Source organism: Streptomyces sp. NPDC001393 (assembly GCF_053597455.1).
On the sequence record NZ_JBSFIH010000008.1, the window covers coordinates 1 to 111,733 of the forward strand.

The 111,733-nt window shown below is 72.7% G+C and carries 101 protein-coding genes and 7 pseudogenes; 55 read left to right on the forward strand and 53 right to left on the reverse strand.

From position 1 onward, the window contains the following. Positions 1-261: pseudogene (locus ACWC2T_RS11870) on the forward strand (coagulation factor 5/8 type domain-containing protein); the annotation flags it as partial. A gap of 380 nt (positions 262-641) precedes the next feature. Here the strand turns inward: ACWC2T_RS11870 and ACWC2T_RS11875 are convergent. From ACWC2T_RS11875 to ACWC2T_RS11885, 3 genes are all read right to left on the reverse strand, one after another. Further along, positions 642-1,607: a pirin family protein gene (locus ACWC2T_RS11875; RefSeq protein WP_450670216.1), complete on the reverse strand. Its 966-nt coding sequence runs from the start codon at positions 1,605-1,607 to the stop codon at positions 642-644. A 177-nt stretch (positions 1,608-1,784) separates the two neighbouring features. Continuing rightward, positions 1,785-2,126 (reverse strand): hypothetical protein, encoded by a 342-nt coding sequence (locus ACWC2T_RS11880; protein ID WP_450670217.1) that lies wholly within the window; start codon positions 2,124-2,126, stop codon positions 1,785-1,787. Beyond that, positions 2,123-2,833, reverse strand: coding sequence for an RNA polymerase sigma factor (locus ACWC2T_RS11885; protein ID WP_450670218.1), 711 nt, complete (start codon positions 2,831-2,833; stop codon positions 2,123-2,125). Before ACWC2T_RS11885 ends, ACWC2T_RS11880 begins: the two co-directional genes overlap by 4 nt. 789 nt (positions 2,834-3,622) lie before the next feature. Between ACWC2T_RS11885 and ACWC2T_RS11890 the strand changes: the two genes are divergently transcribed. Further along, entirely contained in the window at positions 3,623-3,817 is a 195-nt protein-coding gene (locus tag ACWC2T_RS11890) for a hypothetical protein (protein ID WP_450670219.1), read from the forward strand. Positions 3,818-3,935: 118 nt separating this feature from the next. On the opposite strand, the gene ACWC2T_RS11895 is transcribed toward ACWC2T_RS11890, so the two are convergent. Together ACWC2T_RS11895 and ACWC2T_RS11900 are read right to left on the reverse strand one after the other, a co-directional pair. Further along, positions 3,936-5,291 carry a vWA domain-containing protein gene (locus ACWC2T_RS11895; protein ID WP_450670220.1) on the reverse strand — a complete coding sequence of 452 codons (1,356 nt, stop codon included), beginning with the start codon at positions 5,289-5,291 and terminating at the stop codon, positions 3,936-3,938. Further along, positions 5,288-6,145, reverse strand: coding sequence for an AAA family ATPase (locus tag ACWC2T_RS11900; protein WP_450670221.1), 858 nt, complete (start codon positions 6,143-6,145; stop codon positions 5,288-5,290). Before ACWC2T_RS11900 ends, ACWC2T_RS11895 begins: the two co-directional genes overlap by 4 nt. A gap of 271 nt (positions 6,146-6,416) precedes the next feature. On the opposite strand from ACWC2T_RS11900, the gene ACWC2T_RS11905 reads away from it, so the two are divergent. The 3 genes from ACWC2T_RS11905 to ACWC2T_RS11915 are packed head-to-tail and all read left to right on the forward strand — an operon-like array spanning position 6,417 to position 8,781. Then, positions 6,417-7,160 (forward strand): ABC transporter permease, encoded by a 744-nt coding sequence (locus tag ACWC2T_RS11905; protein ID WP_450670394.1) that lies wholly within the window; start codon positions 6,417-6,419, stop codon positions 7,158-7,160. Then, positions 7,157-7,828, forward strand: a complete 672-nt coding sequence (locus ACWC2T_RS11910; protein WP_450670222.1) for an ABC transporter permease — start codon at positions 7,157-7,159, stop codon at positions 7,826-7,828. The genes ACWC2T_RS11905 and ACWC2T_RS11910 overlap by 4 nt, the downstream gene beginning before the upstream one ends. Next, a complete protein-coding gene (locus ACWC2T_RS11915) occupies positions 7,825-8,781 on the forward strand; it encodes an ABC transporter substrate-binding protein (protein WP_450670223.1) in 957 nt (318 codons plus the stop codon). The genes ACWC2T_RS11910 and ACWC2T_RS11915 overlap by 4 nt, the downstream gene beginning before the upstream one ends. 36 nt (positions 8,782-8,817) lie before the next feature. Here the strand turns inward: ACWC2T_RS11915 and ACWC2T_RS11920 are convergent, their stop codons facing one another. Further along, positions 8,818-9,972 carry a betaine/proline/choline family ABC transporter ATP-binding protein gene (locus ACWC2T_RS11920; protein WP_450670224.1) on the reverse strand — a complete coding sequence of 385 codons (1,155 nt, stop codon included), beginning with the start codon at positions 9,970-9,972 and terminating at the stop codon, positions 8,818-8,820. A gap of 159 nt (positions 9,973-10,131) precedes the next feature. Here ACWC2T_RS11920 and ACWC2T_RS11925 point away from each other — a divergent pair, with 159 nt between their 5' ends. Next, complete coding sequence (locus tag ACWC2T_RS11925; RefSeq protein WP_450670225.1) at positions 10,132-11,181, forward strand: alpha/beta hydrolase; 1,050 nt, start codon at positions 10,132-10,134, stop codon at positions 11,179-11,181. 21 nt (positions 11,182-11,202) lie between these two features. Here the strand turns inward: ACWC2T_RS11925 and ACWC2T_RS11930 are convergent, their stop codons facing one another. The 6 genes from ACWC2T_RS11930 to rhaI form a co-directional block, all read right to left on the reverse strand. Then, complete coding sequence (locus ACWC2T_RS11930; RefSeq protein WP_450670226.1) at positions 11,203-11,844, reverse strand: LutC/YkgG family protein; 642 nt, start codon at positions 11,842-11,844, stop codon at positions 11,203-11,205. After that, the gene (locus ACWC2T_RS11935; RefSeq protein ID WP_450670227.1) at positions 11,841-13,319 is read right to left on the reverse strand and encodes a lactate utilization protein B; all 1,479 of its coding nucleotides are present in this window, start codon (positions 13,317-13,319) and stop codon (positions 11,841-11,843) included. The genes ACWC2T_RS11930 and ACWC2T_RS11935 overlap by 4 nt, the downstream gene beginning before the upstream one ends. Next, entirely contained in the window at positions 13,316-14,071 is a 756-nt protein-coding gene (locus ACWC2T_RS11940; protein ID WP_450670228.1) for a (Fe-S)-binding protein, read from the reverse strand. The genes ACWC2T_RS11935 and ACWC2T_RS11940 overlap by 4 nt, the downstream gene beginning before the upstream one ends. A gap of 72 nt (positions 14,072-14,143) precedes the next feature. Further along, positions 14,144-15,580 carry a rhamnulokinase gene (locus ACWC2T_RS11945; RefSeq protein WP_450670395.1) on the reverse strand — a complete coding sequence of 479 codons (1,437 nt, stop codon included), beginning with the start codon at positions 15,578-15,580 and terminating at the stop codon, positions 14,144-14,146. Positions 15,581-15,588: 8 nt separating this feature from the next. Then, entirely contained in the window at positions 15,589-17,628 is a 2,040-nt protein-coding gene (locus ACWC2T_RS11950; protein ID WP_450670229.1) for a bifunctional aldolase/short-chain dehydrogenase, read from the reverse strand. A gap of 107 nt (positions 17,629-17,735) precedes the next feature. Beyond that, entirely contained in the window at positions 17,736-18,896 is a 1,161-nt protein-coding gene (gene rhaI, locus ACWC2T_RS11955; protein WP_450670230.1) for an L-rhamnose isomerase, read from the reverse strand. Positions 18,897-19,176: 280 nt separating this feature from the next. On the opposite strand from rhaI, the gene ACWC2T_RS11960 reads away from it, so the two are divergent. The 8 genes from ACWC2T_RS11960 to ACWC2T_RS11995 all read left to right on the forward strand — a co-directional run bounded on the left by ACWC2T_RS11960 (position 19,177) and on the right by ACWC2T_RS11995 (position 28,238). Further along, positions 19,177-20,691 (forward strand): sugar ABC transporter ATP-binding protein, encoded by a 1,515-nt coding sequence (locus tag ACWC2T_RS11960; protein ID WP_450670231.1) that lies wholly within the window; start codon positions 19,177-19,179, stop codon positions 20,689-20,691. Beyond that, the gene (locus ACWC2T_RS11965; protein ID WP_450670232.1) at positions 20,688-21,758 is read left to right on the forward strand and encodes an ABC transporter permease; all 1,071 of its coding nucleotides are present in this window, start codon (positions 20,688-20,690) and stop codon (positions 21,756-21,758) included. The genes ACWC2T_RS11960 and ACWC2T_RS11965 overlap by 4 nt, the downstream gene beginning before the upstream one ends. Continuing rightward, entirely contained in the window at positions 21,751-22,725 is a 975-nt protein-coding gene (locus ACWC2T_RS11970; RefSeq protein ID WP_450670233.1) for an ABC transporter permease, read from the forward strand. The genes ACWC2T_RS11965 and ACWC2T_RS11970 overlap by 8 nt, the downstream gene beginning before the upstream one ends. A 124-nt stretch (positions 22,726-22,849) precedes the next feature. Beyond that, the gene (rhaS, locus tag ACWC2T_RS11975) at positions 22,850-23,929 is read left to right on the forward strand and encodes a rhamnose ABC transporter substrate-binding protein (protein WP_450670234.1); all 1,080 of its coding nucleotides are present in this window, start codon (positions 22,850-22,852) and stop codon (positions 23,927-23,929) included. Between the two features lie 17 nt (positions 23,930-23,946). After that, positions 23,947-24,267, forward strand: a complete 321-nt coding sequence (locus ACWC2T_RS11980; protein ID WP_450670235.1) for an L-rhamnose mutarotase — start codon at positions 23,947-23,949, stop codon at positions 24,265-24,267. A gap of 40 nt (positions 24,268-24,307) precedes the next feature. Continuing rightward, positions 24,308-25,720: a BNR repeat-containing protein gene (locus ACWC2T_RS11985; protein WP_450670236.1), complete on the forward strand. Its 1,413-nt coding sequence runs from the start codon at positions 24,308-24,310 to the stop codon at positions 25,718-25,720. Positions 25,721-25,800: 80 nt separating this feature from the next. Then, complete coding sequence (locus ACWC2T_RS11990; RefSeq protein ID WP_450670237.1) at positions 25,801-26,826, forward strand: LacI family DNA-binding transcriptional regulator; 1,026 nt, start codon at positions 25,801-25,803, stop codon at positions 26,824-26,826. Positions 26,827-26,936: 110 nt separating this feature from the next. Then, on the forward strand, positions 26,937-28,238 hold the full coding sequence (locus tag ACWC2T_RS11995) for an alpha/beta fold hydrolase (RefSeq protein ID WP_450670238.1): 1,302 nt from the start codon (positions 26,937-26,939) through the stop codon (positions 28,236-28,238). Between the two features lie 125 nt (positions 28,239-28,363). Here ACWC2T_RS11995 and ACWC2T_RS12000 read toward each other — a convergent pair whose 3' ends face one another. Continuing rightward, a complete protein-coding gene (locus tag ACWC2T_RS12000; protein WP_450670239.1) occupies positions 28,364-29,926 on the reverse strand; it encodes a cytochrome P450 in 1,563 nt (520 codons plus the stop codon). Between the two features lie 145 nt (positions 29,927-30,071). On the opposite strand from ACWC2T_RS12000, the gene ACWC2T_RS12005 reads away from it, so the two are divergent. Next, positions 30,072-30,677 (forward strand): TetR/AcrR family transcriptional regulator, encoded by a 606-nt coding sequence (locus ACWC2T_RS12005; protein WP_450670240.1) that lies wholly within the window; start codon positions 30,072-30,074, stop codon positions 30,675-30,677. Between the two features lie 114 nt (positions 30,678-30,791). Next, positions 30,792-31,532, forward strand: a complete 741-nt coding sequence (locus tag ACWC2T_RS12010; protein WP_450670396.1) for a DUF2470 domain-containing protein — start codon at positions 30,792-30,794, stop codon at positions 31,530-31,532. A gap of 56 nt (positions 31,533-31,588) precedes the next feature. Here ACWC2T_RS12010 and ACWC2T_RS12015 read toward each other — a convergent pair whose 3' ends face one another. The 4 genes from ACWC2T_RS12015 to ACWC2T_RS12030 form a co-directional block, all read right to left on the reverse strand. After that, complete coding sequence (locus tag ACWC2T_RS12015) at positions 31,589-32,788, reverse strand: lactonase family protein (protein ID WP_450670241.1); 1,200 nt, start codon at positions 32,786-32,788, stop codon at positions 31,589-31,591. Between the two features lie 112 nt (positions 32,789-32,900). After that, the gene (locus ACWC2T_RS12020) at positions 32,901-33,980 is read right to left on the reverse strand and encodes a hypothetical protein (protein ID WP_450670242.1); all 1,080 of its coding nucleotides are present in this window, start codon (positions 33,978-33,980) and stop codon (positions 32,901-32,903) included. Positions 33,981-34,083: 103 nt separating this feature from the next. Further along, on the reverse strand, positions 34,084-35,343 hold the full coding sequence (locus ACWC2T_RS12025; protein WP_450670243.1) for an FUSC family protein: 1,260 nt from the start codon (positions 35,341-35,343) through the stop codon (positions 34,084-34,086). 211 nt (positions 35,344-35,554) lie between these two features. Next, complete coding sequence (locus tag ACWC2T_RS12030; RefSeq protein ID WP_450670244.1) at positions 35,555-36,049, reverse strand: FBP domain-containing protein; 495 nt, start codon at positions 36,047-36,049, stop codon at positions 35,555-35,557. A 102-nt stretch (positions 36,050-36,151) separates the two neighbouring features. Here ACWC2T_RS12030 and ACWC2T_RS12035 point away from each other — a divergent pair, with 102 nt between their 5' ends. Then, entirely contained in the window at positions 36,152-37,087 is a 936-nt protein-coding gene (locus tag ACWC2T_RS12035; RefSeq protein WP_450670245.1) for a DUF3626 domain-containing protein, read from the forward strand. A gap of 379 nt (positions 37,088-37,466) precedes the next feature. On the opposite strand, the gene ACWC2T_RS12040 is transcribed toward ACWC2T_RS12035, so the two are convergent. Next, on the reverse strand, positions 37,467-38,108 hold the full coding sequence (locus tag ACWC2T_RS12040) for a PAS domain-containing protein (protein WP_450670246.1): 642 nt from the start codon (positions 38,106-38,108) through the stop codon (positions 37,467-37,469). Positions 38,109-38,368: 260 nt separating this feature from the next. Between ACWC2T_RS12040 and ACWC2T_RS12045 the strand changes: the two genes are divergently transcribed. Together ACWC2T_RS12045 and ACWC2T_RS12050 are read left to right on the forward strand one after the other, a co-directional pair. Continuing rightward, the gene (locus tag ACWC2T_RS12045; protein WP_450670397.1) at positions 38,369-41,545 is read left to right on the forward strand and encodes a bifunctional cytochrome P450/NADPH--P450 reductase; all 3,177 of its coding nucleotides are present in this window, start codon (positions 38,369-38,371) and stop codon (positions 41,543-41,545) included. A 102-nt stretch (positions 41,546-41,647) separates the two neighbouring features. Beyond that, a complete protein-coding gene (locus ACWC2T_RS12050) occupies positions 41,648-42,937 on the forward strand; it encodes an ROK family protein (protein WP_450670247.1) in 1,290 nt (429 codons plus the stop codon). Between the two features lie 268 nt (positions 42,938-43,205). Here the strand turns inward: ACWC2T_RS12050 and ACWC2T_RS12055 are convergent, their stop codons facing one another. Then, complete coding sequence (locus ACWC2T_RS12055; protein WP_450670248.1) at positions 43,206-43,382, reverse strand: hypothetical protein; 177 nt, start codon at positions 43,380-43,382, stop codon at positions 43,206-43,208. A 33-nt stretch (positions 43,383-43,415) separates the two neighbouring features. Further along, positions 43,416-44,446, reverse strand: a pseudogene (locus tag ACWC2T_RS12060) (NAD-dependent epimerase/dehydratase family protein). Positions 44,447-44,622: 176 nt separating this feature from the next. On the opposite strand from ACWC2T_RS12060, the gene ACWC2T_RS12065 reads away from it, so the two are divergent. After that, entirely contained in the window at positions 44,623-45,501 is an 879-nt protein-coding gene (locus tag ACWC2T_RS12065; protein WP_450670249.1) for an alpha/beta fold hydrolase, read from the forward strand. 343 nt (positions 45,502-45,844) lie between these two features. Here the strand turns inward: ACWC2T_RS12065 and ACWC2T_RS12070 are convergent, their stop codons facing one another. Next, the gene (locus ACWC2T_RS12070; RefSeq protein ID WP_450670250.1) at positions 45,845-46,888 is read right to left on the reverse strand and encodes a PHP domain-containing protein; all 1,044 of its coding nucleotides are present in this window, start codon (positions 46,886-46,888) and stop codon (positions 45,845-45,847) included. A 50-nt stretch (positions 46,889-46,938) separates the two neighbouring features. Here ACWC2T_RS12070 and ACWC2T_RS12075 point away from each other — a divergent pair, with 50 nt between their 5' ends. Beyond that, entirely contained in the window at positions 46,939-47,109 is a 171-nt protein-coding gene (locus ACWC2T_RS12075; protein ID WP_450670251.1) for a hypothetical protein, read from the forward strand. Positions 47,110-47,218: 109 nt separating this feature from the next. Next, positions 47,219-47,464: a hypothetical protein gene (locus ACWC2T_RS12080; RefSeq protein ID WP_450670252.1), complete on the forward strand. Its 246-nt coding sequence runs from the start codon at positions 47,219-47,221 to the stop codon at positions 47,462-47,464. 9 nt (positions 47,465-47,473) lie between these two features. On the opposite strand, the gene ACWC2T_RS12085 is transcribed toward ACWC2T_RS12080, so the two are convergent. Next, on the reverse strand, positions 47,474-48,706 hold the full coding sequence (locus tag ACWC2T_RS12085; RefSeq protein WP_450670253.1) for a lectin: 1,233 nt from the start codon (positions 48,704-48,706) through the stop codon (positions 47,474-47,476). Between the two features lie 272 nt (positions 48,707-48,978). On the opposite strand from ACWC2T_RS12085, the gene ACWC2T_RS12090 reads away from it, so the two are divergent. The 8 genes and pseudogenes from ACWC2T_RS12090 (at position 48,979) to ACWC2T_RS12125 (ending at position 55,840) form a co-directional block, all read left to right on the forward strand. Further along, positions 48,979-49,173, forward strand: coding sequence for a hypothetical protein (locus tag ACWC2T_RS12090; protein WP_450670254.1), 195 nt, complete (start codon positions 48,979-48,981; stop codon positions 49,171-49,173). After that, positions 49,170-49,599, forward strand: a pseudogene (locus tag ACWC2T_RS12095) (monovalent cation/H+ antiporter complex subunit F); the annotation flags it as partial. The gene ACWC2T_RS12090 and the pseudogene ACWC2T_RS12095, both read left to right, overlap by 4 nt. A 208-nt stretch (positions 49,600-49,807) precedes the next feature. Next, positions 49,808-50,068, forward strand: coding sequence for a Na(+)/H(+) antiporter subunit B (locus ACWC2T_RS12100; RefSeq protein WP_450670255.1), 261 nt, complete (start codon positions 49,808-49,810; stop codon positions 50,066-50,068). Next, positions 50,065-50,810, forward strand: a pseudogene (locus ACWC2T_RS12105) (MnhB domain-containing protein). Before ACWC2T_RS12100 ends, ACWC2T_RS12105 begins: the two are co-directional and overlap by 4 nt. A gap of 8 nt (positions 50,811-50,818) precedes the next feature. After that, positions 50,819-51,166: a sodium:proton antiporter gene (locus ACWC2T_RS12110; RefSeq protein WP_450670398.1), complete on the forward strand. Its 348-nt coding sequence runs from the start codon at positions 50,819-50,821 to the stop codon at positions 51,164-51,166. Then, a pseudogene (locus tag ACWC2T_RS12115) lies at positions 51,166-52,311 on the forward strand (complex I subunit 5 family protein); the annotation flags it as partial. The gene ACWC2T_RS12110 and the pseudogene ACWC2T_RS12115, both read left to right, overlap by 1 nt. 224 nt (positions 52,312-52,535) lie before the next feature. Further along, positions 52,536-54,839, forward strand: a complete 2,304-nt coding sequence (locus tag ACWC2T_RS12120) for an ArnT family glycosyltransferase (RefSeq protein ID WP_450670256.1) — start codon at positions 52,536-52,538, stop codon at positions 54,837-54,839. Positions 54,840-54,883: 44 nt separating this feature from the next. Continuing rightward, a complete protein-coding gene (locus ACWC2T_RS12125) occupies positions 54,884-55,840 on the forward strand; it encodes a ribose-phosphate diphosphokinase (protein WP_450670257.1) in 957 nt (318 codons plus the stop codon). On the opposite strand, the gene ACWC2T_RS12130 is transcribed toward ACWC2T_RS12125, so the two are convergent. Together ACWC2T_RS12130 and ACWC2T_RS12135 are read right to left on the reverse strand one after the other, a co-directional pair. After that, entirely contained in the window at positions 55,815-56,189 is a 375-nt protein-coding gene (locus ACWC2T_RS12130; protein WP_450670258.1) for an anti-sigma factor antagonist, read from the reverse strand. The genes ACWC2T_RS12125 and ACWC2T_RS12130 overlap by 26 nt on opposite strands. Before the next feature lie 152 nt (positions 56,190-56,341). Then, positions 56,342-57,292 carry an NADP-dependent oxidoreductase gene (locus ACWC2T_RS12135; RefSeq protein ID WP_450670259.1) on the reverse strand — a complete coding sequence of 317 codons (951 nt, stop codon included), beginning with the start codon at positions 57,290-57,292 and terminating at the stop codon, positions 56,342-56,344. A gap of 71 nt (positions 57,293-57,363) precedes the next feature. Here ACWC2T_RS12135 and ACWC2T_RS12140 point away from each other — a divergent pair, with 71 nt between their 5' ends. Next, positions 57,364-58,332, forward strand: coding sequence for a GlxA family transcriptional regulator (locus tag ACWC2T_RS12140; protein WP_450670260.1), 969 nt, complete (start codon positions 57,364-57,366; stop codon positions 58,330-58,332). Position 58,333: 1 nt separating this feature from the next. Here the strand turns inward: ACWC2T_RS12140 and ACWC2T_RS12145 are convergent, their stop codons facing one another. Then, the gene (locus ACWC2T_RS12145; RefSeq protein WP_450670261.1) at positions 58,334-59,959 is read right to left on the reverse strand and encodes an amidohydrolase; all 1,626 of its coding nucleotides are present in this window, start codon (positions 59,957-59,959) and stop codon (positions 58,334-58,336) included. 18 nt (positions 59,960-59,977) lie between these two features. Next, positions 59,978-61,480 (reverse strand): APC family permease, encoded by a 1,503-nt coding sequence (locus ACWC2T_RS12150; RefSeq protein WP_450670262.1) that lies wholly within the window; start codon positions 61,478-61,480, stop codon positions 59,978-59,980. A gap of 125 nt (positions 61,481-61,605) precedes the next feature. Between ACWC2T_RS12150 and ACWC2T_RS12155 the strand changes: the two genes are divergently transcribed. After that, on the forward strand, positions 61,606-62,325 hold the full coding sequence (locus ACWC2T_RS12155) for a TetR/AcrR family transcriptional regulator (RefSeq protein WP_450670263.1): 720 nt from the start codon (positions 61,606-61,608) through the stop codon (positions 62,323-62,325). Positions 62,326-62,369: 44 nt separating this feature from the next. Next, positions 62,370-62,837, forward strand: a complete 468-nt coding sequence (locus ACWC2T_RS12160; protein ID WP_450670264.1) for a pyridoxamine 5'-phosphate oxidase family protein — start codon at positions 62,370-62,372, stop codon at positions 62,835-62,837. Positions 62,838-62,872: 35 nt separating this feature from the next. On the opposite strand, the gene ACWC2T_RS12165 is transcribed toward ACWC2T_RS12160, so the two are convergent. Continuing rightward, entirely contained in the window at positions 62,873-63,181 is a 309-nt protein-coding gene (locus ACWC2T_RS12165; RefSeq protein ID WP_450670265.1) for a DUF4235 domain-containing protein, read from the reverse strand. 226 nt (positions 63,182-63,407) lie between these two features. Here ACWC2T_RS12165 and ACWC2T_RS12170 point away from each other — a divergent pair, with 226 nt between their 5' ends. Further along, entirely contained in the window at positions 63,408-64,406 is a 999-nt protein-coding gene (locus ACWC2T_RS12170) for a cation diffusion facilitator family transporter (protein WP_450670266.1), read from the forward strand. 89 nt (positions 64,407-64,495) lie between these two features. Here the strand turns inward: ACWC2T_RS12170 and ACWC2T_RS12175 are convergent, their stop codons facing one another. Then, entirely contained in the window at positions 64,496-64,945 is a 450-nt protein-coding gene (locus ACWC2T_RS12175) for a nitroreductase family deazaflavin-dependent oxidoreductase (RefSeq protein ID WP_450670267.1), read from the reverse strand. A gap of 352 nt (positions 64,946-65,297) precedes the next feature. Here ACWC2T_RS12175 and ACWC2T_RS12180 point away from each other — a divergent pair, with 352 nt between their 5' ends. Together ACWC2T_RS12180 and ACWC2T_RS12185 are read left to right on the forward strand one after the other, a co-directional pair. Further along, positions 65,298-66,527 (forward strand): cytochrome P450, encoded by a 1,230-nt coding sequence (locus ACWC2T_RS12180; RefSeq protein ID WP_450670268.1) that lies wholly within the window; start codon positions 65,298-65,300, stop codon positions 66,525-66,527. 12 nt (positions 66,528-66,539) lie between these two features. Continuing rightward, positions 66,540-66,728 carry a ferredoxin gene (locus tag ACWC2T_RS12185; RefSeq protein ID WP_450670269.1) on the forward strand — a complete coding sequence of 63 codons (189 nt, stop codon included), beginning with the start codon at positions 66,540-66,542 and terminating at the stop codon, positions 66,726-66,728. On the opposite strand, the gene ACWC2T_RS12190 is transcribed toward ACWC2T_RS12185, so the two are convergent. Beyond that, a complete protein-coding gene (locus ACWC2T_RS12190) occupies positions 66,715-67,299 on the reverse strand; it encodes a TetR/AcrR family transcriptional regulator (protein ID WP_450670399.1) in 585 nt (194 codons plus the stop codon). The genes ACWC2T_RS12185 and ACWC2T_RS12190 overlap by 14 nt on opposite strands. Before the next feature lie 149 nt (positions 67,300-67,448). Here ACWC2T_RS12190 and ACWC2T_RS12195 point away from each other — a divergent pair, with 149 nt between their 5' ends. Both ACWC2T_RS12195 and ACWC2T_RS12200 read left to right on the forward strand, forming a co-directional pair. Beyond that, entirely contained in the window at positions 67,449-67,907 is a 459-nt protein-coding gene (locus tag ACWC2T_RS12195) for a nuclear transport factor 2 family protein (RefSeq protein WP_450670270.1), read from the forward strand. A gap of 42 nt (positions 67,908-67,949) precedes the next feature. Then, the gene (locus tag ACWC2T_RS12200) at positions 67,950-68,474 is read left to right on the forward strand and encodes a flavoprotein (RefSeq protein ID WP_450670271.1); all 525 of its coding nucleotides are present in this window, start codon (positions 67,950-67,952) and stop codon (positions 68,472-68,474) included. Here ACWC2T_RS12200 and ACWC2T_RS12205 read toward each other — a convergent pair. After that, on the reverse strand, positions 68,471-69,322 hold the full coding sequence (locus ACWC2T_RS12205; RefSeq protein ID WP_450670272.1) for a hypothetical protein: 852 nt from the start codon (positions 69,320-69,322) through the stop codon (positions 68,471-68,473). The two genes, ACWC2T_RS12200 and ACWC2T_RS12205, sit on opposite strands and share 4 nt — an antisense overlap. Before the next feature lie 294 nt (positions 69,323-69,616). Here ACWC2T_RS12205 and ACWC2T_RS12210 point away from each other — a divergent pair, with 294 nt between their 5' ends. After that, positions 69,617-70,585 (forward strand): aldo/keto reductase, encoded by a 969-nt coding sequence (locus ACWC2T_RS12210; RefSeq protein ID WP_450670273.1) that lies wholly within the window; start codon positions 69,617-69,619, stop codon positions 70,583-70,585. A gap of 12 nt (positions 70,586-70,597) precedes the next feature. Here the strand turns inward: ACWC2T_RS12210 and ACWC2T_RS12215 are convergent, their stop codons facing one another. Beyond that, positions 70,598-71,407 (reverse strand): phytanoyl-CoA dioxygenase family protein, encoded by an 810-nt coding sequence (locus ACWC2T_RS12215; RefSeq protein ID WP_450670274.1) that lies wholly within the window; start codon positions 71,405-71,407, stop codon positions 70,598-70,600. 74 nt (positions 71,408-71,481) lie between these two features. Between ACWC2T_RS12215 and ACWC2T_RS12220 the strand changes: the two genes are divergently transcribed. Further along, positions 71,482-72,399: a helix-turn-helix domain-containing protein gene (locus tag ACWC2T_RS12220; RefSeq protein ID WP_450670275.1), complete on the forward strand. Its 918-nt coding sequence runs from the start codon at positions 71,482-71,484 to the stop codon at positions 72,397-72,399. Between the two features lie 282 nt (positions 72,400-72,681). After that, on the forward strand, positions 72,682-74,847 hold the full coding sequence (locus tag ACWC2T_RS12225) for an RICIN domain-containing protein (RefSeq protein ID WP_450670276.1): 2,166 nt from the start codon (positions 72,682-72,684) through the stop codon (positions 74,845-74,847). A 114-nt stretch (positions 74,848-74,961) separates the two neighbouring features. Here the strand turns inward: ACWC2T_RS12225 and ACWC2T_RS12230 are convergent, their stop codons facing one another. The 3 genes from ACWC2T_RS12230 to ACWC2T_RS12240 all read right to left on the reverse strand — a co-directional run bounded on the left by ACWC2T_RS12230 (position 74,962) and on the right by ACWC2T_RS12240 (position 78,637). Further along, the gene (locus ACWC2T_RS12230) at positions 74,962-76,200 is read right to left on the reverse strand and encodes a hypothetical protein (protein WP_450670277.1); all 1,239 of its coding nucleotides are present in this window, start codon (positions 76,198-76,200) and stop codon (positions 74,962-74,964) included. Positions 76,201-76,408: 208 nt separating this feature from the next. Continuing rightward, positions 76,409-77,092 (reverse strand): DUF4232 domain-containing protein, encoded by a 684-nt coding sequence (locus tag ACWC2T_RS12235; protein ID WP_450670278.1) that lies wholly within the window; start codon positions 77,090-77,092, stop codon positions 76,409-76,411. A gap of 153 nt (positions 77,093-77,245) precedes the next feature. Beyond that, positions 77,246-78,637 (reverse strand): serine/threonine-protein kinase, encoded by a 1,392-nt coding sequence (locus tag ACWC2T_RS12240; protein ID WP_450670279.1) that lies wholly within the window; start codon positions 78,635-78,637, stop codon positions 77,246-77,248. Positions 78,638-78,682: 45 nt separating this feature from the next. Between ACWC2T_RS12240 and ACWC2T_RS12245 the strand changes: the two genes are divergently transcribed. Next, positions 78,683-79,231 carry an RNA polymerase sigma factor gene (locus ACWC2T_RS12245; protein WP_388764434.1) on the forward strand — a complete coding sequence of 183 codons (549 nt, stop codon included), beginning with the start codon at positions 78,683-78,685 and terminating at the stop codon, positions 79,229-79,231. Between the two features lie 3 nt (positions 79,232-79,234). Here the strand turns inward: ACWC2T_RS12245 and ACWC2T_RS12250 are convergent. Beyond that, a pseudogene (locus tag ACWC2T_RS12250) lies at positions 79,235-79,741 on the reverse strand (SpoIIE family protein phosphatase); the annotation flags it as partial. A gap of 127 nt (positions 79,742-79,868) precedes the next feature. Then, a complete protein-coding gene (locus ACWC2T_RS12255; protein ID WP_450670280.1) occupies positions 79,869-80,378 on the reverse strand; it encodes a methylated-DNA--[protein]-cysteine S-methyltransferase in 510 nt (169 codons plus the stop codon). A gap of 177 nt (positions 80,379-80,555) precedes the next feature. Here ACWC2T_RS12255 and ACWC2T_RS12260 point away from each other — a divergent pair, with 177 nt between their 5' ends. The 3 genes from ACWC2T_RS12260 (at position 80,556) to ACWC2T_RS12270 (ending at position 83,337) form a co-directional block, all read left to right on the forward strand. Continuing rightward, positions 80,556-80,795 (forward strand): hypothetical protein, encoded by a 240-nt coding sequence (locus ACWC2T_RS12260; protein ID WP_351211870.1) that lies wholly within the window; start codon positions 80,556-80,558, stop codon positions 80,793-80,795. 3 nt (positions 80,796-80,798) lie between these two features. Then, positions 80,799-81,176: a hypothetical protein gene (locus tag ACWC2T_RS12265; protein ID WP_030739759.1), complete on the forward strand. Its 378-nt coding sequence runs from the start codon at positions 80,799-80,801 to the stop codon at positions 81,174-81,176. Between the two features lie 436 nt (positions 81,177-81,612). Continuing rightward, positions 81,613-83,337: an RICIN domain-containing protein gene (locus ACWC2T_RS12270; RefSeq protein ID WP_450670281.1), complete on the forward strand. Its 1,725-nt coding sequence runs from the start codon at positions 81,613-81,615 to the stop codon at positions 83,335-83,337. A 26-nt stretch (positions 83,338-83,363) separates the two neighbouring features. Here ACWC2T_RS12270 and ACWC2T_RS12275 read toward each other — a convergent pair whose 3' ends face one another. The 4 genes from ACWC2T_RS12275 to ACWC2T_RS12290 form a co-directional block, all read right to left on the reverse strand. After that, a complete protein-coding gene (locus ACWC2T_RS12275; RefSeq protein WP_450670282.1) occupies positions 83,364-84,533 on the reverse strand; it encodes a lactate 2-monooxygenase in 1,170 nt (389 codons plus the stop codon). Positions 84,534-84,601: 68 nt separating this feature from the next. Beyond that, positions 84,602-85,297 carry an alpha/beta fold hydrolase gene (locus ACWC2T_RS12280; protein ID WP_450670283.1) on the reverse strand — a complete coding sequence of 232 codons (696 nt, stop codon included), beginning with the start codon at positions 85,295-85,297 and terminating at the stop codon, positions 84,602-84,604. A 10-nt stretch (positions 85,298-85,307) separates the two neighbouring features. Next, on the reverse strand, positions 85,308-86,900 hold the full coding sequence (locus ACWC2T_RS12285; protein WP_450670284.1) for a purine-cytosine permease family protein: 1,593 nt from the start codon (positions 86,898-86,900) through the stop codon (positions 85,308-85,310). A gap of 154 nt (positions 86,901-87,054) precedes the next feature. After that, on the reverse strand, positions 87,055-87,618 hold the full coding sequence (locus ACWC2T_RS12290) for a hypothetical protein (protein ID WP_450670285.1): 564 nt from the start codon (positions 87,616-87,618) through the stop codon (positions 87,055-87,057). A gap of 334 nt (positions 87,619-87,952) precedes the next feature. On the opposite strand from ACWC2T_RS12290, the gene ACWC2T_RS12295 reads away from it, so the two are divergent. After that, positions 87,953-88,387: a subtilase-type protease inhibitor gene (locus ACWC2T_RS12295; protein ID WP_450670286.1), complete on the forward strand. Its 435-nt coding sequence runs from the start codon at positions 87,953-87,955 to the stop codon at positions 88,385-88,387. A 201-nt stretch (positions 88,388-88,588) separates the two neighbouring features. Here the strand turns inward: ACWC2T_RS12295 and ACWC2T_RS12300 are convergent, their stop codons facing one another. From ACWC2T_RS12300 to ACWC2T_RS12315, 4 genes are all read right to left on the reverse strand, one after another. Beyond that, positions 88,589-88,765 carry a CDGSH iron-sulfur domain-containing protein gene (locus ACWC2T_RS12300; RefSeq protein WP_450670400.1) on the reverse strand — a complete coding sequence of 59 codons (177 nt, stop codon included), beginning with the start codon at positions 88,763-88,765 and terminating at the stop codon, positions 88,589-88,591. Positions 88,766-89,026: 261 nt separating this feature from the next. Continuing rightward, complete coding sequence (locus ACWC2T_RS12305) at positions 89,027-89,206, reverse strand: hypothetical protein (RefSeq protein ID WP_450670287.1); 180 nt, start codon at positions 89,204-89,206, stop codon at positions 89,027-89,029. A 57-nt stretch (positions 89,207-89,263) separates the two neighbouring features. Next, positions 89,264-89,761, reverse strand: coding sequence for a methyltransferase family protein (locus ACWC2T_RS12310; RefSeq protein ID WP_450670288.1), 498 nt, complete (start codon positions 89,759-89,761; stop codon positions 89,264-89,266). Between the two features lie 112 nt (positions 89,762-89,873). Continuing rightward, positions 89,874-91,382 (reverse strand): MFS transporter, encoded by a 1,509-nt coding sequence (locus ACWC2T_RS12315; RefSeq protein WP_450670289.1) that lies wholly within the window; start codon positions 91,380-91,382, stop codon positions 89,874-89,876. A gap of 131 nt (positions 91,383-91,513) precedes the next feature. Here ACWC2T_RS12315 and ACWC2T_RS12320 point away from each other — a divergent pair. The 5 genes and pseudogenes from ACWC2T_RS12320 to ACWC2T_RS12340 form a co-directional block, all read left to right on the forward strand. Beyond that, a pseudogene (locus ACWC2T_RS12320) lies at positions 91,514-91,762 on the forward strand (ArsR/SmtB family transcription factor); the annotation flags it as partial. A gap of 27 nt (positions 91,763-91,789) precedes the next feature. Next, on the forward strand, positions 91,790-92,317 hold the full coding sequence (locus ACWC2T_RS12325; RefSeq protein ID WP_450670290.1) for an SRPBCC family protein: 528 nt from the start codon (positions 91,790-91,792) through the stop codon (positions 92,315-92,317). A 349-nt stretch (positions 92,318-92,666) separates the two neighbouring features. Then, positions 92,667-93,506 (forward strand): SDR family NAD(P)-dependent oxidoreductase, encoded by an 840-nt coding sequence (locus ACWC2T_RS12330; RefSeq protein ID WP_450670291.1) that lies wholly within the window; start codon positions 92,667-92,669, stop codon positions 93,504-93,506. A gap of 6 nt (positions 93,507-93,512) precedes the next feature. Beyond that, positions 93,513-94,439, forward strand: coding sequence for a DMT family transporter (locus ACWC2T_RS12335; RefSeq protein ID WP_450670292.1), 927 nt, complete (start codon positions 93,513-93,515; stop codon positions 94,437-94,439). Between the two features lie 62 nt (positions 94,440-94,501). After that, positions 94,502-95,230, forward strand: coding sequence for a polysaccharide deacetylase family protein (locus ACWC2T_RS12340; protein ID WP_450670401.1), 729 nt, complete (start codon positions 94,502-94,504; stop codon positions 95,228-95,230). Between the two features lie 281 nt (positions 95,231-95,511). Here ACWC2T_RS12340 and ACWC2T_RS12345 read toward each other — a convergent pair whose 3' ends face one another. Beyond that, a complete protein-coding gene (locus ACWC2T_RS12345; protein WP_450670402.1) occupies positions 95,512-96,621 on the reverse strand; it encodes an MGDG synthase family glycosyltransferase in 1,110 nt (369 codons plus the stop codon). Positions 96,622-96,800: 179 nt separating this feature from the next. Here ACWC2T_RS12345 and ACWC2T_RS12350 point away from each other — a divergent pair, with 179 nt between their 5' ends. Beyond that, positions 96,801-97,631: a ribonuclease BN gene (locus ACWC2T_RS12350; protein ID WP_450670293.1), complete on the forward strand. Its 831-nt coding sequence runs from the start codon at positions 96,801-96,803 to the stop codon at positions 97,629-97,631. Positions 97,632-97,658: 27 nt separating this feature from the next. Here ACWC2T_RS12350 and ACWC2T_RS12355 read toward each other — a convergent pair whose 3' ends face one another. The 5 genes from ACWC2T_RS12355 to ACWC2T_RS12375 all read right to left on the reverse strand — a co-directional run bounded on the left by ACWC2T_RS12355 (position 97,659) and on the right by ACWC2T_RS12375 (position 104,700). Beyond that, the gene (locus ACWC2T_RS12355) at positions 97,659-100,475 is read right to left on the reverse strand and encodes an NHLP bacteriocin export ABC transporter permease/ATPase subunit (protein ID WP_450670294.1); all 2,817 of its coding nucleotides are present in this window, start codon (positions 100,473-100,475) and stop codon (positions 97,659-97,661) included. Between the two features lies 1 nt (position 100,476). Further along, the gene (locus ACWC2T_RS12360) at positions 100,477-102,711 is read right to left on the reverse strand and encodes an NHLP family bacteriocin export ABC transporter peptidase/permease/ATPase subunit (RefSeq protein ID WP_450670295.1); all 2,235 of its coding nucleotides are present in this window, start codon (positions 102,709-102,711) and stop codon (positions 100,477-100,479) included. Continuing rightward, on the reverse strand, positions 102,708-103,514 hold the full coding sequence (locus ACWC2T_RS12365; protein ID WP_450670296.1) for an HlyD family efflux transporter periplasmic adaptor subunit: 807 nt from the start codon (positions 103,512-103,514) through the stop codon (positions 102,708-102,710). The genes ACWC2T_RS12360 and ACWC2T_RS12365 overlap by 4 nt, the downstream gene beginning before the upstream one ends. 101 nt (positions 103,515-103,615) lie before the next feature. After that, positions 103,616-103,831 (reverse strand): type A2 lantipeptide, encoded by a 216-nt coding sequence (locus tag ACWC2T_RS12370; protein WP_450670297.1) that lies wholly within the window; start codon positions 103,829-103,831, stop codon positions 103,616-103,618. 455 nt (positions 103,832-104,286) lie between these two features. After that, on the reverse strand, positions 104,287-104,700 hold the full coding sequence (locus tag ACWC2T_RS12375; RefSeq protein WP_450670298.1) for a PaaI family thioesterase: 414 nt from the start codon (positions 104,698-104,700) through the stop codon (positions 104,287-104,289). Positions 104,701-104,899: 199 nt separating this feature from the next. On the opposite strand from ACWC2T_RS12375, the gene ACWC2T_RS12380 reads away from it, so the two are divergent. Continuing rightward, a complete protein-coding gene (locus ACWC2T_RS12380) occupies positions 104,900-106,339 on the forward strand; it encodes a S1 family peptidase (protein WP_450670403.1) in 1,440 nt (479 codons plus the stop codon). Positions 106,340-106,543: 204 nt separating this feature from the next. Here ACWC2T_RS12380 and ACWC2T_RS12385 read toward each other — a convergent pair whose 3' ends face one another. Further along, positions 106,544-106,678: a hypothetical protein gene (locus tag ACWC2T_RS12385; protein WP_450670299.1), complete on the reverse strand. Its 135-nt coding sequence runs from the start codon at positions 106,676-106,678 to the stop codon at positions 106,544-106,546. A gap of 332 nt (positions 106,679-107,010) precedes the next feature. Here ACWC2T_RS12385 and ACWC2T_RS12390 point away from each other — a divergent pair, with 332 nt between their 5' ends. Beyond that, a complete protein-coding gene (locus tag ACWC2T_RS12390; protein WP_450670300.1) occupies positions 107,011-107,619 on the forward strand; it encodes a LuxR C-terminal-related transcriptional regulator in 609 nt (202 codons plus the stop codon). Here ACWC2T_RS12390 and ACWC2T_RS12395 read toward each other — a convergent pair. Further along, entirely contained in the window at positions 107,549-109,414 is a 1,866-nt protein-coding gene (locus ACWC2T_RS12395) for an ATP-binding cassette domain-containing protein (protein WP_450670301.1), read from the reverse strand. The genes ACWC2T_RS12390 and ACWC2T_RS12395 overlap by 71 nt on opposite strands. Continuing rightward, complete coding sequence (locus tag ACWC2T_RS12400) at positions 109,414-111,204, reverse strand: ABC transporter ATP-binding protein (protein ID WP_450670302.1); 1,791 nt, start codon at positions 111,202-111,204, stop codon at positions 109,414-109,416. Before ACWC2T_RS12400 ends, ACWC2T_RS12395 begins: the two co-directional genes overlap by 1 nt. Here ACWC2T_RS12400 and ACWC2T_RS12405 point away from each other — a divergent pair. After that, a complete protein-coding gene (locus ACWC2T_RS12405) occupies positions 111,086-111,436 on the forward strand; it encodes a hypothetical protein (RefSeq protein WP_450670412.1) in 351 nt (116 codons plus the stop codon). The genes ACWC2T_RS12400 and ACWC2T_RS12405 overlap by 119 nt on opposite strands. Positions 111,437-111,733: the final 297 nt, after the last annotated feature.

The window sequence follows — 111,733 nt, forward strand, 5'->3', positions numbered from 1 at the left end:
CTCGGCTACGCCTCCTACAAGGTCGCCAACTCGGTCACCTCACACGAGGCATGGGGTGTGGGTGTCTACGCCTACCTCCGCGACAACCCCTCCGTGGTGCTCGGCCACGCCATCGAGGTGCCCACCACGTCGGCGGTGAAGTTCCACAGCATGGTCACCACGGTCCTGGGCGGCGACGGCACCATCAACCACATCATCGACGACACCGGCAACCAGGTAACCCCCAGCAGCAACGTGGCGTACCTGGTGAGCTATCCGTAAGTCCGGCAACGGACCCGACGGTACACAGGGTGCAACTTGTCCGTGCCCTCTGCGGGTGACGTGGGCCGGGCAGACCGGCCGGACAAGGAGACCGGTCCGGCGCCCGTGTCGAGGTGGCACGGGCGCCGGACACGCAGGGCGGCCACAGGCTCATTTGTTCCCCTGGGCCGGTTCACAGGCGGTCGCCCAAGAAGCGCGTCAGCACCTCGGGGCAAGTCAGCATCAGTCCGACCAAAGTAGGCTACGGCTGGCGGAACTTGCACTTGAAGGGGCAGCGGAACGGGTGGTGCGAAGGGGATTTGCTCACGCGGTCTGAGCGAACCGGGCAGGGGTGCTTCTTCTCGCCCGCCAATGTGCGCGCCGGGCTGGAAAGTCCCAGCTCAGCGCACCCGACCCCGCGCCTTCAGCGGCACCGGCGGCAGCTCCGGCGCAGGCAGCGGATCCCCTTCGTACCCCTTCACTTCCCCAAATCTCGACCCGCTCATCCAGTCCTCCCGGGCCTGATTGATATCGTCCTGGGTGCGTCCGACGAAGTTCCACCACATGAGCAGCTCCTCCGCGAACGGCTCGCCGCCCAGCAGCATGACTCCGGCGTCGGACTCGGCGCGCAGCGGGAGTTCGGGGCGTCCGCAGCCGAGGTAGAGGAGGGAACCGGGGAGCACCGGGACGCCGTCCACGTGGACCTCGCCGGACATGGCCAGGACGCCGTACTCGAAGTCGGGCTCCAGGGGCAGCCGGACCTCGGCGCCCCGGGTGAGGGCGAGGTCGGCGCCGACGATCGGGGTGTACGTCGTACCGGGCGAGGCGGAGCCGTCGAGGTCGCCGAGGAGCACCGTGGCGGTCAGGCCCGGCGCGGTGACCGTGGGCAGCTCGGGGTGGTATTCGAACTTGGGCTCGGTGTGGCGGTGTTGGTCGGGCAGCGCCACCCACAGCTGGGCGCCGTGCAGGAAACGGGCGTGCGGGCGGGGGCTCTCCTCGGAGTGGCTGATCCCGCGGCCCGAGGTCATCAGGCCCAGCTCTCCGGGCCGGATCGTCTGCTGGGTGCCCGTCGAGTCGCGGTGCAGCACCTCGCCCTCGTGCAGCCAGCTGACCGTCTGCAGCCCGATATGCGGGTGCGGCGGCACCTGCATGCCGGGTTCGTCGGCGATGTCGTCGGGTCCGTAGTGGTCGACGAAGGCCCACGCGCCGATCATGCGGCGGCCGAGGTTCGGCAGCAGCCGGCGTACCTCGGTCGACTCGCCGAGCCCGACCTGACGGGGACTCAGCAGTTCGCGGACGGGCTCGGCCACGACGAATCCACGGCCGCCGCAGACGCTGGGCACGGGCGCGCGGTCAAGATTGCTCATGGCGCCCAACTTAGCGGGGCGGGCGTCGTACCGGTGAGTGTGGAAACCCGCATTTCCCTTGGTCAAGTCAATCAAGTGACTTATCGGGGGAGGTCGGCGGCCCAGGGTCAGGGCTGGGTCCTGGAGCGGGGACGGGTTGCGGTGGCGGGACGGGGCGGGGCGGGAGGTGTGTCGGAGTCACGGTTGGGGCGCGCTCGGTGACGGCTCGACCGCGGTGGGGGTGACCGGGCTCGGCACCGGGGTCGGCGAGTCGCTGGTCGGGTGCGGGGGGCGGGCCGGCTCGGTCGGGTGGGACCGGCCGCCGCGGACCGTGAAGAACACCAGCGCGGCCACGGCGGCCAGCGCCAGCGCGCCCACCACGACACGGCGCAGCAGCAACCGGCGGGGGAGCATCCCCGCCGTCGGCGGGCGCAGCGGCCGCAGGTCGGCGGGCCCGACGGAGTGCGCCCGCGCGGCCAGCGCGGCCCGCAGCCGTTCCTCGACGGACGTCTGCGCGGTTCCGGTACCGGACTCGTTCATCGCAGCCCCTCCAGACGTCGACCGAGGGCGTCCAGGGCCCGGCTGGCCGTGGACTTGACGGCACCCCGTGACAGGCCGAGCGTCGCCGCGATCTCGGCCTCGCTGAGATGCGACCAGTAGCGCAGAACCAACACCTCCCGCTGCCGCCGGGTCAGGGTGCGCAGCGCCGCCAGCACCTCGCGGTGGTCCTCGTGCAGCAGCACGTCCTCCTCCGGTGCGGGTGCGTGCTGCTCGGGAGTCGGGGTGTGCGTCCGTACGGTCCTGCGCCGGCGCAGCACCGAGCGGGCCGCGTTGACGACGCTGGTCCTCAGATACGCCTCCGGGTCGTCGAGCGAGGCGAGCCGGTGACCGTGCCGGCGGAAGAGCGCGGTGAAGGCGTCCTGCACCACGTCCTCGGCGGTGGGCAGGTCGTCCACCAGCAGCACCGCAAGCCGGACCAGGGCGAGCCGACGGTGGTGGTACAACTCCTCGATCCCGGGCGGCTGTTCGGCCTCGGTCAGGGGTACCGCTCGGACCGCGCCGGTGCCGGTGAGTCCCGTACCGGGAGCCGGCTCGGCGGGTGTGTCCGCACGGGCGCGGGCGAGGAGGGGAGCGAGGACTCGGGTGCGCACTGCCCGCGCGAATCGCCGCCACGGCGTGGGGCGTTGAGGGATGCCGGAGGCCCGGCCCCAGGGCAGGGCCGTCGGCGGTGGTGTGGCTGTCGTCATGGTTCTCCCGGAGCCGGAAGCGGGACGCCGCCGAGCGACGGCCCGCTTCCGACCCCGCCTAGGTGCTGCCGCTCAGCGCTGCGCGGCCAGGGGGCTCGGGGTGGCGCGGGTGGGTGACGGTACGGGGCTCGGGGTGGCGTGTGGGGGAGGCGACGGTACGGGGCTCGGGGTGGCGTGCGGGGGAGACGAGGGTACGGGGCTCGGGGTGGGGCGGGTCGGCGCCGGGACCGGGGAGGGGGTTGCGGTGTGGATCGGTGAGGGTACCGGGGACGGGGGCGCGGTACGGATCGGCGAGGGTACCGGGGACGGGGTTGCCGTGTGGGCCGGTGACGGCGTGGGAGAGGGGGTGGCGTGGCCGCCGTCCTGGGACGCCTGGGCGGTCATCGTGCCGGCGACGGCCAGGGCGGCGCCCACGGCGGAAACCCCCAGGGCGGCCCTCAGCCTGCGGGTACGGCTGGGCCGGAATGTTCGGTGCGCGGACATGGGTTCCTTCGGTCGTTCGGGTCGGACATCTGGTCGCAGTGGAGGCCTCCATCCCGACAGACGTCCGACCCGGGCCGAGGTTGCAGGCGACGGCCGACCAATTTTCCGTACCCGCCGTGGGTCCATGGTCACCTTCGGCTGATCGGGACCGTTGTCACCCCGGCCGGATGGCGGCGCCGAGGCGCGGGGCCGACGATTGAGCCATGGGGCAGCGGTCCCCGCCGCACCGCCGGTGGCGTCCGGGGCCACCGGGGGACGGAGGCCGGCCCCCGGCCGCGGTCAGCGGCCGGAAGGGAGGACGCCGTCATGCTGGAAGTGAAGACGGTCGAGAAGCCGGACGAACGGCGCGACTTCCCCCGCGGCCGCCTCGAAGCCCTTCACCTCGGCCCCGGCGACGTGTTCGTGTGCCCGGCAGGCCATGACGCCTGGGTGGTGGGCGACGAGCAGGTCGTGGCCTTCGGCTTCGCCGGGACCATGGCCAAGGAGTACGCGAAGGGCTGACGGGCGGGCACGGCGGTCCGCCCGCCCACAGGACCGGGTCGCACACCCGTGCGACCCTTCTCCGCTTCCGGGTGGCCGAACGGGCCGGGCAGACCTCCGGTGTGCAGGAACACCGGCGTCACACCGGCAGCAGCCGGGCGATCAGCGCGCTGAGCTGACGGGCCGTACGGCACTCGTGCATCTCGACCAGCTCGGCGTACGCGGGCGCGGCCGAGTCGCCGGTGCCCCAGCGGTCCCGTGGCTCGGGGTTCAGCCAGTACACACGGCGGGCCCGCCCGGCGACCTCGCGCACGGCGGCCAGGTTGGGGTCGCTCATGTTCGTCCGGGCGTCCCCCAGAACGAACACGGTCGTGCGCGGGCCCACCGCGTCGCCGTACCGCTCCGCGAACTCGCCCAGCGCCATGCCGTAGTCGCTGCTGCCGTGCCAGCCGGTGAGCGTGGCCTCGGCGTGGATACGGGCGCCGAGCCCGTCGGGGTCGGCGCGGCCGTGGTGGAGCAGGCCCGTCACCTCGTCGAGCCGGTTGACGAAGGCGAACACGCGGACCTTGCTGAACTGGTCGTGCAGCGCCTGCACCAGCAGCATCGTGAAGTCGGAGAAGCCCGACACCGAGCCGGACACGTCGCACAGCAGCACCAGTTCGGGGCGGACGGGGCGGCGCCGGCGCAGCACCGGCCGCATCGGCACCCCGCCCGTGGACAGCGAGGAGCGCAGGGTGCGGCGCAGGTCGACGGTGCCGCGTGCGGCCCGGCGCCGGCGCGCGGCGAGCCGGGTGGCCAGTTTGCGGGCGAGCGGCTGAACCGCCCTGCGCAGTTCGGCCAGTTGGGTGCGGTTCGCGTACAGGAAGTCCACCCGGTCCGCGGTCGGGACGACACCGCGCCGGGCGATCTGGTCCCGCCCGCGCCGCTCGGCGACCCTGCGCCGCGCCTCTCCTCCCACCATCCGCCGGAACTCCTCGATGCGGCGGCGGATCTCGTCGTCCAGCAGCCGGTCCGCGAAGCCGGCACCACTCCCGCTCCCGGCCCGGACGTCCGCCCGCACCCGGGCCAACAGGGTCTGCGGGCGCAGCCGTTCCAGCGCCTGGTACGCCGACCAGCCGTCCGAGCCGGGTGAACTGCCGTAGCCCCCCATGCCGTCGACCGCCTCCACCGCCAACCGGGCCATCAGGGCACGGTCGTCCGCCGCCAGGGCCTGTGCCAGACGGTCGCGAAGCGCCTCGCGGTCGACGGGCCCGCCGTCGTCCGGGCCGCCGACCCCGCGCGGGAAGTACAGGTCGAAGACCGGGTCGAACACCGCCCGCTGACCGGGGCCGTGCAGCAGCGTCGCGGCCAGCCCCTCGCGCAGCCGCTCCCGGTCCACGAGCCCCAGCGCCTCCACCGCGCGGGCCGCGTCCACGGTCTCGCCGGTGCCGATCCGCACCCCGTGCGCGCGCAGCGCCCCGACCAGCCCGGTGATCCGCTCGGCGACCGCGGTCACAGCGCGTCCAGGTCGAGCTTCGCCGCCGCCTTCTGGATGTCGTCCTGATGCTTGAGGATCACCCCGAGGCTTTCCCGTACGACTGTCTCGTCCAGAGTGTCGGCGCCCAGCGCCAGCAGGGTGCGCGCCCAGTCGATGGTCTCGGCGACGGACGGCACCTTGCGCAGGTCCATCGCGCGCAGCGCCCCGACCACCCGGACCACCGACTCGGCCAGCGCCGCGCCGAGGCCGGGCACCTTCAGCCGTACGATCCGCCGCTCCAGCTCCTCCTCGGGGAAGCCGATGTGCAGGAACAGACAGCGGCGGCGCAGGGCCTCGGACAGCTCCCGGCCGGCGTTGGAGGTGAGGACGACGAACGGGCGCCGGGTGGCGGTGACCGTGCCCAGCTCCGGAACCGTGATCTGGAAGTCGCTGAGCACCTCCAGCAGCAGCCCCTCCATCTCGACGTCGGCCTTGTCGGTCTCGTCGATCAGCAGCACCGTCGGCTCGTCGCCGCGGATGGCGGTCAGCAGCGGGCGGGGGAGCAGGAACTCCTCGCTGAAGATGTCGGTGCGGGTCTCGTCCCAGTTCTCGTCGCGGCCCGCGCTGATCCGCAGCAGCTGCTTGGCGTGGTTCCACTCGTACAGCGCCCGGGACTCGTCCACGCCTTCGTAGCACTGCAGCCGCACCAGCCGGGCCCCTGCCACCTGCGCGACGGCCTTGGCCAGCTCGGTCTTGCCGACCCCGGCGGGGCCCTCCACCAGCAGCGGCTTGCCCAGCCGGTCGGCGAGGAACACGGTCGTGGCGACGGCGGGCGAGGCGAGGTAGCCGGTCTCGGCGAGGCGGGCGGCGACGTCGTCGACGGACGTGAACAACGGGGCCTCCGGCGGGTCGGGAGTGGTGTCCGGACTCCTATCTAAGCGCTTGTTCAGTACCCCTGTCACCTGGATTCGAGGGAGACGGCCGGCGCTCGCGCGGGGTGGCGGCCTCCTGGACGACGGTCTCGCCACGGCGACGGTGACGGCGCTGCTGGATGCGGCGGGCATGGACCAGAGCCCAGCGGGGAGCGCCCCGAACACCTCCAGCGAAGCACCCCGTACGGACCAGCCCGGCGTGCCGCCTCCCGCGTCCGCCCGGTCCAATGAAATCGTGGCGCCCCCGGACGACTGCCTCGCGCGCAACGAATGGATCTGCGGCGCCTATCTGCGCACCCGCCGTCAGATCCTCCTCGACGCGGTCGCGCAGCACCTCCAGCTGACCGCCGTGTCGGTCCTCATCGGCCTGGCCGTCGCCCTGCCGCTCGCGGTGCTCGCCCGCCGCTGGGGCTGGACGGCCGGACCGGTGCTCGCCGTGACGACGGTCCTCTACACGATCCCGTCACTGGCCATGTTCTCCCTGCTCCTGCCCCTGTACGGCCTCTCGCCCAGCCTCGTCGTCGCCGGCCTCGTGCTGTACTCGCTGACCCTGCTCGTCCGGAACATCCTCGCGGGCCTGCGCGCCGTCCCGGAGGAGACCCGGCAGGCCGCGCGCGGCCTCGGCTACGGACCGATCCGCCTGCTGCTCACCGTGGAACTGCCCCTCGCGCTGCCCGCCGCGATGGCCGGCCTGCGCATCGCCACCGTCTCGGCGGTCTCCCTGGTGACGGTCGGCGCGATCGTCGGCTTCGGCGGGCTGGGCAACCTCATCTACGCGGGCATGAACACCTACTTCAAGGCCCAGGTGCTCACCGCGTCCGTGCTCTGTGTGCTGATCGCCGTCACCGCCGACCTCCTCCTGCTGGGCGTTCAGTGGCTGATCACGCCGTGGACCAGGGCGCCGCGCGCACGGGCGCCCGCAGGACGCGGCAGGCCGCGCACGAGGGGCCTCGGGGCGAAGGCGGGCCGGGCATGACCACGCTCACCGCGACCTGGCAGTGGCTCGCCGACCCCGCGCACTGGTCGGGTGACGACGGCGTCCGGCACCGGCTGCTGCAGCACCTGGTGCTCACCGCCGTCTGCCTGTTCCTCAGCTGTCTGATCGCGCTGCCCGTCGCCCTGGTCCTCGGTCACCTCGGCAAGGGCGGCGCGCTCGCCGTCAACATCTCCAACGTCGGCCGGGCCGTACCCACGTTCGCCGTCCTGGTCCTGCTGCTCCTCACCCCGGTCGGCCAGTGGGGCGAGGGGCCCACCGTGGTGGCCCTGGTGCTGTTCGCCGTACCGCCCCTGCTCACCAACGCCTACGTCGGCATGCGCGAGGTCGACCGCGGCGTCGTACAGGCGGCCCGGGGGATGGGAATGACCGGACGGCAGCTGCTGCTGCGGGTCGAACTGCCCCTCGCGCTGCCGATGGTGGTGAGCGGGGTGCGGATCGCCGCTGTCCAGCTGGTCGCCACCGCCACCATCGCCGCGCTCGCGGGCGGCGGCGGTCTCGGCCGGATCATCACCGCCGGCTTCAACCTGGCCAGTACACCCCAGGTGGTCGCGGGCGCCCTGCTCGTCGCCGGGTTCGCGCTCGTCGTCGAGGGCGTCTTCGAGATCGCCGAGCGACTGGCACCGGCGTGGGCGCGGGGCGGCCGATGAGAAAAGTACGCACAGCCCTGCCACCCCTTACGGCCGTCGCCCTGCTCACGGTCACCGCCTGCACCACCGGCCCTTCCCTGGAGAACCGCGCCCAGGTCACCGCACCACCCGGCGACAGCCACCACCTCACCATCGGCTCGGCCGGCTTCACCGAGAGCGATCTGCTCGCCCAGATGTACGCCCAGTTGCTGAACCAGGCCGGCTACAAGACCTCCCTGCTCACCGTCAACAACCGGGAGCTGTACGAACCGGCCCTGGAATCCGGCCAGATCGACGTCGTCCCCGAGTACGCGGCCACCTTCGCCGACTGGCTGAACGCCAAGACCCACGGCGCCGACACCGAGCCCGTCGGCTCACCCGACCTCGGCAGGACGATGACCGCGCTGCGCCGACTCGCCACGCCCCGCGGCCTCACCGTCCTCGCGCCCGGCCGCGCGGTCGACCAGAACGCCTTCGCGGTACGGGCGGACTACGCCCGCCGCCATGGCCTGAAGACCCTCAGCGACCTCGGCGCGGCGAAGCTGACGGTGCGCATCGCGGCCGGCGACGAGTGCGTGCGACGACCGTACTGCGAGCCGGGGCTGAGAAGGGTGTACGGCATCCACATCACCGGCGTCGATCCCAAGGGAGTCGGCACCACGCAGGCCAAACGGGCCGTGCAGGAGGGCCGGGACCAGATGGTGCTGACCACCACGACGGACGCCACCCTCGACGCCTTCGGCCTGGTCCTGCTGGCCGACGACAGACACCTGCAGAACGCCGACTACGTGGTCCCGGTGGTCAACCGCGCCCGGGCCGGCAGCGCGGCGGTGGCGAAGGCGCTGGGCAGGCTCAACGACGTGCTCACCACACGTGACCTGGCCGACCTGAACCAGCGGGTCGACAGCTGGCGCAGGCTGCCCGCCGACGTGGCCCGCGCCTATCTGACGGACAAGGGGCTGCTGCTGAAGTGACCCCCAGCGGCCGAGGGGGTGCCCGACCGCCCGGGGTCAGGCATCCGCCACCGACTCGAACGACACCTGCCCCCGCGGCACGCCCCGCGCATCCGCGTCCACCGAGCGGCGCAGCGCCTCGTGCAGCTTCGCCGGGGTGAGCACGCCGAGGAAGCGCGCGCCGTCCAGCACCGCGACCCACCCGGCGTCGTACTGGAGCATCATGCCGAACGCCTGCTTCAGCGGCGCGCCCACGGGCACCCACGCGGTCATCCGGTGGGTTACCTCCCCGACCGTGCCGCCCGCCGCCAGTTCCTCCAGGCCGGCCCAGCCGTGCAGGTCGCCGTGCGTGTCGAGGACGACGGCCCAGCGGGCACCCTCGGCCCGCAGTCGCTCGACGGCCCGGTCGGCGGGTTCGTCCAGGCGGGCGACGGGCGGCTGTTCCAGGTCGTCCGGCTCGATCGCGGTGACCGACAGCCGCTTCAGGCCCCGGTCGGCGCCCACGAAGGAGGCGACGTACGGGGTCGCGGGCGCGCCGAGCACCGCACCGGGCGTGTCGAACTGCTCGATGCGGCCCTGCCCGTACACGGCGATCCGGTCACCGAGCCGCACCGCCTCCTCGATGTCGTGCGTGACCAGCAGCACGGTCTTGCGCACCGCGGCCTGCATGCGCAGGAACTCGTCCTGCAACTGCTCGCGCACCACCGGGTCGACCGCGCCGAACGGCTCGTCCATCAGCAGCACCGGGGGATCCGCGGCGAGGGCCCGCGCCACCCCGACCCGCTGTCGCTGCCCGCCGGACAGCTGCTCCGGATAGCGCGGCCCGTACGTCTTCGGGTCGAGCCCCACCAGGTCCAGCAGTTCGGCGGCGCGCGCCCGCGCCCTGGCCCGCTTCCAGCCGAGCAGCGCGGGCACCGTGGCGGTGTTGTCCAGGACGGTGCGATGCGGGAAGAGGCCCACCTGCTGGATGACGTACCCGATGCGGCGGCGCAGCCGCACCGGGTCGACGCCGGCGATGTCCTCGCCGTCGACGAAGATCCGGCCGGAGGTCGGCTCGATCAGCCGGTTGACCATCATCATGGTCGTCGTCTTGCCGCAGCCGGACGGGCCGACGAGCGTGACCAGCTCACCCTCGGCCACCTCGAAGGAGAGGCCGTCCACCGCCGTCGTACCGTCCGGATACCGCTTGGTGACCTGCTCGAACCGGATCATGTCCTCACGCTAGCGGGGCCGGTCGAAGCCTGCTCGGCGACAAGGTGAGACGAAGGTCATGGTGGCCGGAACCGGCTTGGATCAAGGCGTGTGTCTGTGATTCCGTTGCAACCAGACATCGTCACTCATCATGGACGTGCCGGAGGTTGACTCTTGAGCTTGACGGGAACACCGTTCTTCGTCGTGCTGATCGCGGCCACGGCAGTCTGCGTGGTCGGGACCATGGTGCTGTGGTCGGTCGTCAGGGGGCCGCGGCCGGTGCGCTGGCTGCTGCGGTTCCTGATGATCGGCCTGTGCCAGCTCACCGCGATATCGGTGGTCGCGACCTGGATCAACAACGACTACGGTCTCTACGCCTCCTGGGACGACCTGCTGGGCCGCAACAACGGGGCCGTGGCCATGCCCGGACCCCCGGCGGACCGCGCCAAGTTCACCCACACCGAAACCGGACTGCTGGACACCTACTTCCGCGGCCGGCATTCGGCCCTGTCCGGACAGGTCATCGTCTGGACACCGCCGGAGTACAACCAGCCCCGGTACCGCCACACCCGCTTCCCGGTCGTGCTGCTCCTGCACGGCGTACCGGGCGGCCCCGCTTCCTGGCTGGAGCACGGCGGCATGCCCGGGGACTTCGAGCAGCTCATGAACGCACGCACCAGCCACCCCTTCATCCTCGCCATGCCCGTGGTCGACCCGGGCGGTATCGACACCGACTGCACTGACCAGCCCGGCCGGAAAGTGGCCACCTGGATGGCGGTCGACGTACCGGAACTGCTCAGCCACAAGTTCCGTACCCTGCCCGGAGCCAAGGGCTGGGGCGTGATGGGCTTCTCCACCGGAGGCTTCTGCGCCGCCCGGCTTCCGCTGGCCTATCCCAAGGTCTTCGCGGCGGGCGCCGCACTGGATCCCGATCCGCTCACCGGAGACAAGGGCGTGATCGGCGACCCGGAGGTGCGCAGGCGGACCAGCCCCACGTACATGGTGCGGCACACCAAGGCCTCGGTCGGTCTGTTCCTGGCCACGTCCGCCCAGGACCGCCTCAGCCCGCCGCACTACATCGAGCAGTTCACGCAGGCCGCGGCCGGCACCGCCGTCCAGACCCAGACCCTGGTGCTGCCCGAGGGCGGCCACAACTACAACACCTGGACGCGGCTGTATCCGGCCGCCTTCAGCTTCCTGAGCCGCAACACCAGCGCACCGAAGGGGTGACACAGCGGAAGCGACATCGGGTCAGCTCAGCAGGATCACTTCCAGGGTGCGCGGGCCGTGCACGCCCTCCACCCGGTCCAGCTCGATGTCGCTCGTGGCCGACGGACCGGAGATCCACGTCAACGGGCGTGTGGGATCGAGGCGTTCGAGGGCCTGCGGGACCGAGGAGACCACCTGGTCCGGGACCCGGACGACACAGATGTGATGGTCCGGGACGAGCGAGATACGGCGCCGGCCCTGGTCGGGGGAGCCGTCCAGGACGATCGTGCCGGTCTCGGCGATCGCCACGGCACAGCCCGTCACCACGCTGTCCACCTGGTCCAGCCGCTGCGGCGTGCTCACCGCCCGGTCGTGGATCCGCACCGGGTCGGCGGCGGACAGCCACTCCGGTGGCAGCCCGGGAGGCACCAGCACCTCCTGCGCGCCGCGCTCGTTCAGCAGCCGCATGACGAGATACGGCAGCTCCTCGGCGTCGCTGCGGTGCACGATCGCCCGGTAGTCCGCGAGGTTCCCGGCCAGCAGCTCCACCGTCTGCCCGGTCGTACGGGTCCCGTGCTCGCGCAGATAGTCGCGGGACACGGCCTCCTCGTACGGCCGCTCGTCCGGAGCCACATCGGCGAGCGCGCGCCGTACCCGGCCCAGGATCCGTTCCCTGCTGCTCACTTGGTGCCGTCCTTTCCACCACGGGTGCGCTGCCACCAGTCCCGGAAGGGTTCCGCCGGTACGGCGGGCAGGTCCCGGGTGCCACTCCAGGCCCTGCCCGGCCCCGGCAGGGTGCGCGGGTGCAGCCGGCGGGTGCGGGCGGCGAGCCGCTGCCCGGCGCGCAGGGCGCCGGGGTGCGTGAACGCCCAGCGCGCCGCGCGCATGGCCGCCCGCTCGGCCGCATGCCCCTTGGCCGGCTTCAGTACGACCTTGTTGCCCTGCCGGACCGCCGGGCCGCCTTCCACGACCCGCTCCCGCAGATGCACCAGCACCTCGGGGATGTCGATGGCGACCGGGCAGACCTCGTAGCAGGCGCCGCACAGACTCGACGCGTACGGCAGTGACGCGTCGATCTCGCTCGCCGTCCCACGGAGTTGGGGGCTGAGGATCGCACCGATCGGGCCCGGATAGACCGAGCCGTAGGCGTGGCCGCCCGCCCGCTCGTACACCGGGCACACGTTCAGACAGGCCGAGCAGCGGATACAGCGCAGGGCCTGACGGCCGACCCGGTCGGCGAGGGTGTCGGTGCGGCCGTTGTCGAGCAGGACGAGGTGGAAGGCCCGGGGTCCGTCGTCGTCCGATGTGCCGGTCCACATCGACGTGTAGGGGTTCATGCGCTCGGCGGTGGAGGAGCGCGGGAGGGTCTGCAGGAAGACCTCCAGGTCCCGCCAGGTGGGGACGACCTTCTCGATGCCGACGACCGAGATCAGCGTCTCCGGCAGGGTCAGGCACATCCGGCCGTTGCCCTCGGACTCCACGACGACCAGTGTGCCGGTCTCGGCGACCATGAAGTTCGCGCCGGAGATGCCGACCTTGGCGCGCAGGAACTTCTCCCGCAGGTGCAGCCTGGCGGCCTCGGCGAGTTCGGCGGGGGTGTCGGTCAGGTCCTCGGGGGCCGGGCGGCCCCACGCGGCCATCTCGGAGCGGAAGATGTCCCGGATCTCGCCCCGGTTGCGGTGGATGGCCGGCACCAGGATGTGCGAGGGCCGGTCCCTGCCCAACTGCACGATCAGCTCGGCGAGATCGGTCTCGTAGGCGCGGATGCCCTCCTTCTCGAGGGCTTCGTTGAGCCCGATCTCCTGTGTGGCCATCGACTTGACCTTGACGACCTCCGACTCGCCGGTCGCCTTCACCAGGCCGGCGACGATCCGGTTGGCCTCCTCGGCGTCCGCGGCCCAGTGGACCGTACCGCCCGCCGCGCCGACCGCCTCCTCCAACTGCACCAGATAGCGGTCGAGATGACGCAGCGTGTGGTCCTTGATGCGGCGACCGGCCTCGCGCAGTGCCGCCCAGTCGTCCAGCTCGGCCACCGCGCGGGCCCGTTTGGCGCGGATCGTGTGCGTGGCGTGCCGCAGGTTGCCGCGCAGGGTCGGGTCGCGCAGGGCGTCGTGCGCCGCCTTCGGGAAGGCCGGCATGCCGACGAACGTTCCGCTCATGCCGCCGGTTCCTCCTCCGTGCTCGCCAGGATCTCCGCGATGTGCACCGGCCGCATGTCCACGTCCAGGCGGCTCATGGTGCCGCCGATGTGCATGAGACACGAGTTGTCCGCCGCGCACAGCACCTCCGCGCCGGTCGACTCGGCGCTGCGCACCTTGTCCGCGCCCATCGCCGCCGAGACGCCGGCGTTCTTCAGCGCGAACGTGCCACCGAAACCGCAGCATTCCTCCGCGCCCGGCAGCTCCGCCAACTCCAGCCCCTTGACCGCCTGGAGCAGCCGGCGCGGCCGGTCGCCGAGTCCGAGGCCGCGCAGCCCGTGACAGGTCGGGTGATAGGTGACCTTGTGGGGGTAGTAGGCGCCGACGTCCGTCACCCCGAGCACGTCCACCAGGAACTCGGTCAGCTCGTACGTCTTCGGCACCACCGGCGCCAGCGCCCGCGCCAGGGAGTCCCCCCGCCCCTCGGCGCGCGCCCGCTCGCCCATCCGCGGATACAGCTCCCGCACCATCGCCCCGCAGGAGCCGGAGGGAGTGACGATCGCGTCGTACTCGCGGAAGACATCGGAGAAGTGCCGGGCGAGCGGCTCGGCCTCGTGACGGTAACCGGTGTTGTAGTGCGCCTGCCCGCAGCAGCTCTGGCCCATCGGGAAGTCGACGGCGACACCCAGCCTGGTCAGCAGCTTCACCACGGCGCGGCCGGTGTCCGGATAGAGCGTGTCGTTGACACAGGTCAGGAACAGGGCGACACGCATCGCGGCTCCTCGGGGTCGGTCATCGGACGAGTGCAGGGTAGTAGGCGAATACCGCCGAAGGGAGACCGCCGCTCACGGTGTGGCGAGCCGCGCCTCGGCCTCCCGCCAGCGCGCGCCGTCACCACGGGGCGCGTACCGGGTCAGCGGCTGGGTCCGGGTGAGCAGTCGGCGCATGGCGGCCAGGTCGCCGACGAGGCCGTGGGCGCGGGCCTGGACCAGGACGTTGCCGAGCGCCGCCGCCTCCGTCGCACCGGCGACCACGGGCAGCCCGCAGGCGTCGGCGGTCAGCTGGCACAGCAGCGCGTTGCGGGTGCCGCCGCCGACGAGGTGGACCACGTCCACCGGGTGGTCGGCCAGCCGCTGCGCGTCCTCGACGGCCCGCCGGTGGGCGAGCGCCAGCGAGTCCAGGATGCACCGGGTGACTTCGGCCCGCGTCGCCGGGACCGGCTGCCCGGACGCCCGGCACGCCTCGGCGATCCGCTCCGGCATCCGCCCCGGCGCGAGGAACGTCTCGTCCCCGGCGTCGACCACCGAGCGCAGCGCGGGCACGGCGCCGGCCCCGCGCAGCAGACCACCCAAGTCCGGCTCGCCCCAGGCGCGTTGGCACTCCTGGAGCAGCCACAGCCCCATGATGTTGCGCAGATACCGGACCGTGCCGTCGAGCCCCAGCTCGTTGGTGAAGTTCGCGGTCCGGCTCTCCTCGGTGAGCACCGGAGCGGTCAGCTCCAGTCCCGCCAGGGACCAGGTGCCGGTGCAGATGTAGGCGAAGGACTCGCCGGTGGCCGGGACGGCGGCCACCGCGGAGGCGGTGTCGTGCGAGCCGACGGCCGTCACCGGCACCGGACCGGTCAGCCCGGTCTCCTTCAGCACCTGGGGCTGCAGCACCCCGGCCGGGTCGCCGGGCTGCCGCAGCGGCGCGAACAGGCCGAGGTCGACACCGAGCCGCTGGGCGAGGTCGTACGACCAGGTCCGCGTCCGGGGATCGATCAGCTGGGTCGTCGAGGCGTTGGTCAGCTCGGTGCCTTCTTCCCCGGTCAGCCAGTACGACATCAGATCCGGGATGAGCAACAGCCGCTCGGCACAGGCCAGTTGTCGCTTCTCGCGGGCCGCCGTCAGCTGGTACAGGGTGTTGAAGGGCGCGTACTGGATGCCTGTCGCCGCGTACAGCTCGGCGGCCGGCACGGTCGCCCACACCTTCTCCGCGACGCCCTCGGTGCGGGCGTCGCGATAGTGCACCGGGTTGCCCAGCAGGGCGCCGTCCGCGTCCAGCAGGCCGTAGTCGACGGCCCAGCTGTCGATGCCGACGGAATCCACCTGGCCCGCAGCCCGCAGCCCCTGAAGGATCCCGCCGTACAGCGCGAGGACGTCCCAGCGCAGCCCCTCCGCGAGGTGTACCGGACGGTTGGGGAACCGGTGCGCCTCGCTCAGCTCCAGCGAGTCCGGGCTCACCCGGCCGACCATCACGCGCCCGCTGGAGGCGCCGAGATCGACCGCGGCGTACGACTTCACGAGCCCGCTCACCGCAGGAACGCGGCCGCCACACCCGCGTCGACCGGGACGTGCAGCCCCGTGGTGTGGGTCAGCTCGCCGCCGGTCAGCGCGAAGACGGCGTTCGCGACATGCTCCGGCAGCACCTCCCGCTTGAGGATGGTCCGCTGGGCGTAGAACTCGCCCAGCTTCTCCTCCGGCACCCCGTACACCGCGGCCCGCTGCGCCCCCCAGCCGCCCGCGAAGATCCCGGAACCGCGCACCACTCCGTCCGGGTTGACGCCGTTGACCCGGATGCCGTGCTCGCCCAACTCGGCGGCCAGCAGCCTTACTTGATGGGCCTGATCGGCCTTGGTGGCGGAGTAGGCGATGTTGTTCGGCCCGGCGAAGACCGCGTTCTTGGAGGCGATGTACACGATGTCACCGCCCAGCCCCTGCGCGATCATCACCCGCGCCGCCTCCCGCGAGACCAGGAAGGAACCGCGGGCCATGATGTCGTGCTGCAGGTCCCAGTCGCGTGCCGACGTCTCCAGCAGCGGCTTGGAGATGGAGATCCCGGCGTTGTTGACGACCAGGTCGACCCCGCCGAAGGCCAGCGCCGCCGCCTTGAAGGCCTCCGCGATCTGCTCCTCGGAGGTGACGTCGACGGTCACGGCGACCGCCCGGTCCGGCCCGCCCAGCTCCTCGGCCACGGCCTGGGCGTTGTCGGTGTTGAGATCGGCGACGACGACACACGCTCCCTCGGCCACCAGCCGGTGCGCGACGGCCCTGCCGATCCCGCTGCCCGCACCGGTCACCAACGCCACCCGGGTCGCCAGCGGCTTCGGCCTCGGCATCCGCTGGAGCTTGGCCTCCTCCAGCGCCCAGTACTCGATGCGGAACTTCTCCGACTCCTCGATCGGCGCGTACGTCGAGACCGCCTCCGCGCCGCGCATCACGTTGATGGCGTTGACGTAGAACTCGCCGGCCACGCGCGCGGTCTGCTTGTCCTTGCCGAAGCTGAACATGCCCACACCGGGGACGAGCACGATGGCCGGGTCGGCGCCGCGCATGGCGGGGGAGTCTGCGGCCGCGTGGCGCTCGTAGTAGGCGGCGTACTCCTGCCGGTACTCGGCGTGCAGCTCCTGCAGCCGGGCCACGGCCTCCGCCAGCGGCGCGGCCGGCGGCAGGTCCAGCACCAGCGGCCGTACCTTGGTCCGCAGGAAGTGGTCGGGGCACGACGTGCCCAGTGCCGCGAGCCGGGGGTGCTCGGCGCGGGCGAGGAAGTCCAGCACGGTGTCGGAGTCGTCGAAGTGCCCGACCTGCGCCCTGTCCCGCGAGGCGACGGCACGCACGTACGGCGCCAGCGCCGCCGCCCGCTCCCGGCGCTCGGTCTCGGGGAGGGCCTCGTAGCCCTCGGTCACCGACCCGAAGGGCTCCGGCCTCCCGCGCTCGGCGAGAAACGCCTCCGCGGTACGGATGATGTGCAGCGAGTTGCGCTCGCACTCCTCGGAGCTGTCGCCCCAGGCGGTGATGCCGTGCCCGCCGAGGATGCAGCCGATCGCCTGCGGGTTGGCCTCCTTGACCGCCGCGATGTCCAGCCCGAGCTGGAACCCGGGCCGGCGCCACGGCACCCACACCACGGTGTCCCCGAAACACTCGGTGGTCAGCTTCTCCCCGTCGGCCGCGCAGGCGAGCGCGATCCCGGAGTCCGGGTGCAGATGATCGACGTGTGCGGCCTCGACGAGCCCGTGCATTGCGGTGTCGATGGACGGCGCGGCCCCGCCCTTGCCGTGCAGGCAGTAGTCGAAGGCGGCGACCATCTCGTCCTCGCGCTCGACCCCGGGACAGACGTCCCGCAGAGCCCGCAACCGGTCCAGCCGCAGTACGGCGAGCCCGGATTCGGTGAGCGTTCCGAGATCCCCGCCCGATCCCTTGACCCACAGCAACTCGACATCCCCGCCGGTGACGGGATCGGCGCCGGTGCCTTTGGCGGAGGCGTTGCCGCCGGCGTAGTTGGTGTTGCGCGGATCGGCGCCGAGCCGATGGGAGCGGGCGAGGAGAGCGGCGGCCTGGGGATGGGTTGCCATGACTTACGGATCCTTTTCAGAAGAGGGGGACAACCAGGGGCGAGGGGAACTGTGCGACAAGCCACGACGGCCCCGCAGCCCGCGACGAAACGGAAAGGGGTAGACGCTCACGCCCCCCAACCGGCCTGCTGCCCTCCCACCCGCTCAGCAACGATCTTCTCGGCCCACCCGGACCGGGCGTACGCGGCAATCGGGTCCGGATCCAACCCCATCTCCTCCCGCATCTCGCCGAGCAACGGCCGTACATCCGTGTTGTACGCGTCCATCAGCACGGCGTTCGCCCCGAGTACATCCCCCGAAACCTGAGCCTCGGCCAACGCTTCCCGGTCAACCAGCAGAGCCTTGGCCGTCGCCTCCTGAACATTCATCACGGACCGGATGATCGCCGGAATCTTCGCCTCGATGTTGTGGCACTGATCGAGCATGAACGCGATGCCCGGCCCGAACCCGCTCCCACGCACGACCTCGTACATGATCCGGAACAGCTGGAACGGATCGGCCGCCCCGACCATCAGGTCGTCGTCGGCGTAGAACCGGGAGTTGAAGTCGAAACCCCCCAGCTTTCCCTCCCGCAGCAGTGTGGCCACGATGAACTCGATGTTGGTCCCCGGGGCGTGATGCCCGGTGTCGACCACGACCTGCGCCTTCGGACCCAGCTTCAGGCAGTGCGCGTACGCCGTCCCCCAGTCCGGAACATCGGTCGTGTAAAAGGCCGGCTCGAAGAGCTTGTACTCCAGCAGCATCCGCTGCCCGTCGCCGAGCCGCTCGTAGACCTCGGCCAGTCCCTCCGCGAGCCGGTCCTGCCGCCCCCGCACATCGTCCTGGCCGGGATAGTTCGTGCCGTCGGCGAACCACAGCTTCAGATCGGCGGAGCCCGTCGCGTCCATGATGTCGACGCACTCCAGCAGATGGCCGACGGCCTTGCGCCGCACCGCCGCGTCCGGATGACAGATGCTGCCCAGCTTGTAGTCGTCGTCCTGGAAGGTGTTGGAGTTGATCGCCCCGAGCCGCACCCCCAGGTCCTCGGCGAACTTCGCCAGGGCGCCGTAGTCCTCGACCTTGTCCCACGGAATGTGGAGGGCGACGGTCGGCGCGACGCCGGTGAACTCGTGCACCTTGGCCGCGTCCTGAAGCTTCTCCTGCGGCGTCCGGGGCACACCGGCCTGCGCGAACACCTTGAAGCGCGTCCCCGAGTTCCCGTACGCCCACGACGGCGTCTCGACGGCCTGGGTCCTGAGCGCGGCCTTCACCGCGGCGAGGTCGGTCACTTCGGGCTCCTGTGGCATCGGGCCTGAAAGGCCTTCGTATGAAACGATTCAGGAGGGGAAGCTATGAGCCCTCCGGAGGCGTGTCAACCCCTGCGGCCAGGCCCGTTTTCTGTGACCTGTCAGTGACCTTCGACTATCGAAATTTTTTCGAGCGAGAGCCATTGACGTGACATGTCTGCCATGCCTAACGTCCCGGCCATCCAGTTGAAACCTTTCACGACGCTGCAAGGGCCTCTTCGCTGCGAAGGCCTCTTCCGTCGGCGTTGTCGAGGAGCCACCCATGACCCACCCGTCCGACACGGGACCGGCCCCGGTGCTGGCGCTGAGGGACGTCGCCAAGTCCTTCGGTGCCGTACGCGCGCTGCGGGGCGTCTCCCTCGAGCTGTTCGCCGGAGAGGTCCACGCCCTCGCCGGTGAGAACGGCGCGGGCAAGTCAACCCTGATCAAGACGCTTGCCGGGGTGCACCGTCCGGATGCCGGCCAGGTGCTGCTCGACGGTGAGCCCGTCCAGTTCCACGGGCCCGGTGACGCCCGCGACGCCGGGATTGCCGTGATCTACCAGGAGCCCACGCTCTTTCCCGACCTGTCGATCGCCGAGAACATCTTCATGGGCCGCCAGCCCCGGCGCGCGCTCGGCCGTATCGACCACAAGGCCACCCGCGAGGCCACCGCGGCCCTGATGAAGCGGCTCGGCGTGGACCTCGACCCCGACCGCCCGGCACGCGGTCTGTCCATCGCCGACCAGCAGATCGTCGAGATCGCCAAGGCGCTCTCCTTCGACGCCCGGGTCCTGATCATGGACGAGCCGACGGCGGCGCTCACCGGCAGCGAGGTCGCCCGGCTCTTCGGTGTCGTGCGCACCCTGCGCGAACAGGGTGCGGCGGTGCTGTTCATCTCCCACCGGCTGGAGGAGATCTTCGAGATCTGCCAGAAGGTGACCACCCTGCGCGACGGCGCGTGGATCGCGAGCGAGCCGCTGGCCGGCATGACCGAGGACGACCTGGTCCGCCGGATGGTCGGCCGCGAGCTCGACGAGCTGTACCCCAAGCAGGGGGTGGAGCCCGGAGCGGTGGCGTTGAGCGTCCGCCGGCTGACCCGCGAGGGCGTGTTCACGGACGTGTCCTTCCAGGTGCGGCGCGGTGAGATCGTCGGTCTCGCGGGGTTGGTGGGCGCAGGCCGTACCGAGGTCGCCCGCGCGGTGTTCGGCGTCGACCGCTGGGACGCCGGGGAGGTCGAGGTCGACGGCCGGAAGCTCACCAACGGCGCGCCGTCCACCGCGATGGCCGCCGGGCTCGCCCTCGTCCCCGAGGACCGGCGCGCCCAGGGCCTGGTGATGGACATGTCCATCGAGCGGAACATCGGCCTGACCGGGCTGCGCACCACCGTGAGGGCCGGACTGGTGGACCGGGGTGCCGAGCGCAGCCGGTCGCTGGACTGGGCGGTGAAGCTCCAGGTGAAGTACGCCCGGATCGCCGACGCCGTCTCCACGCTCTCCGGCGGCAACCAGCAGAAGGTCGTCCTCGCCAAGTGGCTGGCCACCGACCCCAAGGTGCTGATCGTCGACGAGCCCACCCGGGGCATCGACGTCGGCACCAAGGCCGAGGTGCACCGGCTGCTGTCCCAGCTCGCCGCCGACGGGGTGGCGGTGCTGATGATCTCCTCCGACCTGCCGGAGATCCTCGGCATGGCCGACCGGGTGCTGGTGATGCACGAGGGCCGGCTCACCGCCGAGATCCCCCGTTCCGAGGCCACCGAGGAAACCGTGATGGCCGCAGCCACCGGGAGGGCCGCATGACGGTCACCACCCCTCATGAGACCCCCGTCGCCGAGACCCCTCCCTCCAGCGGCACCCGGCTGGTCGACCGCGTCTTCAGGATGCGCGAACTCGCCATCCTGGTCGTCTTCCTGGTGATGATCGCGGTCACGCAGGCGGGCAACAGCGAGTTCCTGTCCGAGCAGGGCATCAAGGACCTGCTGCTGAACGCGACCATCCTGGTCCTGGTCGCCACCGGCCAGTCGCTGGTGGTCATCACCCGCAACGTCGACCTGTCCGTCGGCTCCACCCTCGGCATCACTGCCTTCGCGGCCGGCACCTACCTGCACGGCGGCGGCGACCCGGCCGTCGCGATCGTCCTCGCGGTGCTGCTCGGCATCGGCTTCGGCCTGGTGAACGGCCTGCTGGTCAGCCTCGGTCAGGTGCCCGCGCTGGTGGTCACCCTGGGCACGCTGTACATCATCCGCGGCATCGACTCCATCTGGGTCGGCTCCCGCCAGATCACCGCGGCCGACCTGCCCGGAGGCTTCGTCGACTTCGGCTCCGGCGGCATCTCCGCCGTGCCCTACCTGGCGCTCATCGCCCTCGCCGTGCTGGTGGCCACCGCCTACTACCTCAAGCACTTCGGCAGCGGCCGCGAGTTGTACGCGCTCGGCTCCAACCCGGAGGCCGCCCGGCTCGCCGGCATCCCCGTCCGGGCCCGCATCCTGCTCGCCTACACCTTCTGCGGCGCCCTCGCCGGCCTCGCCGGGGCCATGTACCTGGCCCGGTTCGGCAACGTCGACTCCGGCACCGGGAACGGCTACGAACTCACCGTCGTCAGCGCGGTCGTCGTCGGCGGTGTCGTCTTCACCGGCGGCTCGGGCAGCGTGTACGGCGCCGCGCTCGGCGCCCTGCTGCTGACCTCCATCAACAGCGTGCTGCCCGCGCTGGGCGTCAGCTCGGTCTGGGTGCTCGCCATCAACGGCGTACTGCTGCTCCTCGCCATCGCCGTCGACCGGATCGTGGCCCTGCGGGTGGCGGCCGCCCTGAAGAAGAAGTCGGCCATCGCGAAGTCCGCCGTACAGAAGGGGGAGGCTCGTGCCTGAGTCCCTGACCCGTGCCGTCCGCTGGGACACGGTCGTCGGCGCCCTGCTGATCGTCCTGCTCCTGCTGTCCTTCTCCTTCGTCGACGGCTTCGGCAACGCCCTCAACCTGTCGTTCCTGATCGGCAACACCCTGCCCATCGCGCTGATCGCGCTGCCGATGACCCTGCTGGTCGTCTCCGGCGAGATCGACCTGTCGGTGGCCTCCACGGCCGGACTGTCCGGCGCGGTGATGGGCAAGCTGTGGAACGACGGCATGGCCATCGAGACGATCATCCCGCTGTGCCTGCTGCTCGGTGTGGTGTGCGGGCTGGTCAACGGCCTGCTGGTGACCCGGCTCGGACTGCCGTCCCTCGCCGTCACCATCGGCACCCTCGCCGCCTACCGGGGCATCGCCCAGATCGTCCTCGGCTCCGACGCGGTCACCGACTTCCCCACCCAGTACCTCGACTTCGCCGCCGGACGAATCGGGAACTCCTTCCTCCCGCAGGCCTTCCTGCCCTTCCTGGTGCTGCTCGCCATCGCCGTCGTCGTGCTGCACGCCACCCCGTTCGGGCGGTCGCTGTTCGCGATCGGCGCCAGCCAGGAGGCGGCCCGGTTCGCCGGCATCCGGGTCAAGCGGGCCAAACTCCTGCTGTTCGTCGCCACCGGCTTCATGGCCTCCCTCACCGGCGTCTTCTGGGCCCTGCACTACGCCAGCGCCCGCTACGGCAACGCGACCGGGCTCGAACTCTCGGTGGTGGCCGCGGTGTTGCTCGGCGGCATCGACTTCGACGGGGGCAAGGGCACGCTCGGCGGCGCGATCGCCGGTGTGTTCCTGCTCGGCGCGCTGCAGAACGTGATGAGCCTCCTCAATGTCTCCGCCCAGTCGCAGATCGTCGTCACCGGCGTGCTGCTCGTCATCTCGGTGCTCGGCCCCCGGGTCGCCCGGCAAGTCTCCGTCGCGAGGGCGGCACGCTCCGCTGGATAGGCCGTTCGAAAGCTGCGGACCCGTCGTGGCTGGTCGCGCCCGCGCGGCGGAGCCGCACATGAAACACAGCCCCGCGCCCCTATCGGGGCGCTACACCACTCCTCCTGGTAAAGGACCGCCCGTTATGCGCAAGTCATCCCTCCGCCGTGCTTGTGCGGCCCTCGCCACCGCCACCTCCCTCGCTCTCGCCCTCACCGCCTGCGGCGGCACCACCAAGAACGACGTGAAGAACGAGGGCGGCTCGGGCGCGGCGGCCGGCAAGGCCGACCCGAACGCGGCCACCAAGAAGGGCCTGACCGTCGGCTTCCTGCCCAAGCAGGTCAACAACCCCTACTTCACCTCCGCCGACAAGGGCGGCGAGAAGGCGCTCGCCGAACTCGGCTCGAAGTACAAGGAGGTCGGCCCGTCCAGCGCCACCGACACCTCCGGTCAGGTCTCCTACGTCAACACGCTCACCCAGCAGCAGGTGAACGCGATGGCCGTCTCCGCGCAGGACCCCGGCGCGCTGTGCACCGCGCTGAAGCAGGCCATGAAGAACGGCATCAAGGTCGTCACCTACGACTCCGACACCACCGCCGACTGCCGCAATGCCTTCGTCTCGCAGGCCGGCGCCGAGGACCTGGGCCGTACCGAGGTGCAGCTGCTCGCCCAGCAGATCGGCTACAAGGGCCAGATCGCGGTCCTGTCGGCCGCGCAGACCGCGACCAACCAGAACACCTGGATCGACTACATGAAGAAGGAGTTGGCGGACCCGAAGTACAAGAACGTCAAGCTGGTCAAGATCGCCTACGGCAACGACGACGCCCAGCAGTCCTTCCAGCAGACCCAGGGCCTGCTCCAGCAGTACCCGGACCTGAAGGGGATCATCTCCCCGACCACCGTCGGCATCAAGGCGGCCGCCCAGTACCTGTCCGGCTCCAAGTACAAGGGCAAGGTCAAGCTGACCGGCCTCGGCACCCCCAACGACATGCGCAAGTACGTCAAGAACGGCACCGTCGACGCCTTCGAGCTGTGGGATCCGGCGAAGCTCGGCGACCTGGCCGCCCGCACCGCCGTCGCGCTGGCCTCGGGACAGATCACCGGTCAGGAGGGCCAGACCTTCAAGGCCGGCGGCACGACGTACACCATCGGCAAGAACGGCGTGATCAACCTCGGCAAGCCGACCGTGTTCGACGTGAAGAACATCGACCAGTTCAACTTCTAGTAATGGAGCGGTACTTCATGCAGCGCGTCTGTTTCCTCCTCAGGGTCCGCGAGGACCGGCTCGCCGAGTACCGCGAACGCCACGCAGCCGTGTGGCCGGAGATGCGCGAGGCGCTCTCCGCCACCGGCTGGCACAACTACTCCCTCTTCCTGCGCGACGACGGCCTGCTCGTCGGCTACCTGGAGACCGAGGACTTCGCCGCCGCCCTGGCCGGCATGGAGGCCACCGAGGTCAACGCCCGCTGGCAGGCCGAGATGGCCCCCTTCTTCGAGTCCCTCGACGCATCCCGCCCCGACGAGGCGATGAAGCCGCTCACCGAGGTCTTCCACCTCGCCTGACGCCCCCCGCCTGAAGTTCCCGGAGTTCCTGGAGCCGCTCATGAAAAGACGCACCGTGCTCGCGTCGGCCGCACTGGCCGCCGTGGCAACGCCGGGCATCGCACGGGCCGCCGGTCCCGGCCCCTCCGTCGCCAAGAAGAACACGACCACACTCGACCCCCAGGCCATCTACTTCGTCTCCTACGACGGCCTGGTCAACAACAACTCGTTCCAGAAGAACGGCCTGCTGACGTACCAGGGCCACCAGTACGCCGCCTGGTACACCTCCACCGGCAACGCCGTCGTCGCCCGCCGCGTCGCCGGGGGCGGCACCTGGTCGGCGGTCACCCTCCCGCACGTCCTGAAGACCAGCGACTCCCACAACGTCATCTCCATGGGCGTCTCCAAGGTGGACGGCCGCCTGCACCTCATCATGGACTCCCACAGCGACGGCTTCTTCTACGTGAAGTCCGTCGCCGGGCTGATGGACACCCCGGGGGCCACGTCCTGGACCTCCTCCGTCTTCGGCCCCGTCCAGACCTCCCTCGACGGCCTCGCGCTCACCTCGCAGTTCACCTACCCGCAGTTCATCTCCACGCCGGAGGGCGGACTCCAGCTCAGCTACCGGGCCGGGATCTCCGGCAACGGCCGCAACGCCCTCGCCGAGTACGACGGTTCGACCTGGACGGCACTGGGGGAGTGGACCAGCTCCACGGGGACGTACACCAGCTCGCACGGTTCCTCGACCGCGCGCAACGTGTACCTGCACGGCATCGACTACGACGCGGGCGGCCGGCTGCACTCCTTCTTCACCTGGCGGGAGCAGAACGCCGCCGTGATGTGCGACAGCGGCGGCATCACCAACCACGACACCGGCTACGTCTACTCCACCGACCGCGGCCGCAGCTGGCGCGACGACGCGGGCGCGCTGGTCGCCACCACCGGAACCTCCGACACGGTGGCCGTCACCGACGCCGGTCTCGTCGTCGACTTCCTGGGCCCCGACCACTCCCTGATGAACCAGGAGAGCCAGTGGACCGACTCCACAGGCCTCCCGCACGCGATCATCAGCTATGTCCCGGGCCGCTTCGGCCAGTGCACCACCGACTACGTCGCCGACCGCACCGCGCACGGCCGCGCGTTCCACCTGCGCAAGAACTCCTCGGGCAGCTGGACCAAGACCGAGATCCCGGTCCCGCTCGACTCCAGCCAGCGCACCAAGCTGATCCTGGACAAGTACGACAACGCGTACGCGGTCCTCCCCTACGGCCGCATCGCCGGCGCCTCCAGGTCCTCCGGTTACACCGACTGGACGCTGCTCCTCGACGGCAGCGGGCTGGGCGCCTTCGGCGAGGTCGTGATCGACGAGATGCGGGCGAGGTCCGACAACGTGCTGTCGTTCATGTACCAGGAGAAGTCCACCGGTACGACACCCTCGGCGCTGCACGTCGTGGAGTTCTCCCTGCCTGCCTGAACGGACCGGCACCGGGGGCGGTGACGGTAATGTGAGGATCCGCCCGCCGCCCCTCGTCATTCCTGGAGGTCTGAAACCCGATGGCCCAGTCGGTGGGTATCAAGGACGTCGCCCGCGCCGCCGGGGTCTCCGTGGGCACCGTGTCCAACGTGATCAACCGTCCGGACACGGTCGCCTCCGAGACCCGCGCCCGGGTGCAGTCCGCCATCGAGCGGCTCGGCTATGTCCGCAGCGAGTCCGCCCGTCAGCTGCGCGCGGGCCGCAGCCGGATCATGGGCCTGCTCGTGCTCGACATGGGCAACCCGTTCTTCGTGGACGTGGCCCGGGGCGCCGAGCGGGCGGCCCGCGAGGCGGGGCTCGGCGTGATGGTCTGCAACAGCGCCCAGAACGCCGCCGAGGAGGCCGACTACCTGGCGCTCTTCGCCGAGCAGCGGGTGCGGGGCGTGCTGCTCACCCCGGCCGACGCGACCGGCCGGAACATCGAGGCCTTCCGGCGGCACGGCATCCCGTTCGTGCTGGTCGACCGGGTCGCCGAGGGCACCACCGAGTGCTCGGTGTCCGTGGACGACGTGGCCGGCGGTGCCCTCGCGGTCCGCCATCTGGTGGACGCCGGGCACCGCTCCATCGCCTACGTCAGCGGGCCGCCCGGGCTGAACCAGGTCCGGGACCGCCGTACCGGCGCCCTGAACGCCCTCGCGGAGGCCGGACTCGGCCCCGAGGCGCTGCGCGAGCTGCCTACCGAACGCCTCGACGTGGCCGCGGGCCGCGACGCGGGCGCCCGCCTGCTGGGCCTCGCCGACCGCCCCACCGCCGTCTTCTGCGCCAACGACCTGCTTGCCCTCGGCGTCCTGCAGGCCATGTACGCGGCCGGCGTCACCGTCCCCGACGACCTCGCCATCGTCGGCTACGACGACATCGAGTTCGCCGCGGCCGCCGCCGTACCGCTGACCTCCGTACGGCAGCCCGCCGTGACCATGGGTGCCCTCGCCGCCGAGCTGCTGCTGGAGGAGACCGAACAGGGCGAGGGCCGGCGCACGCACGAGCACCGCCGGGTGGTGCTCCAGCCGGAGCTGGTCGTGCGCCGTTCCAGCCTCGCCGCCCGCTGAGCCGGGTGCTGACCGGAAGTTCAGTAACAATCCATGATCCCCGGGCTCGGCGCGGGCCCCGTCATGTGCTGAACTGGGACCCGTCCGTACCGTCCGTCCCAGGAGACCCGTTGAGCCTCAGCTACCGCCAGCCCGGCGTCATCCTCACCGACCGCCGCTTCACCGTGCCCCTCGATCACACCGCCCCGGACGGCGAGACGATCGAGCTGTACGCCCGTGAGGCGGTCGCGAGCGACAAGGCCGGGCAGGAGCTGCCGTGGCTGCTGTATCTCCAGGGCGGCCCCGGCTTCGGGGCGAATCGTTTCGTCGGACGTCAGGCCTGGCTCGACCGGGCCCTGAAGGACTACCGCGTCCTGCTGCTCGACCAGCGCGGCACCGGCAGCTCCACCCCGGCCTCCCGCCAGACGCTCCCGCTCCGCGGCGGCCCCGCCGAGCAGGCCGACTACCTCACCCGCTTCCGCGCCGACTCCATCGTCCGGGACTGCGAGGCCATCCGCGCCGAGGTCACCGGCGGCGCCCCCTGGACCGTCCTCGGTCAGAGCTTCGGCGGCTTCTGCACGGTGTCGTACCTCTCCCTCGCCCCCGAGGGCCTGGACACCGCCGTCATCACCGGAGGCCTGCCCTCCCTGCACGCCCACGCCGACGACGTCTACCGCGCGGCCTACCCGCGCATCGAACGCAAGGTCACCGCGCACTACGCCCGCTACCCCCAGGACGTCGAACGGGCCCGCCGCATTGCCGACCACCTGCTCACCCACGAGGTGACCCTGCCGAACGGCTACCGCTTCACGGTCGAGGCCTTCCAGTCCCTCGGCCTGATGCTCGGTGCGAGCGACGGCAGCCACCGGCTGCACCACCTCCTGGAGGACGCCTTCGTGCGCACCCCGGGCGGCCTCGACCTCTCCGACGCCTTCCAGGAACAGGCCCAGTCCCTGCTGTCGTACGCGGCCCACCCCCTCTACGCCCTCGTCCACGAGTCGATCTACGGCCAGGACGCCCGCCCCACCGCCTGGGCCGCCGAACGCGTCCGCGCCGAGTTCCCGCAGTTCGACGCGGCCAAGGCGCTCACCGGCGACGCCCCGGTCCTGTTCACCGGCGAGACTGTCCACCCCTGGATGTTCGAGGCGGACCCGGCCCTGCGCCCGCTGCGCGAAACGGCCGACCTGCTCGCTGCGCGCACCGACTGGCAGCCCCTCTACGACCCCGCCCGCCTCGCCGCCAACGAGGTACCGGTCGTGGCGGCCGTCTACCACGACGACATGTACGTCGACACCGCACACTCCCTGGAGACCGCCCGGGCCATCCGCGGCCTGCGCACCTGGGTCACCGACGAGTTCGAGCACGACGGCCTGCGCGCGGGAGCGCCACGGGTACTGGACCGGCTGCTGGCGATGGCACGCGACGAGGTGTAACAGCGCCGGCCCGCCGGTTCCTCTCCGGCACGCACAAGTCCATGGGCTACTCGGTGGGTCAGGTGGTCCGGCTACCGCTCCCACAGCGACGCCGACCCGGCCCGGCCGGTACCCGCCTGCAGGCGTCAGTCAGATGCGCGGTGCACGGGACAGCTGCTCGCTGACGCCGGGTGCTCCGGTGCCGGTGCCGAGTCGCATGCGCCCCGCGGCGCCGTCGTCGCCGGGCGCGCCTGTTGAGGGCGCTCACACCGTTCCAGGCCCAGCCGCAACCCTTCCGGCATCACCGTCAGACGTTCGGTCACGCTCAGCCGGTAGGCCGGGTCGGGCAGCAGGGCGTAGCGGCGCAGCAGGAGGCCGAGCACCAGGGTGGCCTCGTGCAGGGCGAACTGGCGGCCGATGCAGGCCCGAGCGCCGGTGCCGAAGGGTTTGAAGGTGTGCGCAGGACGGGACCGTACGGCAGCCGGCTCGAAGCGGTCCGGGTCGAAGCGCTCGGCGTCCTCGCCCCAGACCTCCGGGTCGCGGTGCAGCATCGGTGTCAGCACCAGGGCCCACGCGCCCCGGAGCATCGGGTGGTCGTCGGCGAGCACGGTGTCCTGCCGGGCCTCGCGGGCGAAGGCGGGGGCGGTCGGCCACAGGCGCAGGGACTCGTCCAGCACCCGGCGGACGTAACGCAGCTTGGCCACCTGGTCGTAGCCGGGCCGCTCGGTGTCGCCCCAGACGCGGTCCACCTCGGCGCGGGCCCGGGCGGCGATCTCGGGGTGCCGGGCGAGGTAGTACAGGGCGAAGGAGAGCGCACCCGAGGTGGTCTCGTGGCCCGCGACCAGGAAGGTGATCACCTGCTTGCGGACGTTCTCGGCCGCCAGTCGCTCACCGGTCACGGGGTGGGCCGTCTCCAGCATCCGGTCCAGCAGGTCGCCCTCTCCGTGTCCCGACCTGCGCCGCTGCGCGACCAGGTCGTCGACCGTCCGGTTCAGGTAGGCCATGTCGGCCGCGCTGCGCCGGGCGGCGGTGCGCAGCAGCAGCGGGGCCAGCGGTGTGGGCACGCTGTTGAGGCGCTGGGCGTAGGTGAGCGTGCCGACCATCGCGGTGACGAAGGGGTGCGGGCGGTCCCGTTCGAAAGAGGCGAAGTCGTGTCCGAACCCGGTCCGCGCGATCGTCTCCAGGGTCAGCTTGGTCATGTCGCCGGGCACGTCCACCGTGCGCCCGGCCGCCGCCTCGCGGTCCCAGCGAGCGGTCAGGCGCTCCGCGACCGCCAGCATCATCCCGTGGTAGCCCTCCATGGCCTCCCGGCTGAAGCCGGGCGCCAGGACGTCGTGCGCCAGCTGCCAGTTGGGCTCGTGGTTGTAGGCGGTGAACAGGCCGTCCCCGGCGAGGGGGCGCAGATTGGCCACGCCGAGACCGACGTGCTTGGCGAACCGGGACTCGTCGGCCAGGTCCGCGGCCGGCCGGGCGCCCCACACGAACACGAACTCCTTGCCGAAGGCGCGCCGCCGGAAGACCGGCCCCAGCTCGCGCGCGAACCGCATGGAGTCCTGCACCGGCTTGCGCCGGTCGACGCCGAGCACATCGCCGAGCAGCGGCACCCGGCGCGGCGGATGCGGGATGCGGTGCAGCTCGGGCCAGCCCAGCTCGGCGCTGCGGAAACCCGTGGGCAGCCCTGTCTCCGTCGTCCTCGTCGTCTCCGCCATGACGCCGATCTCCCTTGATCCAGCGGACCGTCGAATCCGCGACGCGCTGTGTGACGCGACGCCGCGACGCACGTGTTGTACGTGGGTTCAATAACCGCTTTCAGTCTGGTCCGCTTGTTGAACCCGCGTCAAGTAAAGTGACGCCATGCCCGCGAACCAGGGGGAGCGTGCCCGGCGCAGACTCAGCACCCAGGAACGGCGTGAGCAGCTGCTGTCCGTCGGCGCGAAGCTGTTCTCGGAGAGCCCCTACGACGACGTGTGGATCGAGCAGGTCGCCGAGATCGCCGGGGTCTCCCGGGGGCTGCTGTACCACTACTTCCCGACCAAGCGGGACTTCTTCGCGGCGGTCGTCGAGCGCGAGAGCGAACGGATGCTGCGGATGACGGCGGCCGTGCCCGGCGTGCCGGTGCGCGAGCAGCTCACCGCCGGCCTCGACACCTACCTCGGTTATGTCCAGGCCCACGCCCACGGTTTCCGCGCCTTCCACCGCGCCGACGCGGCCGGGGACCAGGCCGTACGCCGGGTCTACCAGCGGGCCCTGGCCGCCCAGGAGCGGCAGATCCTGGCCGCGCTCGCCGCCGACCCCGAGTTCGGTCCCGTCTTCGAGAGTGCCCCGCACGTCCGCCTGGCCGTGCGCGGCTGGCTCGCCTTCACCACCGCCGTGTGCCTGGAATGGCTGCGCGACGGTGAGTTGACCCGCGAGCAGGTGCGCGACCTGTGTGCGCGGGCGCTGCTGGGCGTCATCGCCTGATCCTCGCCCGCCCGCCGTCCGATCCCTTCCGCCGGTGGGGTGCGGTTGGCGTGCGCCCCGATCTCCGATAAGTTAGGCAAGCCTTACCTAAGGAGGTCTCGGATGGGTGACACGATGGGTGACAACCAGGACTGGACGGCCGCACCCGGCGCGGCGGAACGCGCCCGGTCGGTACTGGCCGCCGCCTGGTCGTGCGCGGTGACCGCGGACGGCGCCCGCGAGGAGTACGTCGGCGCGCACACCGTGACCGACGACGGCGCCGTGCGGCTGACGGTGCCCGACGACAGCGCCCTGCTGACCGCGGCCATCTGCGCCCCACGCCAGGAGCCCTCCGCCGTGCTGGAGTTCGCCGACGTGGCCCCCGTACCGGTGCGCAGCCGGATCCGGGCCCGGCTCTACCTCGCCGGCTGGTTCGCACCGGACCGCGGCAGCCTGCTGTTCCGGCCCACGCGGGTGGTGCTGCGGCGGTCCTCCGGGGCCGTGGTGGCCGACCTCGACGAGTACGCCGCCGCCCGGCCCGACCCGCTCGCCGAGGCCGAGGCCCGGCTGCTGACCCACCTCGCCGACGCCCACCCGGACGCCGTGGAACGGCTGACCCGACTGGTGCGGCCGGAGAGCCTGCACGCAGCGACCCGCGTGCTGCCCCTCGCCGTCGACCGGCACGGACTGACCCTGCGCATCGAGCGCACCCGCGCCCACGGCGACGTACGGCTGCCCTTCCACACGCCCGCCGACGACGTCGCGCAGCTCACCGAGCGGATGCACGCCCTGCTGGCCCAGGCCGCCGCCGCTGCCTGCCCCCGCGCGCGAGGGCCCGTCCGGCGGTTCGAGGCACAGGGAGGCAGCGGCGCCTGATCGGCCCCGAGCGGGGTGAACCCCCGCGTGCGTGGCATGGTCCGCCGGACAGGCCGCTACAGCGGCAGCGCGCAGACGGCGACGGGCGAGGTGAAGGGCTCGCCGGCCGACCGCAGCTCGCCGCTGCCGGCGTCCACGTGGAAGACGGTGACCGTCCCCGAGCGCTGGTTCGCCGCGAACAGCAGCCCGCCGTCCGGCGAGAGAGCGATCTGCCGCGGGAAGTCCCCGCCCACCGGCACCGTGCCGAGCAGCCGCAGCCGTGCGCCGTCGGCCTCGACCGCGTACCGCGCGAGGCTGTTGTGTCCCCGGTTCGCCAGGAACGCGTACCCGCCGTCCGCCGACACGGCGAACTGTGCCGGGTAGTTGGTGCCGCCGTCCGAACCCGTGGACTGCGGCTCGCCGATCGTCAGCCGCCCGGAGGCGGGGTCGTAGCCGCAGACGGCGACCGTGTCGTCCACCTCGTTGGCCAGATAGGCGTACCGGCCGCCCGGATGGAAGGCCAGATGCCGCGGTCCCGCCCCGGGCCGGGTCTGCGCCCGTGACACCTCCGTCAGCGTGCCCTTCGCCTCGTCCAGGCGGTAGCTGTAGACGGTGTCGGTGCCGAGGTCGACCGCGAGGACATGGCCGCCGTCCGGGCTGGTGATGAACTGGTGTGCGTGGGGCCCCTGTTGACCCGGTCCGGGTGACGGGGTGGTGTGCGTGACGAGGTCGGTGCGCTCGCCGAGGGCGCCCGAGGCGTCGACCGGGTGCACGGCGACACTGCCCGAACCGTAGTTGGCGCTCAGCAGCCAGCGTCCGGAGGGATGCACCGACAGATGACACGGGCCCGCGCCGCCCGTGCCACGAGTGCCGAGCACCTGCCGGTCGGCGAGGCGTACGGCCGTCACGCCGCCGTCCTGGCGCTCGTCCACCGCGTACAGCGTGCGGCCGTCCGGGTGCACGGCGAGGTACGACGGGTCGGGGACGCCGGTGAGCGTCCCGGAGCCGGTGATCCGGCCGGTCGCCGGGGCGTAGGAGGCCAGTCCGATGCCGGTGCCGCCCCCGTCGACCGAGGTGTAGGTGCCCACGTACAGCGGACGCGGACCGGAGGGCCCGCGGGGCCGTGCGGCGGCCCTGGGCTCCTCCGCCGCATCCGTGGTGCCGGCCTGCGGGGCCGCCGGGGACGGCACCGCCACCACGGCCGCCGTACCCGCCACGGCGCCGACGAACCGGCGCCGGCTCCAGCGTCCGTCCACCGGCCCGTCGTCCGTGTCCATGCCGCACCTCAGGTCGTCGGTTGCCCCGGTCGTGACAGCCACCTTGACCCGAACCCGTCACCAAGGGCAAGCCAGGCAACGGGCGTTGCGCGAGATGCAACGGACAGTTGCTCTACCACTCACCGTCCTCGACCGGCTTCCCCGGCGCGTCCTTCAGCGGGGTCACCTGGCCGGCCGACGGCGGCTGCCACGGGTCCAGGTCGTCCCCGAGCCATGCGCCGACCGGTTCTACCGCCTCCAGGGGCTCCGCGGGGGCCAGATCCCCGGCATCGGCGTCGTAGTAGTCGTACCAGGGCAGGCCCGCGCTCGTGTACGCCGCCCGGTCGACCGGCGACGGCGGGGGCGCCTCGCCGGTGATCCGCCGCCACTCCGGCGGCGTGACCAGATGCACGAACACCCGCCCGGCGGGCTCCTCGGACCAGTCCGTCAGCGGACGGTCGTCCCGGTACACCTCCTGGCGCATCGAGCCGCCGACACCCAGACCCATGGCAGCGGCCCGGCGCGGCGCGGCACCGCCGGCGGGCGGCGGAACGGGTCCGCCGGGGGCGGCCGGCATCGGGGCGCCACCGGGCGCGGACGCCGTCATCGGCATGCCGTACCCGCCCGTCGGCCCGGCCGCCAGGGCCCTGCGCCGGGCCTCCTCCCGCGCCCGCTCACCGCGCCGCCACTCCGACAGCAGCGGCTCCTTCAGCGGGAAGGACTGCAGCTGCACCCCGCCCCACACCTCCTCGCCGGTGACCTGCCCCTCCACCGTCGCACCGAGGCCGAGCGGCACGGCGACGAACTGGCGGACCGTCCCTTTGCCGGAGTTGATGCCGTCCAGCCAAGGCTGGCGGGGGAGTGGCAGGTAGTTCTGCGGATCGCGGGCGAGCCGGCCGCTCCAGGGCCGGCCGGACACCGCGCACACCTTGCCGACGCCGACCTGCAGCGCCGCCGGCTCCCGCGTGCCGGAGAAGCTCAGCCACATCGCCTCGCGCAGATACACCGGCAGCATCACGCCACCCCGTGCCCGCCACTCGGCCGGGACGGTGTCCGGGTGGTCGGAGACCCGCCGGACGGGGAACTCGCCCAGTCCGGGCGGCAGCGGATGCGTGCCCGTCTCCGGCAGCCGCAGCGTGCGGACGAACCGCACCGCCACCCCGCCCGGCAACCGCAGTGTGTTCCCCTCGATCCGCACCCCGGAACCGGCCATCCGCTCGCCCCCTCGCACTCCGTGCCGGCCGCCCGGCGCCTCTCCCACTGCGCGGGCCGGCGGCTCCGGCACCCTTCGCGCCGAGCCCTGCCCGGCAGCCTCCTCACCAAGAACGCTCGCCGAACCCCGCACGGTTCCGCCACAGCTCCTCCTGCACCCCGAGCCGTTCGCGCAGCCGCGTCATCCGGGGCAGCTTCGCCCGCTGCCTTCGCGAGACCCGGTCCAGCTCCTCGAACAGGCGGCGGGTGCGGTGCTCGGTGTTGAGCTCGTCGATGATCCGGGTCGTCTCGGTGAGCACGGCTCCGAACAGCTGCCAGTTCGCCCATTCCTCGTCCTTGGTGATCTCCTCCCGGATCAGCTCGGCCAGCCGGTCCCGGGTGCCGGCCGCCGTGTGCAGCTCGGCGGACAGGCGGGCCTCCGCCGACTCGGCGTTCTCGCTCAGATGCGTGGTGACCAGTACTGCGAAGCTGACCACCGCGTCGGCGATCTCCGACAGCAGCTGTTCCACGGTCGCCCCGACCCGAGGCGGGAACAGCTCCTCGGAACCACGAGCCTTGGCCAGATCCGTGAAGGTACGGGCCAGCACCCGCAGGACCACCGTGCAGATCTCCAGCGTGTCCAGACCGGTCCGCAGCACCACCCGGTGCAGCAGCCCCTCCTTGACCCGGGGATTGAGCCGCAGACTGTCCTCGGCCTGCCTGAGCGACGCGTCCACCTGGGTGATGTGCTGGTCAAGCTGCCGGGCCTCGTGCAACCGCTCGGCCGCTCGCTCCCAGGAGATCCGGCCGGCGGCCTCCTCGCCCATCCGCAGCATCAACTGACGTACCCGGCGCGCCTGGTCCTCGATCGACCGTCCCGCCTCGTCCACCCACACCGGGGGTGGGAGCAGCAGGTTGCAGGCCGTACCGACGACCGCGCCGATCAGCGTCTCCACGATGCGCGCCCAGGCAGTGAACCCGACGGTGGTGACGCCGAGGACCAGCATGGCGCTGATCGCCACCTCCGCCACGTACTCGTCGACCCGCACCAGGTGCCCGACGGTCAGCGAGGCCACGATCAGCAGGGCGAGGCTCCACCAGGTCAGCCCCACCAGCACGCTGAAGGCGATCGCGACCAGCACCCCGGCGACCACCGAGTTCACCCGGCGGATACCGTTGGTGAGGGTGGCGTAGAAGGTCACCTGGACGACCAGCAGCGCGGTCAGCGGCGCGGTCAGCGGGGCCGGCTCGGGGCTCAGCCGGAGGGCGATGACGTAGGCGATCGTCGCCGCCGTCGCCGACCGCAGTGTCTGGACGACCACCGGCTCCCGGCGGCGCTCCAGAAGGCGCTGCAGTCCCGTGGTCCACTTCCGTACGTCGTGCATCCCTTGGCCTGTTCCCGTTCCTCGGGTGGGGCAAAAGTCCGCGACTGAGGTCCATACCTGTCCGCAAGCCTTCGTACGGTGCTCTCGGCGGTTGCTCGGCGGTCGGGAGACCGCCACATAGAGGGGCGGTCCCAGCAGGCATACGGCCTCGCGCCAGGCCGAACCGGACAAGGTCCTGGACGCCGTGGCCGCATGCGGCCGGTCGGCGCCGTCAGACGTACAGCTTGTCGATGAAGGCCGACAGATTTCCCGTCGTACGGGCGATCTGCTGCTCCATCGTCAGGGTCTCCTCGAACCGGGTGCCGGACTCCGGTGCCTTCTTGCCCCGCACATACAGCGAACACGCCAGGTCGGTGCACATGTACAGGCCGACCGAGTTGCCCTCGCGGCCCGCCGCCCCCGCCTTGCGTGCCGCCATCAGCGTCACCCCGCCGCCGGGATGCGTGGTCAGACACACCGAACACATGCTGCGGTGCAGAAACCCGCGCTGCGAGGTCTGGAAACGCAGGGCGACGCCGACGAGCCGGCTGTCCCGTTCGGTGACCAGATAGCTGCGGTCGGGTGCCCCCGGATCCCGCCAGCCGAGGAAGTCCAGGTCGTCCCACGGGCGTTCACCGAGGTCCCGCGGCACCGTCAGTCGCTTGGCCTCCCCCTTGGAGCAGTTGATAAAGGAGTTGCGGATGTCCTGCTCGGTGAGCGATCTCATGGGGGAGTCCTCTCGGATTCGTCGCCGTGAACCCAGTGGGTCCATGAACCTAATGGGTCTAGGTTCATGGCTAGCCTAGGTAGCCAAGGGGAGGGTGGGCCAATGGATTTCCGGCAGAGGTTGCCGCCGCGTGCCCGACGCGCGCTGGATCATGTCGCCGCAGGGGTGAACGGCCCACCGCTCGACCCCGGTCTGCGCATCACCCTCAACTTCCACCCCGACCGGGTCTCCGGCGGACTGCCGATCCTCGCCGCGCTGGCCCGCGACGGCGCCTACCACTCCCAGTACGTCACCGGCACCAGCAACGGCGGTCTCACCGCGCACCCGGGCGGCGACCGGTACCGCTGGGAGAGCCGCATCTTCGGCGGCGCGTACGACGACGCGGCCCCGGCCGAGCGCCCGCTGTACGGCGCCCTGAACTTCCGTCATCAGGTCGTCGGCGCGGCCCCGCGCTTCGGCTCCTCACACCTCAGGCTCGCCGGAGCGGTCCTGGAGAGGGCCACCTTCTGCTATCCGGACAGCGCGGCCGAGCCGACCGACTTCGGCGTGGCCTCGGCGATGCCGCTGATCGCACTCGCGGAGGCGGACGAGCAGGACCCGCTCAACGACTACATCGAGAGCCATGTGCACGCCGGTGTGCTGCTCGCCAGGGACGTGGAGGCACTCGTGCTCGACGCGAGCTACCGCGGCACCCCGGTGGAGACGGCGGCCCGGCACCTGCCCTTCCCACTGCAGTGGCACCCCGGCTACCGGCTCACCGTCACCGCACTGCGCTGCCACGCCGACTACCGGGGGCCGGAGTACGCCGACCTCGGCGCGCTGATCGCCGAGCGCGGCCTGCTGACCCCGCGCATGATCGGCGACGCGGCCCGCACGGGCCGGTACGAGCTCCAGGACCTGAAGATGGTCTGGCACACCCTGGCCCGCTTCGGCGCCCCCGAGGGCGCAGGCACGGCATACCGGGCCATGACCACTTCCCAGGCCCCCGGCCACGGCTCGGCCACGCCCAGCCGGAACCATCGCCTGCGGTCCGAGTAGGCCCGGCTTCGCCGGCTGCGGCTTCTTCCGGCGCGGCGTAGGCGGCCCGGCGGTATGGCGTGGGTGGTCGACGGCAACAGCCTGAGCCGCACCCCAAGGCCGGGCGGGTGGGGCCGATCCCGGCCTTGGCCGGAACTGCCGCCTCGGCGGCGCTCTCGGCGGCCCTGAGGGTCGCGGTACGCCTCCGGCGGTCTTCCGGTGCCCCCCGTTCGGTCCAGGCGTCCCTCGGCCCGGCCGCCCCCGGCGTGGACGCTTCCGGTGCGGTCTCATCCGGCCGCGCCGGCCCCGGTACGGATTCTCACTATTCGGCTCCCCGGCCCCGGCCCTCCCCTGGGGCCTCTCCCAGCCCGGCGGTCTCCTCCGGGGCAGCCGCTCCGCGCTACCCCGCCTCCGCCGTCCTCGCCTCCGGTGGCCACACTGCCGGCGTCAGGACGCCCAACGCGTAGGCGCGGGCGACCAGTTCGGTGCGGTTGGCGGCGTTCCAGCGGGCCGACAGGCGGCGCAGGTGGTAGGTGACGCCGTCCTTGCTGAGGCCCAGTTCGCGGGCGGCGCCCGCGGTTGTGGCGCCGCGGGCCAGCAGGGCCAGCACCCGGCCCTCCACCGGGGTGACCCGGGCCGGCTCCGGTTCGGGCGGCGCGCACTCGCCCCGCACCCGCAGCATCACCAGCAGGGCCGGCGTCTCGTCCACGCTGTCGCTGACCGGGTCCGCCGTCAGTTCCCCGAACCGCTCGGTGCCGCCCGGGGCCCGCCAGCGCACCGACACCTGGTAGCGCGAGCGGTGCCGCAGCCGCAGCGCCTGCGCGATCCGCTCCACCTGGGTGGCCTCCTGCGGGCGGAACAGGTCCAGTACGTCCCGTCCGCGCAGTCGCCCCGGTGCCGTACCGCACTCCGCCGCCATCGCGGGATTGGCCAGCACCACCACGCCGTACACATCGCACACGGCGACCGGCACCGACACCCGGTCGAAGAGCATCAGGGCCCGGTTGCGCCATACGACCCCGTCGGCCCGCCCCAGGTCCATGTCCACCTCCCGAAGTGCCGAGCCACCCCCTCATCCAAGACGAAGATCCAGGTCGGCGGCAAACCGCGCGCCCGGTGCGCGGTGACCTGCCCGTGGGCCGCGGCCGGCGCAAGGCCCGCAACCGAGATTTGACTGCGCGATCGTGTAGTGCCGTGGCCCGAGGGCGTCCCGTCGGTCGATGAGGCTGGGACGCAGTACGCCGTTACCGCCAGTACCCCGTTACCGCGAAAGGCAGTTGTCGCGCCATGCCCCCCACCGCCCTGCCCCCCACCGCCCTGCACCCCGACCCGGCCGGCACCCTGCCCGGCGTCCCCGTCGTCGACATCACCGCCACCGGTCCCGGCCGCACCCCCCTGCAGCAGGTCATGGACCTGATGCGGGCCCACGGCCCGGTGCTCGTGCGCCGGCTGCACGGCCGGGACGCGCTGTTCGTCGCCGACGCCGACCTGGTCGCGGACCTCGCCGACGAGGAGCGGTTCGCCAAGCACATCGGGCCCGCGCTGCAGAACGTGCGCGAATTCACCGCCGACGGCCTGTTCACGGCGTACAACGACGAGCCCAACTGGGCCAGGGCGCACGACATTCTGATGCCCGCCTTCGCGCTCGGCTCGATGCGCACCTACCACCCGGTCATGCTCAAGGTGGCCCGCAGGCTCATCGACTCCTGGGACCGCGCGGTGCAGGCCGGACGGCCCGTCGACGTGCCGGACGACATGACCCGCATGACCCTCGACACCATCGGTCTGGCAGGCTTCGGATACGACTTCGGCTCCTTCGGACGCGACGAGCCGCACCCCTTCGTGGAGGCGATGGTCCGCTGCCTGGAGTGGAGCATGCTCCGGCTCGCCCGCACCCCGGGCCAGGACCACTCCGCCGCCGACGCTGCCTTCCGGGCCGACGCCGACTACCTCGCCCAGGTCGTCGACGACGTCATCGCCGCCCGTGCCGGCACCGACCAGAGCGGTGCCGAGGACCTGCTCGGGCTGATGCTCAGCGCGCCGCACCCCGTCGACGGCACCACGCTGGACGCCGCCAACATCCGCAACCAGGTCATCACCTTCCTCATCGCCGGACACGAGACGACCTCCGGCGCGATGTCCTTCGCCCTGTACTACCTCGCCAAACACCCCGCCGTGCTGCGGCTGGTGCAGCGCGAGGCCGACGCGCTCTGGGGCAGCGCGGCCGACCCGGAGCCGTCGTACGACGACATCGGCCGGCTCACCTACACCCGCCAGGTGCTCAACGAGGCGCTCCGGCTGTGGCCGACGGCCGCCGCCTTCAGCCGCCATGCCCGCGAGGACACCCTGCTCGGCGGCCGGATCCCGCTCGCGGCCGGCCAGGCCGTCACCGTGCTCACCCCGATGCTGCACCGGCAGCCCGTGTGGGGCGACAACCCGGAGCTGTTCGACCCCGAGCGGTTCACCTCGGAGGCGGAGGCGGCCCGCCCGGTGCACGCCTTCAAGCCCTTCGGCACCGGTGAACGCGCCTGCATCGGACGGCAGTTCGCACTGCACGAGGCGACCATGCTGCTCGCCATGCTGGTCCACCGCTACCGGCTGCACGACCACGCCGACTACCGGCTCACCGTGAAGGAGACCCTCACCCTCAAGCCCGAGGGCTTCACCCTCACCCTCACCCCGCGCACCCCCGCCGACCGCGCACACGCCTCGCTGCCGGGCGCCCTGCCCGTGCGGGACGAGCAGACCGCGGCCGCGGACACCCTCCCCGCCCGGGTCCGCCCCGGCACCGGCGTCCTCTTCCTGCACGGCAGCAACTACGGCACCTGCCGCGCCTTCGCCGCCCAGCTCGCCGACGAGGCCGCCGCCGTCGGCTGCGCCACCGAGATCGCCGCCCTGGACACGTACGCGGACGGCCTGCCCACCGACCGGGCCGTGGTCATCACCGCCGCGTCCTACAACGGCCGCCCCACCGACGACGCCACGGCCTTCAGCGCCTGGCTCGACGGCACCTCCGACCTGACCGGCGTGACCTACGCCGTCCTCGGCGTCGGCGACCGCAACTGGGCCGCCACCTACCAGCAGGTTCCCACCCGCATCGACGCCCGCCTCGCCGAACTGGGCGCCACCCGCCTGACCGACCGGGCCGCCGCCGACGCCTCCGGCGATCTGAGCGGCACGGTACGGAAGTTCACGGCCCGGCTGCGCACCGCGCTGCTGACGGAGTACGGCGATCCCGACGCCGGTGCCTCGACGGAGGAGCCCACGACCGACTACGAGGTCCGCACGCTGACCGGCGGCCCGCTGGACGCCCTGGCCGAGCGGCACGGCCTCGTCCCGATGACCGTGACGGAGGCGTACGACCTCACCGCGCCCGCATATCCGCGCACCAAGCGGTTCCTGCGCATCGCGCTCCCCGGGGGCGTCACCTACCGCACCGCCGACCACCTGACCGTGCTGCCCGCCAATGTCCCTGACCTGGTGGACCGTGCCGTCGCCGCGTTCGGCCTCGACCCCGACGCCGTCCTGGACATCCGGGCCACCCGCTCGCGCCGCGACGGCCTCGCGGTGGACCGCCCGCTGACCGTACGGCAACTCCTCACGCACCACGTCGAGTTGCAGGAGCGGCCCACGGCCCGGCAGCTGGCTCTGCTCGCCGAGGCCAACCCCTGCCCGCCCGAACGCGCCGCGCTGGCCGCCCTGACCGAGGACGATCCGCGGACCCTGCTCGAACTCGCCGAGGACCACCCCGCCCTGCGCGGCGCGCTCGGCTGGCCGCTCCTGCTCGACCTGCTGACCCCGCTGCGGCCCCGCCACTACTCGGTGTCCTCCTCTCCGGCCGTCGACGCGGGCCGGGTGGACCTCATGATCTCGGTCCTCGACGCCCCCGCCCGCTCCGGACGGGGCCGCTACCGGGGCACGGGCTCCGGCCACCTCGCGACCCTCCGGCCCGGCGACACCGTGTACGCACGCGTCCAGCCCTGCCGCGAGGCCTTCCGGATCGACGCCTCGGCACCGGTCGTGATGGTCGCCGCCGGCACCGGACTCGCCCCGTTCCGCGGAGCCGTCGCCGACCGCGTCGCGGTCCGCGCCGCAGGGGCCGAACTCCCGCCCGCCCTGCTGTACTTCGGCTGCGACGCCCCCGACGCCGACTTCCTGCACGCCGGGGAGCTGCGGGCCGCGGAGACCTCCGGCGCGATCTCGCTGCGACCTGCCTTCAGCGCCGCGCCCGAGAACGGGGCCGCCTTCGTGCAGCACCGCATCGCCGCCGAGGCCGACGAGGTCTGGGAGCTGCTGGAGCGCGGTGCGCGGGTCTACGTCTGCGGCGACGGCGCCCGGATGGCGCCGGGCGTCCGCGCGGCCTTCCGTTCGCTGTACCAGGAACGGACCCCGGGTGCCGACGAGGCGGCGGCCGGTCGTTGGCTCGACTCGCTGGTGGCTGAGGGGCGTTACGTGGAGGACGTGTACGCGGCGGGCTGAGCCGCTTAGCTCAGATCATGAACTAAGGGTTGGGAGAATCTCGCCTTCCGCCTGCCCGAAGAGGTATGTTGCAGGTCGGACACGGTTCGTGAAGGGAGCCGCATGGCGGGGCGCAACGGACGCACGGTACGCGACCTCAGGCGGGGCAACCGCACGGCGGTGCTGCAGAAGCTCTACTTCGACGGCCCCCTCAGCCGTTTCGAGCTGGGCTCGGCCACCGGCCTGAGCTCCGGCTCGGTCAGCAACGTGGTCGCCGACCTGATCGCGGACGGTCTGGTCGAGGAGGCCGGCAGCGTCGACTCCGACGGCGGTCGGCCCCGCACCCTGCTGCGCGTCGCCCCGGGCAGCGGACAGATGATCGGCGTCGACGTCGGCGAAACCCGTGTCCGCGTCGAGCTGTTCGACCTGGCCCTGACCGAACTGGCCCGCACCGAGCGCCGGTTGGCCCCGCAGGGCTACGACGTCGAGGTGATCGCCGGTCACATCCGCGACGGCATCGCCGAGGTCCTGGGCGCCGAACAGGCCGTGCCCGAGCGGCTGCTCGGCGTCGGCGTCGGCGTCCCCGGCATCGTCGAACACACCCCGGAGCAGGGCGCCGTCGTCCACGGGCAGACCATCGGCTGGGACGCCGTACCGCTGGAGCAGCTGCTCCGCTCGGCCTCACGGCTCCCCGAAGAGATCCCGTACTTCATCGACAACGGCGCCAAGACGCTGGGCCAGGCGGAGATGTGGTTCGGCGCGGGACGCGGGGCCCGCAACGCCGTGGTCGTGCTCTTCGGCTCCGGCGTGGGCGCCTGCGTGGTCACACCCGAGGTGGAGAACGGGCGGGCGGTGGAGTGGGGGCACCTGACCGTGCGGGTGCGCGGACGCCGCTGCCGCTGTGGAGCGCTCGGGTGCCTGGAGGCCTATGCGGGCGCCGAGTCGCTGCTCGCCCGCTGGCGGGAGGAGGGCGGCCGGCCGCCCGAGGGCACCGAGGAGGAGACAGCCCTCACCGCGATGCTCGCCGCCGCGTACCCGGCCGAGGGCGCCGAGCCCGACCCGGTCGCGCGGGCCGTCCTGGAGGAGACCGCCGAGTACCTCGGAGCCGGCCTGTCCGACCTGATCAACCTCTTCCAGCCCGAGCGGATCCTCATCGGCGGCTGGGCCGGGCTCCAGCTGGGCGCCCGCGTCCTGCCGGCCGTACGGCGGCACGCGACGACGTACGCCCTGCGTCATCCGGCCGGCAAGGTCACCATCGACCTCGGCCGGCTCGGCCCGGACGCGGTCACCGTCGGCGCGGCGATCCTGCCGCTGGCCGACTTCTTCACCAGCGGCGGCCGCCGCCCGGAACCGCTCACCGAGGATCGCCTGCCGGCGTGGCGCGCGGCGCTGCGGGAGAGGACACCGCGGTAGGCGACCCGTCGGCTGCGCAGCGCCCGGTACTGAAGACCCGGTTACCGCGCCGGCTGGCCGGGTGCCGCTGCGCCCCGTGCCGCCCCCAGCGGCGCGACTGCCCGCAGTGGCGACTGTGCTTGAATGCGCCAGGACCGCAGCGCTCCGTAGGGGGCACGGGGCTGTATCGACATGCGGCTCCGCCGCGCGGGTGCGACCAGCTCCGACGGCGCCGCACACGACCGACGGCCTCCCGCGGCACGACGCCGGCCGCCGTGCAGGCCGCCGCTCAGCCGGATGGCTCGTCCGCGTCCGGCGCGTCCGCCGCCGGGGTCGCCTCTTGCTTGCGCGGCTTTTCCGGGGTGACCTCCCACGGGTCCTTGCCGGCACCCGCCTGCTGGTCGGGCATGTCCCTCGGGACGGGGCCCGTGTCGCGGTCCGGCTCCGGCTCTCGTTGTGCGGCCATGGCGTTCTCCCCTCGGCCCGGGCGCGCGGCGGGTCAGCCGACCTTGCGCCCGCGCATCGGCTCGGTGTCCATCCCGGCGCCCTCCCGCAGGCCGTCGAGGAACTCGTGCAGCACCTCGGTCGCCATGCCGCGGCTGCCGGCCCAGCTCGGTGTGGGCCCCGGCCGCAGTCCATGAGCGGCAGCCGGAGCACCGCGTCGAACAAGTGCGGGGACGCCGGGAGCAGGTGCAGGCCCCAGGCGGCGGCGATCGCCGACCGGGCCGCCGTACGCGGCAGCCGTACCGGGCGGCTGCCCAGCAGCTCGCCGAGCACGCCGGCGTCGAGCGGCGGGTCCGCGGCGAGGTTGAAGGCACCCCGCGCGCCGTCCGAGTGCAGTGCCGGCCGGTAGGCCTCGGCGGCGTCGTCCGTGTGCAGCGCCTGAACCCTGAGCCCCGGGATGTCCGGCAGGAACGGCAGCAGTTCCTGCCGGGCCGGCGGACCCGGCAGGAAACGCCAGCCGAAGATCCGCCGCTGTTCGCTCGCGGACTCCCGCTTGAACAGGAACGCCGGGCGCATCCGCGCCACCCGCACCCCGGGGTGGTCCCGCTCGAACACGTCCAGCGCGCGCTCCAGGTAGGCCTTCTCCCGGCAGTAGGCGGCGTCCGGCCACCCGTGGGTCGGCCAGGACTCGTCCACCGCGCGGTCCATCGGGCCGGGCGAGTACGCGCCCACGGACGAGGCGTGCACCAGCACCGGAACCCGCGCCGCGGCGACCGCCTCGAACACCCGGATACCGCCGAGCACATTGGTCCGCCAGGTGACCGCCGGATCGTGCGTCGGCTGGAACGCCCAGGCCAGATGGACCACCGCGGCGGCGCCCTCGAAACGCTCGGCGAGGTTCGCCTGTGCGGAGGCGAGGTCGACCGCGGACCACTCGGTCCTCGGCGGCGACCAGGGCGGCGTATGCCGGGCCAGTCCGCGCACCGACGCGATGTCCGGGTCCTCCGAGAGCAACCGCACCACGCTTGTGCCGACATTGCCGGTGGCGTCCGTGACGACGACCCTGCTGCCCGCTGCGCTGCTCACCCTCGGCTCCTCTCGGCCCACGCTCCGGCCGACCGGCCGGGTACCCGGGCCCGGGCGCGCGCACACCCGGCCATGACGTGGCGGGTAATCGACCGGTGCGCGGAGTCCGGGGAGCATCGAGGACGTCAGCGCGACCGAGAGACGTCGCACCAGACCCCACCGCCGAGGAGGCACCCATGCCGTACTTCGAGAGCCCCGTCGACGGCACCCGTCTGCACTACATCGACCACGGCCCGGCCGCCGGCCCGGTCGCCGTCTTCGCCGCCAGCGCCTACCTCGGCCACGAGATGTGGGAGTACCAGACGCTGCCGCTCGCGGAGGCCGGCTTCCGCTGCGTGGCGCTGGACCGGCGGGGCCACGGACGCTCCGAGGACACCTGGAACGGATACGACCTCGACACCCTCGCCGACGACCTGCACGGCCTGCTCGACCACCTCGGCCTGCGCGAGGTCACGCTGGTCGGCCACTCGGTCGGCAGCGGCGAGGTGATCCGCTGCCTGACCCGGCACGGCGGGGGCCGGGTGGCCCGCGTCGCCCTCGTCGCCGGGGTCAGTCCCGGGGTCGTCCGCTCGCCGGGCACCCCGGACGGCTGGGATCCGGCGGACGTGCGGGCCGACGACGAGGTGTTCCGGCGGGACCGTGCGGCGTACTTCACCGCTCTGGCCGACGACTTCTTCGCCGTCCACCGGCCCGGCAACCAGGTGTCCCCGCACTACGTCCGCCCCCTGATCGACTGCTGCCTGGACGCCACTCCGCGGGCCGCGAACGGCATCCGGGCCGTGGTGGCCGCGCTGGACCTGGCCGGCGAACTGCCCGCGCTGGACCTGCCGGTGCTGGTGGTGCACGGTACGCACGACGCCTCCGCGCCGCTGGCCCTCACCGGTGAGCGGGCGGCCCGGCTGCTGCCGGATGCCACCCTGAAGGTGTACGAGAACGGCGGCCACGGCCTGTTCGTCACGCACGCCGCACGGCTCACGGCCGATCTGCGGGAGTTCATCCAGGCCGGGGTCGTCCGCAGCGGCGAGCCGGCCGGTGCCGGAGCGGCCGGCCGGTGAACACGAAAGGGCCCCGGCCGTGACGGGGGATTCACGACCGGGGCGGTCAGGTGGTGGGCACGGATGGCGGTCGCCTCTCGGCGAAAGGCTCCACAGGGCTTCAGCCGAACGATCGTCCCTGTGGGCAAAAGGTGAGGCCCGGGGACACTGCCCCATCCGTACCCACGGTTAGTTCAACGGGCAACCACCCCATGGTGTTCCGGTCGGCCATGTGACCTGCACCACTCCCATGATGCTCACGCCAGTGGGCTCCCGTCCAGCGGTCCGTGCAGGTGGTCGGCGTCGACGAGGGTCCCGGCGACGCCGGAGACCGCTGCGCGAGCCGGGTGCCACGCCGGGCAGGTCAGGAACCCGCCGCGCGGGCCGGCACCCGCCCCTCCCGCGTCCAGTCCAGCAGCTCGTCGGCGGACCAGGTGGTCACCACCCGATCGGCGGGCACCCCGCACTCCTCGGCCCGTGCGCAACCGAGGATCTGCCAGTCGAGCTGGCCGGGCGCGTGCGCGTCGGTGTCGACGGAGAACAGGACCCCCGCCTCCACGGCCCGGCGCAGCAGCCGGCGGGGCGGGTCCAGCCGCTCGGGCCGGCTGTTGATCTCCACGGCCGTACCGGACTCGGCGCAGGCGGCGAAGACCGCGTCCGCGTCGAACTCCGACTCCGGCCGTCCCCGGCCCGTCACCAGCCGCCCGGTGCAGTGCCCGAGCACATCGGCGTGCTCACTGCGCACGGCGGCCACCATCCGGCGGGTCATCGACCGGGCGTCCATCCGCAGCTTGGAGTGCACCGACACCACGACCACGTCCAGCTGCTGCAGCAGCTCCGGTTCCTGGTCCAGCGAGCCGTCCTCGAGGATGTCGCACTCGATGCCGGTGAGCAGCCGGAACGGCGCCCAGCGCGCGTTCAGCTCCGCCACCACCGCAAGCTGCTTCCGCAACCGCTCCGGCGACAGGCCGCGGGCCACGGTCAGCCGGGGGGAGTGGTCGGTCAGCGCCGTCCACTCATGGCCCAGCTCGGCCGCGGTCCGCCCCATCTCCTCGATCGGGCTGCCCCCGTCGGACCAGTCCGAGTGGGTGTGACAGTCCCCGCGGAGCATCGCCCGCAGCCCGGCCCCGGCAGCCTCCGCCCCGACCGACGCCCCGGCCTCCTCCTCCAGCTTCCGCAGATAACCGGGCACCTCCCCGGCCAGCGCTTCCCTGACGACCTGCGCGGTCTTCGGCCCGACCCCTTTCAGCGCCTCGAGGGTCCCGGCCGCCGCCCGCTCGGCAACCTCGTCCGCGGGCAGGGCGGCCAGCGTCCGGGAGGCGGTACGAAAGGCTTTCACCCGGTAGGTGGGAGCCAAGGCCCGCTCCAGCAGAAACGCGATCCGGTCCAGGGCGGTCACGGGTTCCATGCACCCCAGGGTGCGACGGATGCCGGTCGCGGGCGCGGGGAGGCGGCGACATGCGGCTCCGCCGCGCGGGCGCGACCAGCCACCACGCGCCCCGTTCCGGTGCGGGCCTGTGCGGGCAGCACGCGGCTCGGCACATGATCCGGCAGGGCGACGGCGGCATGCTCCGTATGGGCCCGCCGGCCGGTTCGCGCCTGACCAGCGACGACTGGCGAAGTCTCTGAGACGGTGCGCCCGTGCAGGAGGCGCCGCTCCGGCCGGCCGGCAGTGATGTCTCCTGGACGGGTCCCGCGGATGAGCCGTCCGCCCGCATAGCGTTCTACGCTGAATTGCATGACCGAACAAGGTGTTCCCCACATCGCCCATCCGCGGGTTCTGGTGCACGGGGTGTGCCCGGGCAAGCCGGGCGAACCGCCCTTCAGGATCATCGAGATCGACGGTCAGGTGGTCGGTGCGGCCAGGACGGTCACCGATGTGCTGGAGACCGCCGCCGCCTACGGCATCCCCATCCACGACATGGACGACCCGGACACGGTCCGCTGGGTGGGCGGCGGCAAGTACACCTGGACGCTGCACTGAGGCGACGGCTCAGCCGACCGTCCACTTCTGGTTGGCGCCGCCCGTGCACGTCCAGATCTGCAGGCGTGTGCCGTTGGCCGAGTTGTTCCCGGTCACGTCCAGGCACTTGTTCGCCTGCGGGTTGACGATGTCGTGCGCCCCCGTCACCGTCCACTTCTGGTTCGGGCCGCCGGTGCAGTCCCACAGCTGGACCGTGGAGCCGTCCGCGGTGCCGTTGCCCGTGACGTCCAGGCACTTGCCGAGCGCCCGGATCGTGCCGTCCGAGCCGACCGTCCATTGCTGGGCTGCCGTGCCGTTGCAGTCGTAGAGCTGGACCGGTGTGCCGTTCGCCGGGTTCGCCCCGGCCACATCCACGCACTTGCCGGCCAGGCCCCGTATCGGGACCCCGGCCGCGCTGTCGCTCGTCGTCACCGACACCGAGTCCACCACCAGTTGCTGCGGGAACTGTGTGCCGGCGTCCGGATCGCCGGGCCAGTAGCCGCCGACGGCCAGGTTCAGGATCAGGAAGAACGGCTTGTTGTCGAACACCCAGGTCTTTCCGCCCAGGTCGGCGGGCGTGCGCCGCTCGTAGACGGTCCCGTCCACGGACCAGGTGATCGAGCCGGGGGCCCAGTCCACGGCGAAGGTGTGGAAGCCGTCCGCGAAGGCCTGTCCGTTCGGCAACGTGTAGGCCGCGCCGATGCCGCCGGAGCCGGAGTAGCCGGGGCCGTGGATGGTGCCGTGCACGGTCGAGGGCTCGAACCCGACGTTCTCCATCACGTCGATCTCGCCCGAGTCGGGCCAGTTCACGGGCGTGCCCAGCATCCAGAACGCCGGCCACATGCCCTGCCCGCGCGGGATCTTCATCCGCGCCTCGACGTGCCCGTACCGGGCGTCGAACTTCCCGGCCGTGTTCAGCCGGGCCGAGGTGTACTGGCAGCTGCCGTACCAGCACTGGTAGCCGGCCGGGTTCTCCTTGCGGGCCGTGATCACCAGGTGGCCCTGGCCGTCGAGGGCCGCGTTGTTCGTGCCGGACGTGTAGTACTCCCGCTCATGGTTGTTGACGTTGTCGCCGGTCTCCAGATTCCACTTCGAGGAGTCGACCGGGGAGCCCGCGGGCCCGTCGAAGGTGTCGGAGAAGGTGGTGACGGTCGCCGTGGGCGCGGCGGCCCGGGCCCGTGCCGGGCCGACGGCGGCGGACCCGACCAGGACGGCGGACAGGGCGGCGAGGAGGCATCTGCGGAGCAGGCGTGGGGAGGTCATGTCTCTCCGGGTATCTGCGTGGGGGGTGAGATGCCTCTTGATTTAAGAAGTGAGAAAAGGCGGCGTCAATACCCTGGTACGGACCTGTTGCTGACGTATGGTCAGTCGGCTGCTGCCGGGAGGCTCCTTCAGGCGCAGGTCGCTCCCGGGGCACTCCGGTTGCGGACCCGCGTGCCGCCGCCCCTGCAGGGCCCGGCGGTGCTTGGATGCCCCGAGCGGCGCATCGGACAGATCGCCGCGCATGTGTGCAGAGCGGACCGAGGAGGTGGCGGATGACCCGGCGCACGGCGCCACGCACGGTCCTCCTCGTCCTCGGTGAACTCCTGGTGTGGTGGGGCGCGCTGGCAGTGCTGTGGCTGGTGTTCATCACCTCGGTCGACACCCTGGAACGGGTCGTCGGCGGGTGCGCCGCGGCGGTCGGGGCGCTGCTGGCACGGGCCGGCCGGCGGGCGGTGACCTGGCGGTGAACGGCTGGATCCTCGCGGCGACCGTCGAACTGGGCGGGGGAGGGGCGGCCGCCCTGTGGGGTGTCAGCACCGGCCCGCCGGGTCGTCGCCCAGAACATGGGCACCCCGGCCCTGTGCCCGGCCCTGCTGCTGCTCTCCCAGGGCTACGGCCGCCCGGCCTACGTCGACCTCGCCCTGCTGCTGGCCCTGCTCGGCCCGATCGGCACACTCGTCTTCGCCCGGCTCCTCTCGGACGAACTGGAGGGCGAGCGGCCGAGCGCCTGGGGGCTGACCTGGACCGCCGCCGCACTGAGCGCGGCGGTCGTGGCCGCCGTCTGCGCCGCCACCGGCCCCGGCCGCGCCATGGTGAAGCTCCTGGTCATCGGCGCCCTCCTGATCACCGGCAACGTGATCGCCTCACGCGCTCTGTCCGGCGGCTTCCGGGGGGGTGCGGGGTGGCTGACACGCGCTGGGGCGGAGCCAAGGGGCGCGCGGCGGCGAATACGCGCGCGGTGCGGTCAAGGGGATGTGGCGTGACGGATGCGGTTGCCGGGCCGTTGCGGGAGTGTGCCGGGGCCGTCGCCCCCGTCCCGCGGTGGGCGGAGGGCCGTGCGATGGCTGACGTGCCGTCAGCCAGGTCGGGCGGAGGTGCGGCATGGACGACGCCGTGATCGTCGTGGCGCTGCTCCTGACGGCCGCCTCCGCCACCGCCGCCGTGCTCCAGCGCGACCCCGCCCGACAGGCACTGGTGCTGTCCGTGCTCGGCACCGTCCTCGCCGTGCTGTTCACCGTGTTCCAGGCCCCGGACGTCGGCCTGTCCCAGCTGGCCGTCGGCTCCGCGCTCACCCCGCTGCTCATCATGCTGAGCGTGCGCAAGGTCAGACGACGTGGCCGTGCGAAGGAGGGCGCGCGGTGAACCGGCTGCGCCTCACCCTGCCGGCCGTCGGCGGCACCGGCCTGGCCGCCCTGCTCGTCGCGGCGTCGCGGCCTGCTTCGACCTGCCCGGCTTCGGCGGCCGGAGCCATCCGTACGGCACCCGGGCCGTGCACGCCTCCCTCACCCGGCACACCGCCAACACCATCGCCTCCGTCAACTTCGACCAGCGTGCCTACGACACCCTCGGCGAGATGACCATCCTGTTCTCCGCCGTGCTCGGCTGCGTGGTGCTGCTGCGCCAGGCCCGCGACGAGCACCGCGCACAGCCGCAACCCGCCGAGGTGGCCCGCCCGGTGCGCCGCTACACCCTGATCGTGCTGCCCGTCGCCCTGGTCACCGGCCTCTACGTCATCGCCCACGGCCAGCTCAGCCCCGGCGGCGGCTTCCAGGGCGGAGTCGTCGCCGCGACCGCCCTGCACCTGCTGTACCTCGGCGCCGACTACCGCGCGCTGGAACGCGTCCGCCCGATCACCGCCTTCGAGACCTCCGACGCGCTCGCCGTCTCCTGCTACCTCGTGCTGGGCGTCGCCTGAGTCCTGGCCGGCACCGCGTTCCTCGCCAACACGCTGCTGCCGTACGGCACCTTCAACACCCTGTCCTCCGGCGGCACCGTCCCCCTGCTGAACGCGGCCATCGGCATGGAGGTGGCCAGCGCGGTCGTCGTGCTGCTCGCGAACTTCCTGGACCAGGCCGTCGAGATCGAGGAGGAGCACGGGAGTTGACCACCGTGATGCACGTCCTTCCCCACCTGGTCGCCGCCTACGTCTTCCTGGCCGGCGCTTACGGCCTCGCCACCAGCCGAAACCTCATCCACGCCGTCGGTTGCCTCGCGGTCTGCCAGTCCTCCACCTATGTGCTGCTGCTGGCGGTCGGCTACCGGGACGGCGCCACCGCACCCGTCTTCTCCGACCTCGAGCCCGGCTCCCGCCCGGTGGTCGACCCGCTCGTCCAGGCGCTCACCCTCACCGACATCGTCGTCGGCGCCACCGCCACCGCGCTGCTGCTCTCGCTCGTCCTGCAGATCGCCAAGCGGCACGGCACGGTCGACCCCGACGAACTGCGGGAGCTGCGCGGCTGATGCACCACCTGCTCCCGCTGCTCGTCGCCATCCCCCTGCTCGGCGCCGCCCTGCTGTCGGCCGCCGGCCGCCATCTGCCCCGGACCGCCGCCGAGGTCGCCGGTTTCGTGGTCTCCGGCGGTACGGCCGCCCTGGCCCTGGTGCTGCTGCCGAACTCCTCGCCGCCGATGGTGGAGTGGGTCGGCGGCTGGCTGCCCGTCGGCGGCGAGAGCGTCGGCATCGTCGTGGTCGGCGACGGACCCTCGCTCGGCATGGCCGCCCTGTTCTCCGTGCTGACGCTGGCCGCACTCGCCTACTCCTGGCGCTACTTCGACGAACCGCCGCGCGGTCACCCCGGCGCCTTCACCGCGCTGATGCTGGTGTTCCAGGGCGGCATGTGCGGGTTCGCCATCGCCGGCGACCTGTTCAACGCGTTCGTCTTCTTCGAGCTGATGAGCGTCACCGCATACGCGCTCACCGGCTACCGCATCGACGACCCGAAGGCCGTACAGGGCGCGCTGACCTTCGGCGTCATCAACTCCCTCGGCGCCTACGCCCTGTTGATGGGCATCGCCCTGCTGTACGCCCGCACCGGCGAGCTGGCCATGACGAAGATCGGGCGCGGTCTCGACGCGGCGGCGGGACACGGCGGAGCGGACGCCCTCGTCCTCGCCTCCTTCGTCCTCGTGCTGACCGGGCTGCTGGTGAAGGCGGCCGCCGCCCCCTTCCACTTCTGGCTCCCGGACGCCCATGCCGTCGCCCCCACCCCGGTCTGCATGCTGCTGTCCGGCGTGATGGTCGAACTCGTCGTCTACGGCGTCTGGCGGGTGTACGGCACCGTCTTCGCCGGACCCGGCGGCATCCCCGCCACCGATCTGACCCGGGCCCTGGTGACGCTCGGCACGCTCACGGCCGCGACCGGCGCCGTCATGTGCTGGTACCAGCGGCACATCAAGCGCCTCCTGGCCTACTCCACCATCGCCCACACGGGCCTGTTCCTCGTGGGCATCGGCATCCTCACCCCGCAGGGCGACGACGGGGTCGCCCTCTACATCCTCGGGCACGCCGGGGTGAAGGCCGCACTGTTCGCGTGCGCGGGCGTGCTGCTCGACCGGTACGGCAGCCTCGACGAACACGAGCTGCACGGCCGGGCCCGCGAACTGCGCGCGAGCACTGGCCCTGCCCGGGGTGCTCGGTGGCTGACCGGCACCTGTGGGACAGCTGTCGAATTCCTGTGTACGGCGGAGTCCAGGCGCAGGTAAGGAGCGTACTTTTCTGCTGCAAATTCGAAGTTGTGTGATTAAAGAGATGCCCTGGGGGTGGTGAGAGTTTCCTTGAAGGGGGCCGTACGGGCGCGGTCGGGGCGCGCGGTTGACCAACACTGCTGCCCATGGCCACGAAAGTCCTCGACGCAACCGCGCCCACCGGTGCCCTCCGCCGCGCACCCTGGCGATCCCCGGCGGACGAGCCCGCGTACGCGCGTCCGGTGCTGCTGCTCCTCACCGTGCTCGCCGCCGTTCTCTACGGCTGGGGCATCGACCACAGCCAGTACCACACCTTCTATGCGAGCGCCGCCCGCAGCATGACGGAGAGCTGGAAGGCGTTCTTCTACGGCTCTTTCGACCCCGGGAATTCCATCACCCTCGACAAACTGCCGGGATTCCTCTGGCCGCAGGCGCTCTCCGCGAGACTTTTCGGATTCCATCCCTGGGCCCTGGTCCTGCCGCAGGTCCTGGAGGGCGTGGCCAGTCTGCTCGTCCTGCACCGCATGGTGCGCCGCTGGGCCGGTGTGCACGCGGCGCTGATCGCCTGCACGGCCTTCCTGGTGACCCCTGTGGCGGTCGGGTTGTTCCGCACCGCGGTGGAGGATCCCGCGTTCACCCTGTGTCTGCTGCTGGCGGCGGAGGCCACCCAGCGCGCCGCCCGCGACGGCCGGCTGCGCCCGCTGCTGGCCGCCGGTGTCTGGGTCGGCCTCGGCTTCCAGGCCAAGATGCTGGAGGCGTGGGCCGTACTGCCGGCGCTCGCCCTGGTCTACGCGCTGTCCGCACCGCTCACGCTGCGCCGGCGCCTGGTGCACCTCGGCGTGTCCGCTGCGGTGATGACGGCCGTGTCGGCGTCGTGGATGCTCGCCGTCACCCTCACCCCGGCCAAGGACCGGCCGTATGTGGATGGCACCACCAACAACTCCGCGTTCAGCATGGTGGTCGGCTACAACTTCCTGAACCGCTTCTCCTCGCTCGGCATCAGCGCGGCCTCCACGGGCAGCGTGAGCGCGACCCAGGGCGGCGGAGGCGGTCACGGCGGCGCCGGACACACATTCGGCGTGGCGGGCGGCACGGGCGCCGCGGGTATCGGGCAGCATCCCGGTGCTGGGGCGCGCGGCGGCACCGGGACGTCCGGCGCGGCCGGGGCGCGCGGCGCCTGGAACGGCGGTTCTGTCCGGGACTCCCGTGGAGTGCCGGCCGCCGGGGCCACGGCTGCCCGCGCGGGGAACGGCCGACAGGCCGTCGGCGGGTTCGGTGACGACCAGAACGGCTGGTCGAAGATGTTCGGCACGTCGCTCGCCTCCCAGACCGGCTGGTTCTACCCGTTCGCCGCCGTGGCCGCGGTCCTGGGACTGCTGTGGTGCCGGGGACGGCCCCGCACCGACCGGCTGCGCGCCGGGTACCTGCTGTGGACCGCCTGGCTCGCCCTGTACTTCCTGGTCTTCAGCGCCGGCAGCGTCGGCGGACACACCTACTACATGGGCGTGATCGCGGTGCCGCTCGCCGCCCTGACCGGAGCCGGGAGCGTGCAGATGTGGCGCGCCCACCGGGCCGGCGGCCGCCGCGCCTGGGCCCTGCCGGGCGCGGTCGCGGCGACCGCCGCCTGGGCCGCGTACCTCGCGAGCCGGTTCCCGTCGTTCGTGCCCTGGCTGGCGCCCGCGGTGGCCGTGCTCGGACTCGCCGCCGTCGTGCTGCTCCTGCTGTCCCGGCCCGGGCGTCCGCGCGCCGGCGGCCGCCTCGCGCTCGCCGGGCTGGCCGCCTCCCTGGCCGCCCTGCTCCTCGCGCCGAGCGCGTGGGCCGTACAGGTCTTCAGTCCCGGCTACCGCGGCTCCACCATGGGCGCGGTCGGCCCGTCCGGCGCGAACCCCGGCCATGGGGCGGGGCGTTCGGGGGCCGGGCGGTTCGGCCAGGCGGCCTGGACCGGCGGGGGGATGTTCGGGCAGGCCGTGCGCGGCACGGGCCGGGGAGAATCCGGCGGCTGGGGCGGTTTCGGCGGGCGGGGCGGTGTCGGCGGCGCCGACGGCGGCTCGCTGACCACGGACCAGCGCCGGCTGCTGGACTACGCCCGCGCCCACCAGGGTTCCGCCGCCTACACGCTCGTCACCAGCAGTTGGAGCACCGCGTCGCCGTACATCCTGGCGACCGGCGCCCATGTGCTGTCACTCGGTGGCTTCAGCGGCCGCGTGCCGTTCCCCACCGAGTCACGGTTCCGGCGGCTGGTCGACGCCGGCCAGGTGCGGTACGTGCTGCTCGGCGGTGGCCGGGGCATGGGCCTCGGGGCCGAAGGAGCGACCACGGCCGCCGCGCAGATCACCACCTGGGTGCGGTCCGCCTGCACCGAGGTACCGGCCTCGGCCTACGGAGGGACGGACCCCGGCGGCACGCCGACGGACACCGCACAGACGCTCTACCGGTGCGGCCCCCAGTAGGTAGCATGATCCCGGTCCTGCGGTGATCAGGCGAGGAGCGGATCGTGCGAGACATCGCCGTCTTCAGCGGCAACGCCCATCCCGATCTGGCGCGCGAGGTCTGCGCCCACCTCGGCGTGCCGCTCAGTCCCACCCGGATCAGCCGGTTCGCCAACGACTGCCTGGGGGTGCAGCTCCAGGCCAACTGCCGGGAGCGGGACGTCTTCCTGATCCAGCCGCTGGTCCGGCCGGTGCAGGAACACCTGGTGGAGCTGCTGCTGATGTGCGACGCCGCCCGGGGCGCCTCGGCGGCCCGGATCACCGTCGTCATGCCGCACTATTCCTACGCCCGCTCCGACAAGAAGGACGCGCCGCGCATCTCCATCGGCGGCCGGCTGGTCGCCGATCTGATCGTGGCGGCCGGCGCGGGCCGGGTGCTCGCCATGACCCTGCACTCCCCGCAGGTGCACGGCTTCTTCTCGGTGCCGGTCGACCATCTGAACGCGCTGCGCGAACTCGCCGCGCACTTCCGGCAGTACGACCTGACCCGCACCACGGTCGTCTCGCCGGACCTCGGCAACGCCAAGGAGGCCGCCGCCTTCGCCCGGCTGATCGGGGCTCCGGTGGCGGCCGGCGCCAAACAGCGGTTCGCGGACGACCGGGTGAGCATCAGCTCCGTCATCGGCGAGGTCACCGGCCGGGACGTCATCGTGCTGGACGACGAGATCGCCAAGGGCAGCACGGTGCTGGAACTTCTCGAGCGGCTGCGGGAGTTGGGTGCACGGTCGATCCGGGTGGCGTGCACGCACGGGCTGTTCGCGGCCGGCGCGCTGAAGCGGCTGAGCGAACAGCCGGACGTGCTGGAGATCGTCTGCACCAACACCGTGCCGCTCCCCCTGGAGGAGGAACACGCCGGGCACACCGACAAGCTGCGGGTGCTCTCCATCGCCCCGGCCCTGGCCGAGGCGGTGCGGCGCATCCACAACGGAGAATCGGTCAGCGCCCTGTTCGAGCAGTCGTAGTCAGCGCCGCGTCCAGCGACGGGTGCGGGGGCAGCAGCCGGGACAGCCCGGTGACCCGGAAGACCCGCAGCGTCAGCGGATGCGTGCACACCAGGTGCAGCTGCCCGCCGCCGTCCAGCACCCGGGCACGGGCCCGGTACAGCAGCCGCAGCCCCGAGCAGTCGAAGAACTCCACCGACCGCAGGTCGATGACGACCTGTGCCCCGGGCCGGCCGGTGACCCGGTCCAGGCACGGGCCGAGCTCCGTCGCCGAGACCAGGTCGATCTCGCCCCGCAACTCCAGCACCGTGTGCGCCCGGTGTTCGTACACACGGAGGTGACGGGTGAGTGGTGCAGGCTCGTCTCCCACGACGCATCACCTCCCACCCGTGCCCGGACGACGGTCTCCCGATCGTCAAGTTACCCTCGATGGAAGGAATTTGAGCATGTTCGGTTGACATATGTCTTCGAGTTCGAAGCGTGTCGCCCGGTAACCCCGCCCGGCCTGCCGGGTGGTGCGGCTCAGTCGACCACAAGGACCAGCTTCCCCGTGGTCCGTCCGGTGTCGCCCACTTCGTGCGCCTTCGCCGCCTCGGCCAGCGGGAACGTCCCGGCGATCGTCGCCTTCAGCTTCCCGGACTCCGCCAGCTTCGCGATCTCCTGCATCCCGGACCGGTCGGCGTCCACCAGCATGCGCACGGCCCGTACGCCGAGCCGCTCGGCCTCGTCGTGGAAGTCCTGGGACCCCATCGGCAGGATCGACACCACGACGCCGCCCGGCCGCAGCACCTTCAACGACTTGACGGAGGTGTCCCCGCCCAGCGTGTCCAGGACCACATCGACGTCCCGTACCGCCTCGGTGACGTCGGTCGTCCGGTAGTCGACCGGCTCGTCCACGCCGATCTCCCGCAGGAAGTCGTGCTTGCCCGCGCTGGCCGTGCCGATCACATACGCGCCGCGCGCCTTGGCGATCTGCACCGCCACATGGCCGACCCCGCCGGCCGCCGCGTGGATCAGCACCCGCTGTCCGGGCCGTACGTCCGCGTGCTCGGTCAGCGCCTGCCAGGCGGTCAGGGACACCAGCGGCAGCGCGCCCGCCTGCACATGGTCGAGGGAGGCCGGCTTGCGGGTGAGGGCACGCACCGGCGCGAGGACGTACTCGGCGTGCGAGCCGGCGCCGTAGGGGTAGGGCAGCATGCCGAAGACCTCGTCGCCCGGCGCGAAGGCGGCCACGCCGATCCCGGTCTCGGCGACCTCGCCGGACACGTCCCAGCCCAGCACGAACGGCGGCTCGCCCAGGAAGACGCCGAGGGCCCGGTGCTTCCAGTCGGTGGGGTTGACCCCGGCGGCCCGCACCCGGACCAGCACCTGGTTCGGTCCCGGCTTCGGTCGCTCCAGCTCCACTTCACGCAGTACCTCGGGACCGCCGAGGACGTCCTGGCTGATGGCTCGCATCGTGTTCACATCGCTCATGGTCACCCAGCCTGCCCGGGTTCGCGCGGCCGGGAAATGGCATGACAGTCACCTTTCGATAGGATCCTGCCATGGCTGATGTACCGCTGCGCACCCGGCGCCCCGAGCGGGTGGCCGTCCTCGCCCTGGACGGTGTCTACCCCTTCGAGCTGGGCATCCCCAGCCGGATCCTCGGCGCGGCCGACGGCCGCTACGAGGTGCTGACCTGCTCGGTCGACGGCCGGCCGGTGCCCAGCAGCGCCGACTTCACGATCGGCGTCCAGCACGGCCCCGAGATCCTGGACACGGCGGACACGGTGGTCGTCACCTCGATGCCCCCGGCCTACATCCCCGCCGAACTGCCCGCCGAGGTCACCGCCGCCCTCGCCCGCATCCGCCCGGACGCACGGATCGTCTCGATCTGCACGGCCGCGTTCGTCCTCGCCGAGGCCGGCCTGCTCGACGGCCGCAGGGCCACCACCCACTGGCACATGACGGAGCCGTTCCGGCGCCGCTTCCCGCAGGTCGACCTCGACCCGGACGTCCTCTTCGTCGCCGACGGGCGCATTCTCACCTCGGCCGGCGCCGCCGCCGGGGTCGACGTCTGCCTGCACATGGTGCGCACCGACCACGGCAGCGAGCTGGCCAACTTCGTCGCCCGCTGCTGTGTCGTCCCGCCGTTCCGGGACGGCGGCCAGGCCCAGTACATCGAACAGCCCGTCCCGCAGAGCGGCGCGGCGAGCACGGCCGGGACCCGGCTGTGGGCCCTGGAGCGGCTCGGTGAGCCGCTCACCCTGTCCGACCTCGCCGGCCACGCCCGGATGAGCCTGCGCACCTTCGCCCGCCGCTTCAACGACGAGGTCGGCCTCAGCCCCGGCCGCTGGCTGATCCAGCAGCGCGTCGCCCGCGCCCGGCATCTGCTGGAGTCCAGCGACCTGCCGGTGGACCGGATCGCCGCCGAGGTCGGCTTCGCCACCGGCGCCTCGCTGCGCCAGCACCTGCACGCCGCGATCGGGGTGTCCCCGCAGGCGTACCGGCGGACGTTCCAGCAGGCCCGCTGAATCACGGCGCGGCGTACACCAGTTCCCCGCCCACATAGGTGAGCGCCACGGCCGCCTCGGCGATCGCCTCCGGCGGCCCGGCGAACGGGTCGCGGTCCAGCACCACCAGGTCGGCGAGCGCGCCGACGGCCACCCGGCCGCTGTCGTCCAGATGGTTCACATACGCCGATCCGGCCGTGTACGCGCCCAGCGCGTCCGCGAGCGTGAGCCGCTCCCCGGGCAGGAACACCGGCCCGGTGCCGCCCGGCTCGACCCGGTTGACCGCGACATGGACGCCCTGGAGCGGATCGGGGCTGCTCACCGGCCAGTCGCTGCCCGCCGCGAGCCGCGCCCCCGAGCGCAGCAGCGCGCCGAACGGGTACTGCCACCCGGCCCGTTCGGGTCCGAGGAAGGGGATCGTCAGCTCGTCCATCTGCGGTTCGTGCGCGGCCCACAGCGGCTGGATGTTCGCGGTGGCGCCGAGCAGGGCGAAGCGGGGCACGTCGTCCGGGTGCACGATCTGGAGGTGCGCGAGATGCGGCCGGGTGTCGCTCGGCCCGTTCGCGGCGCGGGCCGCCTCGACGGCGTCCAGCGCGTCGCGTACGGCCCGGTCGCCCAGCGCGTGGAAGTGGCACTGGAAGCCGAGCGCATCCAACTCGGTGACGTACTTGGGCAGTTGCTCCGGGTCGATGAAGCTCTTGCCGCGGTTGCCGGTGGCGCACCCGCACCGGTCCAGATAGGGGTCCAGCAGCGCGGCTGTGCCGTTCTCGGCGACCCCGTCCAGCATCAGCTTCACCGCGCCCGCCCGGAGCCGTCCGTGGCTCAACTCCGCGCGCTTCTCCAGCAGTTCGGGGATCTGCTCGGCCCCGCGTTCCCGGTCCCACCACAGCGCGCCCCGCACCCGCGCGGTGAGCGAGCCGTCCCTGGCCGCCGTGCGATACGCCTCGGCCGGGTCGTCCATGCCGAGGAAGTCGCCGACCAGCGCGTCCTGCCAGGCGGTGATGCCGAGCGCGTGCAGATGCCGCTGGGCGTGCAGCAGCGCGGCCAGCCGGTCGGCCGGTGTGGCGGGCGGGGTGAGCCGGCCGACCAGCTGCATCGCACCCTCCTGGAGGGTGCCGCTCGGCTCTCCGGCGGCGCCCCGCTCGATCCGCCCGTCGGCCGGGTCGGGCGTGTCCCGGCCGATGCCGGCCAGCTCGAGCGCCCGGCTGTTGACCCAGGCCCCGTGGTGGTCCCGGTTCGGCAGATACACCGGGCGGTCCGGCACCACCGCGTCCAGCAGCTCCTTCGTCGGCGTACCGCCCGCGAACGCCTCCATCGACCAGCCCCCGCCCAGGATCCACTCCCGCTCCGGGCGGGCCTCGGCGTACGCCCGTACGGCGGCCACGGTCTCCTCGGCCGTCGTCGCGCCCGACAGATCGCACTGGGCCAGCTCCAGGCCCGCCGGCACCGGATGGACGTGCGCGTCCTGGAAGCCGGGCAGCAGCAGTCGTCCCGCGAGGTCGACCACCTCGGTGCACGGCCCGGCCAGGTCCCGCAGTTCGTCGTGCCCGACGGCGGTGATCCGGTCCCCGGTGACGGCCACGGCGGTCGCCGTACGGCCTCCCGGAGTGAGGACGGGGCCGCCGGTGAAGAGGAGATCAGCGTGCATGATGCCTTTCCTGACAGGTCAGTTGGAGGTGGTGAGCAGTTCGGGCGCGTCGGCGTCGGTGCCCGCCCCGGTGCAGAAGTACGGCGACCTGCGCACCCACTTGGCCCACGCCGCCGCCACGAATCCGGACGCGATCATCGCGACCGGCATCAGCAGCAGGAACCAGCCGTTGTCGGCGCGGAGTTCGAGGTGGTCGGCGGAGGTGTAGAAGGACCAGCCGAGATAGCCGCCGAGGCCCAGCAGGGCCAGTGCGCTGAGCGTGGGCAGCAGCACCGCCCGGACGCCCTGCCGCCAGTCGTCCCGCAGCAGGGCGCGGAACCGTACGGCGGCCGCCAGCGCGGTGAGCGCGTAGGACAGGGCGACGACGATCCCGACGGCGTTCACGATCGCGTCGATCATGTCGGCCAGGCGCGGGATCACCAGCGCCCCCGCGGCCACCGCGACGGCCAGCGCCCCGATCAGCAGCGTCCCGGCCGCCGGAGTCCCGTACCGGGCACTGACCCTGGACCACACCGGACCGAGGGTGCGGTCCCGGCTCATCGCGAACATCCCGCGCGCCGTCGGGATGACCCCGGCCTGCAGCGAGGCCACCGCCGAGAACATCAGGGCGACGAGCGGCAGCGCGGCCAGCGGCCGGTCCGCCAGCCGGTCGCCGTAGTACGCCAGCCCCTGCGCGCCATGACCGGCCAACTCGCCCTGTGTCAGCACCCGTTGGAAGGCGACCGAGCCGAGCAGGAACAGCCCGAGCATCGTCACCAGGGTGATGGTCCCGGCGCGAGAGGCGTCCCGGGGGTCCCGCACCTCCTCGTTGACGGTGAACGCCGCCTCGAACCCCCAGTAGCAGAACACCGACAGCAGCAGGCCCTGCGCCAGCGCGGTCGCCGAGGGGATCGCGAACGGGTCGAACCAGGAGAGGCGGAAGGAGTGCGGTCCGGTGACGATGCCGTAGCCGCAGAACCCGAGCAGCACGGCGTACTCGAAGACCAGCAGCCCGGTCTGCAGACGGGCGGCCGTGCGCACACCGGTCACGGCCGTCAGGGTGACGGCGACCAGGACGACGATCCCCACCGCCGTCGTCTGCGCGGTCGAGCCCGGGTCGAGCCCGAGCGGGCCGATCCGGTGCAGGCCTGCCTCCCCGGCCAGCTGCAGCAGCGCCGAACCCGTGACCGCCGTGGTGTAGGCGAGGAACGCCACGCTCGCCACGACGTTGACCCAGCCGGTCATGAAGCCGAGCCAGGGACTGAGCGAACGGCCCACCCACACATAGCCGTTGCCCGCGTTCGGCTCCACCCGGTTCAGCCGCGAGTAGGCGCCGGCGATCCCGAGGACGGGCAGGAACGCCAGCAGCATGATGGCCGGCAGATGCGGGCCGACCACGCCCGCGGTCACCCCGAGGCCGATGCCGATGCTGGTCGTGGCGGCCGTACTGGAGGCGGCCACGGCGACACCGTCCACCACGCTCAGGGACCTGCGCAGCTCGGGCCGCGCGGAGGGATCCACTCCGAAGGGTCTGTCACTCATGGCCGGTTCTCCGCTCGCACGGCGGGGCCCCGGACGGCCCCGGTGAGCGGAAATGAAACTGCCGGGGCCCTTAACAGGTCAACGGTGTTGTCATAAGGTGCCGGGCACAGCCCAGGGAGGCCTCCATGACCGACCGTGTCGTCCCGTCCACCGCCCGGCAGCGCCGCCGCCCCACCAAACAGGGCGTGGTGCTCTCCGAGGAGCTGATCGTGGCGACCGCCCTCCGGCTGATCGAGGAGCACGGCGCCGACGCGCTCTCCGTGCGCCGCCTCGGCCGGGCCCTCGGCGCCGACCCCAGCTCCCTCTACCGGTACTTCCGGCACACCGACGACCTGATGCTGGCCATCGCCGACGAACTGATCGGCCGTACCCTGCGGACCTGGCGGCCGACCGGTGACTGGATGGCCGACCTGCGCGACCTGGGCCTGCGCATGCACGCCGGCGCCCTCGCACACCCTCGGGCCGCGGTGCTCAGCGCCCACCGGGTCACCGGACGCGCCCAGGAGATCCAGGCCGTGGAGAGCATGCTCGGCGTGCTGCGCGGGGCGGGCTTCCCGGACCCGGAGGCGGTGCGGATCTACCACGCGTTCGTCGACCAGGCCCTCGCCTTCGGCGCCCTGGACTCCGCGGGCACCGCCCTGCCCCGGGCCGCGCGCGAGGCCGAGGCGGAGGTGTGGCGCAGCACCTACGGCACGCTGCCCGCCGAGACCCACCCGCACATCGCGGCCACCGCCCCCCATCTCGTCGCCACGATGCGCTCCAGCTCCTACCCGGCGGCTCTGGAACTGCTCCTGACGGCCGCCCGGACACGCCTTGATCGCATTCGTGCGGGGACCGGGGGCTGACGGCCACACTGGACGGGATCCGGATCCCGAGGAGGCCGTACGCCATGACCCCACCGCCCGCCCGCACCGCCGCCGAGCGCAAGAAGGACACCCTCCACCGGCTGGAGAACGACGTCGACGTGTGGGTCGCCACCGCCGGCCCCGACGGCGCCGCCCCGTATCTCGTGCCGCTGTCCTTCGTGTGGGACGGCGCCACCCTGCTGATCGCCACCCCGGCCGACAGTCCCACCGGCCGCAACCTCGTGGCCACCGGCCGGGCCCGCCTCGGCCTCGGCCCGACGCGGGACGTCGTCGTGATCGAGGGCACCGTCCAGTCGGTGACCCCGGAGGACCTCCCCGAGGAGGACGCCGAGGTCTTCGCCGGCAAGACCGGCTTCGACCCCCGCCGACTCGCCACCCGCTACCTGTACTTCAGGGTGCTCCCGCAGCGGGTCCAGGCCTGGCGCGAGGAGAACGAACTCAAGGGCAGGGAGCTGATGCGCAACGGAGAGTGGCGGACCGACGCCGGCTGAAGCGCCCCGAAGGGGCGCGGGGCCGTGCCGGCGGCTCAGTCCCGGCCCTCCTCCTTGGAGGCCACAGGCCAGACCCCCGTGGACCGGGCAATCGCCTTCGCCCCCGCCCGATGCACCGCGCTCTGCACCACCGCGAAGATCGCCCCCTGCACCGCCGAGGCCAGCAGGATCTCCCCCCACCCCCGGTCCTGGTCCAGCGCGTCGGGCGCCTCCTCCTCGTGCCGGAGCGCCATCCAGGCCTTCCGGAAGGCGACACCGGCCAGTGCGCCGCCCGTCCAGCTGAGCACGAAACCGATCGGCTGGTAGACGAAGGGAAGCTTCTTCTTCTTCTTTGTCTTGGCCATGTGTCACTTCTTCCTCGCCGGACGGCCCTCATGCGGACCGTCCCCCGGGGGCCACCCGTTCGCCGGGGGCCACCGGACGGACCGACCGGATATCGCCGGCCGGTCGGCCGGTCGGCGGACAGTTCCAGCCGCCGGAAGACCCCACCCGCTGCCTCCCGCCACCGCGTTCCCCGTTTTCCGCCGTACGCACGGTGTGATCCGCCCGCCCAGGGGCAGTCGGCGTTACGTGAGCGGGACATCCTCCGAACAGAGCCGCGGGGCGCCCGGCGCGGGCTCCGGGGCCGACCGGGACACCAAGGTCACCGTCCTGGTGGCGCTCGCCGCCAACCTGGTGATCGCCGGCGCCAAGGCCGTCGGCGGCCTCCTCGCCGGATCGCCCGCGCTGCTGTCCGAGGCCGCACACTCCGTCGCCGACAGCTTCAACGAGGTGTTCCTGCTGGCCGCGCTGCGCCGCAGCCGCCGCCCCGCGGACGAGCGGCACCCCTTCGGCTACGGCCAGGAACGCTTCTTCTGGTCCCTTCTCGCCGCCGTCGGCATCTTCGTCATGGGCGGTTGTTTCTCCTTCTTCCAGGGCTTCGAGGCCCTGCGCCAGGGCACCCAGGAGACGTTCGGCGGCTATGTGGCGGGCCTGATCGTGCTGGGTGTGGCCCTCGTCGCCGAGGGCGCCTCGCTGCTGCGGGCCCTGCACCAGGTGCGCCGGCGGGGCAGCGGCCTCGGCTCGCTGGGCGACCCGGCGCTGCGCACGGTGGTCGCCGAGGACAGCACGGCGGTGCTCGGCGTGACGCTCGCCCTCGCCGGGATGGGCCTGCACATGGTGACCGGCCAGGTCGCCTGGGAGGCGTCCGCCTCGCTGGCCATCGGCGTCCTGCTGGTGTACGTCGCCTACCGGCTCGGCCGTGACGCCCGCGACCGGCTGATCGGGGAGGCCGCGGATCCCGAGCTCAGCGGCCGGATCCGCGCCCTGCTGCGGGCACAGCCGGAGATCGACAGTGTGGAGGCGCTGTTCACGATGAAGATGGGCCTCGCCTCCACCCTGGTGGCCGCGCGCATCGACCTGGTGCCGGGGCTGGAGAGCGAGCGGGTGGAGGAGGTCGCCGTACGCATCAAGCGGTCGCTGACCCGGACGTTCCCCGAGGCCGACCAGATCTTCCTGGACGTGACCGACCGGCCGGCCGGCGAGGCACGGGAGAGCCCCGCCGCGACGGGGGAACGCGGCGGGGCCTGACGCACGAGTGCCCGCCCCCAGGCGGCTTCACACCTTTCCGGCGCGGAATTTTCCGATTCCCGCCGGTACCCGGCGCGAATCGGCTCCGCTCAGTCCACGTCCAGTGGCTCCAGCACGAAGACCGGGATCTCCCGCGACGTCTTCTCCTGGTAGTCGGCGTACGGCGGGTACGCGGCGACGGCCCGCTCCCACCACCGGGCCTTCTCCTCGCCGGTGACCTCACGGGCCCTCATGTCCCGCTTGACCGGCCCGTCCTGCAGCTCGACATGCGGATCGGACGTGATGTTGAAGTACCACACCGGGTGCCTGGGCGCGCCGCCCTGCGAGGCGACCACCGCGTACGTCCCCTCGTGCTCCACCCGCATGAGCGGCGTCTTGCGGATCTTTCCGCTCTTCGCGCCCCGGCTGGTCAGCACGATGACGGGCAGCCCGGTGTCCCTGAGTGTCGTGCCCTTCGTCCCACCGGAGCTCTCGTACAGCTCGACCTGCTCGCGCACCCACTGTGTCGGGCTGGGCTCGTACTCGCCCTCAAGAGGCATGGGAACCGTCCCCTTCGTCGGTCCAACAGCTGTCTGCCACCGGCATTCAACACCCAGGGCCCCGCGAATCATCCGTACCGCGGTCCGGTTGGGCGCGCGCGTCGAAGAGACCAGCCCAAGCCGCCCGCTGCGCCCCGCACCTGAACGTGCGGCGCGGTCCGGTCGTACGCCACTATGTGTACAAGGACAGTGGACACGTGCCGCACTCCGGCCGGAATCCATGGCTCCGACCACTCGTCTTCGGCCAGATCGCCCACATCACCGAACTGGCTGAACTTGGCGTCGCCCCATAGATGCCCGAGGCATCTAATGAAGATCGGCACGACGCACTCCTTCGTCTGCGAGGTCTTCCATGACGGAACTGACGGACCCCACCGGCCCGGCGCACCCGGCCGAACCCGTCTCCTTCCCGCAGGACCGCACCTGCCCCTACCAGCCGCCCACCGGATACGAGCCGCTGCGCGACGGGCGAGCTCTGTCCCGGGTCACCCTGTTCGACGGCCGCGAGGTCTGGGCGATCACCGCCCACGCCACCGCCCGCGCCCTGCTCGCCGACCCCCGCCTGTCCAGCGACCGCCGCCGTCCCGGCTTTCCCATCCCCGCGGAGCGGTTCGCGGGCGTCCGCGACCGCCGGGTGGCCCTGCTCGGGATGGACGATCCCGAACACCAGCGCCAGCGGCGGATGATGATCCCGTCGTTCACCGTCAAGCGCGCGACCGAGCTGCGGCCGTGGATCCAGCGCACCGTGGACGGGCTGCTGGACGCGATGATCGCGCAGGGGCCGCCCGCCGATCTGGTCCCCGCCTTCGCCCTGCCCGTGCCGTCGATGGTGATCTGCGGGCTGCTCGGAGTGCCGTACTCCGACCACGAGTTCTTCGAGGAGCAGTCCCGCAGGCTGCTACGCGGCCCACGGGCAGCCGACTCCGTGGCGGCCCGGGCACGTCTGGAGGAGTACCTCGGCGGGCTGATCGACGAGAAGGCGAAGCAGAGCGAGCCCGGCGACGGCATTCTCGACGACCTCGTCCACCATCAGCTGCGCGAGGGCACGGTGGACCGCGACGAACTCGTCTCGCTGGCCGTCATCCTGCTGGTCGCGGGCCATGAGACGACCGCCAACATGATCTCCCTCGGCACCTTCACCCTGCTCCAGCACCCCGAACGGCCGGCCGAGTTGCGCGCCGACCCGGCGCTGCTGCCCGCCGCCGTGGAGGAGCTGATGCGGATGCTGTCCATCGCGGAGGGGCTGGCGCGGGTGGCGCTGGAGGACATCGAGATCGCCGGCACCACCATCCGGGCCGGCGAGGGCGTGCTCTTCTCGACCTCGGTGATCAACCGCGATCCGGCCCTCTACGACGCCCCCGACACCCTGGACTTCCATCGCCCCGCCCGCCACCACGTGGCGTTCGGCTTCGGCATTCACCAGTGCCTGGGCCAGAACCTGGCCCGCGCGGAGCTGGAGATCGCCCTGGGCAGCCTGCTGACCCGGCTGCCGGGGCTGCGGCTGGCGGTCCCGGCCGAGGAGGTCCCCTTCAAACGCGGCGACACGATCCAGGGGATGCTGGAACTCCCCGTGACCTGGTAAGAGGCTCTGCTCATGCACATCGACATCGACAAGGACGTCTGTATCGGCGCCGGGCAGTGCGCACTGACGGCACCGGGCGTCTTCACCCAGGACGACGACGGCTACAGCACCCTGCTGCCCGGACGGGAGGACGGCGCGGGCGACCCGATGGTCCGGGAGGCGGCCCGCGCCTGCCCGGTGAGCGCGATCAGGCTGTCCTAGGCCGGCCGAACTCGTCCCGGCCGGCGGCCGCCACCAGGGCCCGCGCCGCCTCACGGGCCTCGGCCGCCGGACGGGTGGTCCCCGTGATGCCGGCCGTCACCATCGCCCCTTCGGCGAGCAGGAAGAGGGGGCCGGTGAGCGCGGCGGGGAGTCCGGCATCCGCCACGAGCGCGGCGAGGTGGTCCCGGAACGCCTCCTTGTGGGCGCGCACCTGCCCGGCGACCAGGGCGGAGGTGGCGCCCAGCTCGCCGTAGGCGTTGATCCAGGCGCAGCCGCGAAAGCCGTCCTCGCCGAACCACCCCTCCAGCCAGTCGAACACGGCCGGGATCCGCTCCCGTGGGTCCCGCTGCCGTGCCACATGCTCCGCGAGGCGCCCGCGCCAGCGCTCGTCCCGCCGGGCCAAGTAGGCCGCGACCAGCTGCTCCTTGGCGGGGAAGAGCTGGTAGAGGCGCTTGAGCGAGACACCGGACGCGTCGCGCAGTTCGTCCATGCCCACGGACTGCACGCCCCGGGCGTAGAACAGCTCCTCGGCCGCGTCGAGCGCCCTGTCCCGGGCGGCCGCGCTGTCCATCGGCGACACCATGACTCCTCATGACTCCTCGACGAGGTCGTTGACGTGTTCCCTGGCGCGCTCCTTGACGGAGAACGTGCGTTCTCCTACCGTAGCAGCCGCCTGGAGAACGATCGTTCTCCTCGTGTTGCCGAACTCAGGAGGAGCCCATGGCCGACCGTCCGCCTCTGCCGCCGTTCACCCGCGAGACCGCCGCGCAGAAGGTCCAGGCCGCCGAGGACGCCTGGAACACCCGCGACCCGCACAAGGTGGCGCTCGCCTACTCCGAGGACTCGGTCTGGCGCAACCGCGACACCTTCGTCACCGGCCGCGCCGGAATCGTCGCGTTCCTGACCGCCAAGTGGCAGCGCGAGCTGGACTACGCGCTGCGCAAGGACCTGTGGGCCTTCGACGGCAACCGCATCGCCGTCCGCTTCCAGTACGAGTCCCGGGACACGTCCGGCCAGTGGTGGCGTTCCTACGGCAACGAACTGTGGGAGTTCGACGAGCACGGCCTGATGACCCGGCGGGAGGCCAGCATCAACGACCTGGCCATCGAGGAGAAGCAGCGCCGCATCCACGGCCCGCGGCCCGAGGCCGAGCGGGGGCGGTCCTTCCCGCTTCAGTAGCGGGCCCGCTCCGTCAGTGGCCCCGTTCAGTAGGGTTCCCGGATGACCGAACAGGCCGAGAAGCGCTTCCTCTACGTCGTCGTCTGCGCGGCCGGGATCGCCGCGGGCGTCAGCAAACTGATCAGCGCCGCCCAGGAACGGGACTGGGAGGTGGGCGTCATCGCCACACCGGTCGCCATGGGCGGCTTCTTCGACAGCGAGGCCGTGGCGGCACAGACGGGCCGGCCCGTCAGATCGGCCTGGCGCACGCCGGCCGACCCGCGCCCCTTCCCGCCGCCGGACGCCGTCGTGGTGGCACCCGCCACCTTCAACACCCTCAACAAGTGGGCGGCCGGCATCGCCGACACCCTCGCGCTCGGCACCCTGTGCGAGGCCGCCGGCCTGGGCATACCGATCGCCGTCCTGCCCTGCGTCGCCGACGCACTGGCCGCCCACCCCGCCTACCGGGACAGTCTGGAACGGCTGCGCGGCATGGGCGTCCGCTTCGGCGACCCGTTCACCGGCGAGGTCCTGCCGGACGGCGGCCGGCCGGACCTCGCCTGGGAACGGGCGCTGGACCTGCTCTAGCGGCAGGTCAGCGTCGGTCCCGCCAGCATGTTGCCGGTGAACATGTCCTGGCCCTTCGGCACCCAGTAGCCGAGCTTCGACACCACCGTGGAGCACTTCGCCCCGACCGTGAAGCTGACCTTCAGCGTCTCCGGGTGGCCGGGCTGCAGCTCGGTCACCGTGCAGTCCAGGGAGTGCGCCAGCCGGGTCTTCGACGGGTACCGCCCCACCAGCGGGTTGACGCAGCGCTTGTCGGCCGTGCTGATCCGCAGACCGGTGCCCTCCTGGCCGATCATGCCCAGCCGCGCGTTGCCGTCGCCGTCGGTGCTGTTCCTGCGGATCGTGTACGTCACGGTGGTCGTGGCGTTGCGGCGCAGCACGGACTTGTCGACGGTGACGGAGTGCGTCGCCTGCGCCTTGGGCGCGGTCAGCGCGATGGTCGCGCTGACCGCGCCCTTCAGGTCGACACCGGCGGGCGTCGACCGCACGCGGACGGTCGCGCTGACGTCATAGGTGCCCGGACCCGGGTACAGACCCGAGCCGGGCAGGTTTCCGCTGCCCACCGTCTTGCCGGACCGGGCGACCTTCCAGGTGCCCTCGGTGCGGCAGGCGTAGCGGACCCTGGTGCGGCCGATCCGGCAGGTGGCCGGGGCCGTGATGTTGAATCTCGGGGAGCCGGTGTCCGCGCACAGGCTCACATCGGCCTGCTCACCGTGCGCACCGCGCAGTGTGCCGGCGAGTGTGCACAGGGTCGCGGGGGTCTCGGGCGCCGGCGCGGCGGCGGATTGTGCGCAGGCGGGGGTGACGAGGGCCAGCGGCAGCAGCGCTGCGCCGGCGAGGATCCTCAGGTTGGTGGAACGAGTCGGCACCGCGTTTCCTCCGGGGCGGCCGAGACCGGCCGGATGCCGGTCGCCTGCGCCGAGGATGAGCCGACAGTACGACGATCGGCCGACTCCCACGCCGGACGGTCACCTGGGGGCACCAATACAACGCCCCGAAGGGAAGCGCTCCGAAGGCGCGCGGGGCTGCTCCCTCCTGCCGACGCCGGGCGGCGCGGCGCGTGGCAGGATCACTTCGCTCATGCGCTCGGGTCGCCGAACCGGTGCCCTGGTCACGCCGTAGGCTCGTGGGTGACCATCGTCCCGAAGGCAGGAGCAGCAACGATGCAGTACGTGAAGCTCGGTTCGACGGGCCTGGACGTCTCGCGGATCTGTCTGGGCTGCATGACCTACGGCCTGCCCGACCGCGGCGTCCACGAGTGGACCCTCGACGAGGAGGCGTCCCGCCCGCTCATCCGGCAGGCGCTGGAGGCGGGCGTCAACTTCTTCGACACCGCCAACGTCTACTCCGACGGCACCAGCGAGGAGATCGTCGGCAAGGCGCTGCGCGACTTCGCGAACCGTGACGAGATCGTGCTGGCCACCAAGGTGAACGGCCGGATGCGGCCGGGCCCCAACGGCGCCGGACTGTCCCGCAAGAACATCATGACGGAGATCGACCACAGCCTGCGCCGCCTCGGCACCGACTACGTCGACCTCTACCAGATCCACCGCTTCGACCACGCGACCCCCGTCGAGGAGACGATGGAGGCGCTGCACGACCTGGTCAAGGCGGGCAAGGTCCGCTACATCGGGGCGAGTTCGATGTACGCCTGGGAGTTCTCCAAGTTGCAGTACACGGCGGAGCGGCACGGTTGGACGAAGTTCGTGTCCATGCAGAACCACTACAACCTGCTCTACCGCGAGGAGGAGCGGGAGATGCTGCCGCTCTGCGCGGACCAGGGCGTCGGCGTACTGCCGTGGAGCCCGCTCGCCCGGGGACGGCTCACCCGGGACTGGGGCACCGTCACCGAGCGCAGCGCGAACGACAACTTCGGCAGCCGCCTGTACCTGGAGAGCGACCGCTCGATCGTCGAGGCCGTCACCCGGATCGCGAACGACCGCGGCGTGCCCCGCGCCCAGGTGGCCCTCGCCTGGCTGCTGCACCAGGACACGGTGGCGGCACCCATCGTCGGCGCCGCCAAGCCGCACCACATCGAGGACGCGGTGGCCGCGGTCGAACTGCGGCTGACCGAGAAGGAGACCGAGGAACTGCAGCAGCCGTACACGCCGCGGGCGATCAGCGGCCACTGAGGTTCTGCCGGCTCAGTGGGGTCCGCGCGGTACGAACTCCGTGCCGCACGGCCCCGCCCCCTCGCTCTCCGGCAGCGCAATCCGCTCACCCGACATCGTGAGCGTCCGGTAGTAGCCCCCGATCCGCTCGGCCGACCGGCCCACGTAGTGCCCGATGAACGAGCGCCGGAACCGGTCCGCCGAGCGGTTGGGCCCGGAGCCGTGCACCAGGCTGCCGTTGAAGAACAGCACATCGCCCGGCGCCAGATCCACCGGAACCGGGGTCAGTCCAGCCGGCGGCGGAACGTACTCACGGGCGAACGACACGTCCTCGTCCGCGAGTTCGGGACAGAACAGGTCCATGCGGTGGGTGCCCGGGACGACCTCGAGCCCGCCGTTGTCCCGGTCGATCGGCTCGCAGGCCACCCAGGCCGCCACACATGTCCCCGGCTCGACCCGCAGATAGAAGTTGTCCTGGTGCAGCGCCTGTCCCCGGGCACCCGGCGGCTTGAAGTAGAACATGCTCTGCGCGGCCAGCACCTCCTCGCCGAACAGCACCTCCAGCACCGCCCCCAATCGGGCGTCCAGCAGGAACTCCCGTGCCACCGCGCTGAATTCGTGCGGCTGCATCACCCGGGGATACCGGCGCAGCGGGTCGGGGTCCGCCGGGCACGGCTCGAAACGGCCCGGCACCGGGCCGGCCGCGCGCAGCGCGGCGAACGCGGCGCACAGCCGCTCGGCCTCGTCCCGGCCGAACAGTCCTCGTACGACGATGAATCCGTCCTCCTCGAACCGTCGCCGGAGCGCCTGCGGCAGGATGGCGGTGTTGTCCGTGGCTGTCATGTGTCCCCTCCCGGGTGTCCGGTGGTCACGTGGTCACTCACCCGCCACGCTAGGCAGACGCCGCCGACGGGAGGATGCCCGTGCATGCTGAGGACCTGCCCGTGACTGCTGTCGCGGCCGATCCCTCCCCGCCGCCCGGACTCGTGGTGACCGGCCGCTACGACCAGCGGCCGGGCTACGGGGTCAACCGGCCCCGGGGATCGGACAGTTGGTTGTTCACCTTCACCTTCGGCGGCTGCGGACTGCTCAGCCAGGGCGCCGCGCGGGCCCGGGCCGGTGCCGGGGACCTGGTGGTGCTCGCTCCGGGCACCGGCCACCGCTACACCGTCGCGCCCGGCGCCGACGGCTGGCGGTTCTGGTGGACGCACTGCCAGGCCCGCCCGTCCTGGACGGCCTGGCTCGCCCCCTACGCCCTGTCCGACGGCCTGTACGCCGTGACATCCGTACCCGGCGCCCTGCACGGCCGTATCGGCGCGGCGTTCGGCCGGATGCTCGCCGACGCCCGCGGACCGGCCGAGGACACCCCGAGCGAGGACAACCGGCGCGAGCCGGACCCGGTGGCCGTGGCCCACGGCAGCCTGGCGCGGGAACTGGCCCTGTGCGCGCTGGAGGAGGTGGTCCTGCTCGCCGTCGGCGGGGCCCGCGCGCGGCCGCCCGCACCGGACGCCGACGCCCGGGTGCGCCGGGCCGAGGAGTTGATGGCCGCCGACCCCGGCGCCCCGCACACCGTCCGCTCGCTCGCCGAGAGTGTCGCACTGTCCCCGTCTCGTTTCGCCCACCTCTTCACCCTGTGCACCGGGCGGTCGCCGATGCGGGCGCTGCGCGAGGCCCGGCTGCGGCACGCGGCCCGGCTGCTGGAGGCCACCGACCTCACGGTGGAACGGGTGGCGGCGGCCTGTGGATTCAGCAGTCCCTTCCACTTCAGCCGGGTTTTCCGGGAACGCTACGGAGTGCCGCCCGGCGCCTACCGGGCGGGTGGGAAGGGCGAATAAGGGTTAGAAAAGGATTTCCTTGAATCCGCGTCAATAAGAAATCGCGGCGCGATGGGTGTCGGTAATCGAAAGATCCCTTGTTCGCGCCTGTGCGACTGTGCGAAAGTGTGCGCTGTCGGCGCGCAGGGCACATCGCATTTCCGCTGTATGCGCCAGGCCGCTCCCCGTACACCCCCCACGCTTCAAAAGAGCCGCCTCAGGTGGACGTTCGAGCAGCCCCACCACCGTCCCATACTGATTGGTATGGACTAATTTCCGTATCACGTCTGGAGGAATGCAGTCGTGAATGAGGCAGGCCGGTCGGACGAGCAACTCGGTGCCGAGCTGAAGAAGTGGACGGGCGGGACACCCGCCCTCCATCCCGTCGGTGAACTCCTCGACCGGCACTGGGAAGCGGCCTTCGCCTACGCGCGGTTGTGCACGGACGGAACGCGTGCCGCGGGCATGCTCACCACCGCCGCCTTCACCCGGCTCTTCGGGGAATCGCTCCGGCAGTCCGGTCCGACCGCCGCCTGGCGGCCCCATGTGCTGGTCGCCGTCCGGCGGATCGCGGCCGAGTGGGACGCCGACGGCCGCCAGGAGCTCCTCCACCCGGAGCTGCGGTCCGCCGCCACCGGTGAGCGTGCGGCCGCGCGGCTGCTGCCGCCGCCCGGCCGGCGCCTGCTGTCCCGGGCGTTCCAGCGGGTGCCGCAGACCTCCCGTGCCGTGCTGTGGCACACCGAGGTCGAGGCCGAACCGCTCGCCGTACCGGCGGCCCTGCTCGGCCTGGACGAGGAGGACGCCCGCGTCGAGCTCCGCCGGGCCCGGGAACGGCTGCGCGAGGAGTGCCTGCAGGTCCACCGCGAACTCGCCCCCGAGAACGAGTGCCGGCGCTATCTGCGCATGCTCGACGTGACGTTCCGGCGCGGGGGAGTCGACATCGACCCCGATCTGCGCGAGCACTTGGGCCGCTGCGGCCACTGCAGCCGGACGGCCGACCAACTCGCCGCGTTCAATACGGGACTTGGCCTCGCCCTCGCCGAAGGGGTCCTCGGCTGGGGCGCCCACGCCTACGTGGACTCCCGGGCGACCCGCGCCGAGGAGCCGCCCGAACCGGCCCCCCACCCCCAGACCGTCGCGCCCCCGTCCGGCGAGCCCCTCCTGCCCACCGAGCCACCACACCGGAGCGGTTCCGCCGAGTCCGCGGGGTGGACCGGCTTCGCCGAGTCCCCGCGTCGGGACGGTTCCCCCGGGGACAGCCGCGGTGGTTCCATCGGCGGCAGGCGTCGGGGCGGCACCGCCCGAGCCGTGCACCGCCGCGTCTCCGCAGCCGACGCCGACGCGTCCGCCTCCGCCGGGTCCACTCCGGCTGCTGCGGCCGCCACGTCCGCCTCCGCCGACTTCGCCGGTGCTGCCTCCGCCGCCGATGCATCAACCTCCGCCTTCGCTTCAGCCGATGCCGCTGCCCCCGCGTCCGCCGCCGGTTCCCCGTCCGCCCCTGCCTTCGCCTCCCCGGCGGGCTCGTCCGCCGCCGGTGCGCCGGGCGGCAGCCCCGGGGGCACCGCCACCTCCGGGCGGTCGGCGCATCGTGCCGCCCGTGCGCGCCGGGTCCGGCGGCGCCATCTGGCCCTGGCCGTCGTCACCGTCAGCGGGCTGGTCGTGCTGCCCCTGGTGTTGTGGTCGGTGCTCGGGTCCGATGACGGACCGGCCCCGGCCGGCCACTCCTCCCCGGCGCCCGGCAGGGACGCGCCGAGTCCCGGCGCCTCCTGGGCCGGGGCGCACGCGGCGGGACAGGGCACCCTGTACGGCCGACTGCACAACCTCGCCTCCGGACTGTGCGTCGGCGTCGTGGGCAAGAAGGCCGTCAAGGGCGCCGAGACCGAACTCGCGCCCTGCTCCGCGATCCCGAGCCAGCAGTGGACGTACGAGACCGACGGGCTGCTGCGCAACTCCGCCGCGCCGGGCCTGTGCCTGGACTCCCACCTCGGCTACTCGGTCCGCCTCGCCCCGTGCACGGCCACCGGCGACGCCGCCAGGAACATCCGCTACGACTTCACCCTCCAGGGCGCCCTGATACCCCGCTGGAACCAGGACCTGGCCCTCACCCCGGCCGCCACGGACGGCTCCGGTGCCCTGGTCCTCAAGAACCGTGCCCCCGGCGCCGCCCAGCGGTGGACCCTCGACACCGCCAAACCCGATCTGCAGATGCAGAACGTCAACTGGGACAGCGAACACTCCCCGTCGCCGACCACCACCCCGCATCCGACAAGCCCCGAGCCCGCCCCGACCAGGAGCACCGCATCGCCCACCCCGAGCCCCACGGACCCGAAGTCCGGTCCGGCGCCCACGCCGTCCGCCCCGTCGGACCCCTGCTCGGCGCATCCGTACTACTGCGGACGGGGCGGCGGATACGACGGCGGAGGAGGCTACGGAGGTGGGGGCTACGGCGGCGGATGGCACCGGCGCTGAACTCAGGGGTGGTGCGGCGAGGGCGGCGGGATCGCACCCCCACCACCTCCCGCGCGACCCGGACCGACCGTTGCTCGCGCACGCAGTGCTGCGCACCGCGTCCACGCAGGCGGGCTACGACGCCGTGCTGCCCGCCGCGCCCAGGAACTCCGCCCAGCCGCCCGTCGGGTACGCTCCCGGCACCAGCGTGCGCAACTTGCGCAGCACCGCCGGGTCCTGCGCCTCCAGCCAGGCCACGAGCTGCTTGAACGACACGAACCGCACGTCGTCGCCGTACGCGGCCATCTTCCCGATCGCCTCCTCGACGGCGTCCATGTAGATGCCACCGTTCCAGCGCTCGAAGTGATTGCCGATGAAGAAGGGGGCGCGGTTGGTCGTGTAGGCGCGCTGGAAGCCGGCGACATAGGCATCCCGGGCCTGGGTGCGCCAGGCGTCGTACTGGGCTCGGTCACCGTTGGGGTTGCCACCGGACTGGTTGAACATCATGTTGTAGTCCATCGACAGCACCTGGAAGGAGTGCCCGGGGAAGGGTATGGACTGCAGCGGGAAGTCCCAGATCTTCCCGCCCTGCACCTTGTGCGGCCAGATCTGGAGCCCGCCGGGGGAGCTGGCGTCGTACTTCCAGCCGAGGGCCGCCGCTGTGGGCAGCAGGTTGGACTGGCCCTCCAGACAGGGGGTGCGGCCGCCGATCAGCTCCTTGTCGTAGTCGAAGGGCAGCGGTTCGAGGTCGGTGAAGCCGGTGTTGGTCTTCCACTGCTTCACAAAGCTCTTGGCCTGGTCTATCTCGCTGCGCCACTCGGCCGGGGACCAGTTGCGGACGCCGTCCGCGCCGCAGAAGTGCCCGTTGAAGTGCGTGCCTATCTCATGGCCCTCCAGCCAGGCTGCGCGGACCTGCTGGAGGGTGGCGTGGATGTGCCGGTCGGCGAGATAGCCGATGGCGGAGGCGCCGACCGGGTGCTGCGGCGGACGGTACAGGTGCTTCTTGGACTCGGGCAGCGTGTAGATGCCGCTGAGGAAGAACGTCATCTTGGCGCCGTGGTCGGCGGCGACCTTGCGGAACCGCGAGAACAGCTGGTTGCTCAGCTCGCCCGCGCCGTCCCAGGAGAAGACGACGAACTGCGGGGGCTTCTGACCCGGCTTCAGCCGCTCGGGCGCCGGCTGGTGCGGCTGGGCCCCGGTGTCGGCCGTGGAGCCGTCGCCGATCGGCTTCACCGGCCGGGCCTGCGCGGTGCCCTTGCCGTCCCCCGGGCCGCCGTCCAACAGGCCGGTGCCGGAGGAGCACGCGGCCAGCGTGCCCAGGGCGCCCGCCGCCGCCCCCGCCGTCAGCAACCGCCTGCGTGAGATCCCGCTCATCCTGCTCCCCGATTTCCTTGTCACGGCCCCTGCGGGGCCTGCTCGCCGGTGTGGGTCGACGGGTTCGATGACACGGGTCGCGGAGAAGATCGCGGCCCACGGCGCCTGTTGCCGTCCTGTGACACTTGTGGCGCGAGCATGACGGACCCCGCCACCCGGGGAGTGGGCAGCGGGGGTCTCGGGGGCGTACGGGGGGTGTACGGGACAGTCAGGGAGCCGTGCCGGGGCTGAACACTGACAGGAAGACGGACGAGGAGTTGCCGGAGACGGGCACCGCTCCGCCCGTCCACGTCACCTTCAGCGAGTCGCGCTCGTCCGGCGGCGTCACCAGCAGCGCGGCCGGGGTGGCCGTCGTGGCGCCGCTGATGCCGGGATTGGAGAAAGTCAGCCCGGCCCAGGCGCTCTGCCCGGGCCTGAGGGTGATCGTCGAGGGGGAGCCCGACTCACGCTTGGGGTCCGGACCGAGCTGGCTGCCGGAGGCACTCTCGAACGCCGCGCCCGGATAGCCGCGCACCGTGCAGGTCCGGCCGGACCTGTTGGTGAGGACGACCGGGAAGTTCTCCTGGCCGGCGCCCGGGTCGTTGCGGCCCACCGAGGCGCTCAGCTCGGAGGTGTGGCAGCGGGAGCTCGCCGCGGCCGCGGTCGTACCGCCGCCACTCGCGGAGGAGGCCGCCTTGGACGGGGCGGCACCGGTGGACGTGGCGGCCGGGGCGGAGATGGCGGACGTCGGGCTCTTCGTGGTGCCCGTCGCCGGTGCCGCCGTACCGGAGGCCGTGACCGGTGGGTTGCTGTGGACGTCCTTGCCGTTGCCGCAGGCGGTCAGGAGGCCCAGCACGGCGACCGTGCCCACGAGCAGGGCCCCGTGCCGCGCGGACCGGGGTGCGTTCACCATGTCGCTCAACACTCCTGGATGGTCAGGGCACGCGCGGGACCGCGTGCCTGAAGGCGCCGGGTGCGCCGTCACCACACTCCGATGCGTGCGGCACCGGAAAAGTTCGGCACACACAGGATTCTTTTCCCCGCTGTGACCGCCGGCAGGCGCCCGTCAGGTCACGCTCAGCGAACGGAGTATCCCCTCGGTCGCGTCCCCGGCGCCCCGCTGGCGCACCTGCACATACACCTGGGGCTGCCCGGCGCCGCCCGCCGGGACCAGAGCGGACTCCGTGACCGAGCCGCCGTCCGGGCAGCCGCTCCAGGCCCGCACCAGGCCCCGCCAGTCGGCGTCGGCGAAGGTGCGGCTGCCGGAGTAGCGGCAGCCCGTGTGGGTGAGGGCCTTCACCTTCGCGGTGACATCGCCGTGCTCGCTCACCCCGACGAACACGCCGTCCACCGCCGTGCCCAGATCGGGCCACCGGGCCAGCTCGTCGGCCACCACCAGCCCCGGTTCGTGCCCCTTGCCGAGCCCCAGCGCGCCCGGATCCCAGCCGGAGTCGCGCAGCTGGCGGCCGAAGCCCGCCGGCACCGTGACGGACAGCCGCCCGGTCGAGTCCGAGACCCGCACCTGGTCCGAGGAGCCGCCCGGGTGGAGCGCCAGGGTCACCGCGCCCGCGGCCGCCACCGCGGTGAGGACGGCGGCCACGGTCAGCGTCACCGTGTTCAGCCGGCCGCGCACCCCGTCCAGCCGCCGGAGGGGCCGCGGCGCGGGCGGCCCCGCCGCCAGCCGGTCCAGCTCGTCCGCGAACACCTGCGCGCCGGGCCAGCGGCGCGTCCGGTCCGGCTCCAGCGCGCGCAGCAGCGCCCGCTCCACGGCCTCGCCGAGGTCCGGCCGCAGCCGCCGGGGCGGTACGACCCGTCCCGGAGGACCCGGCACGGTGCCGGTGACCAGCTCGTAGCCGACCGCGCCCAGGCTGTAGACGTCGGCCCGCTCGTCGATGCCCTCGCCGGGCTCGGCCTGCTCGGGCGGCTGATAGCCGGCCGAGCCCGCGGCCAGCGTGAGCACCGAGGCCTGCGCGAGGCTCTTGGCGAGCCCCAGATCGGCCAGCAGCACCCGCCGGGTGCCGTCCGGGGCCGTGTGCAGCAGCACGTTGGTCGGCTTGATGTCCCGGTGCACGATCCCCGCCTCGTGCAGTGCGGCGGCGGCCCGCGCGGCCTCGGCCGTGAGCGCGAGCGCGTGCCCCACCGGCAGCGGCCCGCCCGCCAGCAGGTCGGCGAGCGTGCCGCCGTCGGCGTACTCCATCACGAAGTACGGCCTGCCGTCGGGGAGTTCACCGATGTCGTAGACCTGCACCACACGGTTGGAGCCGGCCCGGCGCAGCAGCCGGGCCTCGGACAGGAAGCGGTCCCTGATGTCGAGCCGGTGCGCCCAGTTCTCGGCGAGGACCTTCAGCGCGACCGGCGCCTGGAGCTCGTCGTCATGGGCGAGCCAGACCGTGGCGAAGGCGCCGGTGCCCAGCGGCCGTTCGAGGCGGTAGCGGCCGATCCGCCCAAGCGATTGCATACGACTATCATGCCTGGCCTGAGATCGACTCGAAGGGGGACCCCGGTGCAGGACCAGGCGCCGATGGAAGACCTCGCCCGGCGGGCCGCCGCCGGCGACAGCGCGGCCCTGGATCGGCTGCTCACCGAGATCCGGCCGGAGGTCCTGCGCCGCTGCGGGCGCTTCCTGCCGTGCCGGGAGGACGCCGAGGAGGCCGCGCAGGACGTGCTGCTCCAGGTGGCCCGGCACATCTCCCGCTTCGAGGGGCGCAGCCGGTTCAGCACCTGGCTGTACACCGTGGTCGCCAACTGCTGCCGGCAGAAGTACCGCGAGCTGAAGCGGCGGGCCGCCGAGCAGCCGGCCGCCATCGAGCCCTCGTACGCCGTCGACCCGCGCACCACCAGCGTCATCGCCGGTTCCCGGGTGGACCTCCTGGAGGCGCTGGACCGGCTGGAGCGGACGCATCCGCACCTGGTGGCACCGCTGGTCTACCGCGACATCTGCCAACTGGACTACGCGGAGGTCGCCGAGCGGGTGGGCATCCCGCTCGGCACCCTGAAATCCCGCCTGCACGAGGCCCGCAAACAGGTACGGCCGTGGCTCGCGGGCTCCTGAGTCCTACTGCCCCGCCTGGTCCGTCTGGTCCGCCTCGAACAGCGACAGTTCCGCCCAGATCGTCTTGCCCTCCGGGGCGTGCCTGCTGCCCCAGCGCTGGGTGAGCTGGGCGACCAGCAGCAGGCCCCGGCCGCCCTCGTCGAAGATCTTGACCCGGCGCAGGTGCGGGGCGGTGTGGCTGGTGTCGGAGACCTCGCAGATCAGCGTGGCCGCGCCGTGGATCAGCCGCAGCCGGATGGGGTGCGAGCCGTACCGGATGGCGTTGGTGACCAGTTCGCTGACCACCAGCTCCGACTCGAAGGGCAGCCCGCCCAGACCCAGCGGGGGACCGGCGGGCACGTCCAGTGCCCGGGGCGCGACGCCCGGCCGCAGGACCACCGGCGGCGGATGCCCGGCGCGGGCCACCGTGCAGTGTCCGGAGACCGGGTCGTAGACGGCGTACACACACTTCGCGCCGGCCTCGCCGGGGCTGCCCGCCTCGCCGGGGCCGGCGCCTTCCCCGGACACCCGGCCGGCGAGAGCAGCGGGCCGGTGGGCGCGTTGCCGTGCTCGTCCAGCTCGGCCGCCACCGCGGCCCAGTCCGTGCGGGCCACCCGGCGGCGGGCCTCGGCCGGGGTGAGCGTGATGACCGCCTCCTTCACACCAGGGTCGGCTGCAGCGCGCCCTCGTGTGTGAGCAGCCACAGCTTGCGCTCGACGCCGGCCGCGTACCCGCGCATCGAGCCGTCCGCGCCGATCACCCGGTGGCAGGGGCGGACGATCAGGAGGGGGTTGGCGCCGAGCGCCCGGCCGACCGCGCGCAGTTCGGCGCGCGGCACACCCAGCCGGGCGGCCAACTCGCCGTACGTGGTGGTCGTGCCACAGGGGACGTCCTCGACGGCCTGCCACACGGCCCGCTGGAACGGGGTGCCGGCGACGGCGAGCGGCAGCTCGAAACGGGTACGGCGGCCCGCGAAGTAGGCGTCCAACTGCCGGTGCGCCTCGGCGAACGGACCGTCGTCGCGGTCCTCGGCGCGGACGGCGGGCGCGCCGCGCTGCCCCGGCATGCCGAGCGAGCCGAGCGTCAGGCCGGCCGGTGAGACCAAGCCCGTCAGCAGCAGGTCGCCCAGCGGGCTCGGGTGGACGGTGTGGACGGTGCGTGTACTCATGGCAGGGCTCCTGTGGTTCCGCTTCAGGCTTCTCTCCGTGCTGCCGAGTCTGCTGCCTCCCGCGCCCCGTGACCGGCGGGAAGCGGACATGGCCCTCGGACCCGTCGGGTACCGTCCCAGAGGGCGTCTGACCTGCAGGTATTTACGGGTAAGTACCCGCGCGGTACCGTGAGGGGCATGCCAGCTCTCAACGTGGAGTTCAGCGATCGGGAACTCGAGGACCTGCGGCAGATCGCCAAGGAGCGCGGTACGTCGATGAAGGCCCTCGTACGCGAGGCCGCGGCCGCCGACATAGCCCGGCACCGCGCCCTGCAGGAGGGCGCCGCGGCCTTCCGGCAGTTCTTCGCCGCGCACGCGGAGGAGTTCGCGGCGGCCTTTCCCGACGACGAGTCCCCCGCGAAGGACGAGGCAGCCTGACGCATGCCCTCCGTCATCCACATCGACGTCCCCTGGCTGCTCCAGCGCCACGAGGAGGTCCTGCCCGACCAGCCCGCGGTCGACGACTTCTCCGCCCTGGTCGCCGCCGTCGCCCGGCACCGCGTCGATCCGCCCCGGCTTGGCGTGGACTCCGACCCCGCCTGGCGGGCCGCCGCCCTGCTGCACACCCTCGCCGTGCTCAAGCCGCTGCCCGCGGCCAACGCCCGCTTCGCCTGCGCGACCGCCGTGGCCTACATGTTCGTCAGCGGCGTCGGCATCGACCCGCCCTACGGCGCCCTCGTCGACCTCGCCCGCGATCTGATCTCCGGCAAGACCGACGTGTACGGCGCGGCGGACCGGTTGCGCTCCTGGCAGATCTGAGCGGATCCCGCGGGGTGCGTCCCGCTCCGGCCGGCGGGGGAAGCCGCCGGGGCCGCCGGCCGGGGCAGGGTGGGCGGGGCCGCCGGCCGGGGGCGGGAGGAACGGGACCGGCGGCCGGTTTCGCGCGTGCCCCAGTCCACTACCGGGCCGCATGCCTCGGAAGCGTGCGCGGCCCGGCGGTTGTGTGCGCGTGCTTCACACGGGGCGTGTGAAATACCGAAGGTGTTTCCTGACTTTCTTTCAAGGTCGGCGAGGTTGTGCGGGCGCCTTGTTGCTCGTGTGGAAGTTGTGCAAGGGTTGAAACGACCGTGCGGGGGTAAAATCCGGGGCTCTTCCGGCAGTTGCAGAACTTCACCGGCCGAGGGCCGACCAATTCCTTCCCCGGCGCGTCGCAGAGGTACGCATCAACGCACGTCGCACCAAAGGAACCCGCTCAGTGCCCACCCCCCACCCCCCTCGTCCTCCCTATCCGCCGGGCGGCGACCCCGGAGAATCCGACGAGTCGCTCGCCGGTCCGCTGCGGGCCGGCTCCGACGCGGAGGCCTCCCGGTCCGCCGCCCTGCTGATGGCCCGGCACTGGCAGCCCGCGCACGACTACGCGGTCGTCTGCCTGGCCCTGACCGGGCCGCTCGCCCACATGGTCACCGCCACCGCCTTCCACCAGGTCCTCGGCCGGCTCGCGCTCGGCGAACCCGCGGAGGCGCTGCGGCCCCGGCTGCTCGTGGCGGTCCGGGACACGGTCGTCAACTGGTCCGGCACCGACCGGATCACCGCCGTACTGCCTGGTCTCGGGAAACCCGCCGGCGGCCGCGGTATGCGCGCCGCGAAGACCCTGATACCGGAAAACCGCGCCCTGTCCGACCGCTCATTTCACGCCCTTCCCCGGCTGGAGCAGGCACTGCTCTGGCACATCGAGGTCGAGGCGGAGCCGATAACCGTTCCCGCCGGACTGCTCGGCCTGGACATCGAGAGTGCGGCGGTCGCGCTGGAACAGGCGCGCGACACATTCCGGGAGGGCCTGGTACGCGCCCACCGGGAACTCGCACCAGGCAAGGAATGCCGCTACTACAACCGTCTGCTCGACGTTCCGATCCGCCGTGGCGGCGCCCTGCTGCCCGACGTCCAGGAGCATCTGTCCTCCTGTTCCCACTGCCGCCACGCCGCCGAGCAACTGGGCCACACCGATGCCGCGTTGGGCGTGCTGCTCGCCGAGGCCGTGCTCGGCTGGGGCGCCCGCCGCTACCTCGACTCGCGTCCCGGCCGCCGCCCCGGACCCGCCCGCACCCGCGGTGGCTCCCGGCGCTCCGGCGGACGCCGGCGCGGCAGTGACCGGCGCGAGGGGCCCGGCCTGCTCACCCGCGCCGTCCTGACCGGCAGCCGGCGTCGCGCCGACGGCGAACCCCGGTCCCGCATCCCGGAGTCCCGCGGCCTGCGGCACGGCGGCGAGCCCGGACCGCTCGCCCGGATCGCCGGCACCGCCTGGTCCTCCAGGAGCCTGCTCACCGGGGTCGGCGTGGTCTCGGCGGCGCTGCTCGCCACCGTCCTCGCGATCAGCGTGTGGCCGGACGGCGGGGACGGCACCGACCCGGTCGCCTCCACCAGCGCCGTCCCCGGCAGCGCCACCGGCCAGTCCCCGCCCGCATCCGGCGCGGCGCCCGGCACCGCGCGACTGCCCACCGCCGGCCGCCCCACCCGGCTGCGCAACGCCGCTGCCGAGCTGTGCCTGGACATCAAGGGCACACCGCAGGCCGGTGCGGGCGCGGTCCTCGCCGTCTGCTCCTCGGCACCGACCCAGCAGTGGACGTACGAGGCCGACGGGCGCCTGCGCAGCGCGGCCGCCTCGGGGCTGTGCCTGGACTCGCACGCCGACGCCGGAGTGGTGATCCTCGGCACCTGCGCGGACGCCGGCGCGAAGCGAGGCGACGACGTGCGCTACGACCTCACCGCGCAGGGCGAGTTGCTGCCCCGCTGGGACCGGACGCTCGCCCTCGCCACGACCGCCGACACCGCGGGCGCCGACCTCGTGGTCAAGGTCCGCGACGGCTCGTCCGGCCAGCGCTGGGTGACCGACGAGGAATCGGCGAGCCCGGGCTCGCTGTCGATCGCTGGTACGGGCGGTCCACCGGCACGGTCGGCGGCGTTGCCGGAGCGGCACGCCTAGGGTTGCAGTGCTGCCGGGCCGTCAGGTCAGCTCGGATCCTCGGTCAGGTCCGCCGCCGTCACCGTCCCCGGGCCGGTGTGCCCGGACAGGGCCAGTGTCAGGTCGAACTCCGCCAGCACGCACCGGATGACATGCTCGACGCCGGCCTGTCCGTCCAGCCCGAGCCCGTAGACGTACGGCCGCCCGAGGAGCACGGCCCGTGCGCCGAGGGCGAGGGCCTTGAACACGTCGTCGCCGGTGCGCACCCCGCTGTCGAACAGCACCGTCAGCCGGTCGCCGACCGCGTCCGCGACCCGGGGCAGCGCATCGGCCGCGGCGAGGGAGCCGGCCACCTGCCGGCCGCCGTGGTTGGAGACCACCACGCCGTCCACCCCGGCGTCGGCGGCGAGCCGGGCGTCGTCCGGGTGCAGGATGCCCTTGAGCACCATCGGACCGTCCCAGTGCTCCCTGAGGAACGCCAGGTCCGGCCAGGTGTGGCCGGCGTCCCCGAACAGAGAGAGGAAGTGCAGCACCGCCGCGTTCGGGTCCTCGTGGACGGGCCGCGCGAGCCCGGCCTGGAACGCCGGGTCCGTGAAGTAGTTCGCGGTGCCCACCCCGTGCAGGAACGGCAGATACGCCTGGTCCAGGTCGCGCGGCCGCCACGCCAGCAGCGGGGTGTCCAGGGTGACGACGAGCACCGAGAACCCGGCGGCCTTCGCCCGCTCGAGGAAGCTCCGCGTCACCTCACGGTCCTTGCCCCAGTACAGCTGGAACCACCGCTCGGCGTCCCCCATCGCCTCCGCGACCTGCTCCATCGGCGTGCTCGACGCCGAGGAAAGGGTGTACGGCACCCCCTGCGCGGCGGCGGCCCGGGCGGCGGCGGACTCGGCGTCCGGATGCATGATCGACAGCACGCCGACGGGCGCCAGCGCGAGCGGTGCCGGCAGTGCCCTGCCGAACAGCTCGACGGACAGATCGCGCTCGGCCACGTCGCGCAGCATGCGCGGCACGATCCGGCGCCGGGCGAGCGCGGCCCGGTTGGCGCGGGCCGTGCTCCCGTCGCCCGCGCTTCCCGCCACATACCCCACCGGGCCCGGACCGAGCCGGTGTTCGGCCAGCTCCTCCAGACGGGTCAGGTCGGTGGGGAGCCGGGGCACGGCGCCTGTCATCCCGTTCAGATAGATCTCGTACTGGAAGTCCGCCCAGTGCTTCGCCATCCGGCCGTCCCGCCTCTCGTCGCTGAGTACGCGTGCAGAGCGACGATACTGGCGGGTAGCCGGGAGTCTCAGTGGCGGGTGGCCGCCTCGTCCAGGATGCGGACCAGTTCCGCCGGCGTGGAGAACATCGGCCAGTGCCCGGTGTTCAGCTCCACCAGCTCCCAGCGCCCGCCCTGCAGGGCCTCGGCGACGGCGGGCAGCGGGGTGCGGCCGTCCAGCAGGCACTTGATGTACGTCGCCGGCAGCTCGCCCAACGGCTGCTTCAGCACGGCCGGTTCGGTGAGCGTGGCGGCAGGGTGCGGGGTGCCGTCGGTGAGCAGCCGGTCGATCTGCTCGTCAGTGAGGTCCTGGTCCGCGTAGGCGGCCGCGGGCAGGAGCGGCCACACGCCGTCGTGCTGGGCGAGGGCCTGCCGGATGTGGTCGCTCGGGAAGCCGTCGAGGAACGACACGCCGTCCGCCGGCACGTTGGAGTCGACGAACACCACCCGGCGCAGCCGGTCACCGATCCGCTCGGCCGCCTGTCCGACGGGGACGCCCGAGTAGCTGTGCCCGACCAGGACGACGTCCCGCAGGTTCAGCCGCTCGACCTCCAGCACGATGTCCTGGACGTGCGTCTCCTGCCCTGCGGGCAGGTCCTTCTTCTCGGCGAGTCCGGACAACGTCAGGGCGTGCACGTCGTGCCCGGCGGCGCGCAGTCCGGGCGCCACCTCGTCCCACGCCCATGCCCCCAGCCACGCGCCCGCCACCAGTACGAAGTGAGTCATGGCCGACAACCTAGTGCACGGGTGTGTCAACCACCCCTTCCCGACCGGTCGTTGACGCCCCGGGGCCGGTGATCGCAGGTACCGGGACCTCGACCGTGCGCACCAGCCGGGCACCCTCGGGCCCGTACGCCGCCCGGGGTTCGGGGAACAGCCGCAGCAGCGTCAGGAACAGGACGGCGGCCACCGCCAGCGAGAGCGGCAGGCTGATGTCGACCCCGTCCGCCAGGTCGCCGAGCGGGCCGACGAACTGGCCCGGGATGTTCGTGAACAGCACGCCGATCACCGCCGCCACCCACCAGGCGGTCATGCCGCGCCAGTTCCAGCCGTGCGCGAACCAGTAACGGCCGCCGCGCTGACGGCGGTTGAAGACCTGCAGCGCGTCGGGGTCGTACCAGCCGCGCCGGGTGAAGAAGCCGAGCATCATCACGACCATCCACGGCGTGGTGCAGGTGATGATCATCGTGGCGAACGTCGAGATCGACTGCACGAGGTCCAGGCCGAACCGGCCGACGAAGATGAACGCGATGGACACCACGCCGACCAGGAGCGTCGCCTGCACGCGGGACAGCTTCGGGAACACCGAGGAGAAGTCCAGGCCGGTGCCGTACAGCGAGGTGGTGCCCGTCGACATGCCGCCGATCAGGGCGAGCAGACACACCGGCAGGAAGAACCAGCTCGGCGAGATCGCCAGCAGCCCGCCCACGAAGTCGGGCGCGGCCGGGTCGACGTACTTCGGCGCCTTCGTCGCGATGATGCTCGCGGTCGCCAGGCCGAAGACGAACGGCAGCAGCGTGGCGATCTGGGAGAGGAACGCGGCCCCGATCACCTTGCGGCGCGGGGTGCCGGCCGGGATGTAGCGCGACCAGTCGCCGAGGAACGCGCCGAACGACACCGGGTTGGACAGCACGATCAGGGCCGCGCCGATGAACGACGGCCAGAACATCGACCGAGTCGCCGCGTCCGCCGAGGCCGTGAACTCACCGGCGTACGACGGGTCGAAGTCACCGGCGAAGGCGATCGCGCCGAGCAGGAACAGCGCGGTCGCCGAGGTCACGGCGACCTTGTTGACGAACAGCATGAACCGGAAGCCGTAGACGCACACCGCGAGCACCAGCCCGGCGAACAGGGCGTATGCGACGACGTACGACGGCGTGCTGCGCTCCAGGCCGAACAGCCGGTGCGCGCCGCCGACCAGGGCGTCCCCGGAGCTCCACACCGAGATCGAGAAGAACGCGACGGCCGTCAGCAGCGACAGGAACGAGCCGACCACCCTGCCGTGCACGCCGAGGTGCGCGGAGGACGAGACCGCGTTGTTGGTGCCGTTGACCGGGCCGAACACGGCCATCGGGCACAGGATCAGGGCGCCCACGACGACCCCGAGGACGGTGGCCGCGAGTCCCTGGCGGAAGGAGAGCCCGAACAGGATCGGGAACGCGCCGAGCACGCAGGTGGAGAAGGTGTTCGCGCCGCCGAAGGCGAGCCGGAACAGGTCCAGCGGGGTCGCGGTGCGGTCCGCGTCGGGGATGCGCTCGACGCTGTAGGGTTCGACCTCGGTGAGGGACGGCGGGGGCGCGGTCGGCGAGTCGGGGGTCTGAGGGGTCACGGAGGGCTCCAGCGAGGTCGCGGCGGTGGAGCGCTTGGTGGCGCGGCGGTGCCGGACGGCCCTTGTGCCGCAGGGGTGTTACGGCATGGCAAGGGCCGCCCGGAGCGGTGTGCCGACGGTAGGGCTCCGGCGCGGACCTGGGCCAGAGGATGATTCATCCATCTTCGCCGTCGTCATTGGATGAATCGGCCACCTCCTCCGTGTCGGGTCCCTGCGCCCGCACCCGCTGGACGTGTTCCAGCGACTCGCGCAGCTCGGTCAGCCAGTCCTCGGTGTGACGCTGGACCAGGCGCACGCACCAGGCGAGGGCGTCACTGCGGCTGCGGGCGACGCCTGCGGCGATGAGGGTGTCGAGCACCTGGCGCTCCGGCTGGCGCAGCCGGGTCATGACCGGCGCGGCCACATGGGTGAACAGGGCGCGCTCCGGGCCGCAGACCACGCCCCACGAGACCTTGCGGCCGAACAGGTGCTCGGCCTCCCGGGCCACCTCCATCCGGTCCCCGCGGGTCCGCTCGCGGAACTCCTGGATCCGGGCGCGCCGGGCGGTCTCCCGCTCGGCCTCCGAGGCTCCCTCGGCGAACCGCGGCTCGGGGATGCGGCCGATCACCGTGATCTCCTCGCGGTCGGCGGCGACCTCGGCCGGTTCCTCGAAGAGATCGTCCGGCAGGCGGCCGGCGAACCAGCCGCGCAGCTTCTCTTTCTGCTCGTCTGTAATCATGTAATCAGCATTACGTCGCCTCCTTCATGAACGCAAGGAGTCGTGAAGGCATCGTGAAAGCTTTCACTCGCAGTGAACCCGGAATGTTTCAGGCCGATTAACGAGCCGGTGGTTTTCGGCCATGTGACCGCTTTCAGCGATCAAGAACCGCTCAGTTGCGCGGTCAGAGCCGATTATTTCCGTAACTTCACGCCACTGTTTCAACACGCAAGGTTACTGAAACCCGAGGGTTCGATGTGTGTTTCGGCGGCGGACTCGGCAGAGTGGCGCTCGCCGCTCCGGCGCAGACCGGGCCGGAGCCGGCACCGTCTATCCGAGCGGAAGGATGCACACAATGCGGAACACCGCGCGCCGGGCAGCGGCCATCGGCCTCACGGCCGCCGCCGTTTGCGGATCCCTGACCGGGGCCGCCGTCGCTGCACCGGGCGCCGCCCCGTCGTCGCTCTACGCCCCCTCGGCGCTGGTCCTCACCACGGGCCACGGCAGCGACGCGGCCACGGCCACCCCCGAGCGCGCCGTCACCCTGACCTGCGCGCCCACGGCCTCCGGCACCCATCCCGCAGCGGCGGCGGCCTGCGCCGAACTACGCGGCACCGGCGGCGACTTCGGCGCCCTGAAGCCCGCCGACGACGTGTGGTGCAACATGCTGTACGACCCGGTCGTCGTCACCGTCCAGGGCGTCTGGCAGGGCAAGCGCGTCTCCTACGAGCGCACCTTCGGCAACACGTGCGTGCGCGACTCCGTGGGCGGCGGCGTCTTCGCCTTCTAGGACCGGGATCGCAGCCGGACCCCGCATACGCCGGAACAGGTCCGCAACCGGGGAGTGCGGCCCCTGGAGCGGGGTACCTGCGATCTCGCACCGGAACCGACGGGCGGAGTGGGGCCGCCCGCCGGCTTCCGGGCACACAGCCGCTCCCCGGGCGGGGCCCGTGGGGGGCCTTTCCCGGGGAGCGGCGAAAAACAGCCCGTTTCAACCGCTGTCCTGGGCTTTGCGCCGGTGACTCGTGTCGCACCAGCGGCAGCGGCGACTGCGCCGGCAGGTGCACAGAGCAACCCGGAAACGGTCCGACGACACCCTGGTGCCGTCTTCCAACTCGACCTCCACCGGCCCCTCCACGAGCAGCGGCCCCTGCGGACCGAAGGGGATCCAGCGGCGCCGGAGCGCATGGTCGGTTGCCGTGCTGCGGGAGCGCGTGGGTCGTCGCCGTGCCACGGGAACGTATACGGGTGGTCGCCTTGCTCGGGGGCCGTATCCGGGGGGTCGTCCCGTCCCTGGCACGTACAGGCACGTACGATCCCCCTCGCCCGCGCCCCGTCCCTGGAGCACACGGGCGGTAGCCGCGGCCGCGGGAACGCACACGTGGTTCCTCCGCCCGGGAACGCGCCGCTGGTCCCGCGTCCGGTCTCCTCAGTCCTCCTCGGCCTGCTCCTGTGCCTCGGTGTTCGGCGTGGCGGCGTCCCCGGCCTTGCCGGCGGCGGCCTTGTCCTCGTCGCGCTTCTCGGCCTCCTCGACCTCCCGGAGCACTTCCTGCAGGGCGGCGTCGAACTGTTCCTTGCGGTCCTTCTCGTCGTCTTCCTCGCCGGACATGGCCTCTCCTTCCACCACCGTGCCCCTGATCAGCTGAGTTACCCGCCGACGGCGTTCTCAAGCACCCGGCCGGGCAGCGCGCCGGGGACACCAGACGGGCACCTGACGCCGGTAGCGCTCATAGTCGGCGCCGAACCGCCGCACCAGTCCCGGCTCCTCGTACCAGCGGACGAACCCCCAGGTCAGCACCCAGGCGCCCGCGGCGTAGGCGAAGAGCACCGGGCGGGCGAGCAGCAGGCCCTGTCCCGCGAGTACGGCGACCACCGCGACGTAGATCGGATTGCGCACGTACCGGTAGGGGCCGCTCACCACGAGCCGGGCGGGCGGCGCGACCGGCGCCGGCGTGCCGAGCCCCTCCAGGGCGAACCGGGCGAAGGCCGCCAGAATGACGACGGCACCGGCCGCCAGGGGCAGCAGGCCGAGCAGCCGCAGCGGCAGCCACCAGTGGCCGCCCCGCCAGCCGCCGGTCAGCCACCACGGCACCAGCACGGCCGCGCTGCCGGAGACGAGGACGAGGAACAGGGCGCTGCCGAGCGCCGCCGACGCCTTGCGCATGCCCCCCACCATGGCAGGGCGAAGGGCCGCCGTCTCCCTGCTGACGGCGGCCCTTCGGGCTCGGTGGTGCGAGGTGTCACATCGGTCGTCACATCGGTCGTCAACTCGGTCGTCACATGTGGACGACCGGCGCCGCTTCGGCGTCCTGCCGCGGCACCCCGCGCCGGTAGAGCAGGAAGGCGAGCAGTGCGCCGACGGCGAAGAAGCCCGCGGACCACCAGAAGGCGGTCGTGTAGCTCTCGATCGTCGCCTGCGCCCGCACCAGCTTGCTGGTGGCGTCCCGGCCGGAGAGGTAGTCGGTGGCGGCGCTCGCGGCGAGGGTGTTCAGCAGGGCCGTGCCGATCGAACCGCCCACCTGCTGCATGGCGTTGACGGTCGCGGAGGCCACGCCCGCGTCCTCGGCGGCGACCCCGCCGGTGGCCAGCTGCATGGCCGTCGGCATGACCAGGCCGAGACCCACGCCGATCACGATCAGCTGGGGCAGTACCGCGCTCAGGTAGTGCGAGCCGACGCCGATGCCGGTCAGCCAGGCCATGCCGGCCGTGGCGACCGCGAAGCCCAGCGGGATGACCGCCTTCGGGCCGATCCGGGGCAGCAGGACCGTGGTGCCCGCCTGGGCCGTCACCATCAGCGCGCCGACCATCGGCAGGAACGCCACACCGGTCTTCGTCGGGCTGAAGCCGAGGTTGAGCTGGAGGTAGTAGGTCAGGAACAGGAACACGCCGAACATGCCCGCGCCGGTGATCAGCACCGCGAGGAAGGAGGCCGCGCGGTCGCGGTCGAGCAGGATGCGCAGCGGCAGCAGCGGGTGCGCGGCCCGGGTCTGCCACCCGGCGAAGGCCGCGAGCAGCACCCCGCCCGCGAGCAGGAAGCCCCAGGTCAGCGGCGAACCCCAGTCGTGGGTCTCGGCGTTGGAGAAGCCGTAGACCAGGGAGAACAGTCCGGCGGCCACCAGGACCGTGCCCGGCACGTCCAGCTTGGCGTTCTCCGCGTCACGGTGGTTGCCCAGCAGGATCCAGCCGCCCGCGAAGGCGACGACCGCGATGGCCACGTTCACGTACAGGGTCCAGCGCCAGTCCAGCGCATCGGTCAGCACACCGCCGAGCAGCAGGCCCACCGCGCCGCCGGCGCCGGCGATCGCGCCGTACACGCTGAAGGCGCGGGCCCTCTCCCGGGCGTCGGTGAACGTGGTGTTGAGCAGGGACAGCGCGGCGGGCGCGAGCAGCGCGCCGAAGGCGCCCTGCAGGGCGCGGGCGACGACCAGCATGGTGAAGCCGTTCGCGGCGCCGCCGAGCGCGGAGGCCGCGGCGAAGCCGACGACGCCGACGAGGAAGGCGGGCTTGCGGCCGAACAGGTCGGCGATGCGGCCGCCGAGCAGCAGCAGCGAGGCGAAGGCGAGGGCGTACGCCGTCACGATCCACTGCCGGTTGCCGTCGGAGAAGCCGAGGTCGGTCTGGGCGGACGGCAGGGCGATGTTCACGATCGTGGCGTCGAGGACCACCATCAGCTGGGCGACGGCGATGACCGCGAGGATCCACCACCGCTTCGGTGAGGCCGCGGCACCGTGTTCGATCGCGGCGGCCCCCGCTCGGGAGCCTTCGGCCAAGGTTTTCTGGGGCATGGGGCACCACTCCGGGGCAGGTCGTCCGGGCACGGGAAGACGGACAGCTCGTAAACGAAACTGTTTCGTACACAGTGACCTTACGGTACGCCTAGCGAAACGGCAACGTTTCTTTTCTCGTGTATGCCTTGCGCCCCCGGCCCGTCGGGGAGATCGTCGAGGCCTGCGGACTGAGCCAGCCGAGCACCTCCAAGCATCTGAAGGTGCTCCGCGAGGCGGGTCTGGTCCGGGTCCGGCAGGACGCGCAGCGCCGCGTCCACGCCCTCGACCCGGCACCGATCGCCGCACTCGACGCCTGGCTGGAGCCCTACCGCCGGCTGTGGAACACCAGCCTGGCCGCCCTGGGCCGGCGCCTCGACGAGACGTCGGACGACACCTGACACCCCACAGCGAAGGACTGACGCACCATGCCCGTCGACCTCACCGGCACCTACCTGACCCTGGACGACGGCCGCCCCGCCGTCCGGTTCAGCCGCACCTACGACCACCCGGTGGACCGCGTCTGGCACTTCGTCACCGACCCCGACGAACTCCAGCAGTGGTTCCCCTCCCGGGCCGAGATGGAGCTGCGTCCCGGCGGCACCATCCGCTTCAGCGGCGACCCGAACATGCCCGAGTCCACCGGCCGGGTGCTCTCCGTCGACCCGCCCCGGCACCTCGCCTTCGCGTGGGGCGGCGACGAACTCCACTTCGACCTGGAGGCCGTCGGCGACCGGCGCACCCGGTTCACGCTCACCGACGTCCTCGGCGAGTCCGACACCGCCGCCCGCAACGGCGCCGGCTGGGAGGTGTGCCTCGCCGCCCTCGACGCCAAGGCCCACGGCGAGCGCTTCCAAGGGGCGCACGTGGGGGTGAGCGCACCCTGGAAGGAGTTCTACGACGCCTACATCGGCGCCGGTGTGCCCTCCGGGGCTCCCGTGCCGGGCCTGGGCTGACCGACCGCACCGGTCGGTGCACCGGCCGGGGGAGAACCGGTCGGTGCTCCAGGTCGGTGACCACCGCCCGGAGGTCTTCGCTCACCCGTCCGGGTGCCCGACGACGCAGGAGTCTCCGCCCTGCTGACGGCGGCCTTCGTGGAGCCCGTGCCCTGAGCAGGTCGGCGCGGTGCCGGTGATCGGTGACACACCGGGAGTCGACCCGGACCCCACCGGTTCACCTGTCTCCCGCCTCCGGCCAGGCTCCACCGTGCGCGGTGTTTCAGTGTGTGGCGCCCTGGATACACCGCGAAGGTTCGGCCCCGGCGTTCGCGAGCCCGTGTCCACACGTCGCAGTGAGGTCGTCACCATGTCCCACGCCCCGCCCCCCGCAGGACCGTCGAAACGCGCCGGGCCGGTTGCCACCACTGCCCCGGAGGCGGTCCACGGATCCGCCGGTGACCGGGGCGGCACCGCGCTGGTGACGGGTGCCTCCTCGGGCATCGGTGCCGTCGTCGCCCGCCGGCTCGCCGCCGAGGGGGGCTGGCGGCTGGTGCTGAGCGGACGCGACGCCACCCGCCTGGAGCAGGTGGCCGCCCCGCTCGACGCCCTGGCCGTGCCGGCGGACCTGACCCGGCCGGGCGCCGGCCGTCTGCTCACCGACGTGGTCCTGGACCACGCGGGCCGCCTCGACCTGCTGGTGGCCTGTGCGGGCGTGGGCTGGGCCGGCGAGTTCACCGGTATGCCGCATGCGCGGATCGACGAGATCGTGGGCATCGACCTGCTGGCGACCCTGCACCTCGTGCGGGCCCTGCTGCCGCACATGGTCGCGGCCGGCTCGGGGCGCATCGTGCTCATCGGATCCGTCGCGGGCAGCGTCGGCGTGCGCGGCGAGGCCGTGTACTCCGCCGCGAAGGCCGCCCTCGGCGCCTTCGCCGACGCCCTGCGCTACGAACTGCGCCGCACCGGGGTGGGCGTGACCCATGTGATCCCCGGTGCCGTCGACACGCCGTTCTTCGACCGCCGGGGCGCCCCCTACACCAGGGCATGGCCGCGGCCGGTGCCGGCCGAACGGGTGGCGGACGCCGTCCGGTCCGCCGTCCGGCACGGCAGGGACGAGGTGTACGTCCCCGGCTGGCTGCGGTATCCGGCCCTGGTGCGCGGCGTCGCGCCCGGGCTCTACCGGCGGCTCGCCGACCGCTTCGGGTGAACGGCCATGATCGGCGTCACGGTGCTGCTCGCGCTGCTCGCGGCCCTGGCCAACGCGTCCGCGTCCGTGCTGCAGCGCCGAGCCGCCGTTCAGGAGCCGTACGACGAGGGTGGCGTAGGCGGAGTGCGGTCGGCCGTGCGCCGGTTCGGCCGGCTGCTGCGGCGCCCTTACTGGCTCGCGGGCGCCTCGCTGCTGGCGGTCGCGGGGCTGCTGCAGGCCGGGGCACTGGCGGTGGGCAGCCTGGCGCTGGTCCAGCCGCTGCTCGCCACCGAGCTGCTGTTCACCCTGCTGGTGGGTGGTGTCGTCTTCCGGCGCCGCCCCGGACTGTGGACCTGGCTCGCCTTCGTCGCCCTCGCCGCCGGACTGGCCGTGTTCCTGCTGGCGGCCGCCCCGGGCGCGGGCCGGCCGACCGCGCCGCCCGGCGCCTGGCTGCTGGGCGGCGGTGGGGCGCTCGGCCTGGTCGTGCTGCTCGTGGCCGCCGCCCGCCCGGCGGAGGGCGCGCCCCGGGCCGCGCTGTTCGGCCTCGCCTCGGCCGTGTGCTTCGCCACCACCGCCGCGCTGCTGAAGGAAGCCGTGGGGTGGCTCGCACACGGGCCCGCGGCGATGTTCACCCACTGGTCGCCCTACGCCACGGCCGGCGCCGGACTCGTCGCCTTCCTGCTGCTGCAGAGCGCGCTGGGCGCCGGATCCCTCACGGCCTCCCAGCCCGCCCTCACCCTCGGCGACGCGCTCACCAGCGTCGTCCTCGGCTGGGCGCTGTTCGCCGAGGCCGTCCATCTCGGGTGGCGGATGCTGCCGGAGGCGCTCGGCATCGTGCTGATCGGGGCGGGCAGCATCGGACTGGCCCGGGCACCGGCCGTCGGACGGGAGTGGGACGCGCGGTCGCGGAACGGGAAGGGGAGCGGGGGGCGTATGCACCGGACACACGGGTGAGGACACGTACGGAAGGCGGGTGAGTGATGTCGCTTCTCTCCGGGATCCCCGGGATCTCCGGCATGTCCGGCCGTTCATGGCGGACCGCGGCCGTGCTGCTGCCGACCGCCGTCGCCGCCGTGCACATCGGACCGGCGGCCACCTGGCTCCCCGGGGTGCGGCTGCTGCTGTTCCCGCGGCTCGCCGGCACCGGCCGCCGCCGGCACGTCGCGCTGACCTTCGACGACGGCCCGGACCCGCAGTCGACGCCGCACTTCCTCGACGCGCTGGACGACCTCGGCGTCCGGGCGACGTTCTTCGTGCTCGGCGCGAAGGTGGTGCGCCATCCCGCGCTGGTCCGGGAGACCGCCCGGCGCGGACACGAACTGGCCGTGCACGGCTGGACGCACGACCGTCCCTGGCGCCCCGCGCCCGCCCGGGACGCCGAGCAGGTCGCCCGCACCGTCCACGCGCTGTACGACGTCTGTGGCCACCGGCCGCAGTGGTACCGGCCGCCGTACGGGATCCTCACCTCCGGACGCTGGCTGGCCGCCCGGCGGGCCGGGCTGCGGCCGGTGCTGTGGTCGGCGTGGGGCAAGGACTGGACGGCCGAGGCCACCCCGGCGTCCGTGCGGGCCCTGGTCGCGGCGGACCTGCGCGGCGGCGGCACCGTCCTGCTGCACGACTCCGACCGGCTCGGGGCCCCCGGCTGCTGGCGCGCGGCCCTCGGCGCCCTGCCCGCCCTGGTGGCGGACTGCCGAGAGGCCGGCCTCTCGGTCGGCCCGTTGCGCGACCACGGGGCGTTTCGCTGAGCACAGAACGAGCGACGGTCCGACGCGCGGCTGAGCAGGGGCCCGGGGAGCTCCTGGGGCGTCGAGCTCTGCGTCGCCGAGTACTTGACGTGCGGTGGCTGGGCTGGGGGCGGGGGGTTGTTGGGGCGTCGGGTTGTGCGTCGCTGAGTGCTTGGCATGCGGTGGTCGGGCCCGTGGCTGGGCCGGGGGCCCGCGTGGTTGTTGCCGGGGCGTCGGGGTCCGGCGCCCGCGTCACTGCGCCCTGCGCCCCCGGCACCGCGCCGCGCGCCCTGCGTCCCGTGTCACAAGCCCACCACGTGCGCCATCGGATCACTGCGGAACAGTGCCCGTCCCCGTGCCGCCCGTTCCGTTCGTACCGGGCCGCCTTCCGTGAGCCGGCCGAGGGCCGTCAGCAACGCGGGTCCGTCCGGGGCTAGTTGGGACACGCCGAGGTCGGCCATCCGGCGGACCCCGGCCACCCCGTGGCCGGGCAGCGGGCGGTAGCCGATCACGGGCAGCCCGGTGGCCAGGGCCTGCACGGCGGTCTGGCCGGCCGCGTTGTCCACCAGGGCGTACGCGGCGGCCAGCAGTCCGGGCATGTCGTCCACCCAGTCCAGGGCGAGCACCCCCGGCACCCGGGCCACCCGCGCCCGCAGCCGCGCGTTGCGCCCGCACAGCACCACCGGCAGAAAGCCGGCCCCCGTCAGCAGGCGGGCGGTGGCGTCCGGGCGGTACGCCGCGCCCCAGGCACCGGCGGAGAGCAGGACCGCCGGCCGGCCGGGCGCCCGCCCGGCGAAGCGCTCCCGCCACCGCGCCGCCCCGGGGGCGGTCCCGTGGAACCCGGGCGCAACCGCCGGGCCGGTCGTCACGGCGGGCCTGCCCAGGGCCCGGCGCACCTCGGCCGCGGCCCCGTCCGTGAGGCACAGGTACCGGTCGTTGCCGGGATGGAGCCACTGCCGGTGCACGGCGAAGTCGACGAGGAACACGGCGCTGGGCACCCGCAGCCGGCCCCGGGCCCGGAGATGACCGGTGAGCTGAGCGGCCAGATGGAAGACGGACACCACCACATCGGCGTCCAGCCGTTCCACGAGTTCCGTCAGCGGGCCGGCGGCGAGCCGGGCCAGCGGCACCCCGCTGGGGCGCGGCCCCCTGCCGTCGCGCAGGACCGCGCCGTAGACGCCGGCGTACGCCCACGGGAAGTGCCGTACCGAAGCCTGGTAGGAGCGGCGCAGCCCGCCGCCCAGGCCGTACGGCAGCAGGCTGAGGACGTCGGCCACCTGCGGCTCGTGTCCGCATGCCGCGGCCCGGCGCGCCAGTTCGGCGGCCACGGTGTCGTGACCCGCGCCCATGCTCGCGCTCAGGATCAGCGGTCGCCGCCGGCCGCCCGGCAGGTCCGGTTCCACGGAAGGCACCTCGGCAGGAGTACGCACGGGGTCCGATTCTCCGGTGGGCGCCGCCGCAAACGGGTCACTGCGCCGCCGTGTCGCCGGACCGCCGGCGCACGACACGACGTCCGCGTGAGTTGCCCGGAGCGCGCCGGGGTGGATGAATCGGCTTCAGCAGAGCGTGTGGGTGGAGCACGGGAGGAGCCGTGAGGCGGTGGCGGCGCGGCCTGCACCGCGCTTGGGAGTGGCTCAGGGCCGGGGCCCTGCTCGAACACGGCCGTGAGCTGGAGCTGATGCACCGGGCCATGGGGTTCGCCACCCTGGCGCTGGTGACGCTGGCGCCGCTGCTGATCGTGGTCGCCGCCGCCGATCCCCTGGTGCGGGGCGGCTTCGCCTCATGGCTCACCGACGGCATGGGCCTGTCCGGCCAGTCCGCCCGTGCCCTCACCGACATCATCAGCCCGCCGCGCAACGTCATCGGCACCACCAGCGTCTGGGGCGGTGTCCTGCTGGCCGTCTTCGGCGTGTCCTTCGGCGGCAGCGTGCAGAACGCCTACGAACGGATCTGGGGCGTGCCCCCCGGCCCCTGGCACCGGGTCTGGCGGCAGGCGACCTGGCTGATCGTGCTCACCGGCTACCTCTACCAGGAGGTGGCGACCAAGAACGCGCTGCACGGCGGCCAGCGGATCGCGCTGTCCACGGCGAGCGGCATCCTCTTCTTCTGGTGGGGGCAGCGTTTCCTGCTGGGCGGCCAGGTCCACTGGCGTTCCCTGCTGCCGGGCGCGCTCGCGACCGTGATCGGCCTGGCCGGTCTGCGGGCCTTCTCCTACCTCGTCTTCACCCCGCTCATCGTCACCAACGCGCTCAGCTACGGCGCGGTCGGCACCGTCCTGGTGGTCGAGTCCTGGCTGATCGGCGTCGGGTTCGTCATCTACGGCGGCGCCCTGTTCGGCCGCTGGTTCACCGAACACCACTGGACGCCGCACCACGACGAGCGCGGGGACGAGGAGCGGGAACCGCGCCGGGGCAAGTACTGAACGCTCCCGGCCGGTTCGCCGCCGACGCTACGTCAGCTGCCGGCGCACCAGCTCGTGCAGCCGGCCCGCGGTGTCGGCGAGCAGCTCCGCCGGTGCGCCCTGCTGGACGACCTTGCCGTCCTCCATCACGATCACCCGGTCGGCGTCCAGGACCGTCGACAACCGGTGAGCGATCACGATCCGGGTGGCGTTCAGCTTGCGGGTGCTGTCGATGACGATGCGCTGGGTGTCGTTGTCCAGCGCGCTGGTGGCCTCGTCGAAGAACAGGATCCGCGGGCGCCGGATCAGGGCCTGGGCGATCATCAGCCGCTGCCGCTGACCGCCGGAGATCGCGCCGCTCGCGCCCACGATCGTGTGCAGGCCCATCGGCATCCGCTTGATGTCCTCCGCCAGCCCCGCCATCTCGGCCGCCGCCATCGCCTCCTCGGGCGTGTACGGCTCGGTGCCGCAGATGACGTCCAGGATGGAGCCGGTGAACGGCTGCGCGTGCTGCAGCACGACCCCGCACTGGCGGCGCACGGCCGACTGGTCCAGCGCCGAGAGGTCCTGGCCGTCGTACAGGACACTGCCGGAGACCGGCTTGTCGAAGCCGATGAGAAGCCGGAGCAGCGTGGACTTGCCGCAGCCGCTCGGGCCGACGACCGCCACGAACTCGCCCGGCCGGACGGCGAAGGAGACGTCGTCCAGGACGAGCGGGCCGTCGTCGGCGTACCGGAAGGACAGCCGGCGGGCCTCGATCGCGCCGGACAGCGGGCCCGGCCGGGTGCTCGACGTGCGCACCTCGGGGGTCGCCTCGAAGACCGGCTTGATCTCCTCGAACAGCGGCAGCGCCGCCACCGCCGAGACGAAGGAGCCGGTCAGCTGGGTGACCGAGGTCAGGACCATCGTCACCGAGGTGTTGAAGGTGAGGAAGTCCGCCGCCGACATCGCGCCCTTCGCCGGACCCGCCAGCAGCATGAACATCAGCAGCGTGCACACCGGCAGATAGATCCCGCCGAGCACCGTGGTGAGGTTCTTGATCCGGCCGACCTTCTGCTGCAGCTCCCGGCTGCGCGCGAACTCCCGCGCCCAGGCCGCGTAGGCGTAGTTCTCGGCCGCCGCCACCCGCAGCTTGGGCAGGCCGCGCAGGGTCTGGAAGGCCTGGTTGTTGAGCTTGTTGCCGAGCACCGTCAGTTTCCGCTGCCAGCGCACCTGCCACAGCCCGAGCCCCAGGAACACGGCGGCGATGACGACGAGCATGCCGAGCGCCGCCAGGGCCATCGAGGGGCTGTACCAGAACAGCAGGCCCAGGTTCATCGCGCCGACCGTCACCGACTGCGCGACCACCGGCCCGACGCCCGCCAGCAGCCGGCGGATCGCGCTGATGCCCATGGCGGCGCTGGCGAGTTCGCCGGTGGAGCGCTGGGTGAAGAACCGGGTCGGCAGCCGCAGCAGCCGGTCCCAGACGGCGGGCTGCAGCGCGGCCTCGATCCGGCCCTCCAGGCGCAGGATGGAGAGGTTCTCCAGCAGCGTGAACGCCGCCGCGACCACCCCGCTCACCATCACGGCCAGACACACCTGGACGATCAGGCCCGTCTGCGCCCTGGGCACGTACTCGCCGAGCACCTTGCCGGTCGCGACCGGCACCAGCGCGCCGATCGCCACCGTCACCAGCCCGGCGAGCAGCAGACCGAGCAGATCGCCGCGGGTGCCCTGCAGGCTGAACCGCAGCAGACCGAACGGCGTCAGCGCCTTGTCGGGCAGCGGCCGGTAGAACATCACCGCGCGCGGCTCGAACTCCTCCGCGTTCGCCTTCTCGACCGGCGTCTCACGCCCGGTGCCGGGGTGCACGGCCACATACCCGCCGCGCCGCCACAGCAGCGCGACCGGCGCGCCCGACAGCGCCCGGTGCCCGACCAGCGGGCCCACGTTCTCCCGCCACCAGCGCCCCTGCAGCCGTACGGCCCGGGCACGCACCCGGGAGGCGAGCGCCACCCGTTCGACCGGGTCGAGGCGTTCGCTCTCGGTGCCGCTCTGCGCGGGCTCGGCGAGCTTGATCCCGGCCGCCTCGGCGACCAGCTTGCAGGCCGCGTACCCGGCGTCGGCATCGGCGGCCGTCGTCCGGCGGGCCGAGCGCTTGCCGATGGACGCGAGCAGGGTCTGGTCGGCCTGCGCGCGCACCGCCTCACCGGCCTTGATCCCGGCGGCCGTACGGGTCTCGTGGGTGCGCTCAAGCTGCTCGATCCACCGGTCCAGCGCGGTCAGCAGCCGGTACTGCTGGTCGACCATCGACTGCCACAGCGCCGGGTCCATCAGCAGGTCGGCGGCGGCCTCCGCGCCGTACAACGAGCCGTACTGGACGCTGCCCGGGGGGACCTGCATCCAGAACACGTCGTCGTCGGTGGGGGTGGCGGCCCGCTCTTCCGCCATCGGCGCCTGGAACAGCACGGACAGGCCGCGGCCGACGCCGAGCGCGACCGCGTACTCCAGCGGGCTGGTGGCGGGCGGCACGTACTGGGGGTTGCCGTACTCGTCGTACGACCAGGTCTGGGTGTTCGCGGGCTGGTACAGCTCGCGCAGGCTGATGCGGTGCACCACACAGTCCCGCACCGGGCGCGCCACCAGGGTGTGCTGGGGGCCCGCGACCGGGCCGAGCAGCAGCGCGCCCGCCTCCAGCCGGCCCAGGTGGTGCCAGTGGCCCTGCTGGGCCGCGTCCACCGCGAACAGGTCCAGGGCGCCGGCCGTGACCAGCCACAGCACCTGCGGGCCTTCCAGGTCCAGCCGGTTGAAACCGGCGCAGTCGATGCGCGAGCCCAGGGAGCCGAGCGCGCCCAGAACGAGGTCACCTTCGCCGACGGTCGTCATCTCACCGCTCCCTGACCAGCGCGGCGTACGCGCCACCGCGCGCCACCAGCTCCTCGTGCCGCCCGCGCTCCACGACCGTGCCGTGCTGCAGCACCACGATCTCGTCGCTGTCGCGGACCGTGCTCAGCCGGTGCGCGATCACCACGCAGGCGCAGCCGCGCCGGCGCAGGTTGTCCATCACGACCAGCTCGGTCTCCGCGTCCAGCGCGCTGGTCACCTCGTCCAGGACGAGGATGCTCGGCCTGCGGACCAGGGCCCGGGCGATCTCGAGCCGTTGGCGCTGGCCGCCGGAGAAGTTGTGGCCGTCCTGCTCGACCGTGCTGTGGATGCCGCCCGGCCGGCGCATCACCACGTCGTACAGCGCGGCGTCCTTCAGCGCCTCCACCACGGCCTCGTCCGGGATCGACGGGTCCCACAGCGCCACGTTGTCGCGGACCGAGCCCTCGAAGAGGAACACGTCCTGGTCGACGAAGGAGACGGAGGCGGCGAGCGCGCCGCGCGGGATGTCCTCCAGGCGCCGGCCGTCGATGCGGATCACCCCGTCCCACGGCGCGTACAGGCCCGAGATCAGCCGGGACACCGTGGACTTGCCGCTGCCGGAGCCGCCGACCAGCGCCACCTGCTGACCCGGGCCCACGGTCAGGTCGAAGCCGCTCAGCAGCGGTTTGTCCAGCGGGCTGTAGCCGAAGGTGACGTTCTCCAGCTCGACGTGCCCGTGCAGCCGGCGCGTGGAGTCGGCGCCGCCCGGACGGGCGTAGAGCGGGTCGGCCTGGAAGTTCTCCACGTCCTTCAGCCGGGCCACGTCGGCGGCGAAGTCCTGGATGCGGCCCGCGACCCCGTTCAGCCGCGTGAGGGGAGCGGTGAAGCGGGTCACCAGCGCCTGGAAGGCGACCAGCAGACCCACCGAGATGTGCCCCTCGACCGCCCGCAGGCCACCGATCCACAGGATCAGCGCGCTGTTGAAGGTGGCAAGCGTCGGCGCGACCACACCCAGCCAGGCGCTCGGCACCCCGAGCCGCTGCTGCTCCTCCAGGGTGGTGGCGTGCTGCCCGGCCCACTTGCGGAAGTAGCCGTCCTCGCCGCCGGTCGCCTTCATCGTCTCGATCAGCTGAAGTCCGGTGTACGACGTGTTCGTCAGCCGTGCCGTGTCCGCGCGCAGCTTCGCCGTGCGGGTCGCGCGCAGCCGTACGACCAGCCGCATGGCGACCACGTTGAGCAGGGCCACGCCGATGCCGAGGAACGTCAGCTGCGGATCGTAGGTGTAGAGCAGGACGGCGTACAGGACGACGACGATCGCGTCCACGCCGGCCGCCGCGAGGTCGCGGGCCAGGGTCTCGGCGACCTGGTCGTTGGACTGCAGGCGCTGCACCAGGTCGGCGGGGGAGCGCTGGGCGAAGAACGTCACCGGCAGCCGCAGCAGATGGCGCAGGAAGCGGGCGCTGGAGAGGGTGGAGGAGATGATCCGGCCGTGCAGCAGGTTGGCCTGCTGGAGCCAGGTCAGCACCAGGGTGAGCAGGACACAGGTGCCCATCGAGGCGAACAGTACGCCCAGCAGGGAGGTCCGGCCGCCGATGAGGAACGTGTCGATGTAGGTGCGGCTGAGCGCGGGCACGGCGGCGCCGACCGCGACCAGCAGCAGGCTGGCCAGGACGGCGGCGGGCAGGGTGCCGGCGGTGCCGCGCAGCCGGGCCGGCATCGCGCCGAGGACGCCGGGGCGGCGCCCGCCCTTGGTGAAGCCGTCGCCCGGCTCCATCACCAGCACCACACCGGTGAAGCTGCCGTCGAACTCCTCCATAGGCACGAAACGGCGGCCCTTGGCGGGGTCGTTGATGTACACGCCGCGCCGGCCGAAGCGGCGGCCCATGCCGTCGTAGACGACGTAGTGGTTGAACTCCCAGAACAGGACGGCCGGTGCCTGCACCTCGGCGAGGGCGGCCAGGTCCATCTGCATGCCCTTGGCCGTCAGGCCGTAACTGCGGGCCGCCTTCAGCAGGTTGGAGGCGCGCGAGCCGTCGCGGGAGACGCCGCAGGCGATGCGCAGCTCCTCCAGCGGGACGTGCCGGCCGTAGTGGCCGAGGACCATGGCGAGGGAGGCGGCGCCGCACTCGACGGCCTCCATCTGGAGCACGGTGGGCGTGCGGACGGTGCCGCCGCGGGGCTTGGGGACCGGCCGCTTGGCGGGGGCGGCGCGTCTGCGGCCGTGGGTGGCCCGGGGGCCTTCGGTCGATACGGTCACGGGAGCAGCCAATCCACGGGGTGCTGGTCGGCCAGCCTGATCGAGCCGGAGGCGAGCGTCATGGAGTCGAGCCGGAACGGCGGACCGTCGCTGGTGGACCAGCGGTAGCCGCTCTGGGTGGCCGGCGACCTGTCGAGTGCGACCAGTACGGCCACCGGGCGGCCGTTGCCGGTGAACTGCTGCCCGAGCTGGCTGTCGCCGAGGAACGCGGAGATCGACTGGGCGGACTGCGCGGTGCGGTCCACCGACATCACATGGCCGCGCAGCACGCCGTAGGTCTGGGTCGGCACCGAGGAGACGGTGAGGTCCACGGAGGCGTGCGCCGGGATGGCGGCGGCATTCTCGGCGGGCACGTACACGGTCGCGTACAGCGGGTCGGAGGCGTGGGCGACCTTCTCCACGGCGGCGACGTTGGTGCCGGTCTGGATGATCTGCCCGATGGTGGCGGCGAGCGTGGTGACCCGGCCCGCGGCGACGGTGCGGACCACCGAGTCGCCCTGTGCCGTACGGACCTTGAGGACCGGCGCGTTCGCGGGCAGCCGCTCGCCCTGCTGGGCGAGGACGGCCGTGACCTGGCCGGACACCGGGCTCTGCAGCAGATAACTGCCCTGCCCGTGCGTGAGGATGGCCGGTGCGCTCACCGTGGAGGTGACCGAGCCGGTCACCGCCCAGACGGCGGCCGCCGCCATGACGACGACGGTGACGCCCAGGGCGAGCCAGCCCTGGGGACGGGCCAGCCGCACCGGAAGGTCCAGCTCTTCGGGCGACTGGAGCTTGGCGAGGGCCTGTTGGCGGAACTGCACGGGACTTCCCTCACCTGTGGGAGAGACGCGGGTGTTTCAGGGCATCGACAAGCCCCGGAGCCGAGGGACGGCTCCGGGACTTCCGATGCAACGAGGTGCGATCAGAGACCGGCGACCAGGTCGGTGACCGGCTGCACGTTCAGGCCGGTGACACCCTCGACCGTGCCGACGACCGTGTTCACCGCGCCGGAGACCGGGGCAACGCCGTTCACGGCGCCGGTGACGGTGTTCAGGGTGTTCACGGACAGGCCGCCGGAGACGTTGTCCAGCTCGGCGTCCGAGATCTCGACGGTCTCGACCTGGGGGGTGGAGTTCATGGTGGAACTTCCCTTCCTAATGGATATTTCACAAAGGGGGAGCGGCCCCCTTCTGGGGGACAGACGGACGGCCGCCACCGCGGGCGCCGGGCCCCGTCTCCGGGAGCCCGCCGCGACCCCCGCGGTGCGATGGATCAAAGCACGCAGGCGGGGCGGGCTTCCAATCAACCAGGGCTCTCACCTGGGAACTTGACACGCGAAAGGGTTCATCCGTGCAGGCGTGTGCACGCCATGTCGGCGACTCCTTCACATGCGACACGGCATCGGCGCGTCCGGCCCCTTGTCGACGGGGCGGCGAATCCGGCACTCCTCGCCAAAGGAGTGCCGGGGGGCGCACGGATGTGCAGATCCCCGGTCGGCGGTGACTTCGTTGAGTATTCAATGTGTAGATTCCCTGAAGCAGGGATTCCGCATCGAGCCCGGAACGGACTGTTACTGATCGGTAGCGGACCGTGTCAGCCCAGAATCGCGTAGACCGTGCTCGCCCGGGCCGCGAGCGCCCCCGAATCCGCCTCGCTCAGGGTGATGTCCGCGAACGCCATCCGGCGGCCCAGCTTCGTCAGGACCGCTTCGATCCGGACATCCGAACCGGTCACCGCCCGCTGGAACGACGTCGACTGCTGAACCGTCGTCATCGGCACGAAGCCGCCCCGTGCGGCGCACACCGCGAGCACCGTCGCCGTGTCGGCGGCCGCCATCAGCGCCTGCCCCGACAGGTCCCCGCCCTCCCGGGCCAACCGCTCGGACCAGGGCAGTCGCAGTACGGCCCGGTCCTCGCCCACTGCCTCGACGGTCAGCCCGAGATCGAGCACCCAGGGGGCGAAGTTGGCGCAGAGGATCTTGTCGGCTTCGGCGGGGCTCATCGTCATATGGGGGATTGTTCCCGGCCGCCCGCGGCGACACGCGGTGCCTGGCCGATTCGCCCGCCCGGCACGGCCGTTGGGAAACGGAATTGAACACACCGCACGCCCGGTGCGTACGTACGGCCATCCAGGCGCCCCGATACGAACTGCCCGCAAGCGGCAGACCCCCGTACCCAGGAGGTCGAGAAGTTTGAGTCACAAGCGAATGCCCAAGCGCAAGGCGGCGATAGCGGTGGGCGGTGTCGCGGCGCTCGGAGCGGCGGCCATCCTGCTGCCCAACGCCATGGCCTCACAGGACAAGAACCAGGCATCCGGTGCCACCGGCACAGCGAGGACGCTGAAGGCCACGCAGGCCTCGAATCTCGCTGCCCAGTTGCAGAAGGTTCTCGGTGACGCCGTCGCCGGGTCGTACTTCGACAGCGCCAAGCAGCAACTCGTCGTCAATGTGGCCGGCGGCGACAACAACGTCATCGCGCAGGTGAAGAAGGCGGGCGCGGTCGCGCGTCAGGTGCCGAACAGCACCCGCGAACTCAAGGCCGCAGCCACGACGCTGAAGACCAAGGCGACGATCCCCGGTACCTCCTGGGCCGTGGACCCGCGCACCGACAAGGTCCTCGTCACCGCCGACTCCACCGTCACCGGCGCCAAGTGGAACAGACTGCAGTCGACCGTGCAGAGCCTCGGCTCCGGCATGGCGACGCTGAAGAAGTCCTCCGGCACCTTCAAGACCCTCGTCGCGGGCGGCGACGCCATCTTCGCCCAGACCCAGCAGGGCGGCGTCCGCTGCTCCCTCGGCTTCAACGTGACCGCCGCCGACGGCAGCCCCGCCTTCCTGACGGCCGGTCACTGCGGAGTCGCCGCCAAGGACTGGTCCGACTCGCAGAACGGCCAGCCGATCGCCACCGTGGACCAGGCCAAGTTCCCCGGCAACGACTTCTCGCTCGTCAAGTACAACGACAAGACCACGCAGACGTCCAGCACGGTCAATGCCGGCAACGGCCAGACCGTCCAGATCACCCAGGCCGCGGACGCCACCGTCGGCGAGACCGTCTTCCGCATGGGCTCCACCACCGGTCTGCACAACGGCCAGGTCACCGGCCTGGACGCCACCGTGAACTTCGCGAGCGAGACCGTCCCCGGCGGCACCGACACCGTCAACGGCCTCATCCAGACCAACGTCTGCGCCGAGGCCGGCGACAGCGGCGGCTCCCTGTTCACCCAGGACGGCAGCGCCGTCGGCCTCACCTCCGGCGGCAGCGGCGACTGCACCAACGGCGGCGAGACCTTCTTCCAGCCGGTCACCGCCGCCCTGCAGGCCACCGGCGCGACCCTCGGCAACGGCGGCAACGCGGGGAACGGCGGCAACGGCGCGGGTGACCAGTCGGGTTCCGCCGCCCCGTCGGCCTCGGCGGGTGACCAGTCCGGTGCCGCCAACCCCTCGGCCTCCGCGGGTGACCAGTCCGGTGCCGCCGACCCCTCGGCCTCGGCTGGCGACCAGTCCGGTGCCGCCGACCCCTCGGCCTCGGCTGGCGACCAGTCCGGTGCCGCCGACCCCTCGGCCTCCGCGAGCGACCAGTCGGGCGCCGGTGACCAGTCCGGCGCGGGCTCTGCCAACGACGGGTCGTCGCTGACCAGCACGCGGTAGCGCTCCGCGGGGAGGGCCGCGAGACGGTAGGGCCGCGACAAGCCGTCTTTCGTGTGCGGCTCCACCGTGGTTGCTCGCGCCCACGCGGCGGAGCCGCACAGGTACACAGCCCCGCGCCCCTGTCTCCCCCCGGCCTCACCCGCGGTTCCGGTCGGCGGGGAACGGGCCGGCCCTCCGGCGGGAGGGCCGGCCCGTCGCATTCGGTCAGGGGACCTCGCACGCCCGCCGCAGCAGTATCGCCACGTCGTCCGCCCTCTCCCATGCCGCCGCGCTGTGCCGGATCACCTCGTCCGCCGGTGCGCCGTCGGCCGCCGGTGCCGGTCCCGGTCCGTCGGACACGCCAACCACCTCCTCGTACGGCCGCGTCGCGCAATCTGGGCACGGATTCCCACGCGCGAGCCCGCCGCGCACCCCGGCCGCGGACCGGGGTCCCCCGCGTGCGGAGCCGCCTCCGGATACCCCTTCCGGCCGCGCCCATGCCCGGACAGCGGAAGCGCGGGCGGCGTACGGGCTGCCCCGCATGCGCCCCCGCGCACCCTTATGGCCAGATCTCCGCGCCCGCGAACGGTACCGGCGCCCAAGAATGGGCACGCGCGTGCCGTGCCCGGACCACGGGCGGCGACGAGGAACGGAACAACGGGCGTACGACGACCATCCGAGGGGGCGGGGCAGTGATCCGGGTGCTTCTGGTGCAGGACGCGTGTCTGGTGCGATCGGTCCTGGCCGAATGGCTGCGGCGGGAACCCGGTCTGGACGTGGACGACACGCCATGGCGCGGTGCCGCCGCGCGGGTGCGGTCCTTAGGGCCGGACGTGTGCGCGGCGGACCTCGACTGTGCCGACGGCCATGGGGTGCCGCCGCTCGGCGAGCTGTGCCCGCCCGGGGCCGGCGGCAGGCCGCCGGCGCTCGTGGTACTGGCCCAGGCGAACCGCCCGGGACTGCTGAAGCGGGCCGCCGAGGCGGGCGCGCTCGGCTTCGTGGACAAGGCGGGCTCACCGGACCGGCTGGTGCGCGCCATCCGGTCGGTCGCCGCGAGGGAACGTTTCGTCGATGACTCGCTGGGCTTCGGTTTCCTCAAAGCGGCCCAGATGCCGCTGACCAGACGCGAACTGAGTGTGCTGTCCCTCGCGGCCGGCGGCGCGTCCATAGCGGAGATCGCCGGCAGCCTGCATCTGTCCCACGGCACGGTCCGCAACTACATGGCGTCGATCACCCGCAAGACCGGGGCGCGGAACCGGATCGACGCGATTCGCATATCGCGCGGGGAGGGGTGGGTGTGAGGGGCGGCATGGCCCAGTGGCCGGCCAGGTCCCGGTAGAGGGGTGAGGTGCGCAGCAGCTCGTCGTGGGTGCCGCAGGCGGTGCGCGCGCCGTCCATGACGAGGATCAGGTCGGCGCGGCGGGCGGAGCTGATCCGGTGGGCGACGACGATCAGCGTGCCGCCCGGGCGGGCCGCGAAGGCCCGCTCGGCACGCGCCTCCGCCTCCGGATCGAGATGGCAGGTCGCCTCGTCCAGCAGGGCCAGCGGGGCGGGCGAGAGATGGGCGCGGGCCAGGGCGATGAGCTGGCGCTCACCCGCGGAGAGCTCCGCCGGTTCGACGGGGGCGTGGGGCCCGCCCAGTCTCGTCAGCAGAGGGGTCAGACCGACCGCGTCGGCGGCGGCGAGGAGTTCGGCATCGGGAACCGGGCCGGAGCGGTGCAGGGTCAGGTTCTCGGCGAGGGTGCCGGTGTGGACGTAGGCCTCCTGCGGGATGAGGACGGTTGCCCCGCGCACGCGGATGCTGCCGTGCTGCGGGATCAGCTGACCGGCGATCAGTGCGGTGAGCGTCGACTTGCCGACACCGCTGGGGCCTACGACGGCCAGGTGGGCGCCGGTGGGCAGGGCGAGGGTGAGGTCGTTCAGGACGGGTTCGCTCGCGGGGCCGTAGGCGAAGGTGAGGGAGCTCAGGGACAGAGCGGTGCCGGGTGCGCCTGGTGACGGGGGGAGCGCGGTTGCCGTGCGGGTGCGGGTCCGCTGTGCCTGGTCGCGCCCCGCGGCAAAGCCGCTGGTCGACACGGCGCCGGGCGTCTGGAGGCGTTGGACCATGAGCCGGCGAAGAACCACTGTCAGCCGGGAGCCGCTGGTTCCGAGGCCGTGGACCAGGTTGTTCAGGGCCGGAAGCAAGGACTGGGTGACATAGGCGAGCGCGCCCACCAGCGCGCCCGGGGTGACGCCGTGGTCGAGCAGCCAGGGGGCCGTGAGCAGCAGCAGTACCGCGGGGAGTTCGCCGCCCACCACAAGCGCGGCCACGCGGGCGACGCTCCAGTGGGCCAGGGCGCGGGCGGCCCGCAGTTCCGCTGTGGTGCGCTCGCCGACGGTGCCGGCGAGGCACTCCTCGGCGCCGGCCGCCGTGATGTCCCGCAGTCCCGAGCAGGCTGCGCCCAGCGCCTGTGCCAGCGCTTCGTCGGCGTCGAGGAACGTTTCCTGACGGCGGGCCAGCGGGCCGAGCGTCGCGGCGAACAGGGCCACCCCGGCGAGCAGCGGGGGCAGGACGACCGCCAGCAGCAACGGGGCCAGGGAGAACAGGCCGATCAGCGCGCCGGCGGCGGTGAACAGGAACGAACGCGAGACCATCACCACCCCGGCGAGGGTGTCCCGGGCGATCTCCACCTGCTGGGTGAGCCCGGACAGAGCACCCGGGTCCGCCTCCCGCACACCGCGCGCGACCACCGCCGTGACCAGACGGTCCCGGGCCGGCTCGACCAGCGCCGCGACCACGCCGTACACCCGCCCGGTCCCGTACGCCCCGGCACACACCGCGAGCCCCGCGGCCCCCAGCCACAGCAGGCCGGCCCGTGCGTTCCCGGCCAGGAACCCGGCGTCCAGGGCCCGTGCGAGGGCGTATCCGACGAGGAAGGTCTGTCCCGCCTCCAGTAGTGACCACAGTCCGAGCCGGAGCAGGACCCGCCACCGCGCACGCAGGAACCGGCGCGCCCGGCTGCGCAGCCCGACAGGGTGCCCGCGGGCCGGTCCCTGCGCCCCGTGTCCGTCCGCCGCCCCCGTCCGGCATGCCGGAACGGGCACCAGTACGTCCATCAGCCCCGTGACCCCCTCTCGCCCACGCTCTCGACGCCGTCCGCGGACCCCGTCGTCACCTCGCCCTCGCCCACCGTCTCCTCGCCGTCGGCGAACACCGCCCGGTACCCCGACTCCTGCCACAACTCCCGGTGTGTCCCGACGGCCCTGATCCGGCCGGCGTCCAGCCAGGCGACCCGGTCGGCGCGGGCCGCCGTCGACGCGCGGTGGGCGATCAGCAGGCGGGCGCGGTCCGGGTCGGGAGCCAGCAGGGTCTGGGTGATCCGGTGTTCGGTGACCGTGTCGAGGCTGGACAGGGCGTCGTCGAGGATGAGCAACCGGCCGCCGTGGGCGAACGCACGGGCGAGGCCCAGGCGTTGGGACTCGCCGCCCGAGCGGGGCGCGTCGGCGATGGGGGTGGCGTAGCCGTCGGGGAGGCGCCGTACGAAGTCGTCGGCGTGGGCGCGGCGGGCGGCGGAGCGGACGGCGGCCGGGGTGGCGGCCGTGCACCCGAAGGCGATCGTGTCCTCGACGGTCGTGCCCAGCAGGGCGGGGCGTTCGAAGGCGTAGGCGACGGCGCGGCGCAGCTCGCCGTGGGCGAGCTCCGGCAGCGGGACGCCGTCGAGGAGGACCTCGCCCGCGTCGGGGTCGGCGAGCCGGCCGGCCACCTCGGCGAGCAGGGACTTGCCGGCGCCGGAGCGGCCGACGACCGCCAGGGTGATGCCGCCCGGGACGGTCAGGTCGACGCCGTCCAGGACGGTTCGTCCGCCCCGGCGTGCGGTCACCGCCCGCAGCTCCAGCCGCCCGTTGCCCGGCGGCAGGCGGCGGCTGCCGTGTCCGGGCGGGGGCTCGGCGCACACCTCGGCGAGCCGGCCCCTCGCCGCGCGGGCCCGCGCGAGCGCGGCCAGCTGACCGACCAGCGCGCCGACGCCCGTGGCGAGCACCGCGTACCGCGAGGCGGCCAGCAGCTCGCCCACCGACAGGCGATGCCGGGCCAGCAGCAGCCCGGCCACCGCCAGCACGCCCAGGTTCAGCAGCGGTGCCACGGTGACCGCCTGGGCGGCGGCCCGCCCCTGCACCCGCCACATGCGGTGCCCGGCACGGGACAGTTCCGGCAGGGGTGCCAGGATCCGGGCCGTCTCGCGCTCCTCGGCGCCCGCGGCCCGGATCGTACGGAAACCGCCGACCGCCTCCGCCAGCGAGCCGGCGATCCGGCCCTGCACCCGCTGGTAGTCGGCCACGCACGCCGAGGTGTCCCGGGCGAAGGTGCGCAGCAGCAGGGCCAGGACCGGCGCCCCGGTGAGGAACACGACGGCCAGCAACGGATCGATGAGGCCCAGTGCCACCACGCCTCCGACCGGCCCGGCGAGCGCGGCGAGCAGCGCGGCCAGCGCGCCCGGCGCGGTACCGGCCTGCGCGGCGTTGCCGACCAGCCGTGCCACCAGATCCCCGGCGCCGAACCGGGTCGTCGCGCGCGGGCCGAGCGCCAGGACGTGTCCGGTGAGCTGCCGGCGCAAGCCCGCGGTTGCGTGGGCGTCGGCGGTGCCGGTCAGCACGCCCGCGCAGCCGTCGAGCAGGGCGAGCAGCAGGACGACACCGGCACAGCAGCCGAGCCAGCGGGCGGCCGGGGCGCGGGCCAGCAGCAGGTCCAGGGTGTGGCCGAGCAGGGCGGGCAGCAGCAGGCCCGCCGCGGTGGCAGTCGTGCTCACGGCGCACAGCGCGGCACAGCGGGCGACGCCGCCCTGCCGCAGCACCCGGCGCGACAAGGCACGGTCTGCCGTACAAGTGGCGCTGGCGGGGCGGGAGTTCATCGGCTGCGGCCTCGCTCGGATCGGACGGCAACGGGAGGGCGGCACCCGCACGGACGCCCGCCGCCGGAGGAAGACCTCGGACGGCCGGCTCGCTCGCACGGCGGTCATGGGTCTTCTGCGGCGGCTGGACGCGGTGGCCGACCGGGGGCTTGCGTTGGTGGTCGGCTCGGGCGGCGGCCGGGGCATGGGTTGGTGGCCGGTTCAGGCGTCCGGCCGGGGTGTGGGTTTGTGACCGGTTCAGGCGGCTGCCCGGAGTGTGGGTCGGTGGCCCGCTCGGGCGGCGGCTGCCAGGGTTTGGGATGGCGGCTCGCCAGTGGCGGCGGTTGCCGGGTTTTCGGACGGTGGCTCGTCCGTGCCGGTTGCCGGGGCTCAAGGTGGCGGTTCGCTCGCGGAGTTGCGGCTGCCGACATCGCGGGCGGCCGGTCTCTCCTTCGCCGGGAGGGAACTCGGTCACCCTTCCGGCCGGAGGCTCCGGACGGCCCCTCCCGCGAGGGAGGGCGCCGTCCGGAGCCGTGGACTCACCGGCCCG

Bases quoted from the DNA above. Each gene is read 5' to 3' on its own strand.
- ACWC2T_RS11950 (WP_450670229.1), bottom strand. From the start codon at position 17,628: ATGGCAACCCATCCCCAGGCCGCCGCTCTCCTCGCCCGCTCCCATCGG.
- ACWC2T_RS12340 (WP_450670401.1), top strand. From the start codon at position 94,502: ATGTCCGGCCGTTCATGGCGGACCGCGGCCGTGCTGCTGCCGACCGCC.
- ACWC2T_RS12085 (WP_450670253.1), bottom strand. From the start codon at position 48,706: ATGACCTCCCCACGCCTGCTCCGCAGATGCCTCCTCGCCGCCCTGTCC.
- ACWC2T_RS12380 (WP_450670403.1), top strand. From the start codon at position 104,900: ATGCCCAAGCGCAAGGCGGCGATAGCGGTGGGCGGTGTCGCGGCGCTC.
- ACWC2T_RS12020 (WP_450670242.1), bottom strand. From the start codon at position 33,980: ATGGCCGGTTCCGGGGTGCGGATCGAGGGGAACACACTGCGGTTGCCG.
- ACWC2T_RS12015 (WP_450670241.1), bottom strand. From the start codon at position 32,788: ATGGACACGGACGACGGGCCGGTGGACGGACGCTGGAGCCGGCGCCGG.
- ACWC2T_RS11890 (WP_450670219.1), top strand. From the start codon at position 3,623: ATGCTGGAAGTGAAGACGGTCGAGAAGCCGGACGAACGGCGCGACTTC.
- ACWC2T_RS11910 (WP_450670222.1), top strand. From the start codon at position 7,157: ATGACCACGCTCACCGCGACCTGGCAGTGGCTCGCCGACCCCGCGCAC.
- ACWC2T_RS12290 (WP_450670285.1), bottom strand. From the start codon at position 87,618: ATGATTACAGACGAGCAGAAAGAGAAGCTGCGCGGCTGGTTCGCCGGC.
- ACWC2T_RS12235 (WP_450670278.1), bottom strand. From the start codon at position 77,092: ATGGTGAACGCACCCCGGTCCGCGCGGCACGGGGCCCTGCTCGTGGGC.
- ACWC2T_RS11960 (WP_450670231.1), top strand. From the start codon at position 19,177: ATGACCCACCCGTCCGACACGGGACCGGCCCCGGTGCTGGCGCTGAGG.
- ACWC2T_RS12315 (WP_450670289.1), bottom strand. From the start codon at position 91,382: ATGCCCCAGAAAACCTTGGCCGAAGGCTCCCGAGCGGGGGCCGCCGCG.
- ACWC2T_RS11885 (WP_450670218.1), bottom strand. From the start codon at position 2,833: ATGACGACAGCCACACCACCGCCGACGGCCCTGCCCTGGGGCCGGGCC.
- ACWC2T_RS12040 (WP_450670246.1), bottom strand. From the start codon at position 38,108: ATGGACCTGGGGCGGGCCGACGGGGTCGTATGGCGCAACCGGGCCCTG.
- ACWC2T_RS12110 (WP_450670398.1), top strand. From the start codon at position 50,819: ATGCACGTCCTTCCCCACCTGGTCGCCGCCTACGTCTTCCTGGCCGGC.
- ACWC2T_RS12050 (WP_450670247.1), top strand. From the start codon at position 41,648: ATGGCGGGGCGCAACGGACGCACGGTACGCGACCTCAGGCGGGGCAAC.
- ACWC2T_RS12145 (WP_450670261.1), bottom strand. From the start codon at position 59,959: ATGCACGCTGATCTCCTCTTCACCGGCGGCCCCGTCCTCACTCCGGGA.
- ACWC2T_RS12255 (WP_450670280.1), bottom strand. From the start codon at position 80,378: ATGAGTACACGCACCGTCCACACCGTCCACCCGAGCCCGCTGGGCGAC.
- ACWC2T_RS12035 (WP_450670245.1), top strand. From the start codon at position 36,152: ATGGATTTCCGGCAGAGGTTGCCGCCGCGTGCCCGACGCGCGCTGGAT.
- ACWC2T_RS11965 (WP_450670232.1), top strand. From the start codon at position 20,688: ATGACGGTCACCACCCCTCATGAGACCCCCGTCGCCGAGACCCCTCCC.
- ACWC2T_RS12200 (WP_450670271.1), top strand. From the start codon at position 67,950: ATGACCGAACAGGCCGAGAAGCGCTTCCTCTACGTCGTCGTCTGCGCG.
- ACWC2T_RS12335 (WP_450670292.1), top strand. From the start codon at position 93,513: ATGATCGGCGTCACGGTGCTGCTCGCGCTGCTCGCGGCCCTGGCCAAC.
- ACWC2T_RS12135 (WP_450670259.1), bottom strand. From the start codon at position 57,292: ATGAGCGATGTGAACACGATGCGAGCCATCAGCCAGGACGTCCTCGGC.
- ACWC2T_RS11915 (WP_450670223.1), top strand. From the start codon at position 7,825: ATGAGAAAAGTACGCACAGCCCTGCCACCCCTTACGGCCGTCGCCCTG.
- ACWC2T_RS12190 (WP_450670399.1), bottom strand. From the start codon at position 67,299: ATGGACAGCGCGGCCGCCCGGGACAGGGCGCTCGACGCGGCCGAGGAG.
- ACWC2T_RS12275 (WP_450670282.1), bottom strand. From the start codon at position 84,533: ATGGCGAAGCACTGGGCGGACTTCCAGTACGAGATCTATCTGAACGGG.
- ACWC2T_RS11880 (WP_450670217.1), bottom strand. From the start codon at position 2,126: ATGAACGAGTCCGGTACCGGAACCGCGCAGACGTCCGTCGAGGAACGG.
- rhaS (WP_450670234.1), top strand. From the start codon at position 22,850: ATGCGCAAGTCATCCCTCCGCCGTGCTTGTGCGGCCCTCGCCACCGCC.
- ACWC2T_RS12310 (WP_450670288.1), bottom strand. From the start codon at position 89,761: ATGCGCAAGGCGTCGGCGGCGCTCGGCAGCGCCCTGTTCCTCGTCCTC.
- ACWC2T_RS12395 (WP_450670301.1), bottom strand. From the start codon at position 109,414: ATGGACGTACTGGTGCCCGTTCCGGCATGCCGGACGGGGGCGGCGGAC.
- ACWC2T_RS12165 (WP_450670265.1), bottom strand. From the start codon at position 63,181: ATGGCCAAGACAAAGAAGAAGAAGAAGCTTCCCTTCGTCTACCAGCCG.
- ACWC2T_RS12140 (WP_450670260.1), top strand. From the start codon at position 57,364: ATGGCTGATGTACCGCTGCGCACCCGGCGCCCCGAGCGGGTGGCCGTC.
- ACWC2T_RS11875 (WP_450670216.1), bottom strand. From the start codon at position 1,607: ATGAGCAATCTTGACCGCGCGCCCGTGCCCAGCGTCTGCGGCGGCCGT.
- ACWC2T_RS12355 (WP_450670294.1), bottom strand. From the start codon at position 100,475: ATGACGACCGTCGGCGAAGGTGACCTCGTTCTGGGCGCGCTCGGCTCC.
- ACWC2T_RS11980 (WP_450670235.1), top strand. From the start codon at position 23,947: ATGCAGCGCGTCTGTTTCCTCCTCAGGGTCCGCGAGGACCGGCTCGCC.
- ACWC2T_RS12090 (WP_450670254.1), top strand. From the start codon at position 48,979: ATGACCCGGCGCACGGCGCCACGCACGGTCCTCCTCGTCCTCGGTGAA.
- ACWC2T_RS11990 (WP_450670237.1), top strand. From the start codon at position 25,801: ATGGCCCAGTCGGTGGGTATCAAGGACGTCGCCCGCGCCGCCGGGGTC.
- ACWC2T_RS12215 (WP_450670274.1), bottom strand. From the start codon at position 71,407: ATGACAGCCACGGACAACACCGCCATCCTGCCGCAGGCGCTCCGGCGA.
- ACWC2T_RS11940 (WP_450670228.1), bottom strand. From the start codon at position 14,071: ATGCGTGTCGCCCTGTTCCTGACCTGTGTCAACGACACGCTCTATCCG.
- ACWC2T_RS12055 (WP_450670248.1), bottom strand. From the start codon at position 43,382: ATGGCCGCACAACGAGAGCCGGAGCCGGACCGCGACACGGGCCCCGTC.
- ACWC2T_RS12210 (WP_450670273.1), top strand. From the start codon at position 69,617: ATGCAGTACGTGAAGCTCGGTTCGACGGGCCTGGACGTCTCGCGGATC.
- ACWC2T_RS12030 (WP_450670244.1), bottom strand. From the start codon at position 36,049: ATGAGATCGCTCACCGAGCAGGACATCCGCAACTCCTTTATCAACTGC.
- ACWC2T_RS12260 (WP_351211870.1), top strand. From the start codon at position 80,556: ATGCCAGCTCTCAACGTGGAGTTCAGCGATCGGGAACTCGAGGACCTG.
- ACWC2T_RS12010 (WP_450670396.1), top strand. From the start codon at position 30,792: ATGGGTGACAACCAGGACTGGACGGCCGCACCCGGCGCGGCGGAACGC.
- ACWC2T_RS11985 (WP_450670236.1), top strand. From the start codon at position 24,308: ATGAAAAGACGCACCGTGCTCGCGTCGGCCGCACTGGCCGCCGTGGCA.
- ACWC2T_RS12080 (WP_450670252.1), top strand. From the start codon at position 47,219: ATGACCGAACAAGGTGTTCCCCACATCGCCCATCCGCGGGTTCTGGTG.
- ACWC2T_RS11920 (WP_450670224.1), bottom strand. From the start codon at position 9,972: ATGATCCGGTTCGAGCAGGTCACCAAGCGGTATCCGGACGGTACGACG.
- ACWC2T_RS12230 (WP_450670277.1), bottom strand. From the start codon at position 76,200: ATGAGCGGGATCTCACGCAGGCGGTTGCTGACGGCGGGGGCGGCGGCG.
- ACWC2T_RS12240 (WP_450670279.1), bottom strand. From the start codon at position 78,637: ATGCAATCGCTTGGGCGGATCGGCCGCTACCGCCTCGAACGGCCGCTG.
- ACWC2T_RS12280 (WP_450670283.1), bottom strand. From the start codon at position 85,297: ATGACTCACTTCGTACTGGTGGCGGGCGCGTGGCTGGGGGCATGGGCG.
- ACWC2T_RS12375 (WP_450670298.1), bottom strand. From the start codon at position 104,700: ATGACGATGAGCCCCGCCGAAGCCGACAAGATCCTCTGCGCCAACTTC.
- ACWC2T_RS12195 (WP_450670270.1), top strand. From the start codon at position 67,449: ATGGCCGACCGTCCGCCTCTGCCGCCGTTCACCCGCGAGACCGCCGCG.
- ACWC2T_RS12000 (WP_450670239.1), bottom strand. From the start codon at position 29,926: ATGGCGGAGACGACGAGGACGACGGAGACAGGGCTGCCCACGGGTTTC.
- ACWC2T_RS12305 (WP_450670287.1), bottom strand. From the start codon at position 89,206: ATGTCCGGCGAGGAAGACGACGAGAAGGACCGCAAGGAACAGTTCGAC.
- ACWC2T_RS12175 (WP_450670267.1), bottom strand. From the start codon at position 64,945: ATGCCTCTTGAGGGCGAGTACGAGCCCAGCCCGACACAGTGGGTGCGC.
- ACWC2T_RS12265 (WP_030739759.1), top strand. From the start codon at position 80,799: ATGCCCTCCGTCATCCACATCGACGTCCCCTGGCTGCTCCAGCGCCAC.
- ACWC2T_RS11935 (WP_450670227.1), bottom strand. From the start codon at position 13,319: ATGAGCGGAACGTTCGTCGGCATGCCGGCCTTCCCGAAGGCGGCGCAC.
- ACWC2T_RS12075 (WP_450670251.1), top strand. From the start codon at position 46,939: ATGCGGCTCCGCCGCGCGGGCGCGACCAGCCACCACGCGCCCCGTTCC.
- ACWC2T_RS12180 (WP_450670268.1), top strand. From the start codon at position 65,298: ATGACGGAACTGACGGACCCCACCGGCCCGGCGCACCCGGCCGAACCC.
- ACWC2T_RS12295 (WP_450670286.1), top strand. From the start codon at position 87,953: ATGCGGAACACCGCGCGCCGGGCAGCGGCCATCGGCCTCACGGCCGCC.
- ACWC2T_RS12120 (WP_450670256.1), top strand. From the start codon at position 52,536: ATGGCCACGAAAGTCCTCGACGCAACCGCGCCCACCGGTGCCCTCCGC.
- ACWC2T_RS12065 (WP_450670249.1), top strand. From the start codon at position 44,623: ATGCCGTACTTCGAGAGCCCCGTCGACGGCACCCGTCTGCACTACATC.
- ACWC2T_RS12025 (WP_450670243.1), bottom strand. From the start codon at position 35,343: ATGCACGACGTACGGAAGTGGACCACGGGACTGCAGCGCCTTCTGGAG.
- ACWC2T_RS12185 (WP_450670269.1), top strand. From the start codon at position 66,540: ATGCACATCGACATCGACAAGGACGTCTGTATCGGCGCCGGGCAGTGC.
- ACWC2T_RS12325 (WP_450670290.1), top strand. From the start codon at position 91,790: ATGCCCGTCGACCTCACCGGCACCTACCTGACCCTGGACGACGGCCGC.
- ACWC2T_RS12005 (WP_450670240.1), top strand. From the start codon at position 30,072: ATGCCCGCGAACCAGGGGGAGCGTGCCCGGCGCAGACTCAGCACCCAG.
- ACWC2T_RS12370 (WP_450670297.1), bottom strand. From the start codon at position 103,831: ATGAACTCCACCCCCCAGGTCGAGACCGTCGAGATCTCGGACGCCGAG.
- ACWC2T_RS12220 (WP_450670275.1), top strand. From the start codon at position 71,482: ATGCCCGTGCATGCTGAGGACCTGCCCGTGACTGCTGTCGCGGCCGAT.
- ACWC2T_RS12160 (WP_450670264.1), top strand. From the start codon at position 62,370: ATGACCCCACCGCCCGCCCGCACCGCCGCCGAGCGCAAGAAGGACACC.
- ACWC2T_RS12400 (WP_450670302.1), bottom strand. From the start codon at position 111,204: ATGAACTCCCGCCCCGCCAGCGCCACTTGTACGGCAGACCGTGCCTTG.
- ACWC2T_RS12330 (WP_450670291.1), top strand. From the start codon at position 92,667: ATGTCCCACGCCCCGCCCCCCGCAGGACCGTCGAAACGCGCCGGGCCG.
- ACWC2T_RS12155 (WP_450670263.1), top strand. From the start codon at position 61,606: ATGACCGACCGTGTCGTCCCGTCCACCGCCCGGCAGCGCCGCCGCCCC.
- ACWC2T_RS12070 (WP_450670250.1), bottom strand. From the start codon at position 46,888: ATGGAACCCGTGACCGCCCTGGACCGGATCGCGTTTCTGCTGGAGCGG.
- ACWC2T_RS12100 (WP_450670255.1), top strand. From the start codon at position 49,808: ATGGACGACGCCGTGATCGTCGTGGCGCTGCTCCTGACGGCCGCCTCC.
- ACWC2T_RS12150 (WP_450670262.1), bottom strand. From the start codon at position 61,480: ATGAGTGACAGACCCTTCGGAGTGGATCCCTCCGCGCGGCCCGAGCTG.